Raw genomic sequence first — 114555 nt, 5'->3', positions numbered from 1 at the left:
ACCGACCAGCAGGACGTCGCGATGGCGCACCGAGCGCAGGCGGTCCTGGCCGATGGTCACGGTCTCGATCATGCCCACGGTCTTGACCCGGCTGATGCCCACCGACAACGTCTGGTTCTGCTCCACCACCGTGTCCATGTTGCGTTCGGCATGCACGTACAACTGCTCGGCGCCCTTCTTGTCCTCCATGCGGATTTCATTGAAGTTGGCCGGGCTGCCGCCCTTGCTCGAACGGCTCTTCATGCCGCTTTGCGTGGCGCTGCCGGGCAGGTCGTAGGGCACCGTCTGCTCGGCGTTGTAGACCCGCCCGGTGATGATCGGCCGGTCGGGGTCGCCTTCGAGAAAACTGACGATCACCTCCTGGCCGATCCGCGGCACCTGGATCGAGCCCCAGTTCTTGCCCGCCGTGGCTTGCGACACGCGGATCCAGCACGAGCTGTTCTCGTTGGACTGATCGTGGCGGTCCCAGTGGAAGTGCACCTTGACCCGGCCATACTGGTCGGTCCAGATCTCCTCGCCGGCAGGGCCGACCACCACGGCCGTCTGCGGGCCCTTGACGATCGGCCGCAGGGTGCTGCCCACCGGGCGGTAGCTTTGCTGCGCGTCGATGCAGCTGAGGTTGCTCTCGAACTGCGCCGCACCGCTGCCGCCACCGCTTTCCAGGCGCTCCTGATGCACGTAGTAGCGGGCGGCGACGATCAGGTACTCGCGGTTCTGGTCCTGGCGGCTGAAGTTGCTCAGGCTGAACAGATGGCCGCTGCCCAGGCCCCGGGCATTACCGCGCAGCTCGATTCGCTCGTGCAGGCTCTGCAGCGACTCCAGGCGGGTGCGGGCGTAGTGCTCGCCGTCCTGGGTCTGCTCGTAGGCGCCGGGGTAGTCGTACAACGGGTAGTCGCCGGCCTGGTGCGGGCGCGGCATCGCCGAGCGCACGTCGATGCGCGCGCTGGGGCGCTGGAAGTCGTAGTCGTTGAGCTCCAGGGAGCCGGGCTGGACCTCCTGGGCCAGGTGCCAGTCGTTGATATGGTCGCGCTCGCGGTGCTGGCCGTCCGGCGGGTAGTAGGGCACGGTCTCGTAGCCGGGGGCCTTCTGGTGCGCGCCGTAGGCGTCGGCCAGCACCAGCACGTGGCGTTCCTGCTCGTGGCGGAAGAAGTAGTAGATGCCTTCCTCCTCCATCAGGCGGCTGACGAAGTCGAAGCTGGTCTCGCGGTACTGCACGCAGTACTCGCGCTCGCGGTAGTTGCGGCTGAGCAGGTCCTCGAAATCCGAGAAGCCCAGGTCGCGGAACACCTGCTTGATGATCTGCGGCGCGCTCAGGTGCTGGAAGATCCGGCAGTCGCTGGTGCGTGTCAGCAGCCACAGCCACGGACGCAAGGTGACGCGGTAGCTGGCGAACTGGCCCTGGTCCACCGACTGGCTGCAACGGGCGACGATGCCGTGGAAATGCCGCGAGCTGCCGACGCTCTGCTGCACGCTCAGGCTCATGGGCTTGCCCAGCAGCTGGTTGAGGTCGATGGCCGGGTCGTCGCTGGTCAGCTGCAGCTCGAAGTCGAACAGGCGGCCGAGTTCCTCGCTGCCGCCCATTTCGGCAAGGATCAGCTTGTCCGGCCCCAGGGGGCTGTTGATCTGCGCCAGGCGCGTGAACTGCTTGAACAGCATGGTCGGTCCTGTCAGTCGGCGGCGCCGAAGTCATAGTGCAAGTCGTTGTCACGACGGCTGATGCTGACGCTGGCCAGCGGCTTGCCCTCGAGCAGGCGGGTCAGGAACTCGCGGCTCATGTCCGGCAGCAGGCCGTTGGTGAGGATGGCGTCGATCATGCGGCCTCCGCTTTCGGTCTCGGTGCAGCGCGAGACGATCAGCTCGACCACGCCGTCGTCGTAGGCGAAGCCGACCTTGTGGGTGCCTTCCACGCGCTTGCGGATGCGCTCCAGCTGCAGACGGGTGATGGCCTTGAGCATGGCGTCGCTGAGTGGGTAGTAGGGGATGGTCACCAGGCGGCCGAGCAGCGCCGGCGGGAAGATCTCCAGCAGCGGCTTGCGCAGCGAGGTGGCCACGGCCTCCGGGTCGGGCAGGGCCTGTGGGTCCTTGCAGATGTTGGCGATCAGCTCGGTGCCAGCGTTGGTGGTGAGCAGGATCAGGGTGTTGCGAAAATCGATCTGGCGGCCTTCGCCGTCTTCCATCACGCCCTTGTCGAACACCTGGAAGAAGATCTCGTGCACGTCGGGGTGGGCTTTCTCCACCTCGTCCAGCAGCACCACGCTGTACGGGCGACGGCGCACCGCCTCGGTCAGCACGCCGCCCTCGCCGTAGCCGACATAGCCGGGTGGGGCGCCCTTGAGGGTGGAGACGGTGTGGGCCTCCTGGAACTCGCTCATGTTGATGGTGATCAGGTTCTGCTCGCCGCCGTACATGGCCTCGGCCAGGGCCAGCGCGGTCTCGGTCTTGCCCACCCCGGAGGTGCCGGCGAGCATGAACACGCCGATGGGCTTGTTCGGGTTGTCGAGGCCGGCGCGGGAGGTCTGGATGCGCTTGGCGATCATCTTCAGCGCGTGGTCCTGGCCGATGATGCGCTTGGCCAGGTGGCTGTCGAGGTTGAGCACGGTCTCGATCTCGTTGCGCGCCATGCGGCCCACCGGGATGCCGGTCCAGTCGGCGACCACCGAGGCCACCGCCTGGTAGTCCACGGTCGGCAGGATCAGCGGGCTCTCGCCTTGCAGCTGGCTCAGACGCTGCTGCAGGTCGACGAGTTTTTCGCGCAGTTCATGGCTGCCCTGCACGTCCACTTCCTGATCGACCACGCCGACCTGTTCACGTAGTTGCGCGCGGGTGGCCAGCAGCTCGTCAACCAGGGCTTTCTCCTCCGCCCAGCGGCTTTCCAGGGCGGCCAGGCGCTCGCGCTCCTCGGCCAGCAGGCTGTCGGCCTGGGCTTGGCGCTGCTCGGTGCTGACGCCGATGGCGGCTTCGCGGGCAATGATCTGCAGTTCCACCTCCAGCGCCTCGATGCGCCGGCGGCTGTCGTCCACCTCGGCCGGCACCGCGTGCAGGCTGATGGCGACGCGGGCGCAGGCGGTGTCGAGCAGGCTCACCGACTTGTCCGGCAGCTGGCGTGCCGGAATGTAGCGGTGCGACAGCTTCACGGCGGCTTCCAGCGCTTCGTCGAGGATCTGCACCTGATGGTGCTTCTCCATGGTCGAGGCCACGCCGCGCATCATCAGCAGCGCCTTGGCTTCGCTTGGCTCGTCCACCTGGACCACCTGGAAACGCCGGGTCAAGGCCGGGTCCTTCTCGATATGCTTTTTGTATTCGGCCCAGGTGGTCGCGGCCACGGTGCGCAGGCTGCCACGGGCCAGGGCCGGCTTGAGCAGATTGGCGGCATCACCGGTGCCGGCCGCGCCGCCGGCACCGACCAGGGTATGGGCTTCGTCGATGAACAGGATGATCGGCTTGGGCGAGGCCTGCACGTCCTCGATCACCTGGCGCAGGCGCTGTTCGAACTCGCCCTTCATGCTGGCGCCGGCCTGCAGCAGGCCGACGTCCAGGCTGCGCAGTTCGACGTCCTTGAGTGCCGGCGGCACGTCGCCGGCGACGATGCGCAGGGCGAAGCCTTCGACCACCGCGGTCTTGCCGACGCCGGCCTCGCCGGTGAGGATCGGGTTGTTCTGGCGGCGGCGCATGAGGATGTCGACCAGCTGGCGGATCTCCTCGTCACGGCCGACGATGGGGTCGAGCTTGCCGCTGCGGGCCTGCTCGGTGAGGTCGACGGTGAAGCGCTTGAGCGCTTCCTGCTTGCCCATCGCCGCCGGGGCCACGGCGCCGCTGGCCTCGCCCGGCGCCGCGGCGCTGAAGCCGTCGCTGGCGGCCAGGTTGTTTTCCGGCGAGTCGCCGACGTACTCGTCGAAACGCTCGCTCAGCGCCTCGACCTTCAGTTTGGCGAACTCGCTGGACAGCCCCAGCAGCGCATTGCGCAGGCTCGGGGTCTTGAGGATGCCGACCAGCAGGTAGCCGGTGCGCACCTGGCTTTCGCCGAACATCAGGCTACCGTAGACCCAGCCGCGCTCGACGGCCTCTTCCACCTGGGAGGACAGGTCGGTGATCGAGGTCGAGCCCCGTGGCAGGCGGTCTAGGGCATCGGTCAGGTCGCGGGCCAGGCGTGCCGGCTCGACGTTGAACTGGCGGATGATGCGGTGCAGGTCGCTGTCCTGCAGCTGCAGCAGCTGGTGCAGCCAGTGCGCCAGCTCGACATAGGGGTTGCCCCGCAGCTTGCAGAACACCGTGGCGGCCTCGATGGCCTTGTAGGCGACGCTGTTGAGTTTGCCGAACAGCGCGGCGCGGCTGATTTCACCCATGGTCCTGACTCCTTGTGAGGGGCGCGGCGACCGGCTGGTCGGCGTAGTACCGGGCCAGCTTCAGGTCGCGTGCATCGTGCGAGGGGCGGCCGAGCCAGGTGTCGAACCCCAGGCGCTGACCGGCATTGAGTTGCAGCGCGGGCACCTGGCCCTGCGCGAGGATGAGGTTGAGGTCCCAGTCCAGTTCCTGGCCCAGATACTCGGCGACCCAGGCCGCCAGCTCGACGAACGCCTGCCCACCGGGGAGCAGCGCGTGGTACTGGTCGAGGGTCAGCGGGCCCAGGCACAGGCGGAACTTGTGCTGGCGGTCCCAGACGTAGCGGCCCAGGCACAGGTCCATGCCCAGGCGGTTGGCGCGCACGCCGAGCTGGCTGCGCTCGGGCAGCTCCAGCCACTGGCCGACGTACTCCTCGAGCTGCACCGGCACGCCGAAATAGCTCGACAGGATGCTGCACAGGCCGTCCGGGTAGCGGGTCTGCGCCGCCAGGTGGCCGGACCAGTGCAGCTTGGCGGTGTCGGCCAGCGGCCCCTGGTCTTGCAGTTCCGGCTGGCCGCGGCCGCTGAGGGCGGCCAGGCGCGCGGCCCAGTAGTCGTCACCGGGGCGGTCGTGGCTGACGGTCGGCCGGGCCTCGGCCCAGGCGCGGTAGAACAGGCTCAGCAAGCGGTGGTGGAAGATGTCGAGGAAGCGTTTGCTGGTCGGGTCGGCGTGGTTGCGCTGGCGTTCGCGCATGTACTCGGTCAGGTGCAGCGGCAACGGGCCGTTGGGGCCGCCGAGGCCGAAGAAGAACTGCTCCAGGCGCGCCGGCTGATCGTCGTTGGCCGTGACCGAGGCCAGCGTCGCCGGGGCGAAGCCGCAGTCCAGGCGCTGCCCCAGGCGCACCGGCTCGTCGGCCAGGCGCAGCGAATGGCCGAAGCGCGGCAGCTCGGGGTTTTCCGCCTCGAGGCGACGCAAGGCCTGGAAGAAGTCGTACTCCCAGGGCTGCGCCTGCATGGCCTGTAGCGTGCTCACAGGGTCGGCCTGCGCCCGGGCTTGGCGTTCCAGCGCATGATCTCGCCACGTTCGCTGGTGCGCAGCACGGTTTCGGTGAAACTGTTGATCGACACGTAGCGAGTCAGGAAGCGCTCGAACACCGCGCCCAGGAGGAACACGCCGGTGCCGCGGAAGGCGTTTTCGTCGAACGTCAGGGTGATCTCCAGGCCGCGGCCGAAGACGATCGGCCCGGGCATCGGCAGGCGCCGGGTGCAGGGCTTGCAACTGACCTCGCGCAGGCCGTCGATCTGCAGTTGCAGGGCACTGTCCTGCTGGTCGCCGTACAGGCGCAGCAGTTCGCGCAGGGCGGCGGCGCCCTGGCCCTGTTCGGCCAGGGACAGGTAGTTCAGCGACAGTTGGCTGATCAGGCGCCAGGCCCGGTTGTCGTGGGCATGGCTGGCCTTCGGTCGGCTGGGGCCGGCCAGGCAGCGCACGGCGGACACCGGGGCGCTGTCGGCCAGGCTGAAGTCGCTGCGGCCGTCGCCGACGTTCATGAACAGCGGCAGGTCGCGGTTGCTGCACAGCGCGCTGATGCCCAGCTGGCGCAGGTCGTGGCGGTACGGTGCCTGGTGGCCGTCGACCAGGCTGACGAAGGTCTCGCTGCCCATGTAGCTGGAGCGCGTGCCGTTGCGTCGCTGCTCGCTGGACAGCACCCGAGGCTCGCGACGGACGATGTAGTAGGCCTGGTCACGGCCGTAGCGCGACGGGTCGCGCACGGCGTAGAACGGCAAAAACGCCTGGTCCGGCCCGGTGCCGTGGCCGGCGACCTGCTGCAGCGAGTGGATCTCGAAATCAGTGGGCCGGGTGCGGTCGGCGATCACATGGTGCTCGTGGACCCGGTCGGTCAGGTGGATGCGGTCGACCCGGCGCGGGAACAGGTTGATCGCCGGGGTGCAGAACGGCACGAACTGCGCGCTGCCCACGCTGCTCTCCAGCGTGGGGTCGAAGCGCTCGAACAGGACCAGCAGCTCCAGTTCCTGGCCGTCACAACGTTTGACCGCGCGCTCCAGTCCGGCGAAATCGACGAACAGGAAACGCTGCGGCAGGGCGAAGTATTCCTGCAACAGGCGATAGCCCTGGAACGCCTGGGGCACCACCGGCAACGCCGCTTCGCGATCGTCGAAGCCGCACGGCAGCAAGGCCTGCTCGACCGGGATGCGCTCGACCCAGTCAGCCCCCGGCTGGCGTACGAACACCGCGCAGGCGTTGCCCAGCAGTTGCTCGTACAGGCGGAAGGGGGTTTCGTCGGCGCCGTTGAGGTACAGCGGCAGGTGCGTCAGTGGCAGGCTGTTGAAGGGGATTTCCGCGCCGCTGCGCAAGGTCAGGCGCAGGCCGGCACGGGCCTTCGGCTCGCTGGCGGCCAGGCGCCCGAGCACGGCGCCGGGGTTGCCGAAGTATTCGGCGCGGGCCACCTGCAGCGGCCACAGGGTGACGTCCTGGGTGCTGCGGAATTCGCACGGCGTCTGCGAGTTGCGGCCGAGGTTGGCGCGCAGCACGCTGTCGCGGGGCAGCTGGAAGCCGGCGGCCAGCGAGCCCTCGTCGGGGTCGGTCTGCAGTTGCACCACGGTCATCGACGGGGTCGGCGCCAGGTAGTGCGGGTAGGCGATTTCCAGCAGGTTGTGGGTGAAGGTCGGGTACTCGGCGTCGAGCTTGAGCTGCACCCGCGCGGTGAGGTAGGCGAAGCCTTCCAGCAGGCGCTCGACATAGGGGTCGGCGCATTCGATCCCGGACAGCGTCAGGCGCCCGGCGATCTTCGGGTATTCCTTGGCGAACTCGGCGGCACCCTCGCGGATATGCTGCAGTTCCTGGTTGTACAGTTCGAGCAGGCGCGGGTTCATGCGCGTCTCCGGCGGTCGGCGGGGGCCACGCGCACGTGCCCGGACTCCAGGTCCACGTCGGTCTGCAACAGCAGCGGCAGGGCCGCCGGCTGGGCCCACAGGTCGCCTTCGATTTCGAAGCTCAGGGCGTTGGCGTTCATCTCGCCGGGGGCGGCCTGGGCGCGCACCTTCAGGGTATGGGCGAGGATGCGCGGCTCGTAGGTGGCGATGGCTTGGTGGATGATACGTTCGAGCGCGTTGAGGTCGATGTTCGACGCGCTGTTGCCGGCCAGGGCCGGCAGGCCGTAGTTGATCACCGAGGCGCCTGCCGGGGAATTCAGCGTGGCGCCGGTGTCGAGCAGCGAGGTGGTGTTGAGCAGCCAGGCCAGGTCGCGCAGCACCGAGGCCTTGAGCTGCTGCAGGCTGAGCACGCGCTTGTCGGGGGCTTCCTGCGGGTTGCCCGGCTCGTCGTCGGTCAGGCGATCCAGCAGCGAGGGCTGCAGGCGGTCGCGGGTGGCGATCTCGGCTACCACTGGAACATCCCTGTGAACATTTTCTGGTCTTCGAAGCCGGTGTCGCAGGACGCGCTCGGCGTGGGCGTTGAGGCTTCCAGGCCGGCCGGGGTCAGGCGCACGGCGCGCGAGGTTTTCAGGCATTCGCCCTTGAGCGTCGGGTGGGGTTGCACGTGGGTCACCAGCACGATCGGCACGCCGTCGAACTGCTCGACCCGGGCCTTGCCGGCGCGGTCGGGGCTCAGGCCGCAGGGCCATGGCATGTCCAGCGCCAGGCGTTGTTCGCCGCGATCGAGCACGCACTGGCCGGCGTTATCGGTCAGCTTCACAGTCTGCCCGCCCAGGTTCGCCTGGCTCAGCAGTTCGGCGTCGGCGCAGGCGCTCAGGGCCAGCAGCAAGGCACCGACCAGGGCCACGCGCTTCATGTCAGCTCCCAGAACCAGACCTGTTTCGACTGGTAGTTCTGATCGGAGAAGCCCCTGGTCAGGCCGCGGTTCCACAGGTCGATATGGTCGCCCGTGCGGTTTTCCTGGCTTTGCCCGGTGCGGGCGAAGCAGTCCTTGTAGAAGATGATCCCGATCTTGGCTTTGAGCTTGTCGCGTTCCTGGGCGCTGCCGCCGATGCGCTGCGGGCGTCCCAGCTGGCGCTCCAGCCAGTTGGCCAGGGATTCGGCGCCACGGGCATGGCCATGGGCGCACTTGGGTTCGGTATAAGTCGATTTGTTGACCTTGAGGCTCATCTCTCCGTTGAGCGCGATGCTCATGCGGATGGCGCACTGATTGTCCCACGGGCCATCGCAGGGCGAGGACACCTTCGGATAGGCATTCCACAAGTTGATGAAAGAAGGCTTGGCCATGATGTTCACCGTGGGCGGGTGAGGCGTGGGGAAGGGCCCCCGCGCCGCCTGGGGCGGCACGGGCGCGGTCGGTCAGATCTTGACGTTGGAGCGGATGTTCCAGCCGTACTTGATCGGGCCGCCTTCCTTGGTGCCGTCGGCCTTCTGCGGCTGATAGTCGACGGTGACCTTGGCGAAGTTCAGGGTCACGTTCTCGGTCAGGCGGTCGTCGCTGCCCGAGCCGCCGGTGCTCAGCGAGCTGACGATCACCTCTTCGAGGTTGATGATCAGGTACTCGACCTGGCTTTCACCGCCGGCCTTGCGCACGGTCAGCTTGACCTTGTCGATGTGCTTGCCGCTGGAGCAGTGGGCCATCAGGTTGGGGCTGGACTTGTCGATGTACTTGGTGATCGACAGGTCCTGGATGTTGACCTTGCCCGAACCGCCGCCGCTGCCCATGTGCATGTTGCCGGACTGGGACATGCCCCAGCTCCAGTTCAGGACGTCGATTTCGTCCTTGTGGGCCTTGTCGTGGGACTCGCCCTTGATGTCGCCGATCTTGATGAAAATATCTACAGCCATGATGTCCTCGGGATTTCGCGTCGGTTAGCGGTAGTAGTGGCTAATCGCGGGCAAGCCCACTCCCACTGTGGGAGCGGGCTTGCCCGCGATGATCAGGCCCCTTTGGCCGAAGGCAGCTTCGACACCAGGCGCAGCGACACGGTCAGCCCTTCGAGCTGGTAGTGCGGGCGCAGGTAGAAGCGCGAGTTGTAGTAACCCGGGTTGCCTTCGACTTCCTCGACCACCACTTCGGCGGCCGCCAGCGGGTGCTGGGCCTTGGTGGTCTCGGTGGAGTGCGCCGGGTCGCCGTCGACGTAGTTGAGGATCCAGTCCTGCAGCCAGCGCTGCATCTCGTCCTTTTCCTTGAACGAGCCGATCTTGTCGCGAACGATGCACTTCAGGTAATGGGCGAAGCGGCAGGTGGCGAACAGGTACGGTAGGCGCGCGGCCAGGTTGGCGTTGGCGGTGGCGTCCGGGTCGTCGTATTCGGCCGGCTTCTGCAGCGACTGCGCACCGATGAAGGCGGCGAAGTCGGTGTTCTTCTTGTGCAGCAGCGGCATGAAGCCGTTCTTGGCCAGCTCCGCCTCGCGGCGATCGGAGATGGCGATCTCGGTCGGGCACTTCATGTCCACGCCACCGTCGTCGGTGGGGAAGGTGTGCGCCGGCAGGCCTTCGACTTCGCCGCCGGATTCCACGCCGCGGATGCGCGAGCACCAGCCGTAGTACTTGAACGAGCGGTTGATGTTCACCGCCATGGCATAGGCGGCGTTGGCCCAGGTGTACTTGCTGCTGTCGGCGCCGTCGGTGTCTTCCTCGAAGGCGAACGCTTCCACCGGGTCGGTCTTGGCGCCGTAGGGCAGGCGCGCCAGGAAGCGCGGCATGGTCAGGCCGATGTAGCGCGAGTCTTCCGATTCACGCAGCGAACGCCAGCCGGCGTATTCCGGGGTGGTGAAGATCTTGGTCAGGTCGCGCGGGTTGGACAGCTCCTGCCACGAGCCCATGCCCATCACCGTCGGCGAAGCGGCGGAGATGAATGGCGCGTGCATCGAGGCGCAAACTTTGGATACCTCGCCCAGTAGCTCGACATCGGGTGGCGACTGGTCGAAGTAGTAGTCGCCCACCAGGCAGCCGTAGGGTTCGCCACCGAACTGGCCGTATTCCTCTTCGTAGAGCTTCTTGAAGATCGGGCTCTGGTCCCAGGCGGTGCCCTTGAATTTTTTCAGGGTCTTGTGCAGGTCGTTCTTCGAGATGTTGAGCACGCGGATCTTCAGCTGCTCGTCGCTCTCGGTGTTGTTGACCAGATAGTGCAAGCCGCGCCAGGCGCTTTCCAGCTTCTGGAAGTCATCGTGGTGGATGATCTGGTTGACCTGGGCGGTGAGCTTGGCGTCGATGGCGGCGATGATCTGCTCGATCGAACCGATGGCATCGTTGGACACCAGGCTGGTCTGCGCCAGGGCCTGTTCGGCGAGGGTGCGCACGGCGCTCTCGACGGCTTCCTTGGCCCGCTCGGTCTTGGGCTTGAATTCCTGCAGCAGCAGGCTGGCGAACTCGCTCGGGTCCTGGGTGGCCGCCTGGGGGGCCTGGCTGTCGCGCAACGGATCGTTCATGGTCGGTCTCCTCAGGCCTTCGGCTCGGTGTCGGCAGGTTTCGGCGCGCTGGCCAGGGCCTGGAGCAGGGCCGGGTCCTTGATGGCCTTGAGGATGATGTCCTCGGCGCCGGTCTTGCCGTCCATGTAGGTCAGCAGGTTGGCCAGCTGGGTGCGGGCCTCGAGCAGCTGGTTCAGGGCATCGACCTTGCGTGCCACGGCGGCGGGGCTGAAGTCGTCCATGCTCTCGAAGGTGATGTCCAGGCTCAGGTTGCCTTCACCGGTCAGCTCGTTGGGCACATTGAACGCCACGCGGGGCTTCATGGCCTTCAGGCGCGAGTCGAAGTTGTCGACGTCGATCTCCAGGAACTTGCGGTCGGCCACGGCCGGCAGCGGCTCGGCGGGCTTGCCGGCGAGGTCCGAGAGCACGCCCATGACGAAGGGCAGCTGGACCTTCTTCTCGGCGCCGTACAGCTCGACGTCATATTCGATCTGTACCCGCGGCGCACGGTTGCGCGCGATGAATTTCTGGGAGCTGTCTTTCGCCACGTTGTTCCTCCTGGTCGCCGGTACGGCGGCTCTGCTTGTTGCGGGCGTCGGTGTTTAGGCGGCCGGAACGACGTCAGTCGTGTTCCGGACCACGCAGGTTCTCGAATTGCGACATGCCATCGGGGATCAGGTCGCGGACGATGGTCGCGAAGTCGGCATTGACCAGGTTCTTCGCCCGGCGCAGCAGCACCGGCAGCGGGCTGGAGGGCTCGTGGCGGGCGTAGTACTGGAGCAGGCGCTCAAGGCTCTGCAGCACGTCGTCGCGGCTGTTCACCTCGCCGGGGCGTGCTGTGGGGCGTGGCGCGGCGACGGGCTGTGGGTTGTCATGGGCGCCGGGCGCTGTCGCTTCGTCCAGGCTCGCGCTGACGGGCGCCGAGCCTTCCGGGCTGTAGTCGGCCAGCACCTGCTGGACCTGACGCAGCGGCTGGCGCAGGGCGGATAGGTCGACGCCGCTGGCCGAACCGACCTGGTCGTTGACCCGGCTCTCGATGGTGTCCAGGGCTTCGCGGGCCAGCTGTAGGGCCTGGCGGCATTGCGCAAGCTGCTCGGGGTCGGCGTCGCGCAGGGCGGCGGCCAGTTCCTCGGCGCTCAACTGCTCACTGGCGAAGTGCTGCACGCCTGCCGCATGCAGGGCGGCGCGCAGGGTGACCGGGCCGAAGGCGCGCGAACGCACAAGCACGGCGTCGCGCAGCAGGGCGATGTTGGTGTCGCAGGTGAGGCCGGCCAGGGCGTTGACGCGCACGGTGGGGTCGTTGTCGTCGGCGGCATCCAGTTGCGGGTGCAGGTGCAACCAGTATTCGCCCAGCAGGTCGCGGATCAGTTCAAGACTCGCGGCCAGGCCCGGCAAGCCGTGCAGGGCCAGGTTGGCCTGAACCAGGAAGTGGGTGATGCGCAGGTCCTTGCTGCGTTGCAGCAGGCCGGTGCAGGCCTGTTCGATGTCACGCCACTGCGGCGGCTCGGCCGGCTGCACGGCGTCGCCCATCACGCGCTCGGGGCGCCCCTGGGCATCACGTTCCAGTTGCAGGAAATCGGCATCGTATTCGAGGTCGTCGCCGCACGGGAAGTCTGCGGAAACAGCGGCGAGCAGCTGCGGTGAGTTCACCAGAAATCGATCTCCATATCGGCCCTTGGTGAGGGCTTTGTTCGCGACAAGTTGCAAATGTGAAGTGGCGCACAAACTTGTCAAAGAATGCGAAGTTGATATCACTGTGATATCACTTTGGCACTCTTAAGTTGCGCATTTATGGTTTATTTCCAAATTGCTGTCAAGGTAAGCTACGCGCCGCGAAGGGTGACTGTGAACCAGTTGGCAGGTAGTCGTGTCCATTGGTCAGGTGCCATCAAAGTGCCTTGCCGATAGGGTTTAATACGACCTTTCCGGGAAGCGAATTTCGGTGTGATGCCCAGTATTTACAAGGGTTTAGCCGGAAAGCGGGGTCGGGCTCGCGAATCCACTCAAATGGATGTGTGAGTGTTTCATATATATGCAAGGAGGCGTGATGGCACTTTGCCTGACCATTACCAGTTATCACAAGATAACCCCTGGGCAATGCCCGGAGAAGTTGCTGGAAAACGGTGCCATCAGCGTAGGTCGTGCGGCGGATAATGACTGGGTACTGCCCGATCCCGAACGCCTAGTTTCTTCGAAACATTGTGTGATCCAGTTCAAGGACGGCCGCTACTACTTGACCGATAACAGCACCAACGGCGTGGAACTGGTGCATGCCGGTATTCGCCTGCGTCGCGGTAACAGCGAACCGTTGATGGACGGTGAAGTTATTCGAATTGGCGATTACGAGATCCAGGCGCGCATCGATGCCGGCCTGTCGATCCCGGTTGCCGGGCAGCCGCAGGCCCATAGTTTCGAAGCCTTGATGGCCAACCAGGCGGCCGCCCCGAGCGCGCCCATCGTCGGCGCGCCGGCCGCGTTTCTGCAGGGGGCCTCGAGCCACGACACCCTGCCGGACCTGTTCGATTTTCTCGGCCCTTCCAGCGTGCCGCCGGCCAGCCAGCCGGATCATGTCCCCGCCCAGCAGCATGACTTTCGCCCACCCACGCCAGTGGCGCCGCCGCCCGCGCCGGTGCCGGCCGCCATGCCCGCCGCGCCGGGCATGATCCCCGACGACTGGAACCTGCTCGACGAAACGCCCGCCGTTGCTCCCCAGCCTGCGCCTGTCATCGCGCCGCCCCTGCCAGAGCCGGTAGCGCAGGTGGCACCGGTCGTCACGCCTGCGCCGCCCACTGCCGTGTCGGCACCTGCGCCTGGCCCGGCTGACGCCAGCGATGCGTTGCTGCAGGCCTTCCTGCGTGGTGCAGGTATCGAGCACCTGCGCATCGATGCGGCCGATGCCGCCGCGCAGATGGAGGCGGTCGGGCGTAGCTACCGCCTGATGGTCGAAGGCCTGATCGATGTGCTGCGCGCGCGCAGCAGCCTGAAGGGCGAGTTCCGCATGCAGCAGACCACCATCGCCCCGGTGCGCAACAACCCGCTGAAATTCGCCCCCAACGCCGACGAAGCGCTGCTGTTGCTGCTGCGCGAGGGCAACCAGGCGTTCATGGCCCCGGACCAGGCGGTGCGCGACAGTTTCGACGACCTGCGCGCCCACCAGCTGGCGGTGATGGCGGGTGTCGAGGCGGCCATCAAGCACTTGCTCAAACGCTTCGAACCCGCTCGCCTGGAGCAGCGCCTGGCGCCCGCCGCCGGGCTGGCCAAGCTGTTCGGCGGCTCGCGCCAGGCCCACTGCTGGCAGCAGTTCACCGAGCTCTATAGCCAGATTTCCCGGGAAGCCGAAGACGACTTCCAGGACCTGTTCGGCCGCGAGTTCAGCCGCGCCTACGAGGCCCATAGCCAACGCATGCAACGCTCCTGAGGCCAACGCCCGGAGCACAGGAAGAACACAGAACGTCATGAGGACGAGGATGAGTGCAACGAGACTGATCGCAGCCCTGGCCATGGTGCTGCTCAGTGCCTGCAGCAAGGACAGCCCGGTCGAGCCCGCCGTTACCGACGCGGCGCCGCCGGCCACGGGTATCACCCTGTACTTCAGCGCCGCGGCCGGGCTCAACCCCGGCGCCAGCGGCACGCCCGCGCCGGTGCGGGTGCGCATCTACGAGTTGAAGAACAGCGCCGTCTTCGCCCGCGCCGACTATTTCGCATTGGCAGAACGCGCCCAGGCGACCCTGGCCGCCGACCTGATCGACCAGGACGAGGTCCTGCTCCAGCCGGGCGAGCAACTGCGCCTTGAGCGTCCGCTCGACCCGGCCACGCGCCAGGTCGGCCTGGTGGTCGGCTACCGCGAGGTTGACCAGGCCCGGTGGCGCAGCGTGCTGCCGGTGCCGCCCCGCGACTATCAGATCAGCCTCGATGTGCGCGCCGTGCGCAGCGCCGTGGCCACCCCACAACCTGAGCCTGCCCGCTAGGCAATCGGAGAACCCATGTCCTGGAACAATCGCGTGGTCTGGTCGGAAGGGATGTTCATCACCACCCAGCACTTCCAGCAACACGACCGCTACCTGGAGAACTTCGTCGACGCTCGCAGCCGGCCGCTCCACGCCGCCGCCTGGGGCTTTTCCGAGCTGCTGGTCGACCAAGGCCTGCTGGCCCAGGGCAAGCTGGCGATCCTCAGCGCCCGTGGCCTGCTGCCGGACGGTACGCCGTTCGACATCCCGCGTGACGACCTGCCGCCCGCGCCGCTGGAGATACCCGATGACCTGCGCAATGGCGTGATCTACCTGGGCCTGCCGCTCAAGCGTGCCGGTGCCCGCGATACCGTCGACGACGGTGAAGCGCCTGACGGTGCGCGCTATGTCAGCCGTATCAGCGAGGTCCGCGACGACAACGCCCCGTTCGAGAACCGCGCGCCGTTGGCCCTGGGCAGCCGCGCCCTGCGCCTGCTGCGCGCCGAGGACGGCCTGAGCGACTATGCCGCGTTGGGTGTGGTGCGCATCCGGGAAAAGCGCGCCGACCGCGCCCTGGTGCTGGATGACGGCTACATCCCGCCGCTGCTCGACGTAACCGCCAGCAACCTGCTGTCGGGGTTCCGTGGCGAGCTGCTCGGCCTGCTGCACCAGCGCGGCGAGGCCCTGGCCGGGCGCGTGGTGGCCTCGGCCAACGGCGGTGCCTCGGAGATCGCCGATTTCATGCTGCTGCAACTGGTCAACCGCGCCCAACCGCTGGTCGAGCACCTTAACCAGCTGACGCCGCTGCACCCCGAGCGGTTGTACAGCGAGCTGGTGGCCCTGGCCGGCGAGTTCGCCACCTTCACCCGCGAAGGTCGTCGCCCCGAGGCATACCCGGTGTATCAACACGACGACCTGGCGGCCACCTTTGCACCCGTGCTGGCCGCCCTGCGCGAGGCCCTGTCGATGCTGATCGACAGCAAGGCCGTGGCCATCCCGCTGGTCGAGAAGGCCTACGGCATCCATGTCGGCATGCTGGCCGACCGCAGCCTGCTCGACAGCGCCAGCTTCGTCCTGGTAGTGCGCGCCGATGTGCCCAGCGAGACCCTGCGCAGCCGCTTCGGCCAGCAAAGCAAGATCGGCGCGGTGGAGCACATCCGCGACCTGGTCAACCTGCAGTTGCCGGGCATCGGCCTGTTGCCGCTGCCGGTGGCGCCACGGCAGATTCCGTTCCATGCCGGCTCCAGCTATTTCGAGCTCGACCGAGGCAGCGAACACTGGAAGCAGCTGCAGCATTCCGGTGGTTTCGCCTTCTACGTCGCCGGCGAGTTCCCCGGCCTGAACCTGGCCTTCTGGGCCATTCGAGGATAAGCCGCGATGCAATCGGACGATCCGTTGGCCAATGACCGCACTCAGTTCATGCCGCGCCCCGGTGGCCGTGGCCCGCAGCCGGCAACGCCAGCATCGGCGCCGCCAGCGCCGCCACTGAACGTGCCGGCCGAACCACTGGCGCCGGGCCAGGCGGTGGGCATGAACCCGCTGGAGCAGGCGGCCGGCCCGCTGCTGGCGTTGCTCACCCGCTTGCGCAACACCATCGCCCACCCGGCACCTGCCAGCCTGCGAGCGCAGCTGCTGGCCTACCTGCGTCAGTTCGAGGAGCGCGCCGAGGCCGCAGGGGTCGCGCGCAACGAGGTGCTGCTGGCGCGCTACGCCCTGTGCACCGCGCTCGACGAGGCCGTGCTCAGCACGCCGTGGGGCAGCGCCAGCGACTGGGGCAAGCAGAGCCTGCTGATCACCGTGCACAACGAGGCCTGGGGCGGCGAGAAGGTGTTCCAACTGATGGAGCACTGCCTGCAGAGTCCGCGTGAGCGCTTGCACCTGCTGGAGCTGTTGTACCTGTGCACCAGCCTTGGTTTCGAAGGCCGCTACCGGGTGATGAACGGTGGCCGAGCTCAGCTCGAGGCCCTGCGCGAGCGCACCGCCGCGACCATCCGCAGCGCCCGTGGCGATATCGAGCGCGAGCTGTCGCCGCACTGGCGCGGCGTTACCGTGACCCGTGATCGCCTGGCGCAGTTCGTGCCGCCCTGGGTCGGCCTGGCCCTGGCCCTGGCGTTGCTGTTGCTGGTGCTGTTCGGCCTGCGCCTGAAACTGGCCGCCGACGCCGAGCCGGTGTTCCGTGGCATCCATGCCCTGGGCGAGATCCCGGTGCAGGCCATGGACCGTCCGGTGGTGCAGCCCAAACCTGTCGAGCGACCGCGCCTGGCCGGTTTCCTGGCCGAGGACATCAAGGCCGGGCGGGTCGCCGTGGAGGACGCGGTGGACCGCTCGGTGGTGACCATCCGCGGCGACGAGCTGTTCGCCTCGGCCAGCGCCAGCATCAAGGGTGACTTCGAGCCGTTGATGCTGCGCATTGCCGACGCCGTCGCCAAGGTCAAGGGCAACGTCAAAGTCACTGGCCACAGCGACAACCAGCGCATCGCCACGCTGCGTTTCCCGTCCAACTGGGCGTTGTCCCAGGCCCGTGCCGAGGAGGTGAAGAACCTGCTCGCCGCCCGCACCGGCCAGCCTGGGCGTTTCAGTGCCCAGGGCCTGAGCGACACCGAGCCGCTGGCGTCGAACGACAGCGCGCAGGGCCGGGCGAAGAATCGCCGGGTTGAAATCACCGTTCTGGCGGAGGGCGTCGAGTGAAGGCGTTTTTCAGTTTTGTCATTCGCTGGGTGGTCCCGGTGCTGGGCCTGCTCGCCCTCAGCCTGATCATCTGGTTCCTCGGTCCGCTGCTCGATGCGCTGGTGCCGGCCGCGCCGCGCCTGGTGCTGATCGTCCTGCTGTTCGCGGTGTGGATCGCCTACCGCGTGTGGCGCATCGTCCAGGCCCGGCGCCAGGCGGCCAAGGTGATGCAGAGCCTGGCTGCCGAGACCGCGCCGGACCCTGCCGGCGTTGCCACCGCCGAAGAGCTGGCGACCCTGCGCCAGCGCATGGACGAGGCCCTGACGCTGCTGAAGAAGGCGCGCCTGGGCGGTGACGAGCGACGCAACCTGTACGAATTGCCGTGGTACGTGATCATCGGCCCACCCGGCTCGGGCAAGACCACCGCGCTGGTCAACTCCGGCCTGCACTTCCCGCTGGCGGCGCAGCTGGGCGAGGGCGCCATCCGTGGCGTGGGCGGCACGCGCAACTGCGACTGGTGGTTCACCGACCAGGCCGTGCTGCTGGACACCGCCGGCCGCTACACCACCCAGGACAGCCATGCCCAGGTGGACAAGGCGGCCTGGCTGGGCTTCCTCGACCTGCTCAAGAGCCAGCGTTCACGCCGGCCCATCGATGGCGCCTTCATCGCCATCAGCCTGTCCGACCTGCTGCTGGGCAGCGACGCCGAGCGCGCCGCCCACGCGGCGGCGATCCGCACCCGCATCCAGGAGTTGTACAGCCAGCTGGGCGTGCGTTTCCCGATCTACCTGATGCTGACCAAGCTCGATCTGGTGCCGGGCTTCATGGAGTTCTTCGACAACCTGAGCAAGGAAGAGCGCGCCCAGGTGTGGGGCATGACCTTCCCCCTGGATGACGGCCAGCACGGCGATGGCCCGCTGGCCCAGTTCGGCAGCGAGTTCGCCCTGCTCGAGCAGCGTCTCAACGAGCGTCTGGTGGAGCGCCTGCAACAGGAACGCGACCCGGCGCGGCGCGATCTGGTCTACGGCTTCGTCCAGCAGTTCGCTGCCTTGCGCGGCAATCTCAAGACCTTCCTCGACGGCATCTTCAAGCCCAACGCCTTCGAAGCCCGCGCGCTGCTGCGCGGCGTGTACTTCACCAGCGGCACCCAGGAAGGCAGCCCCATCGACCGTTTGATCGGCAGCATGGCCCAGAGCATGGGCCTGGACCGTGCCCACCTGGCGCGGCAGAACGGCACCGGGCGCAGCTACTTCATCGAGAAGCTGTTCAGCGCCGTGGCCTTCGCCGAACGCGGCCTGGTTGGCAGCAACCCCAAGGTCGAGCAGCGGCGCAAGTGGATCGCCCGCGGTGCCCTGGCCCTGAGCGTGGCCCTGGTGCTGGTGGTCGGCACCTTGTGGACCCTGAGCTACCGCGCCAACCAGCAATACATCGCCGAGGTCGACGGCCGCCTCAAGCCACTGGGCAAGAGCGTGCAGGAACTGAGCCCGGCCCAGCGCAACGTGGTCGACGTCCTGCCGTTGCTCAACGGCGTGCGCCGCCTGGCCGAGGATCCGCCCGGCTGGGCCGAAGGCTTCGGTCTGTACCAGGGCGACATGCTCGAAGGTGAGTCGGACAGCGTCTACCGCAAGCTGCTGATCGCTATCTTCGCCCCGCGCCTGGTCACCCGCATCGAAGAGCAGCTGTATGCCGGCGGCCCGTCCGACTACCTCTACGAGGGGCTCAAGGCCTACCTGATGCTGGCCGACGGCGAACACTACGACGCCGAGTTCATCAAGGCCTGGGTCACCCTCGACTGGGAACGCAGCCTGCCCCGCGACCTGGCGCCGGACCTGCGCCAGGCCCTGGAGCAGCACCTGGCGGCGCTGTTCGACAAGCGCCCGCCCAATGCCCGTCTCGACCAGCGCCTGATCGACGACACCCGTCGCCAGCTGCAACAGCTGCCGGTGGCCCAGCGCGTCTACGACCGGGTCAAACGCCAGAAACTGCCGACCGGGGTCGGCGACTTCCGGGTCAGCGACGCCGCCGGCCGCGATGCCGCGCTGGTGTTCCGCTTCAAGAATGGCAAGCCGCTGAGCGAGCCGCTGCCGGGCATCTTCACCGTCGAGGGCTACCGCAAGGCATTCCTCGCCGCCAGCCTGGCCCACAGCGAGACCTTGGCCGAGGAGCGCTGGGTGCTGGGCCGCGAGGCCAGCGAATCGGGCGATGCCAAGCGCCTGGCCGACGATGTGCTGCAACTGTACTACCAGGACTACATCCGCCATTGGGATGCGCTGCTGACCGACCTGGACTTCGTGCCGATCACCAGCGTCGGCCAGGCCGCCGATGTGCTGCGGGTGCTGTCCGGGCCGACCTCGCCGATGAAGAAACTGCTGCAGGCGGTCGCCAAGGAGACCAACCTGGCGCAGCCGAGCACCCTCGACAAGGTCCAGGCCAAGGCCGAGCAGGCCGGTGTCGACCAGCTGCGTCAGCGCCTCGGCGGCCTGCTCGGTGATGCGCCGCTGCCCAGCGACAATCCGGCTGCCCGTGAGGTGGACCCGGTGACCGCGCACTTCGCCGAGCTGGCCGCGCTGGTGGAAACCGGCGAAGGACAACCTGCGGCCATCGATGGCCTGCTCACCGACCTCAATGTCCTGTACGTGCAGGTCAGCGCCATGGTCGGCGCCAGCGGTGACGCGCTGTTGGGCGAGGCCAAGAACCAGGCCCAGGCCGCCGCGCAGCGTGTCGCCCTGGGGGCGGCGCGCCAGCCCAAGGTGGTGCAGAACCTGGTGGGGTCGGTGCTTGGGTCGACCCACAACATCGTCATGGGCGGCGTACGCAACCAGCTCAATGCCGCCTGGACCAGCGAGGTGGTGAACGTCTACCGCCAGTCCCTCAGCGGCCGCTACCCGCTGGTGGCCGGCAGCACGCGGGACGCCACCCTGGAGGACTTCGGCCTGTTCTTCGGCGTCGGCGGGGTGATGGACAACTACTTCCGCAAGTACCTGCAACCCTACGTCAACACCTCGAGCACGCCGTGGAGCTGGCAGCCGGGCGCGGCGCAGAAGCTGGGGATCAACAGCAACGTGCTGTACACCTTCCAGCGCGCGGCGAGCATTCGTGATGCGTTCTTCCGCAACAGCAACGGCGTGCAGCCGGGCGTGCGCTTCGAACTCAAGCCGGTGGCGATGGACGCGACCATCACCCAGTTCCTGCTCGACCTCGATGGCCAGCAGGTCAGCTACGACCACGGTCCGAGCCGGCCGGTGGCGTTGCAGTGGCCGAACCCCAACAGCATCGGCGTGGTGCGCCTGTCGATCTCGCCGCCTTCGGCCACCGGCCGTTCCGGCCTGACCGTGGAAGGCCCCTGGGCCTGGTTCCGCCTGCTCGACCAGTCCGACCTGGTGGCCGGCAGCTCGCCGGAACGCTTCAACCTGCGCCTGCGCGTCGATGGCGCCAGCGTGTCCTACGAGCTGCGTGCCAGCAGCGCTTTCAACCCGTTCCGCAGCCGAGTGCTCAGCGGTTTCAGCCTGCCGGAGCACCTGTGAACGACGTGGGTTTCTACGGAAAACTGGCCAGCCGAGGCGACTTCGTCAGCCGCGGCCTTCCAAACAGCTTCATCCAGCCCTGGGACCAGTGGCTGGCGGCGGGGATGCAGGCCAGCCAGCAGGCGCTGGCCGAGCGATGGCTCGAGGCCTACCTGGTCAGCCCCTTGTGGCGTTTCGCCTTGGCGCCGGGATTGTGCGGGCCCGAGGCGGTCATCGGCGTGCTGATGCCAAGCATCGACCGGGTCGGGCGGTATTTTCCGCTGACCGTGGCCCAGGTGCTGGAGCCGGGGCAGCCATTGGCGCCTGTGGTGGCCGGGGCCGAGGAGTGGTTCGAGGCGGTCGAGGAGGCATTGCTGGCGACGCTTGAACCGAGTGCTGCCTTTGAAGAGTTCGAGGCTGTTTTGCAGCCTTTTCGCGACGCGAGGCCGCTCCTACAGGGACCTCAAGTGACTGTCGGTGGGTTGCAGCGCTTGGATGCGACCACGCCGCAGGGGCGCGCACTGGCCTTGGCCGAATGCGCCTGCGAGGGCATGAGCCTGTGGTGGGGCCGGGGTTCCGAACGTATCGCCCCGGGTCTGATGCGCTGCGCGGGCCTGCCGCGCAGCGAGGACTTCGCCGGGTTTCTCTTGGGTAGCGAGGCGCGCAGCGAATGACCGACCTGCAGTACACCGCGGCCAGCTACAGCCATGTCGGCATGGTGCGCAAGATCAACGAGGATGCCTGCCTGGAGTTGACCTGGGCAGGCCTGTGGGCAGTGGCCGACGGCATGGGCGGCCATGCGGCGGGCGACTATGTCAGCAGCCTGGCCATGGACAGCCTGCGCAGCCTGCCGAGGCTCGACTCGCTCGACGACTTCAGCGGCGAGGTGCGCGACGGCCTGGCCTGGGTCAACGGCATGGTGCGCGAGGAAACCGTGCGCCGTGGCGTGGCGATGATGGGCAGCACCGTGGTGGTGCTGGCGGCGCGTGGCGACCAGGCTATCGGCCTGTGGGCCGGCGACAGTCGTCTGTACCGCTTGCGCGATGGCCGCATCGAGCGCCTCAGCCACGACCACAGCTACGTCCAGGAGCTGCAGGACAGCGGCCTGCTCAGCGAGGCCGAGGCGCGGGTGCATCCGCGCGGCAACATCGTCACCCGCGCCATCGGCGTCGAGGATGACCTCGACCTGCAGGCCGTGGCCCTGCAGGTGCGGCCTGGCGACACCTACCTGCTGTGCAGCGATGGCCTGAACAAGACCGCCGAGGACCACGAGATCGCCGAGGTGCTCGGCCACGCCGACCCCTACGAGGTGGTCCGCAGCCTGGTGCACCTGGGGCTGACCCGGGGCGCGCCGGACAACATCACCGCAGTGGTCGTCAAGGTGAACTGAAGACATCATGGACATGCAGATCCCCGGATTCGATATCGAGCGCGAGCTTGGCCAAGGCGCCATGGCCAGCGTGTACCTCGCCACCCAGCGTTCCCTGCAGCGCAAGGTGGCGCTGAAGATCATGGCGGCGAGCCTGGCCGCCGACCCGACCTTCTGCGAGCGCTTCCTGCGTGAAGGACGCACCCTGGCGCGGCTGGCGCACCCGAACATCGCCACCATCCACGACATCGGCAATGTCGGCGAGCTGTACTACATGGCCATGGAGTACCTGCCCAGCGGCACGCTCAAGGAGCGCATCGCCGATGGGCTGACGCCCGGGCAAGGCCTCGCCTACGTGCGCCAGATCGCCCAGGCGCTGGGTTATGCCCATGCCGAGGGCCTGGTGCACCGCGACGTCAAGCCGGCCAACATCCTGTTCCGCGCCGACGGCACCGCGGTGCTGTCGGACTTCGGCATCGCCAAGTCGCTGGATGACCGCACCCAGTTCACCCAGGCTGGCTTCGCCGTCGGCACGCCGAGCTACATGAGCCCGGAGCAGGCGCGCGGCATGGAGATCGACGGCCGCGCCGACCTGTATGCGCTGGGCGTGGTGCTCTACGAGATCCTGGTCGGCAAGCTGCCTTATAGCGGCACCGACGCGCTGTCCACGGCGTTGGCGCACCTGACCGAGCCGCTGCCGGAGTTGCCCATCGAGCACGGCCGCTACCAGGACATCCTGCGTGGCCTGCTGGCCAAGGACCCCAATGAGCGTTTCGCCGATGCGGCGGCGTTGCTGGCCGCGCTGGACCGCCTGACGGTCCAGGCGCCGGTCGAGGACAACGACAGCACATTGGTGCGCCCGCTGCCGATCCCGCCGCCGGCCACCACCCCGCAACCGGTGTCCATCGACATTCCGCAAGCCCTTCCTGTGGCCGAGCCTGTACGGCGGCCCGAACCCAAGCCTGCTCCCGCCGTGAAGTCCGGATCGAACAAACCGGCCAAGGCCGTGCTGGCGGTGGCGATCGCGGCGGCGCTGGGATTGGGTGGTGCGTTCTTCTGGCTGCTCGGCGGCAGTGACGCGCCCGCGCCAGAAACACCGGTGGCGCAGACGCCCGCCGACAGCGTGGCTCCCGCCGAACCCAAGATCACGCCTGTCGCCGCCTCGGACGATGGCCGCCCATTGCTGATGCCCGGCAAGAAGACCCTGTTCCAGCGTGTGCTGACCAAGCCCGATGCCCAGCTGGTGGCCCAGCCCGGCGATGCCTCGGGCGAGAAACTGCCGGCCTTCTCCGTACTCTACGTCTACCAGCGCAAGGATGTCGGCGGCCAGGCCTGGGTCCAGGTCGGCGCCGCCAGCGACGGCCAGCGCGATGGCTGGCTGCCGGCCGCGCAGACCAGCGACTGGAAACAGAGCCTGGTGCTCAAGTTCACCGAGCGCTCGGGCCGTTCGCCGGTGATGTTCATGCGTCAGGTGGACGATGTGCAGCACCTGCTCGACGACACAGCCCAGGCCCGCGACAGCCTGCTCAAGGCGCAGAACCACCCCGACCAGGTGCCGCAGGTGATGGCCCTGGAGCCGGCGGCCAGCGCCGTGCCGCAGAACCAGTTCTACCTGATGCCGATCTTCGACTACCGCGAAAGCTTCGACGCCGGCGGCCAGCCGGTGCAGTTGCTCAACATCGCCTCCATCGACCCCGGCGCCAGTGCCCGCGACAGCGCGCCCAAGGCGGCCGGCGTGGCGGCGGTCGGTGACAACAGCTTCCGTACCGGCATCGTCCTGGTGGTGGACACCTCGGTGTCCATGCAGCCCTATATCGACCGCGTACGCCAGGTGGTCAGCGAGCTGCAGCAGCAACTGGCGGCCCGGGGCGAGCTGGACAGCGTCAGCTTCGGCCTGGTGGGTTTCCGCAACAACATCAAGCGCACCCCGGGCCTCGAGTACCTGAGCAAGACGCTGGTCAGCCTGGAAGAGGGCCGGGATCCGGCGCGCTTCCTCAAGGCCGCCTCGCAGGTCAAGGCCACCAGCGTTTCCAGCCATTCGTTCAACGAAGATGCCTTCGCCGGGGTGATGCAGGCCGTCGAGGGCATGGACTGGTCCGGCTACGGCGGGCGCCTCATCCTGCTGGTCAGCGATGCCGGCGCACTGCGCAAGAGCGACCCGTTCAGCAGCACCCAGATGAACGAGGCCGAGGTGCGCCAGGCCGCGCTGAGCAAGCAGATCAAGATCTACGCCCTGCACCTGCGCACCCCGGCCGGGGTAAAGAACCACGGCGCGGCCGAAAGCCAGTACCGCGTGCTCACCGCCGACAGCAACCCGCAGATTGGCGACCTCTACGTCGGCGTGCCGGGGGGCGAGGTCGGCGTGTTCGGCGAGCGCGTGCGCGAGATCGGCTCGACCTTCGCCGAGCTGGTGCACCAAGTGCGCAACCAGCAACCACAGCCGGTGCCGCTGCTGACCTCGGCCTCGGGGCTGGCCGCCAAGTCCCAGGCCATCGGCTATGCCATGCACATGGACTTCCTCGGCCGCCATGGCGCGAGCCAGGCGCCGCAGCTGGTCAGTGCCTGGACCGCCGACCGCGACCTGACCAACCCGACGCTGCCCACCCTGCAGGTGTGCGTGATGCTCACCAAGCTGCAACTCAACGACTTGCAGCAGTCGCTCAAGCTGATCGTCGATGCCGCGCGCAAGACCCGCAGCTCGCCGGGCGACTTCTTCAACGAGATCGCCAGCGCCAGCGCCTATATGAGCCGCGACCCTGGCGCCCTGCGCAAGGGCGCCAACCTGGCCCAGGGCGGGGTGCTCGGCGAGTACCTCGATGGCCTGCCGTACCGCAGCAAATCCCTGAGCATGACCCAGGACTTGTGGCTGTCGCTGTCGGTGGCCGAGCAGGAGGACTTCATCGACGAGCTGGACTCGAAGATCCGCCTTTACGAGACCTTCCACAACGACATGGCCAACTGGGTGCGCTTCGGCAACGCCGAGCCGGGTGACGCCCTGTACCGTGTCCCGCTGTCGACGCTGCCGTGATGATCCGCCTGGACGGGGTGCGCAAGACGCGCGGACAAGATGCCCAGCGCTACAGCCTGCAAGTCGACCGGCTGCACCTGGCCGTCGGCGAGCGGGTGGCGCTGGTCGGCCCCAGCGGTTGCGGCAAGAGCACCTTGCTCGACCTGCTGGCGCTGGTGCTGGCGCCGGATGCGGCGCAGGGCTTCGTCCTCGGTGGCGAGGATGTCGCCGGGCTGTGGCGCGGCCGTCAGCTCGACCGCCTGGCCAGCTGGCGCAGCCGTCACCTTGGCTACGTGCTGCAGGCGGGTGGGCTGCTGGGTTTTCTCGATGTGCGCGGCAACATCCGCCTGCCACGCCAGTTGCTGGGGCTTGGGGATGACGGCAGCGTCGAGCGTCTGGCCGAAGCGCTGGATGTGCACGACCAGCTGGGCAAGAAACCTGCCGCCCTGTCCCTCGGCCAGCGTCAGCGGGTCAGCTGCGCCCGCGCCCTGGCCCATGCCCCGACGCTGCTGCTGGCCGATGAACCGACCGCCGCGCTGGACCCGGTCAACGCCGAGCGGGTGATGCAACTGTTGCTGCGCGAGGCCGAGGCGCGCCAGGTGACCTGCGTGGTCGCCACTCACGACGAGGCCCTGGCCCGCCAGGCCGGGCTGACGGTGCTGCGCATGGCTTGCCGGCGCGAGGCCGACGGCGGCGTCACGGCAACGCTGGAGCGGGCCGCCTGATGCGCCCGCTGCTGATCGCCGGGCTGGCCTGGCAGGACTACCGCAACGATGCGCGGCTGTCGGCGTGTGGCGTGTTGGCGCTGGTGGCGGTCATCGCGCCGTTGCTGGTGCTGTTCGGCCTGAAGTTCGGCCTGGTCGGCAGCCTCACCGAGCGCCTGCAGCGCGACCCGGGCGTGCGCGAGATCATTCCCTTGGGCGGCGGGCGCTTTCGCGCCGAGTTCCTCGACGAACTGGCACAGCGTCCGGGAGTGGCCTTCGCCATCCCGCGCACCCGCCAGATCGCCGCCACCGCCGAACTGCTGTTGCCCGCCCACGGGCGTGGCCTGACGGTTGAAATGCTGCCTACCGCCGAGGGCGATCCCTTGCTGGCCCAGGTCGCTGCCCCATCGGGGCTGCAACAGGTGGTGCTGAGCTTTACCGCCGCGGAAAAGCTCGGTGCCAGGGCCGGGGACGAGCTGCAGGCCAGCTTCAGCCGCCAGCAGGCCGGGCAGATGCAATGGCGGCAGACGCGCCTTCAGGTCATCAGCGTGTTGCCCCTGGCCGCGTTCGAGCGCGATGGTCTTTTCGCGTCGTTGCAGTTGCTCGAAGCCGTCGAGGACTACCGCGATGGCCGCGCGGTGCCGGCACTGGAGTGGCAAGGCGAGGCGCAAGGCCCCCTGGCGCAGCGGGTATACCCGGCGTTTCGCCTGTATGCCCGCGAGCTGGCCGATGTCGAGCCACTGCGCCAGTTCTTCGCCGAGCGCAAGCTGCTGGTCTCGACCCAGGCCGCACAGATCGCCCAGGTGCAATCGCTCAGCCGCAACCTCGACCTGGTGTTCTGGATCATCGCCAGCCTGGCTGTGGCCGGCGCCGTGGCGGCCATCGCCGCGGGCGCGGTGGCGGCGGTGGAGCGCAAGCAGCGCGAGCTGGCGGTGCTGCGCCTGCTGGGCTTCGGCACCGCCGCGCTGCTGTTGTTCGTGGTGCTCCAGGCGCTCTACAGCGGCCTTCTGGCCGCCGCCGTGGCGGGACTGTTGTACCTGCTGGCCGAACACGGCCTGAACCGGCTTTTCATGCAGGTGCCCGGCGAGTTCGCCAGCCACCTGCTGCCCATGCACTACCTCGTTGCGTTGTGTGCCGTGCTGCTGGCCAGCACTGCCGCCGCCGCCCTGGGCGGCTGGCGGGTAGCGCGCATCGAGGCTTGCCAAGGAATACGTGATGTCTGATCGCCGTCTCGGGGCTGCCACCCTGATCCTCACCGCGCTGAGCCTGGGTGCCTGCTCCCCGGCCGATGGCGACGACAAGGCCAAGCCGGCCGTGCAGTCGCAGGCCGCAGCCGACAGCAAGTTCGACAACCCCAAGCCGTTGCCGGGCGATGTCAGCCTGCCGCTGCCCTGTGGCGGCGAACTGGTGCTGCGCAGCGTCTATGTGCTGGCCCAGGGCAGCCTCGACGACCGCGAGGTCAACCTCGGCTACCCGTTCAGCGAAGGCGAGGCCGGCTACAAACAGTCGTTCATCTCCGGTTACCGACGCGACTTCATCAACGGCCAGTTCAGCCTGCAGGACTTGGCGCCGCAGTGGCAGAAGGCGGTCGGCCCGAGCCTGCCAAAGGTCGAGAAAGGCAGCCCGCTCACGCCGATGATGTACTTCATCGGCAAGTACGAAGTGACCGCCCGCCAGTACGCCCAGGTGATGGCCCAGGCGCCGTCGCTGGCCGGCGGCGACGCGGCGCCGGCCTGCGAGGCGAACAACGACGCGGCGGGGCGCCTGCCCAAGGTCAAGCTGTCGCGCTTCGAGGCCGAACGTTTCGCCGCCGTCTACAGTGCTTGGCTGATGAAGCACCATCGCGACCTGCTGCCGGTCAGTGGCCGTGGCAGCAAGGCCGAGGACGGTGGCACCGGTTTCGTGCGCCTGCCCACCGAAGTCGAGTGGGAGTTCGCCGCCCGTGGTGGTTCGGCGGTCAGCCGCCAGGAACTGGAAGGACGGTTGTTCCCGCGCAAGGTCGAAGGCGCCGACAGTGAAGGACCGCTGGCCGACTTCGCGGTGTTCAACCAGGTCGCCGGCGGCACCGGGCAGGCGGCGCGGCTGATGCCGATCGGTACCAAGCAGCCCAACCCGCTGGGCTTGTTCGACGTGATCGGCAACGCCGCCGAGATGGTCCAGGAGTCGTTCCAGCTGGTCAACGCCGGGCGCCTGCAGGGCGCCTATGGTGGCTTCGTGGTCAAGGGCGGCAACTACCTCGAGGGCGAGGGCACCCTCTTCACCGGCATGCGCCGCGAGTATCCGCTGTTCGGCGCCGACGGCACCGAGCAGCGCAACGAGACCACCGGTTTTCGCGTAGCCATCGGTGCCCTGTCGGCCCCGCGCTCACGCTACCAGGAACTGTTCGAGCAGTGGCAGAAGGAAGGCCGGCTGGCCGGCCTGACCGACGACATCGACGCCGCCCAGGACCCGACCAAGCGCCTGGACAGCATCATCGCCGCCGCCACCGACCCGCGCCAGCAAGCCGAGCTCGGCCTGGTCAACGAAGAGCTCAAGCGCAACGTCTCGTTGATCGCCCGCCAGCGTGAAGAGGCCGCCGGCAACCTGATCCAGTCCGCCGCCCTGGTGGCCGAGACTGTCAACAACTACAACATCCGCCTGACCAACCTGCAGGCCACCCAGGCCAAGGCCGAGGCCTCGGGCGACCAGACCAGCGCGCGCATGTACGGCGCCGCCATCGCCAATGGCCGCGCCGCCCTCGACGGCGCCGTGGCGATCTACATCGACAACCTGGCCAGTGGCACGCGCTACACCGACGCGGTGATCCAGGCGCAGTTCCAGCGGGTCAAGGAAGAGCTCAATCGCAAGCCGGTCCTGGGCAACAGCCTGGTGACCCGCGCCACCCTGTTCGTCCGCCACGTCGGGGAGTACCGCCAGAACCGGCGGGCCGATCCGGCGACGATCCTCAAGGAGCTGCTGGCATCGGCCGCCCCGCGACCCTAAGGACAGCTTCGACAGAAAGGACTCCCGGGTGGCACGAAGCCTCCGGATACCGAGAAACCCCAGAAGAGAAACCAGACCATGTTCACCCGCAAACCCCTGATCACTGCATCCCAGGCCCGTACCGCGCTGCTGCTGGCAGCCGGTTTCAGCACCGTGCTGTTGAGCGGTTGCGCCAGCTCGCCCGTGTCCAAGGTCGGCGCCACGACCAAGGTCGAGTACTACCCCAACTGCTACGAGCCGGTGCAGCACCTGCGCTCCACCGACGGTGACATGACCCGCTCGGTCGCCACCGGCGCGCTGCTCGGCGCGGTCGGCGGCGCCCTGACCGGCGCCCTGGTCGACAAGGAAAACCGTGGCCGCAATGCCGCCATCGGTGCCGCCGGTGGCGCCCTGGTCGGCGGCGCGGCCGGCTACTACACCGAGCGTCAGAAGCAGATCAGCGACGACAAGCAGCGTATCGCCTCGTACGCCACCGATATCGACAAGAGCGCCGCCGACCTGGACCGCACCACCGCCTACGCCAAGTCGTCGCAGTCCTGCTACCAGCGCGAGTTCGCCAGCCTGATCCAGAACCGCAAGGCCGGCCGCATCAACGACACCGAAGGTCGCAAGCGCCTGGCCGAGATCGTTGCCGGCCTGCAGGAGTCGAACAACCTGCTGACCACCGTCAACGGCCGCCTGGGTGAGAACCTGAACAACTACACCCAGGCCTACGAGCAGGACCTCAAGCAGGTCGGCGTCGCGCGCACCGACGTGGTCGCCGTGGCCGAGCCGCCGAAAGTGGCGACCACCGGCAAGAAGAAGAACGTGAAGAAGGTCCAGCCGGCCAAGACCAACACCAAGGTGCCACAGGAAGCGGTGGCCACCGAGAAGACCCTGCAGAACGCCAACGGCAAGAAAGCCGAGGCCCAGCAAGTGGCCAAGGCGGGTACCGACCAGGTCAACGCCATGTGCCGCAACCCGGACATGGGTGACTGGGCGCCGGTGCCGTGCCCGAACGTGTGATGCCTTGAGCGCCTGTGGGATCGGGTGAACCTGTTCCCACGGGTGTGCTGCTATCTGTGTAAGGAAACCACCCCGTGACAGATCTTCTGGTCAACTCCCTGGCCAACAACTCCCAGTTCCTGGCACGCCAGCGCATCCAGGCGCGGATCAACCTGCCGCAGATGTTCGCCGCCATCGACGCCGACCCGCGTATCGTCGGTGCCGGTGTGGTGTACATCGACGCCGAATACAACATTGTCACCCTGCGTGAGTTTCAGCCGATCTGCAGCATCCGCCCCAAGCGCGTGATCCTGCGCGAGATCAAGAAGTACCAGACACCTGACCAGTACACCCAGCAGCTGCAGCACAATCCGCGCGAGTCGCGGGTGGTCAAGGAGGCGGTCAACACGACCCTTTCCTGCGCCGGCGCTGTGATCGGCTGGTTCGTGGTGTTCAGTGGCACCATTGCCGCACCTTTTTCCGGCGGTACCAGCCTGGTACTGACCTATATCGGTGGCGCCGCCGCCACCGCCAGCAGCATCCAGTGCGGCATTGGTGTAATGCGCACGGTGCGTGAAGTGACCAACCCAGCGGCCAACGATGCCCTCGATGAGAACCAGTGGTACCAGGCCGCCTCGATGGTGCTCGATGGCGTCTCGTTGCTGGGGGTCGGCGCGTCGGGCCTGAGTACGTTGAAGTACCTGCAAGTACACAAGGCCGCCACGGGGCGGAGCTGGCTGGAGTTGTCCAAGAGCCTCAGCCGCCAGCAGCGCAAGGCGCTGACCGACGAGCTGCTGTCGATCAAGCACCCGAGTCTGACGGCCAAGCAGATCAAGTTGCAGCAGGCGGCAGGGACCATGACCAAGCGCTACACCCCGACCGAGATCAGCCACGCCACGCAGACCCTGATGCGCGACTCGCTCGGTGCCACCTTCGGGTTGGCCGGGAGTGCAACGGTGCAGAGCATCGCCGTAGGGCTATACGAAGAGATCGAGTGATGATGAAGCCTGCGCAATTCCAGACTTTCATGCGCCGTTACTTCCCGACGTTCTTGCTGGGGTTTTTCATTTGCCTCCTGTCGGCGGCGTTGTCAGCAACACTGTGGATCGACAGTCACTGGCGTAATCACCCGGACAACCCCTTGTTCACCATGATGTCCAGCGCTGTGCTGGTCTTGCTGCTATGTTCCGGGCATTTCGCGATGGTCCGCGGCTTCACATGGGCAGCATGGGTGGTGCTCCCTGTACCCACAGTGGCCTTGCTGATGGCGTTGAGCTTGCTCGGTAGCGGTGTGAATGCTGTGTTGCTGGCAATTTTGCTGGCGCTGCCATTGCTCGCGCTGCTGGTTTTCAACAGCCAGCGGCATCGGGAAATGCGCCGGCGGTTGGTGGAACTGCGCAAGGTGCGGCGTTAGCGAACGGCGCTACAGCTCTGCCACCAGGGCTTCCACCTGCTCCTGCCGCTCGGCCTGGCTGACCCGCGCCCCGCTATTGAGCGTGGACCACTGCGGATGCGCCCGTGCCCTGCGCAGTGCCTCGGGCAGCTTGCCCTCGCGCCAGCCCTTGTCGTCGGCAGGGGCCAGGCGAATGCTGTCCTGCGCCGCGTGCCCGCGTCCTTCCAGGGCCGTGACCAACTGCTGCTGACGCAACGCCAGCAGGCGCAGCACGGCGTCATCCACCGTCAATTCGCGCTGGCCCTTGAGCTTGCCCATCAGGCGCGAGCCGTAGTTGCGCGCGGTCTGCAAGGCGCCGCCGGCGATGGCGCCCGCGAGCGCGGCGGCGCCCAGGGTCAGGCCGCCCACCAGCAGGTCGACGCCCGCGCCTGCCGCCGCGCCCGCCGCCACGCCGCTGCCCAGGCGCACACCGAGCAGCTTCAGGGTTTCCGGGTTGAACAGGTCGTCGCCCCAGCGGCCGTCGAGCAGCGGCAGGTCACCGGCATTGGCATCCTCGCGGCGGAACGCATAGAGCTTGAGCAGCGACTCGACACAGCGTTGCTCGCGCTGGCGTACATCCTGGCGCAGGGCTTCGATGGCCCGTGCCTCGGCGGCAGGCTCTGCCTCGACGCTGCGTCGGCAGGCGGCGCAATCGAGCAGCAGCTCGGCGATCAGGCGTTTGCCGCTGTGCCGGCGGGCCTGGCGCTGGGCCTGCTGGTCGTCGATCAGCCGTTGCAGCGCCGGGCGGGCATCTTCCAGCAGCAGTGCCAGGCTTTCGTAGAGGCGGCGCTCGCCGTCCTCGGGTGGGGCTACGCTGTCGAAGCGCACCAGCGCATGCAAGCCCAGGCGTGCCAGGGCCTCACGCCATTCCGGCTCGCGGTGCTTGCTGCTGGCGACGAAGTTGAGCACCGGCAGCAGCGGCTTGCCACAACCGGCCAGTACTTCCAGTTCGTCGCGGTACTTGGCCAGCACCGGTTCGCGGGCGTCGATCACATAGAGGCCGGCGTTGCTCGCCAGCAGTTGGCGCAGCACCTTGGCTTCCTGTTCGAAGCGCTGGCGCGCCTCGCTGCCCTGGAGGAAACGCTCCAGGCGGGCGGGGCCGTCCAGGCGTTCGCCCGGACGTTCGAGGCGCTCCAGGTAGTCGAGCAGGGCGATGGCGTCTTCCAGGCCTGGGGTGTCGTACAGCTCCAGCAGCGGCTCGCCGTCCACCGACAGGCGCGCGCCTTCCACATGGCGGGTGGTGCTGGGGCGGTGGGAGACCTCGCCGAAGCCGACGTCGCGGGTCAGGGTGCGCAGCAGCGAGGTCTTGCCGACGTTGGTGTGGCCGACCACGGCCAGTTTCAGCGGCTCAGTCATGGCCATGCTCCAGCCAGGTCACGGGCGAAGTGTCGGCGTGGGCCAGGCCCAGCCGGTCGAGGGCCTCGTGCCAATCGCCCAGGCGTGCCGCGTCCAGGACCTGGCCCGGTTGTGCCTGCAGCAGCCAGATACGGGTGGCGCCGGCATTGCGCGCCAGCTCGGCGAGCAACGCCAGGCTGCCGCGGTCCGGCGAGCGGCGTGGGTCGCAGGCGATGGCCAGGCGTGCCGGGGGGAAGCGGCTCAGTTGTTCGAGCAGCTTGTTGCGCGACTCCCGGCTGTCGAGCACGCCGGCGTGGGTGATCGACTTGGGCAGGGCGGGTGGCCAGGGGCGCTGGTCGTCCAGCTCCAGGCCGACCAGCAAGGCGCCGCTGCTGCCGCTCTCCAGCTGGCCGGCTTCGAAGCGCGGCAGGGTGTCGGGGGCAGGGTCCTGCACGCCAATGCGTTCGCTGCGCGGCATCAGCGCTTCGCGCAGCTGGGCGTAGCCGGGCAGGTCGAGGTCCAGCGTCAGGCGCTCGCGACCCTGGCGCCAGCGCCACAGGCACAATGCGGCCAGCGCCAGGCGCGGCAGCAGGCCGTAGACCAGCACCACGCCGAGCAGCCAGCTGGCCCAGGCCTGGCGCGCCAGGTCGAGCGCGGGCAGGGTGGCGCCGCTGGCGCGGATCATGGTTTCGTCCGGCACGGCGAAGCCGAGCAGCGAGGGCAGGGCGCCAAGGGCCTGGGTCAGGGTGATGAAAGGTTGCGCGGCGAGCAGCGTGGTTTCCCAGACGAACCCGTAGCGCCGGGTCGCCAGCAGGGCCAGGAGCATGCCCAGCGCGGCGAGCATCGCCAGCAGCCACAGGCCATGCACCAGCAGGCCGAGCAACCAGCGGTTCAGGCGCTGGCGCTGCAGCAGCACCAGCAACGCCGGGGCCAGCTGCGCGGCCTTGGCGTCGCGGGCCAGGCGCTCGCTCAGCCACAGCCAGAGGCGGCCCAGCGTCGCGCCCTGCTCGCCGGCAAGAAAGAAGCCCACGGCCCAGCCGAGCAGTAGCAGAAGGTTGAGCCCGAGCAGGCTGCCCAGGGCCCAGAACACATTCACCGGCCGCTGGCCGTCGCCCAGGGCCGCCAGCCCCAGGCCGGCGCCGCTGAGCACGGCCAGGAGCATCAGCGCCAGCAGCGCCAGGCGCGCGCCCTGCTTCCAGTGGCGCAGTGCCGTGTCCATGCCGTCGCGCTCGGCCAGCCACAAGGCGCGGGCCTCGATGCGCGTAGCGAGGTCGCCGCCTTGCTGGCGGGCGCGACGGTTGGCTTCCTGGTCCTCCAGGGGACCGGCGTGTTCCTCGCGCAGGCGTATCGCTTCGGTTAGCCAGCGCTTGTCGAGTGGAGTCGGTGCCGTCACAAGCTCTTCCATTGCACAGGTCAGTGCGCAAGCATAACCCACGTGCCCGGTGCTATCCTCGCCGGCATGAACACATCACTCCCCCTCAGCCTGATCGCGGCGCTCGCCGAGAACCGTGTGATCGGCATCGACAACTCCATGCCCTGGCACCTGCCGGGGGATTTCAAGTACTTCAAGGCCACCACCCTGGGCAAGCCGATCATCATGGGGCGCAAGACCTGGGATTCACTGGGGCGGCCACTGCCGGGGCGGTTGAATATCGTCGTCAGCCGTCAGCCGGGCCTGCAACTGGCCGGGGCCGAGGTGTTCGCTTCGCTGGAAGAGGCACTGGTGCGCGCCGAGCAGTGGGCGCGGGAGCAGGGCGTCGGCGAGCTGATGCTGATCGGTGGCGCGCAGCTGTATGGGCAGGCGCTGGACAAAGGGCTGGTGAGCCGGATGTACCTGACCCGAGTGGAGCTGTCTCCCGAGGGTGATGCCTGGTTCCCAGAGTTCGATCGCGGACAGTGGCAACTGAGCGCGAGTGAGCCGCAACCTGCCGAAGGACACGGGCCGGTTTATCACTTCGAAGTCTGGGACAAGGTCTGAAAACCTGGGGCTGCGCAGCAGCCCCAGCGATCTATCAGGAATGACTCAACTCAGCATGCTCATCCCCGCTCAGCACCTGCTGATCAGTCTGCTTGAGCAACTGGCTGGTAACCACCCCCGCGGTCATCGAACCATTCACGTTCAACGCCGTACGCCCCATGTCGATCAGCGGCTCCACCGAGATCAGCAAGGCTACCAGTTCCACCGGCAAGCCCATGGCCGGCAGCACGATCAGCGCGGCGAAGGTTGCGCCGCCACCCACGCCGGCCACACCGGCCGAGCTCAGGGTGACGATGGCCACCAGGGTGGCGATCCACAGCGGGTCAAAGGTGTCGATGCCCACCGCCGGAGCCACCATCACTGCGAGCATGGCAGGGTAGAGCCCAGCGCAGCCGTTCTGGCCGATGGTCGCACCGAACGAGGCGCTGAAACTGGCGATCGACTGTGGCACGCCCAGGCGCTGCGTCTGCGCCTCGATGTTCAGCGGAATGCTGGCGGCGCTGGAGCGGCTGGTGAAGGCGAAGGTCAGCACCGGCCACACCTTGCGCAGGAAGCGCAGCGGACTGACGCCGGTCAGCGCCAGGATCACCCCATGGACCACGAACATCAGGCCCAGGCCGATGTATGACACCACCACGAAGCTGCCCAGCTTGAGGATGTCCTCGAGGTTGGAGCTGGCCACCACCTTGGTCATCAAGGCCAGCACGCCATAGGGGGTGAGTTTCATCACCAGGCGTACCAGGCGCATCACCCAGGCCTGCAGCACGTCGATGGCAGACAGGGCGCGCTCGCCCTTGTCCTTGTCGTCCTTGATCAGCTGCAGCGCGGCCAGGCCCAGGAACACGGCGAAGATCACCACGCTGATGATCGAGGTTGGCTTGGCCCGGGCCAGGTCGCCCACCGGGTTGGTCGGGATGAAAGAGAGCAGCAGTTGCGGGATGTTGAGGTCGGCGACCTTGCCCGCGTAGTCGTTGTGGATGGCCTGCAGGCGGGCGCTTTCCTGGGCGCCGGCCACCAGCCCCTCGGCGGTCAGGCCGAACAGGTTGGTCAGGGCAATGCCGATCAGCGCCGCGATGGCGGTGGTCAGCAGCAGGGTGCCGATGCTCAGCACGCTGATCCGGCCCAGGCTCGAGGCGTTGTGCAAGCGCGCGACGGCGCTGAGGATGGAGGCGAAGATCAGCGGCATGACGATCATTTGCAGCAAGCCGACATAGCCGTTGCCGACCAGGTCGAGCCAAATGAGGGTGGCCTTGAGCACCGGGTGGCCGGCGCCGTAGATCGTGTGCAGGACCAGACCGAACACCACGCCCAGCACCAGGCCCAACAGCACTTTCTTGGCCAGGCTCCAGTCGGTGCGGCGGGTTTGCGCCAGGCCCAGCAGCAGGGCCAGGAACGCCAGCAGGTTAAGTGACAGCGGCAGGTTCATTGAAGCTCCAGGAAAAGGCGGAAGAGGCATCGCCTCTGTGAGCGATTACGAACGGAAATGCTAACAGCCTGAAAACAAACGAATTTATACCTAAAGGTAATTTGCATAGTCGCTTATGGAATAACGGCTGGTCGCTTTTGGCAATGAACATGACGTTTGCAGTTGTCTCGGGGTCGCTCACGCGTGGCTGTTTGTCACAGTTCGGGACTAGGGTTGAGCGGCCACGTCTTTGGGAGAACCGCACATGATGTCTGCTCCGAGAATCCTTGCCGGCAGCCTGGCCCTGTTGCTGAGCGCCAGCAGCTGGGCAGCCACCGAGCTCAAGCACTGGCCGGCCGAGGCCGCGCAGAAGCTCGACGCGATGATTGCCGCCAACGCCAACAAGGGTAACTACGCGGTGTTCGACATGGACAACACCAGCTACCGCTTCGACCTTGAGGAAGCGCTGTTGCCGTTCATGGAAAACAAGGGCCTGCTGACCCGCGACAAGCTCGACCCCTCGCTCAAGCTGATCCCGTTCAAGGACACCGCCGAGCACAAGGAGAGCCTGTTCAGCTACTACTACCGCCTGTGCGAGCTCGACGACATGGTCTGCTACCCCTGGGTAGCCCAAGTGTTCTCGGGCTTCACCCTCAAGGAGCTGAAGCAGCAGGTCGATGAGCTGATGGCCTCGGGCAAGCCGATCCCCAGTACCTATTTCGAGGGGGATCAGGTCAAGACCATCGAGGTGCAGCCGCCCAAGGTATTCACCGGCCAGGCCGAGCTGTACAACAAGCTGATGGAGAACGGCATCGAGGTTTATGTCATTTCCGCGGCCTCCGAAGAGCTGGTGCGCATGGTCGCCTCCGATCCCAAGTATGGCTACAACGTCAAGCCGCAGAACGTGATCGGCGTGAGCCTGCTGCTCAAGGACCGCGCCAATGGCCAGCTGACCACGGCGCGCAAGCAAATTACCGCCGGGCACTACGATCCCAAGGCCAATGAAGGCCTGGAGCTGACGCCTTACCTGTGGACCCCGGCCACCTGGATGGCCGGCAAGCAGGCGGCCATCCTCACCTACATCGATGAGTGGAAGAAACCGGTGCTGGTGGGCGGCGACACCCCAACCAGCGATGGCTACATGCAGTTCCACGGTGTGGATGTGGGCAAGGGCGGCATCCATCTGTGGATAAACCGCAAGGCCAAGTACATGGATCAGTTGAACGGCATGATCGCCAAGAACGCGGCGGCCCAGGCCAGGGAAGGGCTGCCGGTGACGGCGGACAAGAACTGGGTGATCGTGACGCCGGAGCAGATCCAGTAGCCGACGCCGCTCCCGCAGGGGCTCGGCGGAATAAAAAACCGGCGCTCAGGGCGCCGGTTTTTTTACCTTCAGAGCCTCACAGCCCGTCGAGCATCGCCTTGTTGCGCACAGCGCCCTTGTCGGCGCTGGTCGCCAGCAGGGCGTAGGCCTTCAGTGCGGTGGTCACCTTGCGTGGGCGCACTTCGGCCGGCTTCCAGCCTTTCTTGTCCTGCTCGATACGACGCTCGGCCAGTTCTTCATCGCTGACCAGCAGGTTGATCGAACGGTTCGGGATGTCGATCAGCACCTTGTCGCCATCACGCACCAGGCCGATGGCGCCGCCCGCTGCCGCTTCCGGCGAGGCGTGGCCGATGGACAGGCCCGAGGTCCCGCCGGAGAAGCGGCCATCGGTGAGCAGCGCGCACGCCTTGCCCAGGCCCTTGGACTTCAGGTACGAGGTCGGGTAGAGCATCTCCTGCATGCCCGGGCCGCCTTTCGGGCCTTCGTAGCGGATGATGACGATGTCGCCAGCCTTCACTTCGTCGGCGAGGATGCCGCGTACCGCGCTGTCCTGGCTCTCGAAGATCTTCGCGGTGCCTTCGAACACGTGGATCGACTCATCGACACCGGCGGTCTTCACCACACAGCCGTCCAGGGCGATGTTGCCATACAGCACGGCCAGGCCGCCCTCTTGCGAGTAGGCGTGCTCGATGCTGCGAATGCAGCCGTTTTCGCGGTCGTCGTCCAGGGTTTCCCAGCGGGTCGACTGGCTGAACGCGGTTTGCGTCGGGATACCGGCCGGGCCTGCCTTGAAGAAGGTGTGCACGGCTTCGTCATCGGTCTGGGTAATGTCCCACTTGGCGATGGCCTCTTCCATGCTTGGGCTGTGCACGGTCGGCAGGTCGGTGTGCAGCAGGCCGCCACGGGCCAGCGAGCCGAGGATGCTGAAAATGCCGCCGGCGCGGTGCACGTCTTCCATGTGGTACTTCTGGATGTTCGGCGCCACCTTGCACAGCTGCGGTACCTTGCGCGACAGGCGATCGATGTCGCGCAGGTCGAAGTCCACCTCGGCCTCCTGCGCTGCGGCCAGCAGGTGCAGGATGGTGTTGGTCGAGCCGCCCATGGCGATGTCGAGCATCATGGCGTTCTCGAACGCCTTGAAGTTGGCGATGCTGCGCGGCAGTACCGACGCATCGTTCTCGCCGTAGTAGCGTTTGCACAGCTCGACGATGGTGCGGCCGGCGGTGAGGAACAGCTGCTCGCGGTCCGAGTGGGTGGCCAGGGTCGAACCGTTGCCCGGCAAGGCCAGACCCAGGGCCTCGGTCAGGCAGTTCATCGAGTTGGCGGTGAACATACCGGAGCATGAACCACAGGTCGGGCAGGCGCTACGCTCGTACTCGGCGACTTTCTCGTCGCTGGCGGTGGAGTCGGCGGCGATCACCATGGCGTCGACCAGGTCCAGGCCGTGGCTGGCCAGCTTGGTCTTGCCGGCTTCCATCGGACCGCCGGAGACGAAGATCACCGGGATGTTCAGGCGCAGGGCGGCCATCAGCATGCCGGGGGTGATCTTGTCGCAGTTGGAGATGCAGACGATGGCGTCGGCGCAGTGGGCGTTGACCATGTACTCGACCGCGTCGGCGATGATCTCGCGGCTGGGCAGCGAGTAGAGCATGCCGTCATGGCCCATGGCGATGCCGTCGTCCACGGCGATGGTGTTGAACTCTTTCGCCACGCCACCGGCGCGTTCGATCTCGCGGGCGACCAGTTGACCCAGGTCCTTCAGGTGCACATGACCCGGGACGAACTGGGTGAACGAGTTGGCGATGGCGATGATCGGTTTCTTGAAGTCTTCGTCCTTCATCCCGGTGGCGCGCCACAGGGCACGGGCACCGGCCATGTTGCGGCCTTGGGTGGAAGTCTTGGAACGATAATCAGGCATGGAGCGCTCCTGGCGGCTAAATCACGTCACGTAAATAGGGAGTGAGCTTCTCTTGTCCTGAAACGCCGAAGGCCGGTTGCCGCTGGCAAGGATGGGGGCCGAAGACCTCGCGGGATCGCCGCAGGCTCGACCAGAGCTCATAAACCCGCCGGGGATGTCTGGCGATGAATGGCTCGATTCTACACCGCCACGCCCGCTAGGGAATGGCGTTGTGACAATTGGCTGTCCCCAGCCCGCAAGGTAAAGGCCTTGGCGTGGTCCGGGCGGGTTTGGGTAGACTTGCGCGCTTCCTGTTCCACTGGCCAAAAGGATTTGCAATGCCAGCGCCAAGTCGCTCCTTATTGTTCTACGTCGTCATCGGCCTGATCCAGGGCCTGGTGCTGCTCACCACCGTGAAGGGGCAAGGCGAGCTGCTTGGCTTCAACCTGTCGGTAGCCCTGTGCGCCGCGGTGGTCGTGGCCGGCGTGAACCTGCAACTGCTCGGCAGCGCGGTGCGCCAGCGTGGCACCGGCTGGCTGGTGTTGGGCCTGACCCTGCTGATCAGCGGGATCAGTGCCGGGGTCCTGGGTAGCGAGCGTATGGGCTGGCTGCAGCAGACCTGGTTCCTGGCCGCCGTCGTGCTGGGCTACATAGGCACCGCGTTCATTCTTGCCTGGCCGACCCGCGAAGGGGTGGCGCCGCGCTATGAGGACCTGTTCCGGCATGCCTGGAACAACGTGTTCATCCTGTTCCTGGCGCAAATGCTGACTGGCCTGTTCTGGCAGTTGCTGTGGTTGTGCGCGCTGCTGTTCGGCATGCTTGGCATACCGCAGGTCACGGATGTGGCGGAGTCTGCGGTGTTTCTCTGGCTGGTACTGCCGGTGGTGTTCTCCCTGGGGATGCGCATGGGGCGGGAGAACGAAAAGATCATCGGCCTGCTGCGCGGCATCCTGTTGACGCTGTGCCGCTTCCTGTTGCCGCTCAGCGCGCTGATCGCCGTGCTGTTCACCCTGACGTTGCCGCTTTCCGGCCTGCAGCCTGTGTGGGACACCGGTTACTCGACCAGCCTCCTGCTGGTACTGGCAGGCATCAACCTGTTCCTGGTCAACGGGGTGTTCCAGGACGGCCGACAACCCAGCGTCTACCCTGCGCCGCTCAAGCGCCTGGTGGAGGCCAGCCTGGTGTGCCTGCCGGTGCTGGTGGGCCTGGCGGCCTACGCAAGTTGGCTACGCATCGATCAGTACGGTTTGACACCCTCACGGATCATGGCGGTGTTGCTGGTGGGCGTGATGCTGGTACATGGCTTGGCGGCGGTCTGGGCGGTGGTGGCTTCGCGCCAGGGATGGCTGAACAGTCTGCGCGTGAGCAATCCGTGGATCGCTCTGCTCAGCGCGGTGCTGATAGTGCTGTTCTATACACCGTTGCTCGACCCGCAGGTGTTGAGTGCGAAGAGTCAGGTCGAGCGCCTGCTCGGTGGGCGCACGCCGATTACCGAGTTCGATGCCGGGACCTTGTACCGCGACCTCGGTCAGCCTGGGCGTGCCGCCTTCGAGCAACTGGAGAAGCGGCTGGAAACGGATGAGCTGTTCGATGCGGGCCGCCGCGAGCAATTGCTGGGGATGATGGCGCAGGTGCGTCGGCCGGAAGTGGTCGAAACGCAGGGTCCGACGTTCGAGTGGCTGGGGCCGGTGCAGTCCACCAGCGAGTCACTGGCCGATTCGACGCTTGCTCAAAGCCAGTGCGGTGGCAAGGGATGCTACTTGTGGGCGGTCGATCTGGATGGTGATGGGCACAATGAAGTGTTGATGATCCCCCGGCACACCTATGCATCGAGTGTGTTCGTGTTCACCTGGGAGGAGCGCGAGTGGCGTGAAGTGGGCAGCCTGAGCGGCAGCATGGAAAACCTCGAGGGCCTGGCCAAAGGCATTCGCGAGGGCGCGGTGAAACTGGTGGCGCCGCGTTACAAGACGCTCAGCATCGATGGCCAGGAACTGGTGCCGGACTTCAGGCGGTAGCGGTTGGCGCGCATGGGCGTGAGCGTTTGAGGGAGCTGGGGCCGCAGAGCGGCCCCGGAACAAGCACCACTTAGCTGTTGGGCAGCAACCTGCAGGTGATGCTCTTGATGTAGCGGGTCTCGGCAATCGCCGGGTGCACCGGGTGGTCCGGGCCCTGGCCGCCGCGCTCGAGCATTTGCAGGTTGCGGTCCAGGTGGCGGGCGCTGGTCAGCAGGATGTTGTTCAGGTCGTCCTCGGGCAGGTGCATCGAGCACGAGGCGCTGACCAGGATGCCGTCCTTGGTGAGCATGCGCATGGCCTGTTCGTTGAGGCGGCGGTAGGCGGCCTCGCCGTTCTTCAGGTCCTTCTTGCGCTTGATGAAGGCGGGCGGGTCGGCAATGATCACGTCGAAACGCTCTTCGGCGGCCTTCAGCTCGCGCAGGGCCTCGAATACGTCACCTTCGATGCAGGTCAGTTTTTCGCTGATGCCGTTCAGCGCGGCGTTACGCTCAACGCCATCGAGGGCAAAGCCGGAAGCATCCACGCAGAAGACTTCGCTGGCGCCGAACGCACCGGCCTGCACGCCCCAGCCACCGATATAGCTGAACAGGTCGAGCACACGCTTGCCCTTGACATAGGGGGCCAGGCGGGCGCGGTTCATGCGGTGGTCGTAGAACCAGCCGGTCTTCTGGCCTTCGCGTACCGGAGCCTCGAACTTCACGCCGTTCTCTTCCAGCGCGACCCAGTCTGGCACTTCGCCGTAGACGGTCTCGACATAGCGGCCGAGGCCTTCGGCGTCACGGGCGGCGGAGTCGTTCTTGAACAGGATGCCGCTCGGCTTCAGCACCTGGACCAGGGCGGCGATGACGTCGTCCTTGTGCGCTTCCATGGTGGCCGAGGCCAGCTGTACCACGAGGATGTCGAAGAAGCGGTCGACCACCAGGCCCGGCAGCAGGTCGGAATCGCCGTAGACCAGGCGGTAGCACGGCTTGTCGAACAGGCGCTCGCGCAGCGACAGGGCGACGTTCAGGCGGTGCACCAGCAGCGACTTGTCCAGCGGCAGCTTGACGTCGCGCGACAGCAGACGGGCGCAGATCAGGTTGTTCGGGCTCATCGCCACTACGCCCAGGGGCTTGCCGTTGGCGGCCTCGAGGATGGCCTGCTGGCCGGCCTTCAGGCCCTGCAGCGGGGTCGCGGCGACGTCGACTTCATTGCTGTAAACCCACAGGTGGCCGGCGCGCAGGCGGCGGTCGGCATTGGCTTTGAGGCGAAGGCTGGGCAGGGACATGACGTCGCTCCGGGAAAAAAGAGCGGGAGTATACCGTGTTGGCCTCAGGTTCGCTGATGGGTTCGACCAAGTGGTCCGCGCCCATGGCTAAAGAAATTTTGGGGTCCAACGATCCACTGATAGTTACCCTACCGGCGTACAGGGTTAGAATCCCCCGTCCCCAGCGAGAATGCACGAATGTCCCAGGAACTTACCGCCGAACAGATCCAGCAAGCCCTGCAGGGCATCACCATCCCGCCGCAGCCGCAGATCATGGTCGACCTGCAGTTCGAGCAGTACATGCCCGACCCGGACCTTGAGACCATCGCCAAGCTGATCAGCCAGGACCCGGGCCTTTCCGGCGCCTTGCTGAAACTGGTCAACTCGGCGCAGTTCGGCCTGGCGAACAAGATCGGTTCGATCCAGCGCGCCGTGAACCTGCTGGGCAGCCGTTCGATCATCAACCTGATCAACGCCCAGTCGATCAGGGGTGAAATGACCGACGAGACCATCGTCACCCTCAACCCGTTCTGGGACACCGCCCAGGACGTGGCCATGACCTGCCTGACCCTGGCCAAGCGCACCGGCATCCAGGCGGTGGACGAGGCCTACACCCTGGGCCTGTTCCACGACTGCGGCGTGCCGTTGATGCACAAGCGTTTCCCCAACTACATGGAAGTGCTGGAGGAGTCCTACGCCAAGACCAATGACGAGGTCCGTGTGGTGGACACCGAGAACCGCGTGTTCAACACCAACCACTCGGTGGTCGGCTATTTCACCGCCAAGTCCTGGCGCCTGCCGGAGCACATCAGCGCCGCCATCGCCAACCACCACAACGCCCTGGCGGTGTTCCGCGACGAATCCTCGCGCAATACCCAGACCCAGCTGAAGAACTTGCTGGCGGTGCTGAAGATGTCCGAGCACATTTGCGCCTCCTACCGCGTGCTGGGCAACCAGAGCGTCGATCACGAGTGGAACATGGTTGGCCCGCTGGTGCTGGATTACATCGGCCTGACCGAATACGACTTCGAGCAGCTCAAGCAGAACATCCGCGAAATGGGCGGGCACTGAGTCATGCCGGAACTGCCAGAGGTCGAGACGACGCGGCGCGGCATCGCGCCCCACCTGGAAGGGCAGCGGGTCAGCCGCGTGGTGGTGCGCGACCGGCGCCTGCGCTGGCCGATCCCGGAAGACCTCGACGTGCGCCTGTCGGGGCAGCATATCGTCAGCGTCGAGCGCCGCGCCAAGTACCTGCTGATCAACGCTGAGGTCGGCACCTTGATCAGTCACCTGGGTATGTCGGGCAACCTGCGCCTGGTCGAACTGGGCTTGCCGGCGGCCAAGCACGAGCATGTGGATATTGAGCTCGAGTCAGGGCTGATGCTGCGCTATACCGACCCGCGCCGTTTCGGGGCCATGCTCTGGAGCGTCGATCCGCTCAACCATGAACTGCTGATTCGCCTGGGGCCGGAGCCGCTGACCGAGCTGTTCGACGGCGAGCGGCTGTTCCAGCTGTCCCGGGGGCGCTCGATGGCGGTCAAGCCGTTCATCATGGACAACGCCGTGGTGGTGGGCGTGGGCAACATCTACGCCACCGAAGCACTGTTCGCCGCCGGGATCGACCCGCGCCGCGAGGCAGGTGGAATCTCCCGGGCGCGCTACCTGAAGCTGGCGATCGAGATCAAGCGGGTGCTGGCGGCGGCCATCGAGCAGGGCGGGACCACCTTGCGCGACTTCATCGGAGGCGATGGGCAGCCGGGGTACTTCCAGCAGGAACTGTTCGTCTATGGACGCGGTGGTCAGCCGTGCAAGGTGTGTGGCACCGAGTTGCGTGAAGTGAAGCTGGGGCAGCGGGCGAGCGTGTTCTGCCCGAAATGCCAGCGTTGATGCCGCAGGCCTTGTTGGCTCGCTCTCGTTGGAGCGGGCTTGCCCCGCGACAGGGCCGGATCAGTCGACTATCGCCGCCTGCCCTACACCCCTGGGGTCACTGGCCGCCTCCACGGTCCCGCCAGCTTTGTCCCAGTACAGCACCTGCTGATTCCCGTATTGGCGCCCGACATCCTTCAGCCGATATCCACGCTCCTCGAGCTGGGCCATTTGCCCAGAACTGAACGTCCCCGGCTCATGCTCCACCACATCCGGCAGGTACTGATGGTGATAGCGCGGCGTCGCCGGCCACTCGGCCACCGGCCGTCCTTCGAGGAACCCCATCACCGACAGCAGCACCATGCTCGGAATCCGGCTGCCGCCCGGCGTGCCGAAGCTGGCGAACTGGCTGGGGCTTTCGATGAAGGTCGGGCTCATGCTCGACAAGGGCCGCTTGCCCGCCGCCACCGCGTTGGCCTGGCTGCCGGCCAACCCATAGCTGTTGCTGCCGGTGGGGTCGGCGGCGAAGTCGTCCATCTCGTTGTTCAGCACCACGCCGGTGCCGGGCACGCTGAATGCCGCGCCGAATGGCAGGTTGACCGACAGCGTGGCGGACACGGCATTGCCGTCGGCGTCGATCACCGTGAAGTGGGTGGTGTGGTCGCCTTCGCGCCAGGCCGGTGAAGGGGGCAGGGCGCTGCTGGGGGTGGCCTGGCGCACGTCGATGCTGTCGGCCAGGCCGGTCAGGTACTGGCGCGCCAGCAGGCGGTTGATGGGGTTGGCCACGTAGTCCGGGTCGCCCAGCAGGCCACGGTCGCGGTAGGCGCGGCGCAGCACTTCGATAACATAATGGCTGCGCTGCACCGGTTCGGCGCTCTGCCAGGGCAGGCGCTGGAGCATGGCCAGGCTCTGGGCCAGGGCCACGCCACCGGCCGAGGGCGGTGGACTGCTGATCAGCTCGCGCTGGTCGGCCAGTGGATAGCGCAGCGGCTCGCGCCAGGCGGTGTGGTAGCCGGCGAGGTCATCGAGGGTCCAGACACCGCCGGCCTGGCGCACGCCGTCGACCAGGCGGTGGGCCGTCGGGCCACGGTAGAAGCCGTCGCGGCCGTGCTCGGCCATGGCCTGCAGGGTCGCGGCCAGTTCCGGTTGGCGAATCACCGTGCCGAGTGCCGGTACGTCGTTGCCGGCGAGGAACAACCGGGCGCTTTCGGCATTGTCGCGCAGGGCGCTCAGACGCATGGTCGCGCGGTCGCGGTAAATGCGGTCGACGGCAAAGCCCTGGTTGGCCAGGCGGATGGCCGGGGCCAGGCTGTCCTTGAGCGGCAGCTTGCCGTGGGTCGCGGCCAGGTCGGCCAGTGCCTGGGGCAAGCCAGGGATGGCAGCGGCCAATGGGCCGTTGATCGACAATCCTGGTTGGACCTTGCCATTCTTCAGGTACATGTCGGCCCGGGCGGCGGCCGGGGCGCGCTCGCGGGCGTCGAGGAAGGCATAGCGTGGGCTGTCAGCGCTCTCGCGCAGCAGGAAGAACCCGCCGCCGCCAAGGCCGGAGCCGTAGGGTTCGACAACGGCCAGCGTGGCGCCGATGGCCACGGCGGCATCGAAGGCATTGCCGCCTTGCTGCAGGATCTGCCTTGCCGCCGCGGTGGCTTCACCGTGCGGGCTGGCGATCGCCGCCTGGCCTGGCCCGGCGGCCAGGGCGCCATGGGCCAGCAGCGCCAGGAGGGCGCCGAGGGCTGCGTGGCGAAGCGCGGCGACGAACGGCATCAGGCCTTGCCGGTGATCCGGCGGTATTTGGCCATCAGTTCGTCTTCGGTTTCCGGGTGGGCTTCATCCAGGGGGATGCAGTCCACCGGACAGACTTGCTGGCACTGGGGCTCGTCATAGTGGCCGACACACTGGGTGCACAGGTTCGGGTCGATCACATAGATCTCTTCGCCTTGCGAGATGGCGGCGTTCGGGCACTCGGGTTCGCAGACGTCGCAGTTGATGCAATCGTCGGTGATGATCAGGGACATGGGGACTCCGGCCGGGGCGTTGGGCCCGGGCATGGTTCAAAGCGATGGGCACAATTGTGCCGGATTCGCGCCCGCAGTGCACGCGGGCGCGACATCGTGACCGCGCGGCTTACTTGCGAAAGCGCTCGGTCAGCGCGTCGGCAACGGCAGGGTGGACGAACTTGCTGATATCACCGCCCAACGCGGCGATTTCCCGAACCAATGTCGAAGAAATGAACGAATAGCGCTCGGAGGGCGTAAGGAACAGGCTCTCGACGTCCGGCGCCAGCTGGCGGTTCATGTTGGCCAGTTGGAACTCGTACTCGAAGTCGGATACCGCGCGCAGGCCGCGCAGGAACACGTTGGCGTTCTGCTCCTTGGCGAAATGCGCCAGCAGCGAGGAAAAGCCGATGACTTCGACATTGGGCAGGTGCTTGGTGACCTCGCGGGCCAGCGCTACCCGTTGCTCCAAGGGGAACAGGGGGTTTTTCTTGGGGCTGGCCGCCACGGCGATGATCACATGGTCGAACAGGCGCGAGGCGCGCTCGACCAAGTCGCCATGGCCTTTGGTAATGGGGTCGAAAGTACCCGGGTACAACACTCGGTTCATCGCGTCATCCTGGCTGGAGTGCGTTGGGGAGTCGGATGGTAGCGCAGCGACTGCGCCCGGCCAAGTCGCGTGGCCGGTCGATGGCACTATAGACAGCATGGCTATTGGCTGTCATGCGCTGGGTGCCAGGCGGCCAGCCAGCGCTTCGCTAAGCAGGGCGGTCAAGGCGTAGACCGAAAGCTGCGGGTTGGCGCCTATGCTGGTGGGGAACAGCGAACCGTCGTGGACCGACAGGTTTTCCAGCTGGTGATGCCGGCCCAGGCTGTCGCACACCGCCTGGCGCGGATCCTCGCCCAGGGCGCAGCCGCCCATGACGTGGGCGCTGCCCAGGCGCATGCGAAACAGTTCCAGGGGCAGGCTGTCGATCAACGCCTTGGCCTGTTCCGGGTTATCGACATACCGGGCATCGCCATGCACCGGCAGCACCCGGCGGGCACCGGCGGCGAACTGGATCTGTGCCATGCTGTGCCAGGCCCGGCGCAGCCCGTCGTGAAGGTAGTCGGTGACTGGGTAGTCGAGCACCGGCGAGCCATCGCCACGCAACTCCACCTGGCCGCCGGGGCTGTCCGGGTGGAAACCATCGCGCAGCAGCGCCAGCATCACGTGGGTATGGGGCAGCTCGGCCATGCGCAGGGCATTGTCCTGGCCATGGCCACCGAGCAGGGTGCTGGCCAGGGCCGGGTGCAGCGGCGGGACTTCGAGCTTGTAGCCGACCGGGCCGGCGACGCCGTCCTGCCATTGGAACTGGTCGCTGTAGATCGACTGCGGCGCGCCGTAGTACGGGTCGATCTTCGCCTCGAACTGCGCGGCGCTGAAGTTGACCAGGTGCAGGAAGGTGCGTTTGCCCAGGCGCTGGTGGGGGTCGGGCGCTTCGGAGCGCAGCAGCAGCGCTGGGCTATTGATGCCGCCTCCGGCCAGTACGTAATGCCGGGCGCGCACCCGCACCTGGCGCCCCGTGGGCTCGATCCCCTGGGCGTCCAGGGCCTGGCATTGCAGGTGGTCGATACGTTGGCCATCGTGGCTGAAGCGCTCGGCGCGGGCCAGGTAGAGCAGTTCGCCGCCTTGCTCGAGAGTGGCCGGAATGCTGGTGACCAGCATCGACTGCTTGGCGTTGACCGGGCAGCCCATGCCGCAGTAACCCAGGTTCCAGCAACCGCGCACGTTGCGCGGTATCACCGCCCAGCGCAGGCCGAGCGCCTCGCAGCCGCGACGCAGCACATCGTTGTTGGCATTGGGCGGCATCATCCAGGGGCTGATGCCCAGGTGCTGCTCCATGCGTTCGAACCAGGGTTTCAGGCTGTCGCTGTCCAGGCCCTTGACCCCATGTTCACGGGCCCAGTGCTCCAGGGTCTGCGGCGGCGTGCGGAAACTCGAGGTCCAGTTGACCAGGGTGGTGCCGCCCACCGCCCGACCCTGCAGGATGGTAATGGCGCCGTCCTTGCTCAGGCGGCCCAGGCCCTCCTGGTAGAGATCGGCATAGGCTTCGTGCTCCAGCAGGTGGAAGTCGCTGCTGGTCTTCAGCGGGCCTTCCTCGATCAGCAGTACCTTCAGGCCGGCCGCGCTCAGCCGTTCGGCGGTTGTGGCGCCGCCCGCGCCACTGCCGATCACGGCGACGTCGGCTTCCAGGCTCAGGTCCTGCTCCAGGCGCGAGCCATCGTGGGTGATCCAGCCTCGGGCGAGGCCTTGGCGAAACGGGTCGGGGACGGGCATTTGGCGATGCTCTTGTCGGTGGGTCAGATCTTCGGCGGCCCTGGGTAGCCGCATGCCGCCCAGGCCTCGGGGCGCTCATACCAGGCCATGAGCAGCAGTTGCAGCAGCGAGGCATGGCCCTGGCGCAGCAGGTTCAGCGAACTGTCCCGCCAGCGTTCGAGAAAGCGCTCCAGCTCGCTATCCGTGGCGCTGGCCCAGCCGTCCCAGATACCGGTCAGCGGTCCTCGGGTCAGGGGCAGGGTGAGCACGTCGAACAGTTGCCGGGTCAGCTTGAGCATGGCGGGCGACAGCGCCGCCAGCTTGTGGTCGAGGCTGTGCAACACCCATTCGGTGGAAGCCTGGGTACCCGCCAGCACGACGGGTACCAGGGCTTGCAGCAGAGGCAGGTCGTCATCGCGCAGGACCTGATAACCGGGCGAGGCCGCCTGTGGCGCACAGCCGACCAGGCTGGTGGCACCCAGAAACAGGCTGGCGCCGAAGCTGAACCTGAGCAGGTCGCGACGATGCATGTGCGCCGGCGCTCAGCGGATGAACAGCTTGTAGACCAGGCGCTGCAAGGCCTTGCCATAGGGCGGGTAGATCGTCTTGGCAGCATTGATGCGCTGCTTGGCCAGCACGGCCTTGGCCTTGCTGAAGGTCAGGAAACCGTCGTGGCCATGGTAGTGGCCCATGCCGGACGGGCCGACGCCGCCGAACGGCAAGTCGTCCTGGGCCACGTGCAGCAGGGTGTCGTTGAGGCAGACGCCACCGGAGTGGGTGTCGCGTAGAACCCGTGCCTGTTCGCCCTTGTCGTAGCCGAAATAGTAGAGCGCCAGGGGTCGGGGACGCTGGTTGATGTAGGCCAGGGCGTCATCCAGACGGTCGTAGGGCACCAGGGGCAGCAACGGGCCGAAGATCTCGTCCTGCATTACCTGCATGCCGTCGTTCACCTGCAACAACAGGTGTGGCGGCAGATGGCGGCCTTGGCGGGGCTCGTCGGGGTAGAGATCGATCACTTGGGCGCCTTGCTCGCGGGCATCGTCGAGCAGGCGGTTGAGGCGAGCGAGCTGGCGCTCGTTGATGATCGCACTGTAGTCGGGGTTATCAGTCAGGCGCGGATAGAAGCGGTGCACGGCGCGCCGGTAAGCCTCGGCGAAGGCGTCCAGGCGCTCGCGGGGCACCAGCACGTAGTCGGGGGCGACGCAGGTCTGGCCGGCATTGAGGGTCTTGCCGAAGGCGATGCGTTCGGCGGCGGTGTCCAACGACACATCGGTTGAGACGATGGCCGGTGACTTGCCGCCCAGCTCAAGGGTCACTGGGGTGAGGTTCTGCGCGGCGGCCAGCATCACATGACGGCCGACGCTGGTGGCCCCGGTGAACAGCAGGTGGTCGAACGGCAGGCGGGCAAAGGCCTGGCCGACTTCCACCTCGCCCAGTACTACACTGACCAGGTCATTGGGGAACACCCGTTCGAGCAGGTCCTTGATGGCCTGTCCGCTGGCGGGCGTGGATTCGCTGAGTTTGAGCATCACCCGGTTGCCGGCGGCCAGGGCGCCGGTCAACGGGCCGATGGCGAGGAACAGCGGGTAGTTCCACGGCACGATGATCCCCACCACTCCCAGTGGCTGGTACTCCACCCGCGCGCTGGCGGGCTGGAAGGCCAGGCCGACCTTGCGCCGCGAGGCGCGCATCCAGCGCCCCAGCTGTTTTTCCGCATCGCGCAGGCCGAGCACCGACGGCATCAGCTCGGCGATCAGGGTCTCGTCGCGGCTGCGGCCGCTGAAGTCGGCGTCGATGGTCGCAATCAGCGTCTCCTGCTCGGCCAGCAGCGCCTCGCGCAGGCTTTTCAGCCACTGCCGACGCTGCGCGGCGGCGGGCATCGGGTTAGCGGCGAAGGCCCGACGCAGGACGTCGAACGTCGCTTGCAGGTCGAGGTCGGATTGCACAGGAGGGAGAACGGCAGGCGAGGTCATGGCGGCTCCGGGGTGGTAAGTGAATAGAGTATATACTCTAATTGGTACGATGGTGCACTATTTTCACCTGGCCGGCGGTGCACCCGACCTGCGGGAAGCCGTAAGATGGGCTCGATCAATCAAGCTGGAGACTGGAGCTGAGCATGGCCCCGCGCATGAAGACCCGAGAGCGCATCGTGCAGAGCAGCCTGGAGCTGTTCAACCAGCAGGGCGAGCGTTGCGTCAGCACCAACCACATTGCCGCGCACATGGAGATCTCGCCCGGCAACCTGTACTACCACTTCCCCAACAAGCAGGCGATCATCGCCGTGCTGTTCAACCAGTACGAAGAGCTGGTCGACAGTTTCCTGCGCCCGCCCCAGGGCCGCATTGCCACCGTCGAGGACAAGCGCTTCTACCTCAAGGCGTTGCTGGCGGCGATGTGGAACTACCGTTTCCTGCACCGCGACCTGGAGCACCTGCTCGACAGCGACCCGGAGCTGGCGGCCCGTTATCGGCGCTTCTCGCGGCGCTGCCTGCTGCAGGGGCAGGCGATCTACCGGGGCTTCGTCGAGGCCGGCATCCTGAGCATGGACGGCCCGCAGATCGAGTCGCTGACTATCAACGCATGGATCGTGCTGACCTCCTGGGTGCGTTTTCTCAGCACCACCCGCGAGCATTGCGCGCACCTGGGTGAAGAAGCGTTCATGCGTGGCGTCTATCAGGTGGTGGTGCTGGAACTGGGGTATGTCACTCCAGACTCGCGTGCCGCGGTGCAGGCGTTGTGCGATGAGTTCCACGTTCCGTTCAACCAGGCCCTGGAGCAGTGACCCGGGGTCTTCGAGCCATTCATCAGGAGATTGTCATGCCCCTTGCGCAACTGATCACCCCGCAACAGCTGGCCGAACGCCTGGAAGCGCCCGGCCTGGTGATCCTCGATTGCCGCTTTGCCCTGGAAGATGTCGACTACGGCCAACGTAGTTATGCCGAGGGGCATATCGCCGGGGCGCATTTCGCCGACCTCGAGCGTGATCTGAGCGGGCCGGTGGTCAAGGGTCGCACCGGTCGTCACCCGCTGCCCGATCCGCAGCGGCTGGTGGAGCGCCTGCGCGAGTGGGGCGTGGACAACGATAGCCAGGTGGTGCTCTACGACGATGGCCCCGGCGCCTTCGCTGCCCGTGCGTGGTGGCTGCTGGCCTGGCTGGGCAAGCGCGATGCGGTGTTCATTCTCGACGGCGGCCTCAAGGCCTGGCACGCCGCCCACCTGCCGTTGAGCCTCGACCCGCCCGCGCGTCGCGAGGGGACGTTCAGTGGCGAGCCGGACATGAAGCTGCTGATCGACGCCACACACCTGGGCAAGCGCCTGAACGATCCGACGCTGACCCTGATCGATGCCCGCGGGTTGCCGCGTTTTCGTGGCGAGGTGGAGCCGATCGACCCGGTGGCCGGGCACATTCCGGGCGCCCAGTGCGCGGCGTTCACCGAAAACCTTGGCGCCGACGGGCGTTTCCTGCCGGCCGACACGCTGAAGCAGCGTTTTGCCGAAAAGCTGGCCGGCCGTTCGCCGCAGGACCTGGTGGCCTATTGCGGCTCTGGCGTGACCGCCTGCCACAACCTGTTTGCCCTGGCGCTCGCGGGATATCCGCTGGGGCGGCTGTATGCCGGGTCGTGGAGTGAGTGGATCAACGATCCGCAGCGCGGCGTGGCCACTGGCGAGTAATTCGTGAGGCGGGAGTGGGCCCGGTGATGCTATCGCGGGGCAAGCCCGCTCCCACGAAGCCTTCCCTCAGCCATATTCCTGGATGGAGACTATCGCTCTTCCATCAGCCACTGCGGGATCCGCCGTTCCAGGTAATACCCCGGATTGCGCAGGCTGCCCTCGATGAACCCGACATGGCCACCGCGATTGTGCAGTTCGAACTGCGTCAGTGGCGCCAGTTCGTCGGCAGTCGGCAGGCTGTGACCGAACACGAACGGATCATCGCTGGCATGGATGATCAGCGTCGGCGTGCGGTTTTCTCCCAGGTAATAGCGGCTGGACGCCCGGCGGTAGTAGTCATGGGCATCGCTGAAGCCATTGAGTGGCGCGGTCACCTTGCCGTCGAAGTCCCAGAAGGTGCGCAGGTTGCGCAATGGGCCAAGGCGCTCGAGGGTTGCCAACCCTTCATGGTGACCTTGATTGCGAAAGTGCCGCTGCTTGTCCTTCACGTACGCCATCATCGCGCGCATGAAATGCGCCTGGTAGATCTTCGAAAATCCCAGGCCGATGCGGTCGGCGCACTGGTCCAGGCGAAACGGTACCGACACCGCCACCGCCGCTTCCAGTTGGCTGGACGAGCCACTTTCTCCCAGGTACTTGAGCAGCACATTGCCGCCCAGCGAATAGCCCACGGCATACAGCGGTGCCAGCGGCCGCTGCGCCCGCAGGTGGCGGATGGTCTCGGCCAGGTCTTCGCTGGCCCCGGAGTGGTAGCTGCGCGCCAGCAGGTTGGGCTCGCCCGAGCAGCCGCGCCAGTTCACCGCGACGCTGGCCCAGCCACGCCCCTGCAAGGCCAGTTGCAGGCCTTTGACGTAGGGCGAATTGGACGAGCCGGTGAGGCCATGGAGCACCAGCACCAACGGCGCGTCGGGTTGGTGCGGTCCGTGCCAGTCGAGGTCGAGGAAGTCGCCGTCGGCCAGCCACAGGCGCTCGCGGTTGCGCGGCAGGTCCGGGAGCTTGCGCCAGAGAGGCCCCCACAGTGTCTGCAGGTGAGGGTTGGACAGGCCGGTGGCCGGACGGAAGGTGGCGGTGAGGCTGGGCATGCTGGGCGACTCGTGGTGTGCCTGCCTAGAGTGCCATGAAACACCGCCACTGTACCTGCGCTATTGGTCGGTGCCCGCTCGTTGCCACAACGCGTAGTGCACCTGGCCGGTCTTCTTCTCGCGGTGCAGGCGCCAGTTGCCCGGCATCGGCAGCGAGGAGGGCACGGCTTCGCTTTCGGTGTAGATCCACGCCTGCTCGCGCAGCCACTGGCCCTGCTCCAGCAGGTTGCAGGTGTTGGCCAGCAGGTCCTGGTGGAACGGCGGGTCGAGGAACACCACATCGAACTGCTGTTTGGCCGGGCCTTGCAGGTAGCGCAGGGCGTCGGTCTGCAGGATCTGCCCGCGCGGGCAGCGCAGCAGCTCGAGGTTGTTCTTGAGATTGACGATGGCCGCCGGGTTGCTGTCCAGCGCCACGGCGTTTTCGGCGCCGCGAGACAAGGCCTCCAGCACCAGCGCGCCGCTGCCGGTGAAGGCGTCGAGCACCAGGGCGCCTTCGATATGCGGCGCCAGCCAGTTGAACAGGGTCTCGCGCACGCGGTCAGGCGTCGGCCGCAGGCCTTCGCCTTCCGGCACGGCCAGACGGCGGCTGCGCCACTCGCCGGCGATGATGCGCAGCTGGCCGGGGCCCTTGCTGGCGCCCGGTGCCGGGCGCGCTGGGGTGTTGGGTCTTGCCATTAGTGCTCCGGTACGCCGAGCGGCTGCTCGGCGGGTTTGTCAGTGGGGGCCGGCAGGGGCTGCTGGGCCACCTTCGGGCCGACGGTGACGATCACCAGCTTGTCCGCCGCCAGATGCTTGTTCATGGCGGCCTTGACCTGTTCGACGGTCAGCGCCTGGGATTGCTGCATGAAATCTTCCAGCCAGCTCAGCGGCAAGTTGTAGAAGCCGATCGCGCCCAGTTGGCCGACGATGCTGGCATTGCTGGCGTTGGACAGCGGGAAGCTGCCGGCCAGTTCGCGCTTGGCGTCGTCCAGCTCCTGCTGGGTCGGGCCGCTCTTGAGGTAGTCGGCAAGGATATCCCGGACCAGCTTGAGCGTGCCCTCGCTGAGCTCGGCACGGGTCTGCAGGTTGATCATGAACGGGCCGCGCACCTGCATCGGGCTGAACACCGAGTACACGCCGTAGGTCAGGCCGCGTTTTTCGCGCACTTCGCTCATCAGGCGGGTACCGAAGGCGCCGCCACCGAGGATCTGGTTGCCCAGCGACAGGGCCGGCCAGTCCGGATCGTTACGGTCGATGCCCAGCTCGGCCAGCATCAGGTGGGTCTGCTTGGACGGGAAATCGATATGGGTCGTGCCCGGCGTGGGCTCGACCGGTTGCTCGGGCTTGGCCAGGGCCGGGCCCTTGGGCAGGCCGGCGGAGACCTGGGCGGCAATGGCTTCGGCTTCGCCGCGGCTGAGATCGCCGACCAGGGCGATCACCGCGTTGCCGGCCGCGTAGGCCTTGGCGTGGAAGCCGCGCAGCTGTTCCAGGGTAATGCCGGGGATGGTTTCGGCGGTGCCGTCGCTGGGGCTGGCGTAGGGGTGTTTACCGTAGAGGTTGGCGAACAGGGTCTTGCCGGCGATCTTGCCCGGGTTCTGCTTTTCGTATTCGAAACCGGCCAGCAGCTGGTTCTTGATGCGCTTGAGGGCGTCCTCGGGGAAGGTCGGCTGGCCCACCACCTCGGTGAACAGCTTCAGCGCCGGCTCGCGCTTGTCGCTGGCGCTGAGACTGCGCAGCGACGCCACGGCCATGTCGCGGTACGAACCATTGCCGAAGTCGGCGCCCAGGCCTTCGAAGCCTTCGGCGATGGCGGTGACGTCCTTGCCGGCCACGCCCTCGTTGAGCATGGCGTTGGTCAGGGTGGCCAGGCCCGGGGTGCCGCCGTCTTGACTGCTGCCGGCGGCGAAGGTCACGCGCAGGTCGAACATCGGCAGCTCGCGGGCCTCGACGAACAGCACGCGGGCGCCTTCGGCAGTGGACCAGTGCTGGATGTTCAGCTGGCGCCGGCTGGGGGCCTTGCTGTCCAGTTCGGCCAGCGATTGCAGGGTGTTGGCCGGGCGGGCCGCGGTGTCTGCCTTGCCTTGGCTGTCGGACTGGGCCGGGCGCGCCAGCAGCGCGGCGACAGCCACCACCAGCACGATGATCGCCAAGCCGAACAGGGTGTAGCGCGGTGCGCTGCGATCACTCATGGGCGGACTCCTCGGGCAGTACATGGGCAACGCTCAGGCGTTCGCGGGTGAAATAGGTGCGGGCGGCGGTCTGGATGTCTTCCGGGGTCACGCGCTTGAGGTCGTCGAGCTCGCTGTCGATCAGCTTCCAGGAGAGGCCGACGGTCTCCAGCTGGCCGATGGTGGTGGCCTGGCTGCTGATGGAATCGCGGTCGTAGACCAGGCCGGCGATTACCTGGGCGCGCACGCGCTCGAGTTCCTCGGCGGTCGGCGGCGTGGTCTTAAGCTCGTCGAGCAGCTGCCAGATGCCTTTTTCCACCTCGGCCAGGGTCTTGTGCTTCTGCACGTTGGGCGTGGCCGAGATCATGAACAGGCTGTCACCGCGGGTGAAGGCGTTGTAGCTGGACGAGGCACCGGCCACCAGTTCCTGGCCGCGCTCCAGGCGCGCCGGCATGCGGGCACTGTAGCCGCCGTCGAGCAGGGCCGAGATCAGGCGCAGGGCGTTGACGCTGCGCGGGTCCTTGGCCGTGGCCAGGGCGGGCACATTGAAGCCGTAGACCAGGCTGGGCAGTTGCGTGCGCAGGTGCAGAGTGAGCTGGCGCAGGCCTGGCTCGGCCAGTTCCAGCGGCAGCTTGCTGGGTGGCACGGCGCGCTTGGGGATCGGGCCGAAGTATTTCTGCGCGAGGGCTTTCACCTCGTCGGGCTTGACGTCGCCGACCACCACCAGGGTGGCGTTGTTCGGCGCGTACCAGGACTCGTACCAGTGGCGCAGTTCCTCGACCTTCATGCGCTCGAGGTCGGCCATCCAGCCGATGGTCGGGGTGTGGTAGCCGCTGGCCGGGTACGCCATGGCGCGGAACAGCTCGAAGGCCTTGGCGTTGGGCTGGTCGTCGGTGCGCAGGCGGCGCTCTTCCTTGATCACCTCGATCTCGCGGCTGAACTCGTCGGCTGGCAGGCGCAGGCTGGCCAGGCGGTCGGCTTCCAGCTCGAAGGCCACCGGCAGGCGGTCACGGGCCAGCACCTGGTAGTAGGCGGTGTAGTCGTCGCTGGTGAAGGCGTTCTCCTCGGCGCCGAGATCGCGCAGTATGCGCGAGGCTTCGCCGGGGGCGAGCTTGGCGCTGCCTTTGAACATCATGTGCTCAAGGGCATGGGACAGGCCGGTCTGACCCGGCGTCTCGTAGCTGGAGCCGACCTTGTACCAGATCTGCGAAACCACTACCGGCGCACGGTGGTCCTCGCGCACGACCACTTTCAGGCCGTTGTCGAGAATGAATTCGTGGGTGGGTTGCACATCGGCGGCGAAGGCCGCCAGCGGCAGGCACAGCGTGCCGAGCAACAGGCCAGCGGCGCGGCGGGCTAGAGCATTCATACGGTGTTCAACCTGTTCGGCGGCCCGCTTGGGTTTAGCGTCGGCGGGCCAGGAGGTGCTAGGATACTGATCCGGTTGCCTGGCGACCATGCCTGTCGCCGTTCTGGCCCACAGGCCCTTACGACAAAACGTTGCGCATGAACCCGCTGGCTTCACAGTAGTCTGTTCTGCGTGAGTTAAGAATTCCCGGTGCGCCACTGCTGGCGCATCGCTACCCTGAGATAGCCGTCTTCCATGTTTGGTTCCAACGACGACAAAAAAGCGCCGGCCGCGGCTGGCGAGAAGAAAGGCCTGTTCAGCTGGTTCCGCAAGAAGCCGGAGCAACCTGTCGCCGAACAGCCGCAAGCCCCCCAACCGCCCGTCGAGGCGCCGGTGGTACAGCAACCTCCCGCCGAGCAGCCTGCTCCGCTGGCCGAGGCCCCCCAGCCTGCGCCAGTCAGCGTGCCGGCCGAGCCTGAACCGGTTGCTCCGCAGGTGGTGCAACCCACCCAGGTGGCTGAACCCGCCCAGCCCGTGCCGGTGGACGTCCCGGTCGAGCCTGCCCTGGTGGTCGAGGCTGAGCCTGTTGTTCAGGTACACGCGCCGCAGGCTCCTGTGACTGAGGGCTTGCCCGCGAATGCGGCGGACCTGCCGACGGCCATGGTTGAGCCAGCGCCACCTGCACCCTTGAGCAACCTGGTGCTGCCGGTCGCGGAAGAGCCGGTTGCATTGGTGGCGGACCTCGAACCCAAGGCGCCGCCGGTCATTCCCGAGCGCCCGGCCCCTGAGGTGGTGGTGCCCGAGCCCGCCCCGGTGGTTGTTGCCCCTGTGGTTGAGCCTGAACCCGAAGTGCCTGTCGCTCCGGCTGCCGTCGAACCTGCGCCAGTCGCCGCCGAGCCTGCCAAGCAGGGCTTTTTCGCCCGCCTCAAGCAGGGCCTGTCGAAGACCAGCGCCAGCATCGGCGAGGGCATGGCCAGCCTGTTCCTGGGCAAGAAGGTCATCGACGACGACCTGCTCGACGAGATCGAGACCCGTCTGCTGACCGCCGACGTCGGTGTCGAGGCCACCTCGACCATCGTCCAGAACCTGACGCAGAAGGTCGCCCGCAAGCAACTGGCCGACGCCGACGCCCTGTACAAGTCGCTGCAGGACGAACTGGCCGCCCTGCTGCGCCCGGTCGAGCAGCCGCTTAAGATCGAGGCGCAGAGCAAGCCCTACGTGATCCTGGTGGTCGGCGTGAACGGCGCCGGCAAGACCACCACCATCGGCAAGCTGGCCAAGAAGCTGCAGTTGGAAGGCAAGAAGGTCATGCTGGCTGCCGGCGACACCTTCCGCGCCGCGGCGGTGGAGCAGTTGCAGGTCTGGGGCGAGCGCAACCAGATCCCGGTCATCGCCCAGCACACCGGCGCCGACTCGGCCTCGGTGATCTTCGACGCGGTGCAGGCCGCCAAGGCCCGTGGCGTCGATGTGCTGATCGCCGACACCGCCGGTCGCCTGCACACCAAGGACAACCTGATGGAAGAGCTGAAGAAGGTCCGTCGGGTAATCGGCAAGCTCGACGCCGAGGCGCCCCACGAGGTGCTGCTGGTGCTCGACGCCGGTACCGGGCAGAACGCCATCAGCCAGGCCAAGTACTTCAACCAGAGCGTCGAGCTGACCGGCCTGGCCCTGACCAAGCTGGACGGCACCGCCAAGGGCGGCGTCATCTTCGCCCTGGCCAAGCAGTTCAACATCCCGATCCGCTTCATCGGTGTGGGCGAGGGTATCGATGACCTGCGCACCTTCGAGGCCGAACCCTTCGTCAAGGCGCTGTTCGCCGAGCGGGAACCTTCATGATCCGATTCGAACAGGTAGCCAAGCGCTATCCCAATGGCCATGTCGGCCTGCACGAACTGAGCTTCCGGGCGCGTCGTGGCGAGTTCCTGTTCGTCACCGGCCACTCCGGCGCCGGCAAGAGCACCCTGCTGCGCCTGCTGCTGGCCATGGAGCGTCCGACCAGCGGCAAGCTGCTGCTGGCCGGGCAGGACCTGGGCCAGATCAGCAACGCGCAGATTCCGTTCCTGCGCCGGCAGATCGGCGTGGTGTTCCAGAACCACCAACTGCTGTTCGACCGCACGGTGTTCAACAACATCGCCCTGCCGCTGCAGATCCTCGGGCTGTCCAAGGCCGAGATCGCCAAGCGCGTGGATTCGGCGCTGGAGCGCGTGTCGCTGAGCGACAAAGGCGAGCTGTTCCCGGCCGACCTGTCCACCGGCCAACAGCAGCGCGTGGGCATTGCCCGCGCCATCGTCCACCAGCCGGCCCTGCTGCTGGCGGACGAACCTACCGGTAACCTCGACCCGCGCCTGGCCGCCGAGATCATGGGCGTGTTCGAGGACATCAACCGCCTGGGCACCACGGTATTGATCGCCAGTCACGACCTGGCGCTGATCGCGCGCATGCGCCACCGCATGCTGACGCTGCAACGCGGCCGCTTGATCGGCGATGGGGAGGCCGGGCAATGAGCACCACACGTACACCAAAGGTTTCCGAGCGCGTGGCGCCGAAAGCCGCCGACCCGCAACCGGCGAAGAAGAAGCGTGGCGACCACGACGATGACGGCCCGGACTTCAGCACCCTGCTGCACGCCTGGCTGGAAAGCCACCGCGCCAGCCTGGCCGACAGCCTGCGCCGGCTGGGCAAGCAGCCGATCGGCAGTTTCTTCACCTGCCTGGTGATGGCTGTGGCGCTGAGCATGCCCATGGGCCTGTCGCTGCTGCTGAAGAACGTCGAGAAACTCGGCGGTTCCTGGCAGCGCGCGGCGCAGATTTCGTTGTATCTCAAGCTTGATGCCAGCAGCCGTGATGGCGAGGCCTTGCGTAACGAGATCAAGGGCATGCCGGGCGTCGCCGAGGCCCAGTACGTCAGTCGCGAGCAGGCGCTGGAAGAGTTCCAGCAGCAGTCAGGCCTGGGCGAGGCGCTGCGCGAGTTGCCGGACAATCCACTGCCCGGCGTGGTGGTGGTGACCCCGACCGAGGTCGACAAGCCGGCCCTGGAAGCCTTGCGTCAGCGTCTGTCCGAGCTGCCGCGGGTGGAAGCGGCGCAGCTGGACCTGGTGTGGGTCGAGCGCCTGGCGGCGATTCTCAAGCTGGGAGACCGGTTCGTCTTCGGCCTGGCGGTAATGCTGATTTCCGCTCTGCTGTTAGTAATCGGTAACACAATTCGTCTACATATCGAAAACCGCCGGGTCGAGATCGAAGTGATCAAGCTCGTCGGCGGCACCGACAGCTACGTACGCCGGCCTTTCCTGTACATGGGCGCCCTGTACGGCCTGGGTGCGGGCGTGCTGGCCTGGGGCATCCTGGCGTTCGGCCTGAACTGGCTGAACGACGCGGTGGTCGGGCTGTCCGGGCTGTATGGCAGTGATTTCGCCCTGGGTGGCGTACCGGCCTCGGATGGCCTTTCACTCTTGATCGGGGCGGTGTTGTTGGGGTATATCGGTGCATGGATCGCCGTCGCTCGTCACTTGAACGAGCTGGCACCGCGATAAATGTTTCATGGCCAGTATTGACAAATTTTTCATCCTGGAACTTGTACAACGGTTCCTTGTCTATGCTGGCAGTGCCCACAAGGCACGAGTCTGTAAGCTGGAGGTACTTGAATGACCACATCGTTGCAACCTGCCTATGCCCTGGTTCCCGGTGCAAACCTGGAAGCCTATGTGCACACGGTCAACAGCATCCCATTGCTGTCGCCGGAGCAGGAGCGTGATCTGGCCGAGCGTCTCTATTACGAGCAGGATCTCGAGGCCGCTCGGCAAATGGTGATGGCCCACCTGCGTTTCGTCGTACACATCGCCCGTAGCTATGCAGGCTACGGGCTGGCCCAGGCCGACCTGATCCAGGAAGGCAACGTCGGCCTGATGAAGGCGGTAAAGCGTTTCAACCCGGAAATGGGCGTGCGTCTGGTGTCCTTCGCGGTGCACTGGATCAAAGCCGAGATCCACGAGTTCATCCTGCGCAACTGGCGCATCGTCAAGGTGGCCACCACCAAGGCCCAGCGCAAGCTGTTCTTCAACCTGCGCAGCCAGAAGAAACGTCTGGCCTGGTTGAATAACGACGAAGTGCATCGCGTGGCCGAAAGCCTTGGTGTCGAGCCCCGTGAAGTACGCGAGATGGAAAGCCGCCTGAGCGGCCAGGACATGGCCTTTGACCCGGCGGCCGAAGCCGACGACGACAGTGCCTTCCAGTCGCCCGCGCATTACCTGGAAGACCACCGTTACGACCCGGCCGTGCAGCTGGAGGACGCCGATTGGAGCGACAACTCCACCAGCAACCTGCATGAAGCGCTGCAAGGCCTGGACGATCGCAGCCGCGATATCCTCTATCAGCGCTGGCTGGCCGAAGAAAAGGCCACGCTGCATGAGCTGGCGGAGAAATACAGCGTTTCGGCCGAGCGTATTCGCCAGCTGGAGAAGAACGCGATGAACAAGGTCAAGGCATTGATCACGATCTGATCGGCGCCTGGCTGGAGTGAAAAAGCCGCTGTTCTCGCAAGAGACAGCGGCTTTTTCGTGTGTTGTGGCGCGTGGGAGCGTGCCTCAAAGCCTGCGCGAAGTATCCAGTTGCATCAGGTAGCTCGGCCCACCCAGCTGGCTCATCTGCCGGCGAATCCACCCCGCGCGGCTCGCCACATAGGCGCTTGGCCGGCTGGCACTCCATTTGATCGGGCTAGGCAGCACCGCGGCGAGTTGTGCGGCCTGTTGTCGCGTCAGGCGGCTGGCGTCCACGCCGAAGTGGTAGCGTGCCGCGGCCTGGGCACCGAACACGCCCTTGCCCCATTCGGCGCTGTTCAGGTAGACCTCGAGAATCCGTTCCTTCGACCAGAACAGCTCGATCAGCGCGGTGAACCAGGCCTCCAGCCCCTTGCGCAGCCAACTGCGTCCGGACCACAGGAACAGGTTCTTGGCCACCTGCTGGGTCAGCGTGCTGGCGCCACGCACCTTGCCGCCACGCTCGTTGTAGGCCAGCGCCGCCTGGATCGCCGGGATGTCGAAGCCCCAGTGGCTGGCGAACTTCTGGTCCTCGCCGGCGATGACCGCGACCTTGAGTTCGTCGGAGATGTCCTCCCAGGGCGTCCAGTCGCGTTGCAGGTCGATGGGCTCGCCGCTGAACCACGACTCCACCTTGCGCTCGACCATCAGCGCGGTGCCGGGCGGTGGAACCCAGCGCAGCACCAGGACCACGGCGGCGCTGCCGGCGGCGAACCAGAGCAGGGCGCGGGAGAGGCGGCGCAGGAGAGATGAGAGCATGGTGATGGCTTGGCCGGACCGTTGGAACGGGCCATTATACAGACCCCTCCCGAGGAGTCGTCCCATGCTTCGCAGCTTCCTGATGCTCGCCGCGTTCTTCGGTTTTACCGGCGTGGCCCTCGGCGCCTTCGCCGCACATGGCCTGAAGAGCCGTCTCAGCGCCGACTACCTGGCGATCTTCCATACCGGCGTGAGCTACCAACTGGTGCACGCACTGGCGATTCTCGCGGTGGCGGTGCTGTCGGCGCACCTGCCGGGGCGCCTGGTCGGCTGGGCCGGCGGTCTGTTCGCGGTGGGTATCCTGCTGTTCTCCGGTAGCCTCTACGTACTGACCCTGAGCGGCCTGAGCAAGCTCGGCATGATCACTCCGCTGGGCGGCCTGTGCTTGCTCGCCGGCTGGCTGTGCCTGGGCCTGGCCGCCTGGCGCCTGGGCTGACCGAACGGTCCACAATCGCGACTAATGGCGCGCATCGCCCTTGGGTTGCGAGGTGGATCGGGGCTAGAATGCGGGCCCCAAAGAACAATGGTGGCCGTGCGCATGCGCATTCAATTGAACGGTGAGCCTTACGAACTGCCCGACGGCTTGAGCGTCGCGGCGCTGCTGGGCCGGCTGGAGCTGGCTGGTCGCCGGGTGGCGGTTGAACTGAACCTGGACATCGTGCCGCGCAGCCAGCACGAGAGCACGCGATTGAGCGAAGGCGACCAGGTCGAAGTGGTTCATGCCATTGGCGGTGGTTGAGCACGTCTCGCCGATTCATCCAGAAGCCCCGTAACCTTTCCAGAGGAACATCGATGAGCAACGTTCGCAGCGACAAGCCTTTCGTCCTGGCCGGGCGCACTTTCCAGTCGCGCCTGCTGGTCGGCACCGGCAAGTACCGTGACATGGAAGAAACCCGCCTGGCCACCGAGGCCTCGGGTGCCGAGATCGTCACCGTGGCCGTGCGTCGCACCAACCTCGGCCAGAACGCGGGCGAACCGAACCTGCTCGATGTGCTGTCGCCCGACAAGTACACCATCCTGCCGAACACCGCGGGTTGCTTCGATGCGGTCGAGGCGGTGCGTACCTGCCGCCTGGCCCGTGAGCTGCTCGACGGGCACAAGTCCCACGAGGAGCGGACACTGGTGAAGCTGGAAGTGCTGGCCGACCAGAAGACCCTGTTCCCCAATGTGATCGAAACCCTCAAGGCCGCCGAAGTGCTGGTCAAGGACGGCTTCGACGTGATGGTCTACACCAGCGATGACCCGATCATCGCCCGCCAGTTGGCCGAAGCCGGCTGCATTGCCGTCATGCCGCTGGCCGGCCTGATCGGCACCGGCCTGGGTATCTGCAACCCCTACAACCTGCAGATCATCCTCGAGGAATCCAAGGTGCCGGTGCTGGTCGATGCTGGCGTGGGTACTGCTTCCGACGCCACCATCGCCATGGAGATGGGGTGCGAGGCAGTGCTGATGAACTCGGCCATTGCCCACGCCCAGCAGCCAGTGCTGATGGCCGAGGCCATGAAGCACGCCATCCTTGCCGGCCGCATGGCGTATCTCGCCGGGCGCATGCCGAAGAAACTCTATGCCAGCGCGTCCTCGCCGCTGGAAGGTCTGATCAAGTAAGAGCCCCAGATGACTGAATCGCAAGAAACGCCGATCACCGAAGACGGCGAAGCCCGCCCGCACCGCCGCATCAAGAGCTTCGTGATGCGCGCCGGGCGCATGACCGAAGGCCAGCAACGCGGCCTGGAGCAGGGTGGTCCGCTGTTCATCCTGCCGCTGACCGACAGCCCGGTGGACTACGACCAGGTGTTCGGCCGTTCGGCGCCGCGCACCCTGGAGATCGGCTTCGGTATGGGGCACTCGCTGCTGGAGATGGCAGCCGCCTCGCCGGAGCTGGACTTTATCGGCGTCGAAGTGCACCGTCCGGGTGTCGGTGCGTTGCTAAATGGCGTGCTGACCCAAGGCTTGAAGAACCTGCGGGTTTACGATTGCGATGCCATCGAAGTGCTTAACCGCTGCGTGGCCGACAACAGCCTCGACCGCCTGATGCTGTTCTTCCCGGATCCGTGGCATAAGGCCCGTCACCACAAGCGCCGGATCGTTCAACTGGAGTTCGCCGAGCTGGTGCGCCGCAAGCTCAAGCCCGGTGGCGTATTCCACATGGCGACCGACTGGGAGCCCTATGCCGAATACATGCTGGAAGTGATGAGCGCAGCGCCAGGCTATCGCAACCAGGCGGCTGATGGCGCCTATGTACCGCGCCCGGAAGAACGGCCGATCACCAAGTTCGAGCGCCGTGGGGAGCGCCTTGGGCATGGGGTGTGGGACTTGAAGTTCGAGAAGGTGAGCTGAGCCGGATTCGTTCGGCGCTGTCCTTCAAGCCTGCGAGATTGCAGGTACAAAAAAACCGCCTTGAGAAGGGCGGTTTTTTTATGCGGGCCTCGGGTTACGAAGCCTATCCCACGAACACCACTGGAGACAGTCACAACTGGATCTTAGGATGGCCTCGAATACAGGACGCGTTTGCTGAATACGCTGAGCCGCGTCTGGACGCTGGTTCGGATCCTGATCGTTTTCAGGACCGCCAGGGACTTCCTGCGCGATCACTTTGACGATGCCCGCTAAGGGTTAGTCGGGTGAGAAGCCGTCCTGGCTCGCCAGGGCGGCTTTTAGCAAGCAGTCAGCCCCGCCGATCAGCGACGACCCCAATCAATACCAGCACCACCAGCAGCACCGGTGCCAGCGCATAGTTGTTGAACTGCCCCAGCCCCTTCACGATCCACGGCGTCGCATAGATCAGTGCCGCGCCGCTGCCGATCATCACCAGCAGCGCCATGAACGGCACCCGCAGGGCGCCGGCCAGACCACCCAGGCGGCCTTCCACCCAACCCTTGATATCGGTGCCGAACAGCACCAGCAGGCAGCCCACCAGGGCCAGCGAGATTTCCGACAGGTTGCTGCGGCTCCAGCGGGAAACGGTCGAGAGCAGGTCAAGTACCAGGTCCATGGGTCATCCTTAATTCAAGAAGTACTGCAGCAGGTCGTTGAGGAACAGCTGGCCGCGCGGCGTGGCTGCCAGCCGATCCGGTTCGACCCGCAAAAGGCCTTTTTGTTCGGCTTCACGGCGGGCTTCGGCCAGCTGCGCCAGGGGCAGGCCGGTGCGCAGGCTGAACAGTTCGGCTTCCACCCCGTCGGTGAGGCGCAGGGCGTTCATCAGGAACTCGAAGGGTAGCTCATCGGCCGGCAACAGCTTCTCGCCGGCCTTGAACGGCTTGGCCGGGTTCAGGTAGTCCTTGGGCAGGCGGGTCTTCCAGGTGCGCAGGATGCGTCCGTCGGGGAACGACAGTTTGCCATGGGCGCCGGCACCGATGCCGATGAAGTCGCCGAAGCGCCAGTAGTTCAGGTTGTGCCGCGCGGCACGGTCGGCCTGGGCGTAGGCCGAGACTTCGTACTGGCGGTAACCGTGCTCGGCCATCAGCGCCTGGCCGGCTTCCTGGATATCCCAGAGGATGTCGTCCTTGGGCAGCTCGGGCGGCTGGTTCCAGAACACCGTGTTCGGCTCTACCGTCAACTGGTACCAGGACAGGTGCGTCGGCGCCAGTTCGATGGCCTGACGCAGGTCGCCCAGGGCGTCGTCGAGCGACTGGTCCGGCAAGCCGTGCATCAGGTCCATGTTGAAGTTGTCGAAGCCTGCCGCACGGGCCATGTCGGCGGCGCGTACCGCTTCGGCACCATTGTGGATGCGCCCGAGCTTCTCGAGCTTGGCAGGCTGGAAACTCTGCACGCCGATGGACAGGCGGTTGATTCCGGTCTGCCGGTAGGCCTTGAACTTCTCCTGCTCGAAGGTGCCTGGGTTGGCCTCGAGGGTGATCTCGATGTCCGGGGCGAACGGGATGCGTTGCTCGACTCCGCGCAGCAGGCGACCCAGCGCATCAGCGCTGAACAGGCTGGGGGTGCCGCCGCCGAAGAAGATCGTGCTGATGGAACGACCCTGGACGGCAGGCAGTTCCTGGTCGAGATCGGCCAGCAGGGCGTCGATGTATTCGGCTTCTGGTAGCGTGGGGCCTGCCTGGTGCGAGTTGAAGTCGCAGTACGGGCATTTGCGCACGCACCAGGGTATATGGATGTACAGCGACAGCGGCGGTAGCTCGGGAAGGATCAGGCCCGCCGGTTGCACGAACAGCTTTTCGGTCATGCCAGGCCCAGACGTTGACGCAGCAGGGCCATGGCGCGGGCGCGGTGGCTGAGCTGGTTCTTGTCGACCGGAGCGAGGTCGGCGCTGGAGCAGTTGCGCTCCGGGACCCAGAACAGCGGGTCATAGCCGAAGCCATGCTCGCCGCTGGCCTCGAACAGGATGCTACCGTGCCACAGGCCTTCGCAGAGGATTGGCAGCGGATCGTCGGCATGGCGCACCAGGGCCAGGACGCAGACGAACTGCGCGCCGCGCTGTTCTTCAGGCACGTCCTTGAGCGCTTCGAGCAGCTTGGCGTTGTTTGCCGCGTCGCCCTTGCCGTCGGCGTAGCGCGCCGAGTAGATGCCCGGCGCGCCGCCGAGGAAGTCCACCGCCAGGCCCGAGTCGTCGGCCAGGGCCGGCAGGCCGGAGATGCGTGCGGCGTTGCGCGCCTTGAGGATGGCGTTCTCGACGAACGACAGGCCGGTCTCTTCCGGCTCCACCTGGCTGAATTCGCCGATCGAACGCAGGTGCACGGACTCGCCGAGCATGGCCTGCAGTTCCTTGAGCTTGCCGGCGTTGTGGCTGGCCAATACGAGTTGCGTAAGATTCATCATTCGCCTGGGAATACTTCCTGGTTGAAGCTGAGTTTATGGCTGACGCCACCCGTTTCGACGTTGATATCGAAGGTGACAGTCTCGGCCTGGTCGATCTTGAACTGGGCGATGTAGTAGACCGCGCCCTGGTCGGTGATCTGCTTGAACGACAGCGGGTTGCTGCGCCCGGTCAGGTCCTTCACCGTGCCGCTGACGACCGCTGTCGAAGGCTTTTCGGCCTTGAGCACGGCGATGTTGAGCACGCCCTGGTTCTTGCTGCGGGTCAGGCCCGTGGCGGCGGCGATGTCCGGTTGCAGCATGCTCGAGGTGAAGGCGCTGTAGTGGACCGTCACGTCGCCGAACACTTCCTTGCGCTCCGGCTTGGCGGCATCGGCAGCCAGTACCGGCAAGGCCAGGCATAGGCTGATCAGAAACAGTGCTAGTCGACGCATGATCCCATTCCTCCGTTCGCGAGGGTCAGACCGCGAGCTGATGCTCCTGCAGGCCCGGGCTGCTGACCCGATAGATACCGATCTCTCCTAGAAGATTAGGCCAAAGCCGCCCGCCCAACCCGTTACGGTGTAGACGGTCGACGGCCAGGCGGTCGAGGACCTTGGCATGACGCTCGTGGCACAGGTTCTCGAAGTCCTCGAAGGTGCAGAAGTGGATGTTCGGCGTGTTGTACCAGGTATACGGCATGAAGTCCGAAACCGGCATGCGACCCTTGGTCGCCAGGTACCAGCGGCAGCGCCAGTGGCCGAAGTTGGGGAAGGTGATGATGCACTGGCGACCCACCCGCAGCATCTCGTCGAGGATCCGGTCGGGGTACTCCACGGCCTGCAGGGCCTGGGTCATGACCACCACGTCGAAACTGTTGCTGGCGAAGTTGCCCAGGCCCTTGTCCAGGTCCTGCTCGATGACGTTGACGCCTTTGGCCACGCAGGCGGCGATGTTGTCGGCGTCGATCTCCAGGCCATAGCCGGTGACGTTCTTGCGCTCGCGCAAGGAGGCCAGCAGTTCGCCGTTGCCGCAGCCCAGGTCGAGGACCCGGCTGCCGGCGGGGATCCAGTCTTGGATGATTTCCAGGTCGGCTCTCATGCGGTCCTCAGAGGGCGATGCGGTTCATGTAGTTCGCGAAACCCTGCATGTAGCGGGGCGTCGGGATGAGGAAGGCGTCGTGGCCGTAGGGCGAGTCGATGTCCAGGTAGCAGACGTTCTTGCGCGCGGCCATCAGGGCGTCGACGATCTCCCGCGAGCGTGCTGGCGAGAAGCGCCAGTCGGTGGTGAACGACATGATGCAGTAGTCCGCCGTGACGTGGGCCAGGGTCGCGGCCAGGTCGCCGCCATGGGCCGCGGCCGGGTCGAAGTAGTCCAGCGCCTTGGTCATCAGCAGGTAGGTGTTGGCGTCGAAGCGGCCGGAGAACTCCTCGCCCTGGTAGCGCAGGTAGCTCTCGACCTGAAACTCGACGCTGTGGAAGTCGTAGTTGAGCTTGTCGCTCTTGAGTTCGCGGCCGAATTTCTCGCCCATCGAGTCGTCGGACAGGTAGGTGATGTGGCCGACCATGCGCGCCAGCATCAGGCCGCGCTTGGGAATCACGCCCTGGTCCTGGAACGAGCCGCCGTGGAACTCGGGGTCGGTGAGAATGGCCTGGCGCGCGACCTCGTTGAAGGCGATGTTCTGCGCCGACAGCTTGGGCGCCGAGGCGATGTCCACGCAGTGACGCACGCGGTCCGGGTAGGTGATGGTCCACTGCAGGGCCTGCATGCCGCCGAGGCTGCCGCCAACGATGGCGGCCCAGGTCTGGATCCCCAGTCGGTCGGCCAGGCGCGCTTGGCTGTGCACCCAGTCCTCCACGGTCAGCACCGGGAAGTCGGCGCCATAGGGCTTGCCGGTGGCCGGATTGAGGCTGCTGGGGCCGGTGCTGCCATTGCAGCCACCCAGGTTGTTCAGGCTGACCACGAAGAAGCGGTTGGTGTCGATCGGCTTGCCGGGGCCGATGCAGCTGTCCCACCAGCCTGGCTTGCGGTCGGTGGCGGCATGGTAGCCGGCGGCATGGTGATGGCCTGACAACGCATGGCAGATCAGCACGGCATTGCTGGCGGCGACGTTGAGGGTGCCATAGGTTTCGTAGATGAGTTCGTACGAGGCCAGGGAGCGGCCACAAGCCAGGGCCAGCGGTTCATCGAACCGGGCAATCTGTGGTGTTACCAGACCGACGGAATCTTCGGGAAGGACAGTGGACATCGACCCTGCTCACGCTTGACGGAGGCGTAAGTCTAAAGAGCGCTACCCCCAGCGGCAAGCAAAGGCTTGCCGCTGGATGCAGTGTGGGTCAGATCATCCGCCACAGTTCTTGCGGCATGCCAGCGTAGGCCGCCAGCTGGGGCATCAGGAACGACTGGATCACCTGGATGGCGATGAAGGCGAAGATCGGCGAAATGTCCATGCCACCGAGGTTCGGCACCAGGCGACGGAACGGCGCCAGTACCGGCTCGCTGATCTGGTAGGCCAGCTCGGCGGCCGGGTTGTGGCTGTTCGGCGCGACCCACGAGACGATGACCATGACGATCATCGCCACCCAGAAGATTTTCAGGAACAGCGAGGTGATGCCCAGGATCGACCACATCAGCAGGTGCAGGATATCGCCGAAGGTGCCGTAGGTGACCATCAGCACAAAGGCCATCAGCAGCGCCTGGATAAGGATCGACAGCAGCAGCGAGGAGGTGTCCAGGCCGGCGATGCTGGGGATCACCCGGCGCAGCGGCTTGAGCAGCGGCTGGGTGGCGCGTACGGCGAACTGGCTCAGCGGGTTGTAGAAGTCGGCCTTGACCAGTTGCAGCACGAAGCGCAGCAGGACGATCACCAGGTACAGGCTGACCAGTGTTTGCACCACGAAGATCGCGGCGCCGGACAATGCATTCATCAATGGCTCCTTATTTACCCAGTTGTTCGGCCAGTTCGGCGGAACGTTTCGCCGCGGCCTGAAGTGCCTGCTCGACGATCGCCTCGAAACCGCTGGCCTGGAACGACTTGATCGCCGCCTCCGTGGTGCCGGCCGGCGAGGTCACACGGCGGCGCAGCTCGGCGGCGTCGACATCGCTGGCAACCGCCATGCGGGCGGCGCCCAGGGCGGTCTGCAGGGTGAGTTGCGAGGCGGTTTCGCGCGGCAGGCCGAGTTTCTCGCCGGCGGCGGTCATCGCTTCGATCAGCAGGAAGAAATAGGCCGGGCCGCTGCCGGAGACGGCGGTGACGGCATCCAGCTGTTGTTCTTCGTCCAGCCACAAGGCGGTGCCGACAGCCGACAGCAGTTGCTCGGCCTGCTGGCGCTGCTCGGTGGACACTTCTGCGGTGGCGTACAGGCCGCTGACGCCCTGGCGCAGCAGCGCCGGGGTGTTGGGCATGCAGCGCACCACCGGGATCGCGCCCAGCCAGGCCTGCAGGCTGGCGCAGGTGATGCCGGCGGCGATGGACACCACCAGCTGACCGGACTTGAGGTTCGGCTTCAGCGTTTCGCAGACGGCCTTCATGACCTGCGGTTTGACCGCCAGCACGATCACGTCGACGCCCTCGATGGCCTGGGCGTTGCTTTCGAAGGCTTCGATGCCGTGCTCGGCCTGGATCCGCGCGCGGGTCTCGGCACCCGGGTCGCTGGCACGAATCTGCGCGGCGTCCAGGCCCTGGGCACGCAGGCCGCCGATCAGGCTGGCGGCCATGTTGCCGGCGCCGATAAAGGCAATACGAGTCTTGCTCATGTCAGGTCCTTGAGGGAAAGAGTGAGTTAAGCATGGATTCAGGGCTGCCCGTAGTCGCGGGCGCCGAACAGGGCGGTGCCGATGCGGACCCAGGTCGCACCTTGGGCGATGGCGGCTTCCAGGTCGTGGCTCATGCCCATCGACAGGGTGTCCAGGCCGAGATTCAGCTGTACCTGGAGTTGGCGCAGGATGGCAAAGGCGGCTTCCTGCTCGGCGCGGTCCTCGGTCGGCTCCGGAATCGCCATCAGGCCGCGCAGGCGCAGGCCGGGCAGGGCGTTCACCGCTTGGGCCAGGGCCGGCAACTCGACAGGCGCGCAACCGGACTTGCTGTCCTCGCCGCTGACGTTGACCTGCAGGCAGACGTTCAGTGGCGCCAGGCCGGCAGGGCGCTGCTCGGAGAGGCGTTGGGCGATCTTCAGGCGGTCCACGGAATGTACCCAGTCGAAATGCTCGGCGATGGCCTTGGTCTTGTTCGATTGAATGGGGCCGATGAAGTGCCAGATCAAGGGCAGGTCGGAAAGTGCCTGTTGTTTTGTCAGGGCTTCCTGAAGGTAGTTCTCGCCCATATCGCGCAACCCGGCGGCGTAGGCCTCGCGAATCGCGCTGGCGGGCTTGGTCTTGCTCACCGCCAGCAGCTGGATGCTGGCCGGGTCGCGTCCGGCGGCCTTGGCCGCGCTGTCGATGCGGGTGGCAATGGCGTCAATGTTGTCTGCTAGGGTGGACATGGTTCGTCGCCGACGGCTTTGGGGTCTGCGGCATTCTACCTGCTTGATCGCCGTTGGGGAGTCTCATGGATGTGACCGACCTCTTGCGCAGGGCCCTGGCTGCCGCTGCCAGCGACCTGCACCTGGCCGCGGGCGAGCGGCCGCTGCTGCGCGTGGATGGGGTGTTGCAGCGCCTGGACCTGCCGGTGCTGACGGCAGGAGCGCTGGAAGACGGGATGGCTGCCGTGCTTGATGACGAGCAGCGGCGACAGTGGGCTGCCGGCGAAGAGTTGGACCTGGCGGTGAGCCTGGATGGGCTGGGGCGCTTTCGGCTGAACCTGTTCCGCCAGCGCAATGGCCCGAGTGCCAGCGTGCGTTTGATCCCCGCGAGCGTGCCCTGTCTGGAGGTGCTTGAGCTGGTAGATGTATTTCAAATCATCTCCCAGTACCGGGATGGCTTCATCTTGGTGGGCGGGGCCACCGGCAGTGGCAAGTCGAGCACCCTGGCGGCGCTGATCGATCGGCTCAACCGCGAATACGCATTGCATATCGTCACGCTCGAGGACCCGATCGAGTTCATCCACGCCAGCCAGCGCAGCCTGGTCAACCAGCGTGAGGTCGGCCTGCATAGCCGTGACTTTGCCCAGGCCCTGCGCAGCGCCCTGCGTCAGGACCCGGACGTGATCATGATCGGTGAGCTGCGCGATCTGCACAGCATTCGCCTGGCGATGCGCGCCGCGGAGACCGGGCACCTGGTACTGGCCACCGTGCATACGCGATCGGCGGTAAGCAGTATCGACCGGCTGGTGGAGGTGTTCGCGCCGGAGGAAAAGCCGCTGGTGCGCAGCATGCTGGCCGACTCCCTGCGGCTGGTGGTCGCGCAGGTGCTGGTTCGGCGATCAGGCGGCGGTCGGGTCGCGGCGCGGGAGGTGCTGGTGGCGACGCCGGCGGTGCGCAACCTGATCCGCGAGGGGCGTCTGGCGCAGATTCATTCGCTGATGCAGGCTGGTGCGGCTGTGGGGATGTGCACGATGGAGGGTGCGCTGCAGGCGCTGGAAGCGCGGGGGATTATCGACAGGGCCTCAAACTGATCGCGGGGCAAGTCGCGCCGGCGCACCGCGATCGGCGATTCAGCGTTTGGCCAGGCTCAGCGCCTGTTGCTGCTGCTTGGGCAGCACGCGCTTGGCCACCACGTAGTGCTTCTGCCAGTAAGGTTTCTCCAGGCTGTCGATGCTCACCCGCTTGCCGGTGCGTGGCGCGTGGATGAAGCGGTCGTTGCCCAGGTAGATGGCGACGTGGTTGACCCGACGGCTCTTGATGTTGAAGAAGATCAGGTCGCCTGGCTTGAGGTCGCCCTTGGCCACCTTGACGCCCTGGCCTTGGGCCATGGCGTTGGAGGTGCGCGGCAAGTCGACATCCGCCACGTCGTTGAACGCATACTTGACCAGGCCGCTGCAGTCGAAGCCCTTCTTCGGGCTGCTGCCGCCCCAGCGATAGGGGGTGCCAAGCACGTTCACCGCACGGCTGAGCACTTCGCTGCTCTGCTTCGGCGACATCGCCACCGCCTGCATGCCCACGGCATGCTGCTTGGCGGCATTGGCCGGACGCGTGCGCAGGCTGTTGGTGCTGCGGTACTGGATCGGGGCGCGTTTCACCGTGGCGTCGGCGTTGGTCGTGTAACCGGTGAATCCGCTGGGAAGACGTTGCTCACGGTTGGTGGCGTGGGCGGCCAGGGGCAACAGAAGGCAGAGGGTCAGCCATGTCTTGAAGAAAGGTGGCATAGATGAAGCTCTTATAAGTGTTGGCGCGCAACTTTATAACAGCTTTTTGATCAAACTTTGATCCGTTGGTCGCTCTGCCACGTACCATATGTCGGGTAAAAACGGAAAAGTCACATTTTCCGTTAGAAAATTTTCGGCTATCCCACGAGGGTTTCGAATGAATGGTTATCAACAGGGTGTCCCTTCGCACGACACCCACAGCAAGGTGCTCGGCTATCTGCTGTGGATTTTCGGTTTCACCGGCTCACACCGTTTCTACTACGGCAAGCCGATCACCGGGACGATCTGGTTCTTCACCCTCGGGTTGCTGGGTATCGGTTGGCTGATCGACCTGTTCCTGATCCCGTCGATGGACCGTGAGGCGGACATGCGCTTCGAATCGGGCGGGGTGGATTACAACCTGGCGTGGATCCTGCTGACCTTCCTGGGCATTTTCGGCGTGCACCGGCTGTATCAGGGCAAGTGGATCAGTGCCTTGATCTACCTGTTCACCGGCGGTCTGTTCCTGCTGGGCGTGCTGTATGACTTCTGGACGCTCAACAGCCAGATCTCCCAGGTTAACGCCGAGCGTCGCCGGGTATGAAAAAAAGGCCTCGTCGCTGAATGCGGCAAGGCCTTTTTCGTTACTGGCGCCGCTGTTGCAGCAGCAGGTTGCTGAAGCCTGCCCCGGCCAGTTGCTTCTGTGCCACGGTCAGCTGTTCACGGTTGCTGAACGGGCCGACCATCACGCGGTACCAGGTCTCTTCCTTGACCGTGCCCGACTCCACCTTGACCGCCTGGCCAAGCAGGATGATCTGCGCACGGACCTTGTCGGCATCCGCCTGCTTGCGGAACGAGCCAGCCTGCAGGAAGAACTGGGTGGTGGCCGCCGGTTTGATCACCGGTGGCGCTGGTGGCGGTGTCTGCCCCAGCAGCGCGGCCTGGGCGCGGGCGGTGTCGATCTTCGCCGCTTCTGCCGGCGTAACCGGCGTGCTCGGCACAGGCGGCTGCGCCGGGACCGGCGGGGTCTTCTCCGGCACCGCCTCGGGCGGCACGATCACTTCCGACTCCGGCAGCAGAGTGTAGAAGTCGTACTTCGGCTTCACCGGCTGCTGTGGCGTCGGCGTGGTGGTCTTGCTCGCCTCGGCGACCTTCTCCGGCTTCTGCTGCTCGGGCTTGGTGCGCTTGATGTCGCCGCCGCCGGGCTCGAGTTTCATCAGGAAGACGATGAAGGCGCCGACCGTCAGGCCGACCGCCAGCCACACCCAGCCCGGGATCGGCTGCTTGCTGGCAGGCGGCTGGGAGCGGCTGGCGCCGCGCTTGGGTGCGGGTTTCTTCTTTGCAGCCAACTTACATGCGCTCCAGGGTTTCCAGGCCGAGCAGTTCCAGGCCCTGCTTGAGGGTGCGGCCGGTCAGGGCAGCCAGGCGCAGGCGGCTCTGCTGCTGTTCGGCGGTTTCGGCGGAAAGGATCGGGCAGTTCTCGTAGAAGCTGGAGAACAGGCCGGCGAGGTCGTACAGGTAGCTGCACAGCACGTGTGGCGTGCCTTTTTCGGCGACGCTGTTCAGGATCTCGCCGAACTGCGCCAGGCGCGCGGCCAGGTCCTGCTCGTGCGCGGCCTGCAGGACGATGCTGCCGTCGACTTCATCGAAGCCCTTGCCGAGCTTGCGGAACACGCCAGCCACGCGGGTGTAGGCGTACAGCAGGTACGGCGCGGTGTTGCCTTCGAAGTTGAGCATCAGCTCGAAGTTGAAGCTGTAGTCGCTGGTGCGGTGCTTGGACAGGTCGGCGTACTTGACCGCGCCGATGCCGACCACCTCGCCGATGTGGCGCAGTTCGTCCTCGGCCAGCGAAGGATTCTTCTCCTTGACCAGCGCGTAGGCGCGGTCCTTGGCCTCGGTGAGCAGGTCGATCAGCTTGACGGTGCCGCCATCACGGGTCTTGAACGGGCGGCCATCGGCGCCGTTCATGGTGCCGAAGCCCATGTGCTCCATCTTCATCGGGTGGCCGACGAAACCGGCGCGGCGAGCCACTTCGAACACCTGGTTGAAGTGCAGGGCCTGGCGCTGGTCGACGAAGTACAGGGCGCGGTCGGCGTTCAGCGTGTTGCTGCGGTAGCGCACGGCGGCCAGGTCGGTGGTGGCGTACAGGTAGCCGCCGTCGGCCTTCTGCACGATCACCGGCAGCGGCTCGCCCTCGGCGTTCTTGAACTCCTCGAGGAACACGCACTGGGCGCCCTGGTCCTCGACCAGCAGGCCCTTGGCCTTGAGGTCGGCGACCACGTTGGCCAGGTCGGCGTTGTAGGCGCTCTCGCCCATGACGTCGGCCATGGTCAGCTTGACGTTGAGCAGCTCGTAGGTCTTCTGGCAGTGCGACAGCGAGATGTCCTTGAAGCGCGTCCACAGGGCCATGAACTCAGGGTCGCCGGCCTGCAGCTTGACCACCAGGCCGCGGGCGCGGGTGGCGAACGCCTCGGACTCGTCGAAGCGCTTCTTGGCGGCGCGGTAGAAGTTCTCCAGGTCCGACAGCTCGTCGCTGGTGATCGGGTTTTCTTCCAGGTAGGCCAGCAGCATGCCGAACTGGGTGCCCCAGTCGCCCACGTGGTTCTGGCGGATGACGTCATCGCCGAGGAATTCCAGCACGCGCGCGACGCTGTCACCGATGATGGTCGAGCGCAGGTGGCCGACGTGCATTTCCTTGGCCAGGTTCGGCGCCGACATGTCGATCACCACCTTCTCGGCCGGGCCGGCCTTGCGCACGCCCAGGTGCTCGTCGGCCAGGGCGGCGTCGAGGCGGCTGGCCAGGGCGTCGGTGTTCTGGAAGAAGTTCAGGAAACCGGGGCCGGCGATCTCGACCTTGGTGATGTCGGGGCTGGCCGGCAGCCTGGCGATGAGTTTTTCGGCCAGATCGCGCGGCTTCATGCCGGCTGGCTTGGCCAGCATCATGGCGATGTTGCTGGCGAAGTCGCCGTGGGTCTTGTCCCGGGCGTTTTCCACCTGGATCGCCGGCGTCAGCCCTTCAGGCAGCACACCGTCGGTGACGAGTTGGGTGAGGGCTTGCTGGATCAGCTGGCGAATGGTGTCTTTCATGGGATTCTCTTTTCGACCGCAAGCGCGGTGAGCGCTTCGATGCGCAGGTGGAAAAACTGGGCATTATCCGTTGCCGGGGACGGGTTGCCAACCTTTTGGGGCCAGGCCACTGTCATAGCGGGGCAAGCCAGCTCCCACGGTAACCTTGAAGCATTCAGTACAGGTCCACCGGATCCACATCCAGCGACCAGCGCACCTGCCGCCCCGATGGCATCTGCTCCAACACTAGCAACCAGGCACTGATCAGTCGATGCAGCTGAGCCCGGGCATTGGCCTGGAGCAATAGTTGCGCGCGGAAGCGGCCCGCCCGTCGTTCCATGGGCGCCGGGACCGGGCCGAGCAGCTCGGTGCCATGCAGGCCTTGTTCGGCCATGACCCGCTCGGCGGCGGCGCAGGCTTCGTCGAGGAAGCCCTCGGCCTGGCCCGGCTTGTGCGCATCCGCACGCAGCAGGGCCAGGTGGGCGAACGGCGGCAGACCGGCGGCGCGACGTTCGCTCAGGGCCTGCTCGGCGAAAGCGAAGTAGCCCTGCTCGGTCAGTTGGACCAGCAGCGGATGGTCGGCCAGGTGGGTCTGCACGATGACCTTGCCCGGCTCTTCGGCGCGTCCGGCGCGACCGGCAACCTGGACGATCAGCTGGGCCATGCGCTCGCTGGCGCGGAAGTCGCCGGAGAACAGCCCGCCATCGGCATCAAGAATCGCCACCAGGGTGACGCGAGGGAAGTGGTGCCCCTTGGCCAGCATCTGGGTGCCAACCAGGATGCTCGGTTGACCGCGCTGGATGGTGGCGAACAGGTTGTGCATGGCGTCCTTGCGCGAGGTGCTGTCGCGGTCCACGCGCAGGATCGGGTAGTCGGGGAACAGCACCTTGAGCCGCTCTTCGGCGCGCTCGGTGCCGGCCCCCACCGGACGCAGGTCGACGTGGGCGCACTGCGGGCACTGCAACGGCAGGCGTTCGTCATAGCCGCAGTGGTGGCAGCGCAGCACGGCGGAACGCTGGTGCACGGTCATGCGCGCATCGCAGCGCGGGCACTCGGAGAGCCAGCCGCAGTCGTGGCACAGTAGCGTCGGAGCGAAGCCGCGGCGGTTGAGGAACACCAGCACCTGCTGGCCAGCCTCCAGGGTCTGGCGGATGGCCTGTTGCAGCGGGCCGCTGATGCCGCTGTCCAATGGCAGGCTGCGTACGTCCAGGCGCAGGAAACGTGGTGCCTTGGCGCCACCGGCGCGCTGGTTCATGCGCAGCAGGCCGTAGCGGCCGCTGTGGGCGTTGTGCAGGCTTTCCAGCGACGGCGTGGCCGAGCCCAGCAGGATCGGGATGTTCTCCTGGTGGGCGCGGACCACGGCCAGGTCGCGGGCGTGATAGCGCAGGCCTTCCTGCTGTTTATAGGAACCGTCGTGTTCCTCGTCGATGATGATCAGGCCCGGGTTCTTCATCGGCGTGAACAGCGCCGAGCGGGTGCCGATGATGATGTCGGCGTCACCATCGCGGGCCGCCAGCCAGGCGTCCAGGCGTTCGCGGTCGCCCACCGCCGAGTGCAGCAGGGCGATGCGGGCGTTGAAGCGCTGCTCGAAGCGTTGCAGGGTCTGCGGGCCGAGGTTGATCTCGGGGATCAGGATCAGCGCCTGCTTGCCGGCTTCGAGGGTTTCGCGAATAAGCTGCAGGTACACCTCGGTCTTGCCGCTGCCGGTGACCCCGGCCAGCAGGTAGGCGTGGAAGGCGCCGAAGCCCGCGCGCACCGCCTCGAACGCCGCGCGCTGCTCCTCGTTGAGCGGCAGCTCCGGTTGGGCCAGCCAGTGCTCGTGGCGCGCGGCGGGCAGGTGGCGGCGGACTTCGACGCTCACCAGCTCCTTGGCCAGCAGCAGGTCGAGGCTGTCCTTGTTCAGGCCCAGCTTGCTCAACAGGCTGTGGGCTACGCCGTGGGGGTGCTGCGACAGGGTCTTGAGGGCATCGCGCTGGCGCGGGGCGCGGGCGATGCGCGGATCCTCCAGGCGTGCCCCGGGGGCGACGTGCCAGAAACGCTCCTGGCGCGCCTCGGCCGGCTCGCCTTGGCGCAGCAGGGTCGGCAGGGCCCAGCTCAAGGTGTCGCCCAGGCTGTGCTGGTAGTACTGCGCCGTCCACAGGCACAGCTTGAACAGTGCGGGTGGCACGGGCGAAACCGGGTCGAGCAGGGCGCTGGCCGGCTTGAGCTTGTCGGCGGGGACTTCGCTGTGCGTGGCGATCTCCACCAGCACGCCGATCATCTCGCGGCGGCCGAATGGCACGCGGATGCGCATGCCGGGCGTCAGTGCCTGGCGCGCCATGCTCGCGGGCGCCCGGTAGTCGAACAGGCGACGCAGGGGCGAGGGCAGGGCAAGGCGCAGGATGACGTCGGACACGCGGAAGGTCTCTGGAGGGCGTTTCACAAATCAGGCGAGCCTAGCAGACGACGGTCGGTGCAAGCGACAACTTGCGCTGCGGCCGCGCTCTGGTATTATTCGCCGCCTAATTACGTGCGGTATTCAACAATAGGTGTTGGGTGGCGGCACGCAGCTCGAGGAAGTGACCATGAAAGCAGATATTCATCCGAACTACGAAGTAGTTGCAGTCACCTGCAGCTGCGGCAACAAGTTTGAAACCCGTTCGACCCTGGGCAGCGTCCTGGCGATCGACGTTTGCAACCTGTGCCACCCGTTCTACACCGGTAAGCAGAAAGTCCTGGACACCGGTGGTCGCGTACAGAAGTTCGCCGATCGCTTCGGTATGTTCGGTACCAAGAAGTAATCATGCGCATGGCGAATCTCTCGAGGTTCGCGTTGCTGCAAAAGAAGGCGCCCCTTGCGGGCGCCTTTTTTGTGGGCGCGATCTGGCATTTTCCGGCCCTGGCCTTCTGTCCGTTGCCCGAGCAGCCGCAGCAGGTGACGGTGCGCCAGGTAGTCGACGGCGACACCTTGCGCCTGACTGACGGGCGCAACGTGCGGCTGATCGGCATCAATGCGCCCGAGATCGGCCGCAAGGGCCGCACCAGCGAGCCTTACGCCGAGGCTGCGAAACGGCGCCTGCAGGCGCTGGTCGAGGCCAGCAATGGTCGCGTCGGCCTGGTCCCGGGCGTGGAACCCAAGGACAAGTACGGTCGTACCCTGGCGCACATCTATAGCCGTACTGGCGACAATCTCGAAGCACAATTGCTCAGCGAGGGCCTCGGCTACCGAGTCGCCATCGCCCCCAACGTGGCCTTGTCGGGCTGCCAGCAACAGGCCGAGCAGCAGGCGCGCAATGCCGGGGCCGGGTTGTGGCGCCAGTCGCCGGTAGTGCGTGCGAGGGAAGTCAGGCAGTCCGGTTTTGCCGTGATCGGCGGCAAGATCAAGGGTATCGAGCGCAACCGTGGCGGTATCTGGCTGGAGCTCGACGATGCCGTGGTGCTGCAGGTCCCCGCTCGTCTGCAGCAGCGCTTCCCCGCCAGCTTCTTCGCTAACCTCAAGGGACGCCAGGTCGAGGCGCGTGGCTGGGTGTTGGACCGATCCCGCAAGGGAGGGCTCAAGCCCGGGCAGCGACGCTGGCTGTTGCCATTGACTGATCCGAGCATGTTGGCGGCTGTTTCAGGGTAAATAGTTGTAGACATTTTGCTATTGGATTGTACACACTGGGTCCCGTAAGCCCCGTGGGTTATAGCGTAAAGTCGTAGGCCAAAGGCCTTGACACATAGTGACCGGGCAGTCTTGTCGCCCCCCGGCTCTTTGCGTATCCTCGGCGGTCCGTCAGAACAGTAAACAGCGGAATGCCCATCATGTCAGACCTGAAAACCGCCGCTCTCGAATACCACGCCCAGCCCCGTCCGGGGAAGCTGAGCGTCGAGCTCTCCAAGCCCACCGCCACCGCCCGTGACCTCGCCCTGGCCTATAGCCCTGGCGTCGCCGAGCCTGTGCGCGAGATCGGCCGTGATCCGGAGCTGGCCTACAAGTACACCGGCAAGGGCAACCTGGTTGCGGTGATTTCCGATGGCACCGCCATCCTCGGTCTGGGCGACCTCGGCCCGCTGGCCTCCAAGCCGGTAATGGAAGGCAAGGGTGTTCTGTTCAAGCGTTTCGCCGGTATCGACGTGTTCGATATCGAAGTCGAGTCGGAGAGCCCGCAGGCCTTCATCGACACCGTTCGCCGCATCTCCATCACCTTCGGCGGCATCAACCTGGAAGACATCAAGGCACCTGAGTGCTTCGAGATCGAGCGCACCCTGATCGAACAGTGCGACATTCCCGTCTTCCACGATGACCAGCACGGTACCGCCATCGTTACCGCCGCCGGAATGATCAACGCCCTGGAAATCGCCGGCAAGAAGCTCGAGGAGGCGAAGATCGTCTGCCTGGGCGCCGGTGCCGCCGCCATCTCCTGCATGAAGCTGCTGGTAAGCATGGGCGCCAAGGTCGAGAACATCTTCATGATCGACCGCAGCGGCGTGATCCACGCCGGCCGCGACGACCTGAACCAGTACAAGGCCCAGTTCGCCCACGCCACCGACAAGCGCACCCTGGCTGATGCACTGAACGGCGCCGATGTGTTCGTCGGCCTGTCCGGTCCGAACCTGCTGAGCCCGGAGGGCCTGAAGTCGATGGCCGCCAACCCGATCGTGTTCGCCTGCTCGAACCCGGATCCGGAAATCGCTCCGGAGCTGGCTCACGCCACCCGCAGCGACGTGATCATGGCCACCGGTCGTTCCGACTACCCGAACCAGGTCAACAACGTACTGGGCTTCCCATTCATCTTCCGCGGTGCCCTGGACGTTCGCGCCAAGCGCATCAACGAAGAAATGAAGATCGCCGCCGCCATCGCCCTGAAGGACCTGGCCAAGCAGCCAGTGCCGAAGGAAGTCTGCGAAGCCTACGGCGTACAGGCCCTGGAATTCGGCCGCGAATACATCATTCCGAAGCCGCTGGATGCCCGTCTGATCACCGTGGTTTCCGATGCCGTGGCCAAGGCCGCCATCGAATCCGGCGTGGCCACCCTGCCGTATCCGAAGCACTACCCGCTGAAAAGCGTGGATGACGTGTTCAACGGCTGATCCGGTCGTAGCGTCATGAAAAAGCCCCGGCTCGTGAGAGTCGGGGCTTTTTGCTTGCCGCTGTCAAAGCATCGCGCAGCTGTCCCGCGCTGTGGTCAGAACAGATCCATCGGCGCCGCTTCATCCGCCGGCAGCGGGCTGCCGGGGACGGCGCCATTGCCCAGCTCGTCTACCGAAGGTGGCGAGTCCTCGGCCTTGAACAGCTCGAAGTAGGCATTCGGTGTGCCTGGTGTGGCGGCGCGGCCGCTGACCGGGTCGACACGCAGGCTGAGAATGCCTTCCGGCTCGGCCGGTGCGTGCTCAGGCTTGCCCTTGAGCGCCGCGCCCATGAAGCTCATCCAGATCGGCAACGCCACGGTGCCGCCGTACTCGCGTCTGCCTAGGGTTTCCGGCTGGTCGAAGCCTACCCAGACGGTAGTGACGAAGTCGGCGTTGTAGCCGGAGAACCACGCATCCTTGGACTCGTTGGTGGTACCGGTCTTGCCTGCCAGGTCCGTGCGGCCGAGGGCCAGGGCGCGGCGGCCGGTGCCGCGTTTGATCACATCCTGCAGCATGCTGGTGAGAATGTACGAGGTGCGCCCGTCGATGATCTGCTCGGCCACGGCGGGTACCTGCGGCGCCGGGGCGGTCTGGCCGAGGGCCGACGGTGCTTCGCCCGGCATCGGCGCGACGCTGATCGCCTGCTCGGGGGCGGCGAGGCCGGCCTGGTCCTGGCTGCCCTGGGGCACCCGTGCCGGGTTGGCGGTGAACAGGGTTTCGCCGTTGCGGCTTTCGACGCGCTCGATCAGGTAGGGGCTGATCTTGTAGCCGCCGTTGGCGAAGGTGCTCCAGCCGGTGGCGATCTCCATCGGCGTCAGGGTCGCGGTGCCCAGTGCCAGCGACAGGTTGCGCGGCAGGTCCTGCTTGTTGAAGCCGAACTTGGCGATGTAGTCGATGGTGCGGTCCACGCCCATGGCCTGCAGCAGGCGGATCGAAACCAGGTTGCGCGACTTGTACAGCGCCTCGCGCATGCGGATCGGGCCAAGGAAGGTATTGGTGTCGTTCTTCGGGCGCCAGACCTTGTCCAGGTACTCATCGACGAACACGATCGGCGCGTCGTTGACCAGGCTGGCGGCGGTGTAGCCGTTGTCCAGCGCGGCGCTGTAGACAAAGGGCTTGAAGCTCGAGCCCGGCTGGCGCTTGGCCTGCATGGCGCGGTTGTAGTTGCTCTGCTCGAAGGAGAATCCGCCGACCAGGGCGCGGATGGCGCCGTTGTAAGGGTCGAGGGTGACCAGGGCGCTCTGGGCCCCAGGTACCTGGCTGAACTTGAGCTTGCCGTCCTCCAGGCGCTGCAGGCGGACCAGGTCGCCGACCTGGGCGACGTCGCCGGGCGATTGTGGCGAACGTCCCTGTGAGTTGCTGCTGAGGTATGGGCGGGCCCACTTCATGGTATCCCAGGCCACATTCTCTTCCAGCCCGCTGCGGGTCATCACCTTCAGGCCCGTCTTCTCGACCTGGGTGACGATGGCCGGCTCCAGGCCGCCGAGGGTGCGCTGCTTGCCCAGTTCCTGCAGCCAGGCCGCACGGGTCTTGCCCGGGAAGCGTGCCTCGGGGCCGCGGTAACCGTGGCGTTCGTCATACTCGCTGAGGCCGTTGAGCACCGCGCTGTTGGCCATCTGCTGCATGTCGCTCGGCACCGTGGTGGTGACGCGGAAACCTTCGGTGTAGGCGTCGCTGCCGTAGCGGCCGACCATCTCGGCGCGGGCCATCTCGGCGACATAGGGGGCGTTCACTTCCGGAGTCGGCACGTGGTAGCTGGCGTTCAGCGGTTCGGCCAGGGCCGCCTGGTAGCTGGCTTCGTCGATCTTGCCGAGCTTGTACATGCGTCCGAGGATCCAGTCACGGCGCTCCTTGGCGCGTACCGGGTTGGCCAGGGGGTTGAAGCGCGAGGGCGCCTTGGGCAGGCCGGCGATCATCGCCATCTGCGCCAGGCTTACGTCGCGAATCGACTTGCCGTAGTACACCTGCGCAGCGGCATCGATGCCGTAGGCGCGGTTGCCCAGGTAGATCTTGTTGACGTAGAGCTCGAGGATCTCGTCCTTGGTCAGCTCGCGCTCGATCTGCAGGGCCAGCAGGATCTCGTTGGTCTTGCGCGAGAAGCTGCGCTCGCTGGTGAGGAAGAAGTTCTTCGCCACCTGCATGGTGATGGTGCTGCCGCCGGTCTGGATATGCCCGGACTTGAGCAACTGCGATGCCGCGCGCATCAGGCTGCTGGGATCTACCCCGTAGTGGTTGAGGAAATTGTCGTCTTCGGCGGACAGAAGCGCCTGGATGAACTGTGGGGGAATTTCCTGGAACTTGATCGGCGAGCGCCGCATCTCGCCGAACTCGGCAATCAGCTTGCCGTCGCTACTGTACACCCTCAGGGGGATTTGCAACTGGACGCTTCTGAGCGATTCGACCGAGGGCAGGCTGGGGCTAAGATACAGAAACGCACCGCTCACACCGAGCACGAGCGCGCAGATGACGGCGACGAGAGACCACCAGAAGAACTTCAGCAGACGTATCAAGGCTTTTGGGTGTCCAGGTTGAGGAGTGGATTGCGCGCGGGGCCGGCGGACAGGAAAACGCTGGCCATTATAAGCATTTTTCGTCCCACCGGGTGACCGCCCGGGGCGTAGGACGACCGCTCGCGCCACTACGGCGCGGGCTGCCGATGACCAGAAAGGAACAGCCATGCTTGGATGCTTTGGCAGGGACGCCGGTTCACTGCTGGGGGTGGAAATTGCCTCCGGTTCCATAAGAATGCTGCACCTGCATCGCCAGCGCGGCGGTTGGCGTGTGCAGGGGTGGGCGCAGGAGCGCTTCGAGCCGGCGACGCCTGGCTGGGTGGCATCCGACGAGGCGCAGGGGTTGGTGATGGGGTTGCGGCGGGCCCATGTTCAATGTCGAACCAGGCAGTTGCGCGTCGCCCTGGCATTGCCCGCCTCTCAGGTCATCTGCAAGCGTTGCCGGTTGCCTGCCGGGCTGGCCGACCTTGGTATCGAGGCGGCCGTGTTGGCTCAGGCCGAGCAGTTGTTTCCCTTCCCGCTTGAGGATCTGGCCCTTGACTACTGGGTGCAGGGTGCATGCGCCGATGATCCCGGGCAATTCGAAGTGCTGGTGGTGGCCTGCCGGCAAAGCCAGCTCGATCCGTGGGAGCGGGTGTTTGCCAAGGCCGGATTGCAACTTGAAGCCGTGGAGGTGGACAGCTTCGCGCTACGGCGAGCGTTGCTGTCTGAGGCGCAGGCTCGCTCAGCTGTGCTGCTGCAGTTGGAGCCGGGCGAAGTGGTCATGCACCGCTGGCACGGCGACCCCATTGCGCAGCGCCAGCGGCTCGCCCTGGGCTCGCCGGCGCACTGGGATGTCGCTGTCGATAGCCTCTGGCGGTTGGATGAGCAGGCGCCCATCGCTGACGTTGTCCTGTTCGGCTCCGCTGCCGATGAAGCCCGGGCGGCGCATTTGCGAGAACGCCTGGATGTGAAATGCCAGGTGGGTTGCCCGCTCCCGCTGGCAGGTCTCCGGGAGCATGATGGCCTTTGTGCAGCTTCGATGGTCCTGGCCTGCGGCTTGGCCATGGGAGGCCGGGCATGAGGGTGAGACTGAACTTGATGCCCTGGCGCGAGCACCGCAGGGCCAGGGCTGTGCGGCAATTTCAGATCAGGCTCGTAGTCACCCTGGTGGTGGCCCTGGGCGCGGTCACATGGCTCGATCAGATGGCGCGGTCGCGCCTGGCCCGACAAGCACTGATAGTCGTCTCGCATCAGGCGGAGCTCGAGCGGATCGATATCTCGCTGAGGCAGGTCGATCAACTGCGCGGCAGGCGGGAGGCGTTACAGGCCGAGCATGCCGCGTTGTCTGCACTCGGCACAGGGCGGTCGCAGATGCCTGATTTGTTCCTCGCCCTTGAGCAGGCCCTGCCAGAAGGTGCTCGCTTGACGGAGGTGGATGTCGAGGCGGGACGCTTGCGCCTGGGCGGTCTGGCTGCCTCTGCGACGGTGGTCGCCCAGTTCATGCGCGACCTGGAGCACGTTGGCGTGGTGCGGGACCTCGAGCTCGTTCAGCTCAGGCGTCATGACGAGGGTGACGCGTTCCTGCTGGCGGCGCGATTGCTGGCGGGCGAGTCGTGACCCGCCTGTGGCTCCTTGACTGGCAGGCGCTGGCAGGTCGGTCGGGAGTGGTGAGGTCCGTGGTGTGCCTGTCGCTCGCGCTCATGGTTGCTTGTGTGGGCTACCTGGTACGTCTGCGTGATCCGGTTCAGGGGCATTTCGAGTCTGTCCGGCAACAGCTCCAGCTACAGGATGAACTGGCGCAGCGCAGGGCGCGCCTCGTCGAACTGGGTGTGGAGCAGCGGGCGCTTGAACATGCCCGGACGCTTTTGCAGGCGACACGATGGCGGCTGGCCGCGGGAGAGGGCATGAGCGAGCTACTCGATCAGTTGGCGCTATCGGGGCAGGAACATGGCCTGGTATTCGAGCGAGTCGAGGTGCAGGAGGCAAAGCAGGCGCCAGCGTATCGAGTGCAACCGCTGGAAATCGCGGTGTCGGGACAGTATCCGGCGCTGCGCCTGTGGCTGGAGCAATCGCTGCGGCAGTTGCGTCTGTTGAATGTGGACCGGCTCAGGCTGGCCCTGAAGGATGGGGGCATCGGGCAAATCGCCGCCCAGTTGCGATTGCATGCCTACCACCCTGGGGAAGAGCTGCCGGTCCCGGCGTCATTGGCGGACGAGCCGGCCCAGGCGGTCTTGTCGAAGACGGCATTCGACCCTTTCCGGGCTTGGTTGCCCCCGAGTGAGGACAGTGGGCTGGCGCATGTTCCATTGGCACGGTTGGAGATGGTCGGCAGCCTCTCCCAGGCGGGGCGGCGACAGGCATTGCTGCGCTTCGCAGGTCGCCTGTACCGGGTCGCGGAAGGCGATCGACTGGGGCTCGAAGGAAGTGTCGTGGTGGCCATTGAGGTTGACCGGGTGGAGGTCCAGGAGCGGATCTACATCGATGGGCGCTGGCAAGCACATCCCAGGTATCTGGTTCTTGGGACGCATGAACAAGGAGAGGTCAGGGATGGGACCGAGGCAATGGTTGAGCGGCGTGCTATTGATGTTGGGGCTTCAGGCGACGCAGGCCGAGACGTTTCAGGGTGAGCCGATGTCGCTCAACCTCCAGGACGTCGAGCTGCGTTCGGTGCTTCAGGTCATGGCCGATCACGCGGGCGTCAACCTGGTGGTCGGCGACTCGGTGCAGGGACGGATTACCCTGCGCCTGGAAGACGTGCCCTGGGAGCAGGCGCTTGATCTGGTGCTGCGCAGCAAGGGCTTGGGCAGGCGCCGGGAGGGGAATGTGCTGCTGGTTGCTCCTGTGGCAGAGCTCGCTGGGCAGGTCCAGGGCATCGAGCCACTGCAGCGTGAATTGATCCCTGTCTTCCATGCCAAGGCCGGCGAGCTGGCGGAGCTGCTGCTGGCGAGCCTGGCGGACGACCGTGCCCTGGCCGGGCGTGGCAGCCTCAGTGTGGACGCTCGCACCAATACCCTGGTAGCCACCCAGCCTGCCGCGCGGCTCGCCGAACTGCGCAGGCTGGTCACTCAGCTGGATGTGCCGGTGCGCCAGGTCATGATCGAGGCACGGATCGTCGAGGCCAATGTCGATTACGAAAAGGCCCTGGGCGTGCGCTGGGGTGGACCGCTGTATGGCTCGGACCGCCGGCTGGGCAGCGACCTTTTCGTCGATCTTGGCGTCGAGCGGGGAGGTGCCGCGTTGGGAGTGGGGCTGCTGCGCAGCGATATCCTGCTCGATCTGGAGCTCAGCGCCATGGAAAAAAGCGGCAATGGCGAGATCATCTCCCAACCCAAGGTGGTCACGGCCGACAAGGAAACCGCGCGCATACTCAAGGGCACCGAAGTGCCCTACCAGGAAACCACCCGCAGTGGCGCCACTTCGGTCTCCTTCCGAGAGGCGTCCCTGTCGCTGGAGGTGACGCCGCAGATCACGCCGGACGGCAAGGTGATCATGGCGGTGCGGGTGACCAAGGACGAGCCGGACTTCATCAATGCCCTCAACGATGTGCCGCCGATCCGCAAGAACGAGGTCAACGCCAAGGTGCGGGTCACCGATGGGCAGACCATTGTGATTGGTGGCGTGTACTCGACGTCGCAGAACAAAGTGGTCGACAAGGTGCCATTTTTTGGCGATCTGCCGTATGTTGGGCGGCTGTTTCGACGCGATGCATTACAAGAGAAAAAATCCGAGCTGCTGGTCTTCCTGACTCCGCGTATCATGAGTGACCAGGCGATTGCTGTGAGTCGTTGATTCTGTGCGAAATTTGATACTTGTGGGGCCCATGGGCGCTGGTAAAAGCACCATCGGGCGCCTGTTGGCCAAAGAGCTGCGCCTGCTGTTCAAGGATTCCGACAAGGAAATCGAACTGCGAACCGGCGCCAACATCCCGTGGATCTTCGACAAGGAAGGCGAGCCGGGCTTTCGTGACCGCGAGCAGGCGATGATCGCCGAGCTCAGCGCGCTCGACGGCGTGGTCCTGGCCACCGGCGGAGGCGCGGTGATGCGCGACGCCAACCGTGCGGCGCTGCGCGCCGGCGGACGGGTGGTCTACCTGCACGCCTCGGTGGAGCAGCAGGTGGGACGCACCTCCCGTGACCGCAACCGACCGCTGTTGCGTACCGCCAACCCGGAGGCCACGTTGCGCGCCCTGCTGGAGGCGCGCGACCCGCTGTATCGCGAAATCGCCGACCTGGTGGTGGAAACCGACGAGCGGCCACCACGCATGGTGGTGCTCGACATCCTCGAGCGCCTGCAGAAGTTGCCGCCCCGCTGAGCGGGGTCTATCCTCGGCGACCAACGCCGAGACGGGGCTGAACGTCACCGCGCGGGGCCGAACCGCCACCGCGTCCAAGCACATTGTGGGGATACATGCAGACACTAAAGGTCGACCTGGGCGAACGTAGCTACCCGATCTACATTGGCGAAGGCCTGCTGGACCAGCCCGAGCTGCTGGCGCCGCACATTGCCGGGCGGCAGGTTGCCATCGTCTCCAACGAGACCGTCGCGCCCCTGTACCTCGAACGCCTCAGCAAGACCCTGGGCGCGTATTCGGTGCTGCCCGTGGTGTTGCCTGACGGCGAGGCCCACAAGAACTGGGAAACCCTGCAGCTGATCTTCGACGCCCTGCTCACCGCCCGCCATGACCGTCGCACCACCGTGGTTGCCCTCGGTGGCGGCGTGATCGGCGACATGGCCGGCTTTGCCGCGGCCTGCTACCAGCGCGGCGTCGACTTCATCCAGGTGCCGACCACGCTGCTGTCCCAGGTGGACTCTTCGGTGGGCGGCAAGACCGGCATCAACCACCCGTTGGGCAAGAACATGGTCGGCGCTTTCTATCAGCCCAACGCGGTGCTGATCGACACCACCAGCCTGAAGACCCTGCCCGAGCGCGAGCTCTCCGCAGGCCTGGCCGAAGTCATCAAGTACGGCCTGATCTGCGACAAGCCGTTCCTCGCCTGGCTTGAAGACAATATGCAGGCGTTGCGCGCCCTGGACTCCGCCGCCCTGACCGAAGCCATCCGCCGCTCCTGCGCGGCCAAGGCCGCCGTGGTCGGTGCCGACGAGCGCGAATCGGGCGTGCGTGCCACGCTCAACCTTGGCCACACCTTCGGCCATGCCATCGAAACACACATGGGCTATGGCGTCTGGCTGCACGGCGAAGCCGTGGCGGCGGGCACGGTGATGGCCCTGGAAATGTCCATGCGCCTGGGCTGGATCGACCAGCCGGCGCGCGATCGCGGAATTCGCCTGCTGCAGGACGCAGGATTGCCGGTGGTGCCACCACAGGAAATGACCCCGGCGCATTTCATGGAGCACATGGCGGTCGACAAGAAAGTGCTCGACGGGCGCCTGCGCCTGGTGCTGCTGCGCCAGATGGGCGAGGCCGTCGTCACCGACGACTATTCGACAGAGATTCTTCAGGCCACCCTGGCGGCGGATTACCGCGCGATCGTGGCCCAGCTTTGAGGTTGTGACAACGCAATGACCAGTCTGCATGCCGATGAGGCGTTCCTCGACCATTACCAGTTGAGCCACGATCCGTTCGCACCGCGGGTGCCCGGCTTCAAGTTCTTCCCCGCCCAGCGCAAGCCGGTGCTGGGCCAGTTGCATCACCTGGCGCGCTACAGCCAGCTGATGCTGGTGGTCAGCGGCCCGGTGGGCAGCGGCAAGACCCTGCTGCGCCAGGCCCTGGTGGCCAGTACCAACAAGCAGTCGGTGCAGAGCGTGGTGGTGTCCGCCCGTGGCGCCAGTGACGCTGCCAGCGTGCTGGGCCAGGTGGCGCAGTCGCTGAACGTGGCGCAGCCGGAGGTGCAGGCGATCCTGTCGCAGGTGGTTCAGCTGGCGCTGACCGGCCAGGAAGTCTATCTGCTGGTGGACGATGCGGAACAACTCGACGAGTCGGCACTCCAAGCGTTGCTGGAGTTGGCGGCAGGCGTGGCCGAAGGGCGCCCGCATGTGTTCCTGTTCGGCGAGCCTTCGCTGATTGCCGGGCTGGAAGAGCTCAATGCCGATGGCGAGCGCTTCCATGTCATCGAGCTGGCCCCGTACAGCGAGGAAGAGACTCGCGAGTACCTGGAACAGCGCCTGGAAGGCGCCGGCCGGGGCATCGAGGTGTTCAGCGCCGAGCAGATCGTCGACATCCACGAAAACTCCGACGGTTGGCCTGGGAACATCAACCAGGTCGCCCGCGATACCTTGATCGAAGCCATGATCGCCAGCCGTACCACGGTCAAGCGACCATCCATGGGGTTCAAAATGCCTAAGAAACACGTGCTCGCGTTGTCCGCTGTGGTCGTGGTCGCCGTTGGCGCGGCGGTCCTGATGCCCAAGAAGGGCGACAAGGCCCCGACCGAGGCGCCGGCCGCCCAGGCTCAATTGCCACTGGGGCAGGGCAGCAACGGCGCGCCCGCCATCGAGTTCTCCGGTTCCTCGCAACCGATGCCGCTGCCGCTGGTCGGCCAGTCGCAGCCGGTGATGCGCGAGCCCCTGGCCCAGGCCGCCGGCATGGGCGAGGGCGAAGAGGGTGGGCCTGCGGGTGATACCGCTTTGCAGCCTGCCGCGCCGTCGGCCGCCGTGCCGCCGACCGTGACCACCATCGCGCCGCCGCAAGGTGCCACCGCCAGCCCGGCACCAGCTCCTGCCCAACCGGTAACCACCGCTCCGGCACAGTCGGTTGCGCCTGCGCCGAAGCCTGTCGCAACCCAGCCAGTAAAACCGGTTGCACCCGCCAAGCCCGCCCCGGCCCCAACCCAGGTCGCCAGCGCCAAGCCCGCCAGCAAGCCTGCCGAGAAAACCGCCACGGGCGGCGCCGGCAACAGCAGCTGGTATGCCGGCCAGAAACCGGGCAATTACGTGGTGCAGATCTTCGGCACCAGCTCCGAGGCGTCGGCCCAGTCGTTCGTCAAGGCGCAGGGTGGCGACTATCGCTACTTCAAGAAAAACCTGCAGGGCAAGCCGCTGTTTGTCGTCACCTACGGCAACTTCGCCAGCCGCGACGCCGCTGCTGCGGCAATCAAGAACTTGCCAGCCAAGGTCCAGGCTGGTAAACCTTGGCCACGTACCGTCGGCAGCGTCCAACAAGAGCTGGCCACGGCCCGCTGATACCTTCCGGGCGGCACCACCCCGCCGCCCAGTTGCTGAGCGACTTCTAGCTTTCGATCAGCCTGCTGCGCCCGAGCGCGGCAGGCTTTTCTGTCCCAGACTGCCGGCCACAAGCCCTGTGTTGCAGTCATGGCTGAAACGCTTCAGACTCTAGTCAAGCCGTACCACGGCGCATGGCCCAAAAACATTCAAAATTGCGACATAAATTTTCAATGGTGAGACATGAAAATTTGTGGGCGTCGCTGTCGCTGTGCAACAATGGTTTTCCATGACCACCGCAAAAAAGCTGGCGTTTGATCGGCGTGGATGGTAAGTGGTTGTTAAAAAAGAGATTTGCCTCCGGTTGAGAGGTGAACCTGGTGAGAAAGTGTCTATGAAAACAGGTCTGTACCATCCCGAAGAATTCAAGGACAACTGTGGTTTCGGCCTGATCGCCCATATGACGGGGCAGCCGAGTCACCACCTTCTGCAAACCGCCATGCAGGCGCTGACCTGCATGACCCACCGCGGCGGCATCAACGCCGACGGCAAGACCGGCGACGGTTGCGGTCTGCTCATACAGAAGCCCGATCAATTCCTGCGTGCCGTGGCCCAGGAACACTTTGCCGTCGAGCTGCCCAGGCAGTACGCCGTCGGCATGGTGTTCTTCAACCAGGACCCGGTCAAAGCCCAGGCCGCCCGCGCCAACATGGACCGCGAGATCGTCAACGCCGGCCTCAAGCTGGTCGGCTGGCGCAAGGTGCCGATCGATACCAGCGTCCTCGGCCGCCTGGCTCTGGAGCGCCTGCCGCAGATCGAGCAGGTGTTCATCGGTGGCGAAGGTCTGAGCGACCAGGAGTTCGCCATCAAGCTGTTCAGTGCCCGTCGCCGTTCGTCCGTGGCCAATGCCCACGACGCCGACCACTACATCTGCAGCTTCTCGCACAAGACCATCATCTACAAAGGCCTGATGATGCCGCGCGATCTCGCGGCGTTCTATCCGGACCTGGGCGACGAGCGCCTGCAGACCGCGATCTGCGTGTTCCACCAGCGCTTCTCCACCAACACCCTGCCGAAGTGGCCGCTGGCCCAGCCCTTCCGCTTCCTCGCCCACAACGGCGAGATCAACACCATCACCGGCAACCGCAACTGGGCCATGGCCCGTCGCACCAAGTTCGCCAACGACCTGATCCCCGATCTCGAAGAGCTCGGCCCGCTGGTCAACCGCGTCGGCTCCGACTCCTCGAGCATGGACAACATGCTCGAGCTGATGGTCACCGGCGGTATCGACCTGTTCCGCGGCGTGCGCATGCTGGTGCCGCCGGCCTGGCAGAACGTCGAGACCATGGACGCCGACCTGCGCGCCTTCTACGAATACAACTCCATGCACATGGAGCCGTGGGATGGCCCGGCCGGCATCGTCATGACCGAGGGCCGCCACGCGGTGTGCCTGCTCGACCGCAACGGCCTGCGCCCGGCGCGCTGGGTGACCACCACCAACGGCTACATCACCATCGCCTCGGAAATCGGCGTATGGGGCTACCAGCCCGAGGAAGTCCTGGCCAAGGGCCGTGTCGGCCCGGGCCAGATCCTTGCCGTGGACACCGAGACCGGGCAGATCCTCGACACCGACGCCATCGACAACCGCCTGAAGTCGCGCCATCCGTACAAGCGCTGGCTGCGCCAGCACGCCACGCGCATCCAGGCGACGCTGACCGACGACCAGGGCGTGGCCAGCTACGACGCCGACCAGCTCAAGCAATACATGAAGATGTTCCAGGTCACCTTCGAGGAGCGTGACCAGGTGCTGCGTCCGCTCGGCGAGCAAGGCCAGGAAGCGGTCGGCTCGATGGGCGACGACACGCCGATGGCCGTGCTGTCGCAGCGCGTGCGCTCGCCGTACGACTTCTTCCGCCAGCAGTTCGCCCAGGTGACCAATCCGCCGATCGACCCGCTACGCGAGGCGATCGTGATGTCCCTGGAAATCTGCCTGGGCGCCGAACGCAACATCTTCCAGGAGTCCCCCGAGCACGCCTCGCGGGTGATCCTCAGCTCGCCGGTCATCTCGCCCGCCAAGTGGCGTTCGCTGATGAACCTGGAGCGCGAAGGCTTCGACCGCCAGCTGATCGACCTCAACTATGAAGAGAGCGTCGGCCTCGAAGCGGCCATCCGCAACATCGCCGACCAGGCCGAGGAGGCCGTGCGTGGCGGCAAGACCCAGCTGGTGCTGAGCGACCGCTACATCGCCCCGGGCAAGCTGCCGGTCCACGCCTCGCTGGCCGTTGGCGCGGTGCACCACCGCTTGACCGAACAGGGCCTGCGCTGCGACAGCAACATCCTGGTCGAGACCGCCACCGCCCGTGACCCGCATCACTTTGCCGTGCTGCTGGGCTTCGGTGCCTCGGCCGTCTACCCGTACCTGGCCTACGAAGTGCTGGCCGACCTGATCCGCACCGGCGAGGTGCTGGGCGACCTGGACGAAGTCTTCAAGTACTACCGCAAGGGCATCTCCAAGGGCCTGCTGAAGATCCTGTCGAAGATGGGTATCTCCACCATCGCCTCGTACCGTGGCGCCCAGCTGTTCGAAGCCGTGGGCCTGGCCGAGGAAGTGGTCGGCCTGAGCTTCAAGGGCGTGTCGAGCCGCATCAAGGGCGCACGTTTCGTCGACCTCGAGAGCGACCAGAAGCTGCTGGCCGCCGAGGCCTGGAGCGCGCGCAAGCCGATCCAGCAGGGTGGTCTGCTCAAGTTCGTCCACGGCGGTGAATACCACGCCTACAACCCGGATGTGGTCAACACCCTGCAGGCCGCCGTGCAGCAGGGCGACTATGCCAAGTTCAAGGAGTACACCACGCTGGTCGACCAGCGTCCGGTGTCGATGATCCGCGACCTGCTCAAGGTCAAGGTCGCCGAGCAGCCGCTGGCGCTGGACCAGGTCGAGCCGCTGGAGGACATCCTCAAGCGTTTCGACTCCGCCGGCATCTCTCTGGGCGCGCTGTCGCCGGAGGCCCACGAGGCCTTGGCCGAGGCGATGAACCGCCTGGGCGCGCGCTCCAATTCCGGCGAGGGCGGTGAAGACCCGGCCCGCTACGGCACCATCAAGAGCTCGAAGATCAAGCAGGTGGCCACCGGCCGCTTCGGCGTGACCCCTGAGTACCTGGTCAATGCCGAGGTGCTGCAGATCAAGGTGGCCCAGGGCGCCAAGCCCGGCGAGGGCGGCCAGCTGCCGGGCGGCAAGGTCAACGGCCTGATCGCCCGGCTGCGCTACGCGGTGCCGGGCGTGACCCTGATCTCGCCGCCGCCGCACCACGATATCTACTCGATCGAAGACCTGGCCCAGCTGATCTACGACCTCAAGCAGGTCAATCCGCAGGCGCTGGTGTCGGTCAAGTTGGTGGCAGAGGCCGGCGTCGGCACCATCGCCGCGGGCGTGGCCAAGGCCTATGCCGACCTGATCACCATCTCCGGCTACGACGGTGGCACCGGCGCCTCGCCGCTGACCTCGATCAAGTACGCTGGCGCGCCATGGGAACTGGGCCTGGCCGAAACCCACCAGACCCTGCGCGGCAACGACCTGCGCGGCAAGGTGCGGGTGCAGACCGACGGCGGCCTGAAAACCGGCCTGGACGTGATCAAGGCCGCCATCCTCGGCGCCGAGAGCTTCGGCTTCGGCACCGCGCCGATGATCGCCCTGGGCTGCAAGTACCTGCGCATCTGCCACCTGAACAACTGCGCCACCGGCGTGGCCACGCAGAACGACAAGCTGCGCAAGGATCACTACATCGGCACCGTCGACATGGTGATCAACTTCTTCACCTTCGTCGCCGAAGAGACCCGCGAGTGGCTGGCCAAGTTGGGCGTGCGCAGCTTGGGTGAGCTGATCGGCCGCGCCGACCTGCTCGACGTGCTGCCGGGCGACACCGAGCGCCAGCATCACCTCGACCTGTCGCCGCTGCTGGGCAGCTCGCACATTCCGGCCGACAAGCCGCAGTTCTGCGAAGTCGACAAGAACCCGCCGTTCGACAAGGGCGAGCTGGCCGAGAAGATGGTCGCCATGGCCCTGCCGGCGATCCGCGACCAGGCCGGTGGCGAGTTCAGCCTCGACATCTGCAACTGCGACCGCTCCATCGGTGCGCGCATCTCCGGCGAGATCGCCAGGCTGCACGGCAACCAGGGCATGGCCGCGGCGCCGATCACCTTCCGCTTCAAGGGCACCGCTGGCCAGAGCTTCGGCGTTTGGAACGCCGGTGGCCTGAACCTGCACCTGGAAGGCGACGCCAACGACTACGTCGGCAAGGGCATGACCGGTGGCAAACTGACCATCGTGCCGCCAGCCGGCAGCCCGTTCGAAACCCAGCACAGCGCCATCGTCGGCAACACCTGCCTGTACGGTGCCACCGGCGGCAAGCTGTTCGCCGCCGGCACCGCGGGCGAGCGCTTCGCTGTGCGTAACTCCGGCGCCCACGCTGTGGTCGAGGGCACCGGCGATCACTGCTGTGAATACATGACCGGCGGCTTTGTCTGCGTCCTGGGCAAGACCGGTTACAACTTCGGTTCTGGCATGACGGGCGGCTTCGCCTATGTGCTCGACATGGACAATAGCTTCGTCGACAAACTCAACCACGAGCTGGTGGAAATCCAGCGCATCAGTGGTGAGGCGATGGAGGCTTACCGCAGCCACCTGGCACGGGTCCTGGGCGAGTACGTGGAAGAAACCGGCAGCGAGTGGGGGCGTGAGCTCTCCGAGAACCTGGACGACTACGTGCGGCGCTTCTGGCTGGTCAAGCCGAAGGCGGCCAACCTCAAGCAACTGCTGTCCAGCACCCGTGCCAACCCGCAGTAAGAACAGCTGCAAGTGACGGCCCCGTTTGCGGGGCCCGTCCTGCTCAAGTGATTGTCTTGCAGCTTGCGGCCTAAGGCCGGCAACTGCGGTAAAGAGGTTTTGAAAAATGGCTGAACGTCTGAGCAACGACTTCCAGTTCATCGAAGTGGGCCGCAAGGACCCGAAGAAAAAGCTGCTGCGCCAGCGCAAGAAGGAGTTCGTCGAGATCTACGAACCCTTCAAGCCGCAGCAGTCCGTGGAGCAGGCGCACCGCTGCCTGGGCTGCGGCAACCCGTATTGCGAATGGAAGTGCCCGGTGCACAACTTCATCCCCAACTGGTTGAAGCTGGTCTCCGAAGGCAACATCCTGGCCGCGGCCGAGCTGTCGCACCAAACCAACACACTGCCGGAAGTGTGCGGCCGTGTGTGCCCGCAGGACCGTCTGTGCGAAGGGGCCTGCACCCTGAACGACGGCTTTGGCGCGGTGACCATCGGCTCGGTGGAGAAGTACATCACCGACACAGCCTTCGCCATGGGCTGGCGCCCGGACATGTCCAAGGTCAAGCCCACCGGCAAGCGCGTCGCCATCATCGGTGCCGGCCCTGCTGGCCTGGGCTGCGCCGACGTGCTGGTGCGCGCGGGCGTGACCCCGGTGGTGTTCGACAAGAACCCCGAGATCGGTGGCCTGCTGACCTTCGGCATCCCCGAGTTCAAGCTGGAAAAGACCGTGCTGAGCAATCGCCGCGAAGTCTTCACCGGCATGGGCATCGAGTTCCGGCTGAACACCGAGGTGGGCAAGGACATCAGCATGGAACAGCTGCTCGCCGAGTACGATGCGGTGTTCATGGGCATGGGTACCTATACCTACATGAAGGGCGGCTTCCCGGGTGAGGACCTGCCGGGCGTGCATGACGCGCTGGACTTCCTGATCGCCAACGTCAACCGCAACCTCGGTTTCGAGAAGTCGCCGGAAGACTTTGTCGACATGCAGGGCAAGAAGGTCGTGGTCCTGGGGGGTGGCGACACCGCGATGGACTGCAACCGCACCTCGATCCGCCAGGGCGCCAAGTCGGTAACCTGCGCCTATCGCCGTGACGAGGCCAACATGCCGGGTTCGCGCAAAGAGGTGAAGAACGCCAAGGAAGAGGGCGTGAAGTTCCTCTACAACCGCCAGCCCATCGCCATCGTTGGCGAAGACAAGGTCGAGGGTGTGAAGGTGGTCGAGACCCGTCTCGGCGAGCCGGATGCCCGTGGCCGCCGCAGCCCCGAGCCGATCCCGGGCTCCGAGGAGATCCTGCCGGCCGACGCCGTGGTGATCGCCTTTGGTTTCCGCCCGAGCCCGGCGCCGTGGTTCGAGCAGCATGGCATCCAGCTGGACAGCCAGGGCCGCGTGGTGGCGCCGGAGAAGGGCAAGTTCAAGCACCAGACCAGCAATCCGAAAGTGTTTGCCGGTGGTGATATGGTGCGGGGCTCGGACTTGGTGGTGACCGCCATTTTCGAAGGCCGCACCGCTGCCGAGGGCATCCTGGATTACCTCGAAGTCTGATCGATCGTTGGGGCCGCTTTGCGGCCCATCGCGACACAAGGCCGCTCCCACAGGGAAATGCATTCCTCATGGCGGAGCGGCCTTGTGTCGTGATGGGCTGCAAAGCGGCCCCAAGGGTATTTTGTATACAAAAACGCTTGATCCAAGGCACCCAATAGACAAAACGCATGGCCGTGGCCGTGCCTTTTGTGCCCGCGTCTGAGAAAATGCCCGCACTTTTTTTCCGGATGCCGACATGACTGCCCTGAAGAACGATCGTTTCCTGCGTGCACTGCTCAAGCAACCCGTAGACGTCACCCCGGTATGGATGATGCGCCAGGCCGGCCGCTACCTGCCGGAGTACCGCGCCAGCCGCGCCAAGGCCGGCGACTTCATGAGCCTGTGCATGAACCCGCAATTCGCCTGCGAGGTCACCCTGCAGCCGCTGGACCGCTACCCGCTGGACGCGGCGATCCTCTTCTCGGACATCCTCACCATCCCCGACGCCATGGGCCAGGGCCTGTACTTCGAGACCGGCGAAGGCCCGCGTTTCAAGAAGGTCATCAGTACCCTGGCCGACATCGAGGCACTGCCGATTCCCGACCCGCAGAAGGACCTGGGCTATGTGATGGACGCGGTCAGCACCATCCGTCGCGAACTCAACGGCCGCGTGCCGTTGATCGGCTTCTCCGGCAGCCCGTGGACCCTGGCCACCTACATGGTCGAGGGCGGCTCGTCGAAGGACTTCCGCAAGACCAAGGCCATGGCCTACGACAATCCCGAGGCCCTGCACCTGCTGCTGGACAAGCTGGCGCAGTCGGTCACCAGCTACCTCAATGGCCAGATCCTGGCTGGGGCGCAGGCCGTGCAGATCTTCGACACCTGGGGCGGCAACCTGTCGGCGGCGGCCTACCAGGAGTTCTCCCTGGCCTACATGCGCAAGATCGTCAGCGGCCTGATCCGCGAGCACGAAGGGCGCAAGATACCGGTGATCCTGTTCACCAAGAACGGCGGCTTGTGGCTGGAAAGCATCGCCGAGGCCGGTGCCGACGCCCTGGGCCTGGACTGGACCTGCGAGATCGGCGACGCCCGCCGCCGCGTCGGTGACAAGGTGGCGCTGCAGGGCAACATGGACCCGACCGTGCTGTACGCCAAGCCCGAGGCGATCCGCAAGGAAGTGGCGCGCATCCTCGCCAGCTACGGCAAGGGCAGCGGCCATGTGTTCAACCTGGGTCATGGCATCACCCCCGAGGTCGATCCTGAGCACGCTGGTGTGTTCATTAACGCCGTGCATGAGTTGTCGGCGCAGTACCACCGGTAATCGGTGTGCAACGCGAGAAGCCCGGCCAAGTGCCGGGCTTTTTGTTGTATTAAGTTTCAATTCAGCGATCGTCGGTAATCTGGGGCCATCAAAACGCAAACAGGACCCGATCACCATGAAAGCTCGTTACCTGCCCCTGATCCTCGCCCCACTGTTCAGCACCGCCGCCCTGGCCGCCGGCTACACCGGCCCTGGCGCCCAGGCCGTGACCACGGTCGCTGCCGCCAACGATGCCGCCGACGACACCCCGGTGGTGCTGCAGGGCTTCGTGACCAAGAAGATCAACAACGACGACAAGTACGAGTTCAAGGACAACACTGGCACCATCACCGTCGAGATCGACGACGAAGACCTGCCGCCGACGCCGTTCAACGACAAGACCAAGGTCAAGCTGACCGGCGAGGTGGAGAAACACCTGATGAGTCGCGAAGTGGATGTAGATATTGTCGAGATCATCAACTGATCGGCGACGATGGGCTGCCTTGCAGCCCTTTCGTGGCACAAGCCCTGTTCACGGGCGCGTGCCATAGGCATCAGCGCATCTCGGTGCGCAATTGCTCGATCCGCTGGTCCTTCTCCACCCACAGCTGGTTCACCCAGGCCTGCACGGTCTGGCGGAAGGCCGGGTCGTTCTCGTAGTCGCCTGCACTCAACGTCGGGTCCAGCTCGCGCACGCGGATGTCGATGATCACCCGGCTGATGCTGCCGTTGAGCAGGTCCCAGAACCCCGGTGCCTTGTCGCCCGGGTAGACGATGGTCACGTCGAGCAGGGCGTCCAGCTGCTCGCCCAGCGCCGCCAGCACGAAGGCCACGCCGCCGGCCTTGGGCTTGAGCAGGTGGCGATAGGGCGACTGCTGCTGCTCGCGCTTGGCCTCGGTGAAACGGGTGCCTTCTAGGTAGTTGACCACGGTCACCGGCTGGCGCTTGAACAGCTCGCAGGCGGCCTTGGTGATCTCCAGGTCCTTGCCCTTGAGTTCGGGATGCTTGTCGAGGAAGGCCTTGCTGTAGCGCTTCATGAACGGGTAGTCCAGGCCCCACCAGGCCAGGCCCAGCAGCGGTACCCAGATCAGCTCCTTCTTGAGGAAAAATTTGAAGAACGGCACGCGGCGGTTGAGGCTTTCGATCAGCGCCGGGATATCGACCCAGGTCTGGTGGTTGCTGATGCACAGGTACGAGGTGTCCTGGCGCAGGGTTTCCACGCCGCGGATGTCCCACTGGGTGGGGATGCACAGGGCGAAGATGGCCTTGTCGATTTCCGACCAGGTCTCGGCGATCCACATCACCGCGGCTGACGCGTAGTCGCGGCCACGGCCGGGCAGTACCAGCTTGAGCAGGGCGAAGACCAGCAACGGGCCGATCAGCACCAGGGTGTTGAGCAGCAGCAGGGTGAGGGTGAGGATGCCGGTCAGCAGGCGACGCATAAAGGGACTCTTGTTGTGTAAGGTGAACGGTTGGCAATGATAAGCAGGGTCTGGCCCTTAGCCAAACGTCGTACGGCCATTAACTGGGACAAATGTTTCACATTGTGTTGTTTACCCTGTTGCAACGAACCTATCCTGCCTGCGCAGTCTAAGCACTGACCCCTCTCAAGGAAGCCTGCCCCGTGAAACCCCTGCTTGCCCTGCTGTCCCTTCTGGCGCTGCCGGCGATGGCCGCCGAGCCCACCCTGTATGGCCGCTACGAGAACATCGCCTTGCCGGAGATCGGTGAAACCCTGAAGGCCAAGATGGACACCGGTGCCTACACTGCGTCGCTGTCGGCCAAGGACATCGAGCAGTTCACCCGTGACGGCGAGGATTGGGTGCGTTTCCGCCTGGCCACCAAGGATGCCAATGGCAAGGTCTACGAACACAAGCTGGCGCGCATCAGCAAGATCAAGAACCGCGCCGACGAGGAAGACGAAGGCGACGCGCCCGAGTTGTCACGCCGCCCGGTGGTCGACCTGGAACTGTGCCTGGGCGATGTGAAGCGAACCGTGGAGGTCAACCTGGTCGACCGCAGCAGCTTCAACTACCCGCTGCTGGTGGGCGCCAAGGCCCTGCGCGAGTTCAAGGCGGCGGTGAACCCGGCGAAGAAGTTCACGGCGGGCAAGCCGGACTGCTGATACGGCAGCGGCAAGCCACAAGGGACAAGCTGCAAGAAACGGCGGATCGGTGTAAGTTGCCGCGATCCGCTTTCACTTGAAGCTTGCAGCTTGAGGCTTGCCGCTCAGATGCCCCACATCCTTATCGTCGAAGACGAATCCGCCATCGCCGACACCCTGGTCTACGCCCTGCAGGCCGACGGCCACAGCACCGAGTGGGTGACCCTCGGCAGCGCCGCCGTTGAGCAGCAGCGCCAGCGTCCGGCCGACCTGGTGATCCTCGACATCGGCCTGCCCGACATCAACGGTTTCGAGACCTGCCGCCAGTTGCGCCGCTTCAGCGAGGTGCCGGTGATGTTCCTCAGCGCCCGCGACGCCGAGATTGATCGGGTGCTGGGCCTGGAGATCGGTGCCGACGACTACGTGGTCAAACCCTTCAGCCCCCGTGAGGTGGCGGCGCGGGTGCGGGCCATCCTCAAGCGCATGGCGCCCAGGTCGGACGCGGCCAGCGAAAGCATGCCGTTCCAGCTCGACACCCTGGCCATGCGCATCAGCTACCGTGGCCAGCCGTTGACGCTTACCCGCCACGAATTCCGCCTGCTACAGAGCCTGCTTGCGCAACCGCGCCGGGTATTCAGCCGTGAACAGCTGCTTGACGGCCTCGGCGTGGCTTCGGACGTCGGCTACGAGCGCACCATCGACAGCCATATCAAGAGCCTGCGCGCCAAGCTGCGCCAGGTCGCGCCCGACGCCGAGGCGATCCAGACCCACCGCGGCCTGGGCTACAGCTACAGCCCTGAGCACGCCTGATGCGCCTGGGCATCCGCATCTTCCTGGTGTACTTCCTGTTCGTCGGCCTGGCGGGCTACTTTCTGCTCAACACGGTGCGCGAGCAGATACGGCCGGTGGTGCGGCAATCATCGGAAGAAACCCTGGTGGACACCGCCAACCTGCTGGCCGAGATCCTTCACGACGATGTGAAGAACGCCACCCTGAACCAGAGCCGCCTGTCGCAGGTGCTCGCCTCCTATGGCGAGCGGCGACCCAGCGCGCAGATCTGGGGGCTGGCGAAGAACCAGGTCAGCCACCGGATCTACGTGACCGACGCCAAGGGCATCGTCCTGCTCGACTCCAGCGGCCAGGACCTGGGCAAGGACTATTCACGCTGGAATGATGTCTACCTGACCCTGCGCGGCCAGTACGGCGCCCGTTCGACCCGCAGCGATCCGGACGACGAAAGCACTTCGGTGATGCATGTAGCGGCGCCGATCCTCGACCAGGGCCAGATCATCGGCGTGGTCACCGTGGCCAAGCCGAACAGCTCATTGCAGCCCTACATCGACCGCTCCGAGCGGCGCCTGCTCATTCTCGGGCTGGGATTGATCGTGCTGGGGCTGCTGGTCGGCGCGGCCTTGTCGTGGTGGCTGACCCGCTCGCTGCGCCGGCTCACCCATTACGCCCAGGCGGTCAGCGAGGGCGAGCGCGCCGCGTTGCCGCACTACAAGGGCGGCGAGCTGTTGCAACTGGCCACGGCGGTGGAGCGCATGCGCACCCAGTTGGAGGGCAAGGCGTATGTCGAACGCTATGTGCATACGCTCACCCATGAGCTCAAGAGCCCGTTGGCGGCGATCCGCGGCGCCTCGGAGCTGCTGCAGGGCGATATGCCGCACGAGCAGCGGGCGCGCTTTGCCGGCAACATCGAGCGCGAGAGCGAGCGTCTGCAGCAGATGATCGAGCGCCTGCTCAACCTGGCGCGGGTCGAGCAGATGCAGGCATTGGAAGATGAGCAGCAGGTGGCGGTGGCAGCGCTGATCGACGAGCTGCTGCTGGCCCATGGCGCGAGGATCGACACTGCCGCGTTGCAGGTGCGCCAGCGCATTCCGGCGGGCGTCAGGTTGCTGTGCGATCCGTTCCTGATGCGTCAGGCCTTGGCCAACCTGCTGGACAACGCGCTGGATTTCACCCCCGAGCGTGGCGCGCTGGCCTTCGAGTTGGAGCGTGACGGCGAGCGGGTGGCCTTGAGCCTGTTCAACCAGGGGCAGCCGATTCCCGAGTACGCCCTGGGGCGGGTCAGTGAGCGGTTCTATTCGCTGCCAAGGCCCGGGACCGGGCGCAAGAGCACCGGGCTGGGGCTGAACTTCGTGGCCGAGGTGATGCAGTTGCATGGCGGGGGGCTGGCGGTGGACAACGTCCAGGGTGGGGTGCGGGTGAGGTTGTGGCTGCCTGCGCGTCGACTCAGCTGAGAGGCAGGTACCCTGTGGGAGCGGGCTTGCCCCGCGATGTGGCCAGCCCAGGCAACATTACTGCCTGACCGGGCCTCATCGCGGGGCAAGCCCGCTCCCACGGTGCGTGGCCATCCAGGCAATCTCCACACAATCTCCACATTTCCTCCCCGAGGGCTCCACGCGGCGGGCAGACACTGCCCCCATCGCAAACGGAGCCTTACCCCATGAACAAGACCCTAGGTTTCAAGCTCGGCCTGATCGCCGTGCTGATCCTGCTGCTGCTGATCCCCTTGCTGATGATTGGCGGCCTGATCGACGAACGCCAGCAACTGCGCAACAACGTGCTGGGCGAGATCGCCGCGAGCTCCAGCTACGACCAGCTGGTCAGCGGCCCGGTACTGGTGGTGCCCTATCGCAAGTTCGAGCGGCGCTGGATCGACAAGGACGGCACGAGCGTCCAGGAGACCACCACGATGCACGGCAATCTCTACTTCCTGCCGGAAACCTTCGCGATGGATGTCGGTGTCGATACCGAGCTGCGCGCCCGCGGCATCTACCAGGCGCGCCTGTTCCATGCCAAGGGGCAGGTCAGCGGTCGCTTCAAGCTGCCTGAGCGCTGGGGGATCGAGAAGGACTACGACGACTACCGCTTCGACAAGCCGTTCCTGATGGTCGGCATCAGCGACATTCGCGGCATCGAGAACAGCCTGGAGCTCACCCTGGATGACCAGCGCCTGCCGTTCGAGGCCGGCAGCGGCGTCGACTGGTTGCCCGGTGGCGTGCATGTGGCCCTGCCGCAGTTCAGCGACCAGAAGGCCCGCGAGTTCGACTACGCCTTCGACCTGGCCCTGCTGGGCACCGGCCAGCTGGCGGTGCTGCCGGTCGGCCGCAGCACCACGGTAGACATGCGCGCCAACTGGCCGCACCCGAGCTTCGTCGGCAGCTACTTGCCCAGCCGCCGGGCGATCGATGAGAAGGGCTTCAGCGCCCACTGGCAGACCTCGTTCTTCGCCACCAACCTGGAAGAGTCCATGCGCCTTTGCGCGACCGTCGGCAAGTGCGGTGATTTCAACGAGCGTGCTTTTGGCGTCAGCTTTGTCGACCCGGTGGACCAGTACCTCAAGAGCGAACGGGCGATCAAGTATGCGCTGCTGTTCATCGCCCTGACTTTTGCCGGCTTCTTCCTGTTCGAAGTGCTCAAGAACCTCAGCGTGCACCCGGTGCAGTACATCCTGGTGGGCGTGGCCCTGGCGTTCTTCTACTTGCTGTTGCTGTCGCTGTCCGAGCACCTGGGGTTTGGCCTGGCCTACGGGCTGTCGGCGTCAGGATGCGTGCTGCTGATCGGCTTCTATCTGGTTCATGTACTGCGCAGCCAGGGGCGTGGCGTGGGCTTTGCGGCCGGACTGGCGGCGTTGTACGCGATGCTCTATGGGCTGCTCAGCGCCGAGGACTACGCCCTGCTGATGGGCTCACTGCTTTGCTTCGGGTTGCTGGGTGTGTTCATGGTGCTGACCCGTCGGCTGGACTGGTCGCGGGTGGGGAGGGGCGTATGAGGGAGGATAGAGAGATCGGGCGCTGGTTGGCTGTGAGGATTGGCCAGCTATTTCCTGTGATACCGAGGTGAATTCTGGGGCTGCTCTGCAGCCCTTTCGCGACGCAAGGCCGCTCCTACAGACGATCGCGTAATCCTGTAGGAGCGGTCTTGTGTCGCGAAACGAGAGCGAAGCCCTCGCTGGCGCAGTCTCAGGCTAACGGAGCTGTAGCCACCATCGACGGTCGCTTTGCCACCTCGGCATACCACGCCGCCAGCCCTGGATACAGCCCACGCCAATCGAACTCAGGCTGGCGCAGGTCCAGATACCCCAACGCACAGGCCGCCCCGATCGCGGCGATATCGAACCCCGAGGCGATCTCAGCCAGGTGCTCGCGCTCCAGGCTCGCCAGGCTGCGGCGGATCTTCTCGCCCTGTGCCTGCACCCAACCGTCCCACTGCTTGTCCACCGGGCGCAGGAAGGTCTCGTAGCGGGTGGCCACTGCCGCATCCATGATCGCGTCGGCCTGAGAGGCCAGGGTCAGACGCCGCCAGCGTGCCGAGCCCTCGCGGGGGATCAGCGGCAGGCCAACGTGCTGGCTGTCGAGGTACTCGCAGATCACCCGGCTGTCGTGCAGCACGCTGCCGTCGTCCAGGCGCAGGGCTGGGATCTTGCCGATCGGGTTGCCCTGGTTGAGCTGCGCGTCGCCGTTCACCGGGCTGATGTTCACGCCCTGCACGGTGACGCGGTCCAACTGGCCGGTCTCGTGCAGCACGATCATCACCTTGCGCACGAATGGCGACAGCGGCGAATGGAACAGGATCATGGCTCAGTTGCCCTGCAGGCTGGGCGGCAGGCACACGCCGGTGCCGCCGATGCCGCAGTAGCCTTCCGGGTTCTTGGCCAGGTACTGCTGGTGGTAGGCCTCAGCGAAGTACACGGTCGGCGCCTGGGCGATCTCGGTGGTGATCTCACCGAAGCCGGCCTTGCCCAGCTCGGCCTGGAAGGCGGCCTTGCTCGCGTTTGCTTCATCGAGCTGCTGCGGCGAGGTGCAGTAGATCGCCGAGCGGTACTGGGTGCCGACATCGTTGCCCTGGCGCATGCCCTGGGTCGGGTTGTGCAACTCCCAGAACATCGCCAGCAGCTCGCGGTAGCTGACCCGGTTCTTGTCGAACACCACCAGCACCACCTCGGTGTGGCCGGTCAGGCCCGAGCAGACTTCCTCGTAGGTGGGATTGGGGGTGAAACCGCCGGCGTAGCCGACCACGGTGCTGACCACGCCTTCGCGCTGCCAGAAACGGCGCTCGGCGCCCCAGAAGCAGCCCAGGCCGAAGATGGCGAAGTCGATGTCGCCTTCGAAGAACGGGCCGAGCAGCGGGGTGCCTTCGAACACGTAGTGGAACTCGGGCAGGGTCATCGGGGTTTCGCGGCCAGGCAGGGCCTGTTCCGCGGTGGGCAGGACGTTTTTGTTCACCAGGATTTCCGAACGCAGGACCATGGCCGTTCCTCTGTGTCTTTTCAGTTGGACAGGTGTTGGCCCAATCGCCGGCAAGCCGGCTCCCTCAGGGTTATGCGTTCGACTGTGGGAGCCGGCCTGTCGGCGGTGAGGCCCGAATGGTTCCTATAGTGCCCGAGGTTGGCGCCGCTGTCAGTCCACCGGCCCACGCGGGTAGCGGCGCAGCTTGTCGTTCAGCTCGCGCCCCGGAATCGGCCGGTCGAACAGGTAGCCCTGGCCGACGTCGCAGCGGTGCCGGCGCAGGAACGCCAGCTGCTCGGGCGTCTCGATTCCTTCGGCGACCACCTTGAGCTTGAGGTTGTGGGCCATGGCCACCACCGCCGAGGTGATCTCCATGTCGTCCTGGTTGTCGGGGATCTCGTTGATGAAGCTGCGGTCGATCTTGATGATGTCGATCGGGAACTTCTTCAGGTAGCTCAGCGACGAGTAGCCGGTGCCGAAGTCGTCCATGGCCAGGGTCAGGCCCAGGGCCTTGAGCTCGTCGAGCTGGCGGTGGGTGTCCTCGGTGGCTTCCAGCAGCAGGCCTTCGGTCAGTTCCAGCTCCAGCAGGTGCGGCGGCAGGGCTTCTTCCTTGAGGATGCTGCCGATCGAACTGACCAGCTCGGGATCGGAGAACTGTTTGGGCGACAGGTTGATGGCCACGTGCAGGTTGCCGAAGCCGGCTTCGCGCAACTGCTGGCTCATGCGGCAGGATTGGCGCACCACCCACTTGCCGATGGGGATGATCAGGCCGGTTTCCTCGGCCACGCTGATGAACTGGTCGGGGCGGATCATGCCGCGCTCGGGGTGGTTCCAGCGCAGCAGCGCCTCCAGGCCGAGCAGGCGGCCGCTGCGCAGGCACAGCTTGGGCTGGTAGAACACTTCCAGTTCGTTCTGGGTCAGGGCGCGGCGCAGGTTGTTCTCGACGAACAGCTTGTAGCTGGCCTCGGCGTTGAGCACTTCGGTGAACACCTGGACCTGGTGCTTGCCGTTGGCCTTGGCCTTGTGCAGGGCCAGGCCCGCGTTTTTCATCAACGTGGCCGGGTCGCTGCCGTGCAGCGGCGCGCAGGCCAGGCCCACGGAGGCGGTGACGTTGATCAGCTGGTTGTCGACGAACATTGGTTTGTCGAGGGTGCGCAGCAACTGGTGGGCGACGCCCTGGCCATCTTCCAGGCTGGTGTCGTCCAGCAGCACGGCGAACTCGTTGCTGGCGAAGCGCGCCAGGCTGCCGCCGTTGGCCAGGCTGTTGCGCAGGCGCCGGGCCAGGCTGATCAGCAGCTTGTCGCCGGTCTGGTGGCCGAGGCTGTCGTTGATCCGCTTGAAGTTGTCGATGTCCACCAGCAGCAGGCAGATGGGGCTGGCGCTGTCGCGGGCGAAGCGCTCGTCGAGGTTGCGGATGAACGCCGGGCGGTTGCCCAGGTTGGTCAGGTTGTCGGTGTAGGCCAGGCGCTCGATGCGCTGCTGGGCCAGCTTGGTCTGGGTCACATCCTCGTAGATGCCGATGTAGTGGGTCAGCTCGCGGTTGTCGCCGTACACCTTGGAGATCGATAGCTGGCCCCAGTAGGGCTCGAGGTTCTTGCGCCGGCTTTTGAACTCGCCTTGCCAGCTGTTGCCCATGGCCAGGCTGGACGGTGAGTCGAACAGCAGCTCGCTCAAGTTTTCCAGCGCCGGCAGTTCGGCCAGGTGATGGCCCTGGACCTCCTCGGTGCTGTACTGGGTGATCGCGGTGAAGCTGGGGTTGACGTATTCCACCACGCCGTCGCGGTTGACCAGCAGGAAGGCGCTGGCGCTCTGTTCCACGGCGCGCTGGAACAGGTGCAGGGCGCTGGCGGCGGTACGCCGGTTGTGGTTGTTGATGACCTGGGCGAACTGGTCGGCCAGCTCGCCGGCGAAGGCGATCTCGTCCGACTGCCAGGCCCGTGGCTGGCCGGTCTGCTCCAGGCACAGCACGCCGACCACTTGGCCGTCGATGCGGACACTGGCATCGAGCATGGCGTTGTCGTCGGTGCTGTACAGCGATTCGGCCATCTCGCGGGTGCGCGGGTCGTGGCTGGCGTTGTGGGCGTCGATGGCGCGGCTGGCGTGCAGGGCTTCCAGATAGTCCGGAAAGCGGCTGGCGTCGATCGCCTCGGGCATGCGGTGCTGTTGGTCGCGGCTGTACCAGGCGCTGATCGGCTCCAGGCGCTGGTCGTTCAGGTACCAGATGCTGGCGCAGTCGACCTTGTAGATCTCGCAGGCACTGCGGGTGATCAGCTCGGCGGCTTCGAGCAGCGAGTTACCGATGCTGTAGCGCTGGCGCGCCAGGCGCAGGATCAGGTCCTGCTGGGCGCGAACCCGCTCCAGGTGTTCGAGTTGCTCTTGTTGGGCGCGCTGGTTCAGTTGCAGGGCCAGTTGCAGGCGGTTGTTGCGCGACTCCAGGTCGTTGGCGTCGAGGTCCGGTGTGTCCTGGCGGTGGTCGTCGCACACCGTCAGGTAGCCGCGCAGCAGCTGGCGGTTGTGCTGCTTGTAGCTCTCCCCGACCTCCAGCAGGCGCAGCGGCGCCGGGCAGGCGTGCAGGGTGTAGCTAACCCGGTAGTAGCCGCGCTGAGCCAGCTGCAGCTGGATCTCGTCGTGCAGCTTGTAGCGTGCTTCCGGCTCCATGAGGCTGGCGTAGGGCGAACCGATCAGGGCGCAGAGCTCGGCGGCGGGCAGGCCGAACTGGCGGTCGCAGGCCGGGTCGAGGTAAAGCATGGCCCAGCTGGCTTCGTTCAGCCGCTCGAAACGCAGCATGCCGAGCCGCGAGGGCACGGGAAGCTGCGTCACGACCTCGGCCGCCACACGGCTGGCGGCATCGGGTTGGCTTTTCATCGAAGACTCGCTTGAACTGGGGCGCGGCCTGGAGCACGGCGCATCGGGCAAGGTTGCATCATGTCCCTGGGGCTGGCAAGCGGCCATGGGGGATGCTGTGAACAGGTTGTCGGCCAGTTGCATGAAATCTGTAGGCGCCAGCTTGCTGGCGAACCATCCACCTGTTCACCAGCAAGCTGGTTTCTACAAGGCCGTGACATTCATGCGGGCAAAAAAAGCCCCGCCAATTGGCGGGGTTGAGGTACGAGCGTGGCAGCTCGAAAACGGGGCTGCCCCTCCGGGGGAGGGGCAGCGTGCAGCGTTACAGCAGCATGGTGCGGATGTCGCCCAGCACGTCGCCCAGGCGCTTGGTGAAGCGCGCGGCGGCGGCGCCGTTGATCACACGGTGATCGTAGGACAGCGACAGCGGCAGCATCAGCTTCGGCTGGAAGGCCTTGCCGTCCCAGACCGGCTGCATGGTCGCCTTGGACACACCGAGGATCGCCACCTCAGGCGCGTTGACGATCGGCGTGAAGCCGGTGCCGCCAATGTGGCCGAGGCTGGAGATGGTGAAGCAGGCGCCCTGCATCTCGTCGGCCGAAAGCTTCTTGGTGCGGGCTTTCTCGGCCAGCGCGGCAGCTTCGGCAGCCAGTTGCAGCAGGCTCTTCTGGTCGACGTTCTTGATCACCGGGACCAGCAGACCGTCCGGGGTGTCCACGGCGAAGCCGATGTGCACGTACTTCTTGCGGATGATCGCCTTGCCGCTTGGCGCCAGCGAGCTGTTGAAGTCCGGCAGTTCCTTGAGCAGGAAGGCGCAGGCCTTGAGCAGCAGCGGCAGCACGGTCAGCTTGACGCCAGCCTTCTCGGCCACGGCCTTCTGCGCGACGCGGAAGGCTTCCAGCTCGGTGATGTCGGCGGAGTCGAACTGGGTCACGTGCGGCACGTTCAGCCAGCTGCGGTGCAGGTTGGCGGCACCGACCTGCATCAGGCGGGTCAGGGCCACTTCTTCCACTTCACCGAACTTGCTGAAGTCCACGGCCGGGATCGGCGGGATGCCTGCACCACCGGTAGCACCGGCGGCTGGAGCTTCCTTGGCCTTCTGCATCATGGCCTTGACGTAGACCTGCACGTCTTCCTTGAGGATACGGCCGTGCGGACCGGTGGCGGCAACCGCGCCCAGGTCGACACCGAATTCACGGGCCAGCTGACGAACGGCCGGGCCTGCGTGAACCTTGGCGTTGCTGCCGGCGGCCGGCGCGGTGGCGACTGGAGCTGGAGCAGCAGCCGGCGCGGCGGCGGAAGGTGCGGCGGCTGGGGCAGGAGCGGCAGCCGGAGCAGCAGCGGCCGGAGCTGGCGCTGCAGCAGGGGCGGCGCCTGCTGCCTTGATCTTGAAGATCAGGTCGCCGGTGCCCACTTCGTCTTCCAGCTTGCACAGCACGGCTTCGATCACACCGGCGCTAGGCGATGGGATCTCCATGGAGGCCTTGTCGGACTCCAGGGTGATCAGCGACTGGTCGGCTTCGACGGTGTCGCCGACCTTGACCAGCACTTCGATGATCTTGGCCTTGCCCGACGAGCCGATGTCCGGCACGTGGATGTCCTGCACGCTGGCGGCAGCCGGGGCTGCGGCCGGAGCGGGAGCAGGGGCGGCTTCGGCGGCAGGCGCGGGAGCCGCAGCCTGGGCAGGCGCGGCGGCTGGAGCCTCAGGCGCCGCAGCGGCGCCCTCGACTTCCAGGACCAGCAGCTCGTCGCCTTCTTTCAGGCGGTCGCCCAGCTTGACCTTCAGTTCCTTGACCACACCGGCCTTCGGCGCGGGGATCTCCATGGAGGCCTTGTCGGACTCCAGGGTCAGCAGGCTCTGGTCAGCCTCGATACGGTCACCGACCTTGACGAACAGCTCGATGATTTCACCTTCACCGCTGCCGATGTCAGGTACGCGAATGAGTTCGCTCACTTAAAAATACTCCTCAGCAGTCCAGTGGGTTGCGCTTGTCCGGATCGATGCCGAACTTGACGATGGCGTCAGCCACAACCTTGGGTTCGATCTCGCCACGGTCAGCCAGGGCTTCCAGGGCAGCCAGCACCACGAAGTGGCGGTCGACTTCGAAGAAGTGACGCAGCTTCTTGCGGCTGTCGCTGCGACCGTAACCGTCGGTACCCAGGACCTTGAACTCTTTGCTCGGCACCCACTGGCGAATCTGCTCGGCGAACAGCTTCATGTAGTCGGTGGAGGCGATGACCGGGCCCTTGCGACCGCCCAGGCACTCTTCGACGTAGGTCTTCTGAGGCTTCTGGCCAGGCTTGAGGCGGTTGGCGCGTTCCACGGCCAGGCCGTCGCGACGCAGTTCGTTGAAGCTGGTGACGCTCCATACGTCGGCGCCGACGTTGAACTCTTCGCGCAGGATCTTCGCGGCCTCGCGGACTTCGCGCAGGATGGTGCCGGAGCCCATCAGCTGTACGTGGTGCGCGGCTTCGCGGGTGTCTTCCTCGAGCAGGTACATGCCCTTGATGATGCCGTCCTCGACACCGGCCGGCATGGCTGGCTGCTGGTACGACTCGTTCATCACGGTGATGTAGTAGAAGATGTCCTGTTGCTCTTCGGTCATCTTCTTCATGCCGTCCTGGATGATCACCGCCAGCTCGTAGCCGTAGGTCGGATCGTAGGTGCGGCAGTTCGGGATGGTGCCCGCCATCATGTGGCTGTGACCGTCTTCGTGCTGCAGGCCTTCACCGTTGAGGGTGGTACGGCCGGCGGTACCGCCGATCAGGAAGCCACGGGTGCGGCTGTCGCCGGCGGCCCAGGCCAGGTCGCCGATACGCTGGAAGCCGAACATCGAGTAGAAGATGTAGAACGGCAGCATCGGCTGGTTGTGGCAGCTGTACGAGGTACCGGCGGCGATGAACGACGACATGGCGCCGGCTTCGTTGATGCCTTCCTCGAGGATCTGGCCCTTCTTGTCTTCGCGGTAGAACATCACCTGGTCTTTATCGACCGGCTCGTAGAGCTGGCCGACCGACGAGTAGATGCCCAGCTGGCGGAACATGCCTTCCATACCGAAGGTACGGGCTTCGTCCGGGATGATCGGGACGATGCGCTGGCCGATGTCCTTGTCCTTGACCAACTGCGCCAGGATGCGCACGAAGGCCATGGTGGTGGAGATTTCGCGGTCGCCCGAGCCGTCCAGGATCGCTTTCAGCGTTTCCAGTGGCGGGGTCGGCACGCTGAAGCTCTTGGCACGGCGCTGTGGCACGAAACCGCCCAGGGCAGCGCGGCGCTCGGCCAGGTACTTGGCTTCGGCGGAGCCTTCTTCGGGCTTGAAGAACGGCAGGTTCTCAAGGTCGGCATCCTTGACCGGGATGTCGAAGCGGTCACGGAAGTGACGCAGGCTGTCGACGTCGACCTTCTTGGTGTTGTGCGCGGTGTTCTTGGCTTCGCCGGCACCGGTACCGTAACCCTTGATGGTCTTGGCCAGGATGACGGTCGGCTGCTCTTTGTGGTTCACAGCCTGGTGGTACGCCGCGTAGACCTTGTACGGGTCGTGGCCGCCACGGTTGAGCTTCCAGATCTCGTCGTCGGACAGGTCCTCGACCATGGCCTTGAGCTCTGGGGTGTTGAAGAAGTGCTCACGAACGTACGCGCCGTCTTTGGCTTTGTAGTTCTGGTACTCGCCGTCGATGACTTCGTCCATGCGGCGCTGCAGGGCACCGTTGGTGTCCTTGGCCAGCAGTGGGTCCCAGAAGCGGCCCCAGACGACTTTGTTGACGTTCCAGCCGCCGCCACGGAACACGCCTTCGAGTTCCTGGATGATCTTGCCGTTGCCGCGAACCGGGCCGTCGAGGCGCTGCAGGTTGCAGTTGATGACAAAAATCAGGTTATCCAGCTTCTCGCGGCCGGCCAGGGCGATCGCGCCCAGGGATTCCGGCTCGTCGCACTCGCCGTCGCCCATGAAGCACCAGACCTTCTGCTTGCCGGCCGGGATGAAGCCACGGGCTTCCAGGTACTTCATGAAGCGCGCCTGGTAGATGGCCTGGATCGGACCCAGACCCATCGATACAGTCGGGAACTGCCAGAAGTCAGGCATCAGCCATGGGTGCGGGTACGAAGACAGGCCGTTGCCGTCCACTTCCTGACGGAAGTTGTTCATCTGGTCTTCGCTGATGCGGCCTTCCATGAAGGCACGGGCGTAGACGCCTGGCGAGGCGTGGCCCTGGAAGAAGATCAGGTCGCCGCCGTGTTCTTCGGTCGGGGCCTGGAAGAAGTAGTTGAAGCCGATGTCGTACAGGGTGGCGCTGGAGGCGAAGCTGGAGATGTGTCCGCCCAGGTCCGAGTCTTTCAGGTTGGTGCGCATGACCATGGCCAGGGCGTTCCAACGCACCATCGAGCGGATGCGGCGTTCCATGAACAGGTCGCCAGGCATGCGTGCTTCGTGGGTGACAGGGATGGTGTTGCGGTACGGCGTGGTGATGGCATACGGCAGCTGCGAGCCACTGCGGGTGGCCAGCTCGCCCATACGGGTCATCAGGTAATGAGCGCGGTCTTCGCCTTCTTTGTCGAGGACCGACTCCAGGGCATCCAGCCATTCCTGGGTTTCGATTGGATCGAGGTCTTGCATGGCTTGCTCCAGGGCGGAAAGGCCACCAGAATCGATGGCCTGAGTTTGCGACTGGCCTTATGGGCAGACGTCGTGAATTCTTGGATTACCGGACAGTCATCCGGCGCGGTGTAGTTTTACTACAAATGCTTTCTCATTTCATGCTTTGGCAGGTCATGAGTAGTAGTAAAACTACACAAATGCGACGTTTGGTCGCATCCCGGGTTGTGAGGAAAAACGTTCATGTTGGTTGGTGGTGTGTCGCTGATAGGTAGATCTTGATGGGTTTTGCCAATTTTTCGTCTATTTCAGCTATTTCCAACTTTTGTACGACAGTCCAACCGTGGTCCAACCCCCGTTTGCCCTGCGCAACCGCTCTCTTTCACGCCGATCAAGGATAGACCATGCGCCTGCCTTTGCCGCTCGATCTGCCTGCTGTCCTCCAACCGCTGGTCGCTCGCAACCAGCAATTCATGCGCGATGCCTTGATTGGTCACCCCGAGCTGGATCTGGACAGCCTGAGCGCCGAGCACCGACGCCAGTTCGACCAGGTCGCCGCCGCCAGCGATTTCGTCCTGGCCCAGGCCCAGCGTGATCCGGCGATGCTGTTCGAACTGCTGGCCAGCGGCACGATGGGCCAGGCCTACGCGCCGGGCCAGCTGCGTGCGCAGATCAACGCCGCGGCCGATGCCGCCCAGAATGAGGACGAGTTGGCGCGCAACCTGCGCCGCGAGCGCAACCGCCAGCAACTGCGCATCATCTGGCGCGACATTACCCGCCAGGCCGCGTTGCCCGAGACCTGCCGCGACCTGTCCGACCTGGCCGACGCCAGCATCGACGAAGCCTATCAATGGCTGTACCCGCGCCACTGCCAGCAGTTCGGCACGCCCATCGGCAACCGCAGCGGCCAGCCCCAGCACCTGGTGGTGCTGGGCATGGGCAAGCTGGGCGCGGTGGAGCTGAACCTGTCGTCCGACATCGACTTGATCTTCGCCTTCCCCGAGGGCGGCGAAACCGAAGGGGTCAAGCGCTCGCTGGACAACCAGGAGTTCTTCACCCGCCTGGGCCAGCGCCTGATCAAGGCGCTCGATCCGGTCACCGTCGACGGCTTCGTATTCCGCGTCGACATGCGCCTGCGCCCTTATGGCTCTGCTGGTGCACTGGTGCTCAGCTTCAATGCCCTGGAGCAGTACTACCAGGATCAGGGCCGCGACTGGGAGCGC

The 114555-nt window shown here is 65.9% G+C and carries 97 protein-coding genes (2 of these 97 cut by a window edge); 50 read left to right on the top strand and 47 right to left on the bottom strand.

Annotation, left to right across the window (positions count from 1 at the left end):
* The 11 genes from AC25MA_RS08545 to tssA form a co-directional block, all read right to left on the bottom strand.
* On the bottom strand, window positions 1-1656 hold the 5' portion of the coding sequence (locus AC25MA_RS08545) for a type VI secretion system Vgr family protein (protein ID WP_280092224.1). Its footprint begins 273 nt before the window's first position; 1656 of the gene's 1929 nt are visible here — the first part of the coding sequence; the start codon lies at window positions 1654-1656; its stop codon lies off the left edge, out of view.
* Between the two features lie 11 nt (window positions 1657-1667).
* Window positions 1668-4343 carry a type VI secretion system ATPase TssH gene (gene tssH / locus AC25MA_RS08540; RefSeq protein ID WP_062575512.1) on the bottom strand — a complete coding sequence of 892 codons (2676 nt, stop codon included), beginning with the start codon at window positions 4341-4343 and terminating at the stop codon, window positions 1668-1670.
* Window positions 4336-5385: a type VI secretion system baseplate subunit TssG gene (gene tssG / locus AC25MA_RS08535; protein WP_051555627.1), complete on the bottom strand. Its 1050-nt coding sequence runs from the start codon at window positions 5383-5385 to the stop codon at window positions 4336-4338. Before tssG ends, tssH begins: the two co-directional genes overlap by 8 nt.
* Window positions 5349-7211 (bottom strand): type VI secretion system baseplate subunit TssF, encoded by a 1863-nt coding sequence (gene tssF, locus AC25MA_RS08530; protein ID WP_069016509.1) that lies wholly within the window; start codon window positions 7209-7211, stop codon window positions 5349-5351. The genes tssG and tssF overlap by 37 nt, the downstream gene beginning before the upstream one ends.
* The gene (gene tssE / locus AC25MA_RS08525; RefSeq protein ID WP_028689176.1) at window positions 7208-7723 is read right to left on the bottom strand and encodes a type VI secretion system baseplate subunit TssE; all 516 of its coding nucleotides are present in this window, start codon (window positions 7721-7723) and stop codon (window positions 7208-7210) included. Before tssE ends, tssF begins: the two co-directional genes overlap by 4 nt.
* The gene (locus AC25MA_RS08520) at window positions 7717-8127 is read right to left on the bottom strand and encodes a hypothetical protein (RefSeq protein WP_028689175.1); all 411 of its coding nucleotides are present in this window, start codon (window positions 8125-8127) and stop codon (window positions 7717-7719) included. Before AC25MA_RS08520 ends, tssE begins: the two co-directional genes overlap by 7 nt.
* Window positions 8124-8558, bottom strand: a complete 435-nt coding sequence (locus tag AC25MA_RS08515; RefSeq protein WP_486971952.1) for a type VI secretion system amidase effector protein Tae4 — start codon at window positions 8556-8558, stop codon at window positions 8124-8126. The genes AC25MA_RS08520 and AC25MA_RS08515 overlap by 4 nt, the downstream gene beginning before the upstream one ends.
* Before the next feature lie 72 nt (window positions 8559-8630).
* Window positions 8631-9119 carry an Hcp family type VI secretion system effector gene (locus AC25MA_RS08510; protein WP_028689173.1) on the bottom strand — a complete coding sequence of 163 codons (489 nt, stop codon included), beginning with the start codon at window positions 9117-9119 and terminating at the stop codon, window positions 8631-8633.
* Window positions 9120-9211: 92 nt separating this feature from the next.
* Window positions 9212-10705 carry a type VI secretion system contractile sheath large subunit gene (tssC, locus tag AC25MA_RS08505; RefSeq protein ID WP_028689172.1) on the bottom strand — a complete coding sequence of 498 codons (1494 nt, stop codon included), beginning with the start codon at window positions 10703-10705 and terminating at the stop codon, window positions 9212-9214.
* An 11-nt stretch (window positions 10706-10716) separates the two neighbouring features.
* Window positions 10717-11232, bottom strand: coding sequence for a type VI secretion system contractile sheath small subunit (gene tssB, locus AC25MA_RS08500; protein WP_023632506.1), 516 nt, complete (start codon window positions 11230-11232; stop codon window positions 10717-10719).
* Window positions 11233-11305: 73 nt separating this feature from the next.
* Complete coding sequence (gene tssA / locus AC25MA_RS08495; RefSeq protein WP_486971951.1) at window positions 11306-12334, bottom strand: type VI secretion system protein TssA; 1029 nt, start codon at window positions 12332-12334, stop codon at window positions 11306-11308.
* 397 nt (window positions 12335-12731) lie between these two features.
* Here tssA and tagH point away from each other — a divergent pair, with 397 nt between their 5' ends.
* The 14 genes from tagH (at window position 12732) to AC25MA_RS08425 (ending at window position 31261) form a co-directional block, all read left to right on the top strand.
* Entirely contained in the window at window positions 12732-14102 is a 1371-nt protein-coding gene (gene tagH / locus AC25MA_RS08490) for a type VI secretion system-associated FHA domain protein TagH (RefSeq protein ID WP_062362757.1), read from the top strand.
* A 49-nt stretch (window positions 14103-14151) separates the two neighbouring features.
* Window positions 14152-14652, top strand: a complete 501-nt coding sequence (gene tssJ, locus AC25MA_RS08485) for a type VI secretion system lipoprotein TssJ (protein WP_486971950.1) — start codon at window positions 14152-14154, stop codon at window positions 14650-14652.
* A gap of 15 nt (window positions 14653-14667) precedes the next feature.
* Complete coding sequence (gene tssK / locus AC25MA_RS08480; RefSeq protein ID WP_486971949.1) at window positions 14668-16002, top strand: type VI secretion system baseplate subunit TssK; 1335 nt, start codon at window positions 14668-14670, stop codon at window positions 16000-16002.
* A 6-nt stretch (window positions 16003-16008) separates the two neighbouring features.
* Entirely contained in the window at window positions 16009-17319 is a 1311-nt protein-coding gene (locus AC25MA_RS08475; RefSeq protein WP_062362762.1) for a DotU family type VI secretion system protein, read from the top strand.
* On the top strand, window positions 17316-20822 hold the full coding sequence (tssM, locus tag AC25MA_RS08470) for a type VI secretion system membrane subunit TssM (protein ID WP_486971948.1): 3507 nt from the start codon (window positions 17316-17318) through the stop codon (window positions 20820-20822). The genes AC25MA_RS08475 and tssM overlap by 4 nt, the downstream gene beginning before the upstream one ends.
* Window positions 20819-21475 carry a type VI secretion system-associated protein TagF gene (gene tagF, locus AC25MA_RS08465; RefSeq protein ID WP_028689165.1) on the top strand — a complete coding sequence of 219 codons (657 nt, stop codon included), beginning with the start codon at window positions 20819-20821 and terminating at the stop codon, window positions 21473-21475. Before tssM ends, tagF begins: the two co-directional genes overlap by 4 nt.
* Window positions 21472-22191 carry a PP2C family protein-serine/threonine phosphatase gene (locus AC25MA_RS08460; protein ID WP_028689164.1) on the top strand — a complete coding sequence of 240 codons (720 nt, stop codon included), beginning with the start codon at window positions 21472-21474 and terminating at the stop codon, window positions 22189-22191. The genes tagF and AC25MA_RS08460 overlap by 4 nt, the downstream gene beginning before the upstream one ends.
* A 7-nt stretch (window positions 22192-22198) precedes the next feature.
* Window positions 22199-25198, top strand: coding sequence for a serine/threonine-protein kinase (locus AC25MA_RS08455; RefSeq protein WP_280063894.1), 3000 nt, complete (start codon window positions 22199-22201; stop codon window positions 25196-25198).
* Window positions 25198-25902, top strand: a complete 705-nt coding sequence (locus tag AC25MA_RS08450; RefSeq protein WP_028689162.1) for an ABC transporter ATP-binding protein — start codon at window positions 25198-25200, stop codon at window positions 25900-25902. The genes AC25MA_RS08455 and AC25MA_RS08450 overlap by 1 nt, the downstream gene beginning before the upstream one ends.
* Complete coding sequence (locus tag AC25MA_RS08445; protein ID WP_062362773.1) at window positions 25902-27104, top strand: FtsX-like permease family protein; 1203 nt, start codon at window positions 25902-25904, stop codon at window positions 27102-27104. Before AC25MA_RS08450 ends, AC25MA_RS08445 begins: the two co-directional genes overlap by 1 nt.
* Window positions 27097-28863, top strand: a complete 1767-nt coding sequence (locus AC25MA_RS08440) for a formylglycine-generating enzyme family protein (protein WP_247283764.1) — start codon at window positions 27097-27099, stop codon at window positions 28861-28863. Before AC25MA_RS08445 ends, AC25MA_RS08440 begins: the two co-directional genes overlap by 8 nt.
* Before the next feature lie 78 nt (window positions 28864-28941).
* Complete coding sequence (gene tagQ / locus AC25MA_RS08435; protein ID WP_062362776.1) at window positions 28942-29868, top strand: type VI secretion system-associated lipoprotein TagQ; 927 nt, start codon at window positions 28942-28944, stop codon at window positions 29866-29868.
* 74 nt (window positions 29869-29942) lie between these two features.
* Complete coding sequence (gene ssp4 / locus AC25MA_RS08430; protein WP_051555624.1) at window positions 29943-30845, top strand: Ssp4 family T6SS effector; 903 nt, start codon at window positions 29943-29945, stop codon at window positions 30843-30845.
* Entirely contained in the window at window positions 30845-31261 is a 417-nt protein-coding gene (locus AC25MA_RS08425) for a hypothetical protein (protein ID WP_051555623.1), read from the top strand. The genes ssp4 and AC25MA_RS08425 overlap by 1 nt, the downstream gene beginning before the upstream one ends.
* A 9-nt stretch (window positions 31262-31270) precedes the next feature.
* On the opposite strand, the gene AC25MA_RS08420 is transcribed toward AC25MA_RS08425, so the two are convergent.
* Both AC25MA_RS08420 and AC25MA_RS08415 read right to left on the bottom strand, forming a co-directional pair.
* Window positions 31271-32635: a GTPase/DUF3482 domain-containing protein gene (locus AC25MA_RS08420; RefSeq protein ID WP_186594759.1), complete on the bottom strand. Its 1365-nt coding sequence runs from the start codon at window positions 32633-32635 to the stop codon at window positions 31271-31273.
* Window positions 32628-34019: a DUF2868 domain-containing protein gene (locus AC25MA_RS08415; protein ID WP_182322329.1), complete on the bottom strand. Its 1392-nt coding sequence runs from the start codon at window positions 34017-34019 to the stop codon at window positions 32628-32630. The genes AC25MA_RS08420 and AC25MA_RS08415 overlap by 8 nt, the downstream gene beginning before the upstream one ends.
* Window positions 34020-34073: 54 nt before the next feature.
* Between AC25MA_RS08415 and AC25MA_RS08410 the strand changes: the two genes are divergently transcribed.
* Complete coding sequence (locus tag AC25MA_RS08410; RefSeq protein ID WP_182322327.1) at window positions 34074-34592, top strand: dihydrofolate reductase; 519 nt, start codon at window positions 34074-34076, stop codon at window positions 34590-34592.
* Window positions 34593-34626: 34 nt separating this feature from the next.
* Here AC25MA_RS08410 and AC25MA_RS08405 read toward each other — a convergent pair whose 3' ends face one another.
* The gene (locus AC25MA_RS08405; protein WP_486971947.1) at window positions 34627-36018 is read right to left on the bottom strand and encodes an L-cystine transporter; all 1392 of its coding nucleotides are present in this window, start codon (window positions 36016-36018) and stop codon (window positions 34627-34629) included.
* Between the two features lie 247 nt (window positions 36019-36265).
* Here AC25MA_RS08405 and AC25MA_RS08400 point away from each other — a divergent pair, with 247 nt between their 5' ends.
* On the top strand, window positions 36266-37321 hold the full coding sequence (locus AC25MA_RS08400; protein ID WP_199522820.1) for an HAD family hydrolase: 1056 nt from the start codon (window positions 36266-36268) through the stop codon (window positions 37319-37321).
* A 76-nt stretch (window positions 37322-37397) separates the two neighbouring features.
* Here the strand turns inward: AC25MA_RS08400 and ilvD are convergent, their stop codons facing one another.
* Window positions 37398-39239 carry a dihydroxy-acid dehydratase gene (gene ilvD, locus AC25MA_RS08395; RefSeq protein WP_028689152.1) on the bottom strand — a complete coding sequence of 614 codons (1842 nt, stop codon included), beginning with the start codon at window positions 39237-39239 and terminating at the stop codon, window positions 37398-37400.
* Between the two features lie 317 nt (window positions 39240-39556).
* Between ilvD and AC25MA_RS08390 the strand changes: the two genes are divergently transcribed.
* Entirely contained in the window at window positions 39557-41233 is a 1677-nt protein-coding gene (locus AC25MA_RS08390) for a DUF4153 domain-containing protein (protein ID WP_186594753.1), read from the top strand.
* A 70-nt stretch (window positions 41234-41303) separates the two neighbouring features.
* Here AC25MA_RS08390 and AC25MA_RS08385 read toward each other — a convergent pair whose 3' ends face one another.
* Entirely contained in the window at window positions 41304-42500 is a 1197-nt protein-coding gene (locus AC25MA_RS08385; RefSeq protein ID WP_050707380.1) for a class I SAM-dependent rRNA methyltransferase, read from the bottom strand.
* 231 nt (window positions 42501-42731) lie between these two features.
* On the opposite strand from AC25MA_RS08385, the gene AC25MA_RS08380 reads away from it, so the two are divergent.
* Both AC25MA_RS08380 and mutM read left to right on the top strand, forming a co-directional pair.
* Window positions 42732-43550, top strand: a complete 819-nt coding sequence (locus AC25MA_RS08380; protein ID WP_172402408.1) for an HDOD domain-containing protein — start codon at window positions 42732-42734, stop codon at window positions 43548-43550.
* A gap of 3 nt (window positions 43551-43553) precedes the next feature.
* The gene (gene mutM, locus AC25MA_RS08375; protein ID WP_486971294.1) at window positions 43554-44366 is read left to right on the top strand and encodes a bifunctional DNA-formamidopyrimidine glycosylase/DNA-(apurinic or apyrimidinic site) lyase; all 813 of its coding nucleotides are present in this window, start codon (window positions 43554-43556) and stop codon (window positions 44364-44366) included.
* Between the two features lie 60 nt (window positions 44367-44426).
* Here the strand turns inward: mutM and ggt are convergent, their stop codons facing one another.
* From ggt to AC25MA_RS08345, 6 genes are all read right to left on the bottom strand, one after another.
* A complete protein-coding gene (gene ggt / locus AC25MA_RS08370) occupies window positions 44427-46109 on the bottom strand; it encodes a gamma-glutamyltransferase (RefSeq protein WP_062362799.1) in 1683 nt (560 codons plus the stop codon).
* Window positions 46109-46360 carry a YfhL family 4Fe-4S dicluster ferredoxin gene (locus AC25MA_RS08365; RefSeq protein ID WP_011531711.1) on the bottom strand — a complete coding sequence of 84 codons (252 nt, stop codon included), beginning with the start codon at window positions 46358-46360 and terminating at the stop codon, window positions 46109-46111. Before AC25MA_RS08365 ends, ggt begins: the two co-directional genes overlap by 1 nt.
* Before the next feature lie 109 nt (window positions 46361-46469).
* Complete coding sequence (gene coaD, locus AC25MA_RS08360) at window positions 46470-46949, bottom strand: pantetheine-phosphate adenylyltransferase (protein ID WP_028689146.1); 480 nt, start codon at window positions 46947-46949, stop codon at window positions 46470-46472.
* A gap of 111 nt (window positions 46950-47060) precedes the next feature.
* Window positions 47061-48659: a GMC family oxidoreductase gene (locus AC25MA_RS08355; protein WP_062362802.1), complete on the bottom strand. Its 1599-nt coding sequence runs from the start codon at window positions 48657-48659 to the stop codon at window positions 47061-47063.
* Between the two features lie 23 nt (window positions 48660-48682).
* Window positions 48683-49168 (bottom strand): twin-arginine translocation pathway signal protein, encoded by a 486-nt coding sequence (locus tag AC25MA_RS08350; protein WP_486971946.1) that lies wholly within the window; start codon window positions 49166-49168, stop codon window positions 48683-48685.
* A 12-nt stretch (window positions 49169-49180) separates the two neighbouring features.
* Window positions 49181-50611, bottom strand: a complete 1431-nt coding sequence (locus AC25MA_RS08345) for a coniferyl aldehyde dehydrogenase (RefSeq protein ID WP_062362805.1) — start codon at window positions 50609-50611, stop codon at window positions 49181-49183.
* A gap of 143 nt (window positions 50612-50754) precedes the next feature.
* Between AC25MA_RS08345 and AC25MA_RS08340 the strand changes: the two genes are divergently transcribed.
* Together AC25MA_RS08340 and AC25MA_RS08335 are read left to right on the top strand one after the other, a co-directional pair.
* Window positions 50755-51420: a TetR/AcrR family transcriptional regulator gene (locus AC25MA_RS08340; protein ID WP_028689142.1), complete on the top strand. Its 666-nt coding sequence runs from the start codon at window positions 50755-50757 to the stop codon at window positions 51418-51420.
* Between the two features lie 35 nt (window positions 51421-51455).
* Window positions 51456-52310 carry a sulfurtransferase gene (locus tag AC25MA_RS08335; RefSeq protein ID WP_069016524.1) on the top strand — a complete coding sequence of 285 codons (855 nt, stop codon included), beginning with the start codon at window positions 51456-51458 and terminating at the stop codon, window positions 52308-52310.
* 89 nt (window positions 52311-52399) lie between these two features.
* On the opposite strand, the gene AC25MA_RS08330 is transcribed toward AC25MA_RS08335, so the two are convergent.
* The 4 genes from AC25MA_RS08330 to AC25MA_RS08315 are packed head-to-tail and all read right to left on the bottom strand — an operon-like array spanning window position 52400 to window position 56908.
* On the bottom strand, window positions 52400-53392 hold the full coding sequence (locus AC25MA_RS08330; protein WP_069016525.1) for a hydrolase: 993 nt from the start codon (window positions 53390-53392) through the stop codon (window positions 52400-52402).
* 60 nt (window positions 53393-53452) lie between these two features.
* Window positions 53453-54067: a 16S rRNA (guanine(966)-N(2))-methyltransferase RsmD gene (gene rsmD / locus AC25MA_RS08325; RefSeq protein WP_062362807.1), complete on the bottom strand. Its 615-nt coding sequence runs from the start codon at window positions 54065-54067 to the stop codon at window positions 53453-53455.
* On the bottom strand, window positions 54067-55560 hold the full coding sequence (locus AC25MA_RS08320; protein ID WP_213882766.1) for a M16 family metallopeptidase: 1494 nt from the start codon (window positions 55558-55560) through the stop codon (window positions 54067-54069). Before AC25MA_RS08320 ends, rsmD begins: the two co-directional genes overlap by 1 nt.
* Complete coding sequence (locus AC25MA_RS08315) at window positions 55553-56908, bottom strand: M16 family metallopeptidase (RefSeq protein ID WP_069016527.1); 1356 nt, start codon at window positions 56906-56908, stop codon at window positions 55553-55555. The genes AC25MA_RS08320 and AC25MA_RS08315 overlap by 8 nt, the downstream gene beginning before the upstream one ends.
* A gap of 234 nt (window positions 56909-57142) precedes the next feature.
* Here AC25MA_RS08315 and ftsY point away from each other — a divergent pair, with 234 nt between their 5' ends.
* The 4 genes from ftsY (at window position 57143) to rpoH (ending at window position 61382) form a co-directional block, all read left to right on the top strand.
* Window positions 57143-58723 (top strand): signal recognition particle-docking protein FtsY, encoded by a 1581-nt coding sequence (ftsY, locus tag AC25MA_RS08310; RefSeq protein ID WP_486971945.1) that lies wholly within the window; start codon window positions 57143-57145, stop codon window positions 58721-58723.
* On the top strand, window positions 58720-59391 hold the full coding sequence (gene ftsE / locus AC25MA_RS08305; RefSeq protein WP_011531723.1) for a cell division ATP-binding protein FtsE: 672 nt from the start codon (window positions 58720-58722) through the stop codon (window positions 59389-59391). Before ftsY ends, ftsE begins: the two co-directional genes overlap by 4 nt.
* Complete coding sequence (gene ftsX, locus AC25MA_RS08300; protein WP_486971944.1) at window positions 59388-60416, top strand: permease-like cell division protein FtsX; 1029 nt, start codon at window positions 59388-59390, stop codon at window positions 60414-60416. The genes ftsE and ftsX overlap by 4 nt, the downstream gene beginning before the upstream one ends.
* Before the next feature lie 111 nt (window positions 60417-60527).
* Complete coding sequence (rpoH, locus tag AC25MA_RS08295) at window positions 60528-61382, top strand: RNA polymerase sigma factor RpoH (RefSeq protein ID WP_028689134.1); 855 nt, start codon at window positions 60528-60530, stop codon at window positions 61380-61382.
* Window positions 61383-61466: 84 nt separating this feature from the next.
* On the opposite strand, the gene mtgA is transcribed toward rpoH, so the two are convergent.
* Entirely contained in the window at window positions 61467-62177 is a 711-nt protein-coding gene (gene mtgA / locus AC25MA_RS08290) for a monofunctional biosynthetic peptidoglycan transglycosylase (protein ID WP_028689133.1), read from the bottom strand.
* Window positions 62178-62241: 64 nt separating this feature from the next.
* On the opposite strand from mtgA, the gene AC25MA_RS08285 reads away from it, so the two are divergent.
* The 4 genes from AC25MA_RS08285 (at window position 62242) to trmB (ending at window position 64514) form a co-directional block, all read left to right on the top strand.
* On the top strand, window positions 62242-62613 hold the full coding sequence (locus AC25MA_RS08285) for a DUF423 domain-containing protein (RefSeq protein ID WP_028689132.1): 372 nt from the start codon (window positions 62242-62244) through the stop codon (window positions 62611-62613).
* A gap of 102 nt (window positions 62614-62715) precedes the next feature.
* Window positions 62716-62916: a sulfur carrier protein ThiS gene (gene thiS, locus AC25MA_RS08280; protein ID WP_486971943.1), complete on the top strand. Its 201-nt coding sequence runs from the start codon at window positions 62716-62718 to the stop codon at window positions 62914-62916.
* Window positions 62917-62969: 53 nt separating this feature from the next.
* A complete protein-coding gene (locus AC25MA_RS08275) occupies window positions 62970-63782 on the top strand; it encodes a thiazole synthase (protein ID WP_028689130.1) in 813 nt (270 codons plus the stop codon).
* A gap of 9 nt (window positions 63783-63791) precedes the next feature.
* Window positions 63792-64514, top strand: coding sequence for a tRNA (guanosine(46)-N7)-methyltransferase TrmB (gene trmB, locus AC25MA_RS08270; protein WP_028689129.1), 723 nt, complete (start codon window positions 63792-63794; stop codon window positions 64512-64514).
* A 328-nt stretch (window positions 64515-64842) separates the two neighbouring features.
* On the opposite strand, the gene AC25MA_RS08265 is transcribed toward trmB, so the two are convergent.
* The 9 genes from AC25MA_RS08265 to AC25MA_RS08225 form a co-directional block, all read right to left on the bottom strand.
* Window positions 64843-65169, bottom strand: coding sequence for a DUF3392 family protein (locus AC25MA_RS08265; protein ID WP_011531731.1), 327 nt, complete (start codon window positions 65167-65169; stop codon window positions 64843-64845).
* Between the two features lie 9 nt (window positions 65170-65178).
* Window positions 65179-66357 carry a radical SAM family heme chaperone HemW gene (gene hemW, locus AC25MA_RS08260; protein ID WP_486971942.1) on the bottom strand — a complete coding sequence of 393 codons (1179 nt, stop codon included), beginning with the start codon at window positions 66355-66357 and terminating at the stop codon, window positions 65179-65181.
* Window positions 66354-66950, bottom strand: a complete 597-nt coding sequence (rdgB, locus tag AC25MA_RS08255) for an RdgB/HAM1 family non-canonical purine NTP pyrophosphatase (protein WP_028689127.1) — start codon at window positions 66948-66950, stop codon at window positions 66354-66356. The genes hemW and rdgB overlap by 4 nt, the downstream gene beginning before the upstream one ends.
* On the bottom strand, window positions 66947-67381 hold the full coding sequence (locus tag AC25MA_RS08250) for a DUF4426 domain-containing protein (protein ID WP_028689126.1): 435 nt from the start codon (window positions 67379-67381) through the stop codon (window positions 66947-66949). Before AC25MA_RS08250 ends, rdgB begins: the two co-directional genes overlap by 4 nt.
* 25 nt (window positions 67382-67406) lie before the next feature.
* Complete coding sequence (metW, locus tag AC25MA_RS08245; protein ID WP_011531735.1) at window positions 67407-68027, bottom strand: methionine biosynthesis protein MetW; 621 nt, start codon at window positions 68025-68027, stop codon at window positions 67407-67409.
* 7 nt (window positions 68028-68034) lie between these two features.
* On the bottom strand, window positions 68035-69174 hold the full coding sequence (gene metX / locus AC25MA_RS08240; RefSeq protein ID WP_236248066.1) for a homoserine O-succinyltransferase MetX: 1140 nt from the start codon (window positions 69172-69174) through the stop codon (window positions 68035-68037).
* A gap of 88 nt (window positions 69175-69262) precedes the next feature.
* Window positions 69263-69853 carry a YggT family protein gene (locus AC25MA_RS08235; RefSeq protein ID WP_028689124.1) on the bottom strand — a complete coding sequence of 197 codons (591 nt, stop codon included), beginning with the start codon at window positions 69851-69853 and terminating at the stop codon, window positions 69263-69265.
* Between the two features lie 10 nt (window positions 69854-69863).
* Window positions 69864-70682 carry a pyrroline-5-carboxylate reductase gene (gene proC, locus AC25MA_RS08230; protein ID WP_028689123.1) on the bottom strand — a complete coding sequence of 273 codons (819 nt, stop codon included), beginning with the start codon at window positions 70680-70682 and terminating at the stop codon, window positions 69864-69866.
* A gap of 38 nt (window positions 70683-70720) precedes the next feature.
* Window positions 70721-71407: a YggS family pyridoxal phosphate-dependent enzyme gene (locus AC25MA_RS08225; RefSeq protein WP_213882763.1), complete on the bottom strand. Its 687-nt coding sequence runs from the start codon at window positions 71405-71407 to the stop codon at window positions 70721-70723.
* A 65-nt stretch (window positions 71408-71472) separates the two neighbouring features.
* Here AC25MA_RS08225 and AC25MA_RS08220 point away from each other — a divergent pair, with 65 nt between their 5' ends.
* Window positions 71473-72477, top strand: coding sequence for a type IV pilus twitching motility protein PilT (locus tag AC25MA_RS08220; RefSeq protein ID WP_069016535.1), 1005 nt, complete (start codon window positions 71473-71475; stop codon window positions 72475-72477).
* 39 nt (window positions 72478-72516) lie between these two features.
* Here the strand turns inward: AC25MA_RS08220 and AC25MA_RS08215 are convergent, their stop codons facing one another.
* Complete coding sequence (locus AC25MA_RS08215; RefSeq protein ID WP_069016536.1) at window positions 72517-73167, bottom strand: C40 family peptidase; 651 nt, start codon at window positions 73165-73167, stop codon at window positions 72517-72519.
* A gap of 157 nt (window positions 73168-73324) precedes the next feature.
* Between AC25MA_RS08215 and AC25MA_RS08210 the strand changes: the two genes are divergently transcribed.
* Window positions 73325-73750, top strand: coding sequence for an NINE protein (locus AC25MA_RS08210; protein ID WP_028689119.1), 426 nt, complete (start codon window positions 73325-73327; stop codon window positions 73748-73750).
* A gap of 40 nt (window positions 73751-73790) precedes the next feature.
* Here the strand turns inward: AC25MA_RS08210 and AC25MA_RS08205 are convergent, their stop codons facing one another.
* From AC25MA_RS08205 to AC25MA_RS08195, 3 genes are all read right to left on the bottom strand, one after another.
* On the bottom strand, window positions 73791-74495 hold the full coding sequence (locus tag AC25MA_RS08205) for an SPOR domain-containing protein (protein WP_062362824.1): 705 nt from the start codon (window positions 74493-74495) through the stop codon (window positions 73791-73793).
* 1 nt (window position 74496) lies between these two features.
* Window positions 74497-76233, bottom strand: coding sequence for an arginine--tRNA ligase (gene argS / locus AC25MA_RS08200; protein ID WP_486971941.1), 1737 nt, complete (start codon window positions 76231-76233; stop codon window positions 74497-74499).
* A 154-nt stretch (window positions 76234-76387) separates the two neighbouring features.
* A complete protein-coding gene (locus AC25MA_RS08195) occupies window positions 76388-78607 on the bottom strand; it encodes a primosomal protein N' (protein WP_486971940.1) in 2220 nt (739 codons plus the stop codon).
* Window positions 78608-78776: 169 nt separating this feature from the next.
* Here AC25MA_RS08195 and rpmE point away from each other — a divergent pair, with 169 nt between their 5' ends.
* From rpmE to AC25MA_RS08180, 3 genes are all read left to right on the top strand, one after another.
* On the top strand, window positions 78777-78992 hold the full coding sequence (gene rpmE / locus AC25MA_RS08190) for a 50S ribosomal protein L31 (RefSeq protein WP_011531746.1): 216 nt from the start codon (window positions 78777-78779) through the stop codon (window positions 78990-78992).
* 2 nt (window positions 78993-78994) lie between these two features.
* The gene (locus tag AC25MA_RS08185; protein WP_069016539.1) at window positions 78995-79816 is read left to right on the top strand and encodes a thermonuclease family protein; all 822 of its coding nucleotides are present in this window, start codon (window positions 78995-78997) and stop codon (window positions 79814-79816) included.
* A 179-nt stretch (window positions 79817-79995) separates the two neighbouring features.
* The gene (locus AC25MA_RS08180; RefSeq protein ID WP_028689114.1) at window positions 79996-81264 is read left to right on the top strand and encodes a malic enzyme-like NAD(P)-binding protein; all 1269 of its coding nucleotides are present in this window, start codon (window positions 79996-79998) and stop codon (window positions 81262-81264) included.
* Between the two features lie 95 nt (window positions 81265-81359).
* On the opposite strand, the gene AC25MA_RS08175 is transcribed toward AC25MA_RS08180, so the two are convergent.
* Window positions 81360-83810 carry a penicillin-binding protein 1A gene (locus tag AC25MA_RS08175; protein ID WP_486971968.1) on the bottom strand — a complete coding sequence of 817 codons (2451 nt, stop codon included), beginning with the start codon at window positions 83808-83810 and terminating at the stop codon, window positions 81360-81362.
* Between the two features lie 169 nt (window positions 83811-83979).
* Between AC25MA_RS08175 and pilM the strand changes: the two genes are divergently transcribed.
* The 11 genes from pilM (at window position 83980) to AC25MA_RS08120 (ending at window position 99042) form a co-directional block, all read left to right on the top strand.
* Entirely contained in the window at window positions 83980-84876 is an 897-nt protein-coding gene (gene pilM / locus AC25MA_RS08170; protein WP_028689112.1) for a type IV pilus biogenesis protein PilM, read from the top strand.
* Entirely contained in the window at window positions 84873-85412 is a 540-nt protein-coding gene (locus AC25MA_RS08165; RefSeq protein WP_486971939.1) for a PilN domain-containing protein, read from the top strand. Before pilM ends, AC25MA_RS08165 begins: the two co-directional genes overlap by 4 nt.
* Entirely contained in the window at window positions 85409-86422 is a 1014-nt protein-coding gene (locus tag AC25MA_RS08160) for a pilus assembly protein PilP (RefSeq protein ID WP_486971938.1), read from the top strand. Before AC25MA_RS08165 ends, AC25MA_RS08160 begins: the two co-directional genes overlap by 4 nt.
* The gene (locus AC25MA_RS08155; RefSeq protein WP_486971967.1) at window positions 86379-87584 is read left to right on the top strand and encodes a type IV pilus secretin PilQ; all 1206 of its coding nucleotides are present in this window, start codon (window positions 86379-86381) and stop codon (window positions 87582-87584) included. The genes AC25MA_RS08160 and AC25MA_RS08155 overlap by 44 nt, the downstream gene beginning before the upstream one ends.
* Window positions 87585-87588: 4 nt before the next feature.
* A complete protein-coding gene (gene aroK, locus AC25MA_RS08150; protein ID WP_028689109.1) occupies window positions 87589-88107 on the top strand; it encodes a shikimate kinase AroK in 519 nt (172 codons plus the stop codon).
* A gap of 95 nt (window positions 88108-88202) precedes the next feature.
* On the top strand, window positions 88203-89300 hold the full coding sequence (aroB, locus tag AC25MA_RS08145; RefSeq protein WP_088852015.1) for a 3-dehydroquinate synthase: 1098 nt from the start codon (window positions 88203-88205) through the stop codon (window positions 89298-89300).
* 15 nt (window positions 89301-89315) lie between these two features.
* Window positions 89316-90935, top strand: a complete 1620-nt coding sequence (locus tag AC25MA_RS08140) for an AAA family ATPase (RefSeq protein ID WP_186594740.1) — start codon at window positions 89316-89318, stop codon at window positions 90933-90935.
* A gap of 373 nt (window positions 90936-91308) precedes the next feature.
* On the top strand, window positions 91309-95754 hold the full coding sequence (gltB, locus tag AC25MA_RS08135; RefSeq protein ID WP_486971937.1) for a glutamate synthase large subunit: 4446 nt from the start codon (window positions 91309-91311) through the stop codon (window positions 95752-95754).
* Window positions 95755-95860: 106 nt separating this feature from the next.
* Window positions 95861-97279 (top strand): FAD-dependent oxidoreductase, encoded by a 1419-nt coding sequence (locus AC25MA_RS08130; protein WP_028689105.1) that lies wholly within the window; start codon window positions 95861-95863, stop codon window positions 97277-97279.
* Window positions 97280-97514: 235 nt separating this feature from the next.
* Complete coding sequence (gene hemE, locus AC25MA_RS08125; RefSeq protein ID WP_062362854.1) at window positions 97515-98579, top strand: uroporphyrinogen decarboxylase; 1065 nt, start codon at window positions 97515-97517, stop codon at window positions 98577-98579.
* A gap of 115 nt (window positions 98580-98694) precedes the next feature.
* Window positions 98695-99042: a YgiW/YdeI family stress tolerance OB fold protein gene (locus tag AC25MA_RS08120; RefSeq protein ID WP_028689103.1), complete on the top strand. Its 348-nt coding sequence runs from the start codon at window positions 98695-98697 to the stop codon at window positions 99040-99042.
* 70 nt (window positions 99043-99112) lie between these two features.
* On the opposite strand, the gene AC25MA_RS08115 is transcribed toward AC25MA_RS08120, so the two are convergent.
* On the bottom strand, window positions 99113-100000 hold the full coding sequence (locus AC25MA_RS08115) for a 1-acylglycerol-3-phosphate O-acyltransferase, YihG family (protein WP_280063927.1): 888 nt from the start codon (window positions 99998-100000) through the stop codon (window positions 99113-99115).
* Between the two features lie 182 nt (window positions 100001-100182).
* On the opposite strand from AC25MA_RS08115, the gene rloA2 reads away from it, so the two are divergent.
* The 4 genes from rloA2 (at window position 100183) to creD (ending at window position 104440) form a co-directional block, all read left to right on the top strand.
* Complete coding sequence (rloA2, locus tag AC25MA_RS08110; protein WP_088852018.1) at window positions 100183-100683, top strand: retropepsin-like aspartic peptidase RloA2; 501 nt, start codon at window positions 100183-100185, stop codon at window positions 100681-100683.
* Between the two features lie 108 nt (window positions 100684-100791).
* A complete protein-coding gene (creB, locus tag AC25MA_RS08105; protein ID WP_280060497.1) occupies window positions 100792-101472 on the top strand; it encodes a two-component system response regulator CreB in 681 nt (226 codons plus the stop codon).
* Window positions 101472-102905 carry a two-component system sensor histidine kinase CreC gene (gene creC, locus AC25MA_RS08100; RefSeq protein WP_280060498.1) on the top strand — a complete coding sequence of 478 codons (1434 nt, stop codon included), beginning with the start codon at window positions 101472-101474 and terminating at the stop codon, window positions 102903-102905. Before creB ends, creC begins: the two co-directional genes overlap by 1 nt.
* Before the next feature lie 206 nt (window positions 102906-103111).
* Window positions 103112-104440 carry a cell envelope integrity protein CreD gene (gene creD, locus AC25MA_RS08095; RefSeq protein ID WP_028689098.1) on the top strand — a complete coding sequence of 443 codons (1329 nt, stop codon included), beginning with the start codon at window positions 103112-103114 and terminating at the stop codon, window positions 104438-104440.
* A 190-nt stretch (window positions 104441-104630) separates the two neighbouring features.
* On the opposite strand, the gene AC25MA_RS08090 is transcribed toward creD, so the two are convergent.
* The 5 genes from AC25MA_RS08090 to aceE form a co-directional block, all read right to left on the bottom strand.
* Complete coding sequence (locus tag AC25MA_RS08090; RefSeq protein ID WP_088851392.1) at window positions 104631-105245, bottom strand: glutathione S-transferase; 615 nt, start codon at window positions 105243-105245, stop codon at window positions 104631-104633.
* Window positions 105246-105248: 3 nt separating this feature from the next.
* Window positions 105249-105917, bottom strand: coding sequence for a peptide-methionine (S)-S-oxide reductase MsrA (gene msrA / locus AC25MA_RS08085; protein WP_028689096.1), 669 nt, complete (start codon window positions 105915-105917; stop codon window positions 105249-105251).
* 150 nt (window positions 105918-106067) lie between these two features.
* Window positions 106068-108761 carry a putative bifunctional diguanylate cyclase/phosphodiesterase gene (locus AC25MA_RS08080; RefSeq protein ID WP_096049184.1) on the bottom strand — a complete coding sequence of 898 codons (2694 nt, stop codon included), beginning with the start codon at window positions 108759-108761 and terminating at the stop codon, window positions 106068-106070.
* Between the two features lie 301 nt (window positions 108762-109062).
* The gene (gene aceF / locus AC25MA_RS08075) at window positions 109063-110694 is read right to left on the bottom strand and encodes a dihydrolipoyllysine-residue acetyltransferase (protein ID WP_084942052.1); all 1632 of its coding nucleotides are present in this window, start codon (window positions 110692-110694) and stop codon (window positions 109063-109065) included.
* Window positions 110695-110707: 13 nt separating this feature from the next.
* Window positions 110708-113353: a pyruvate dehydrogenase (acetyl-transferring), homodimeric type gene (gene aceE / locus AC25MA_RS08070; RefSeq protein WP_028689093.1), complete on the bottom strand. Its 2646-nt coding sequence runs from the start codon at window positions 113351-113353 to the stop codon at window positions 110708-110710.
* Between the two features lie 383 nt (window positions 113354-113736).
* Between aceE and glnE the strand changes: the two genes are divergently transcribed.
* Window positions 113737-114555, top strand: the 5' portion of a protein-coding gene (gene glnE, locus AC25MA_RS08065) for a bifunctional [glutamate--ammonia ligase]-adenylyl-L-tyrosine phosphorylase/[glutamate--ammonia-ligase] adenylyltransferase (protein WP_028689092.1). 2115 nt of this gene lie beyond the right edge of the window; the window shows 819 of its 2934 coding nt (coding positions 1-819); the start codon lies at window positions 113737-113739; its stop codon lies beyond the right edge, outside the window.

Source organism: Pseudomonas sp. P65(2024) (genome assembly GCF_057480955.1).
This window is presented reverse-complemented; position numbering and strand designations above follow the sequence as displayed.

Coding starts and splice junctions, on each gene's coding strand:
- tssH (WP_062575512.1), bottom strand. CDS start 4,343: ATGGGTGAAATCAGCCGCGCCGCGCTGTTCGGCAAACTCAACAGCGTC.
- tssF (WP_069016509.1), bottom strand. CDS start 7,211: ATGAACCCGCGCCTGCTCGAACTGTACAACCAGGAACTGCAGCATATC.
- AC25MA_RS08520 (WP_028689175.1), bottom strand. CDS start 8,127: ATGAAGCGCGTGGCCCTGGTCGGTGCCTTGCTGCTGGCCCTGAGCGCC.
- AC25MA_RS08515 (WP_486971952.1), bottom strand. CDS start 8,558: ATGGCCAAGCCTTCTTTCATCAACTTGTGGAATGCCTATCCGAAGGTG.
- AC25MA_RS08510 (WP_028689173.1), bottom strand. CDS start 9,119: ATGGCTGTAGATATTTTCATCAAGATCGGCGACATCAAGGGCGAGTCC.
- tssC (WP_028689172.1), bottom strand. CDS start 10,705: ATGAACGATCCGTTGCGCGACAGCCAGGCCCCCCAGGCGGCCACCCAG.
- tagH (WP_062362757.1), top strand. CDS start 12,732: ATGGCACTTTGCCTGACCATTACCAGTTATCACAAGATAACCCCTGGG.
- tssJ (WP_486971950.1), top strand. CDS start 14,152: ATGAGTGCAACGAGACTGATCGCAGCCCTGGCCATGGTGCTGCTCAGT.
- tssK (WP_486971949.1), top strand. CDS start 14,668: ATGTCCTGGAACAATCGCGTGGTCTGGTCGGAAGGGATGTTCATCACC.
- AC25MA_RS08475 (WP_062362762.1), top strand. CDS start 16,009: ATGCAATCGGACGATCCGTTGGCCAATGACCGCACTCAGTTCATGCCG.
- AC25MA_RS08460 (WP_028689164.1), top strand. CDS start 21,472: ATGACCGACCTGCAGTACACCGCGGCCAGCTACAGCCATGTCGGCATG.
- AC25MA_RS08455 (WP_280063894.1), top strand. CDS start 22,199: ATGGACATGCAGATCCCCGGATTCGATATCGAGCGCGAGCTTGGCCAA.
- AC25MA_RS08450 (WP_028689162.1), top strand. CDS start 25,198: ATGATCCGCCTGGACGGGGTGCGCAAGACGCGCGGACAAGATGCCCAG.
- AC25MA_RS08445 (WP_062362773.1), top strand. CDS start 25,902: ATGCGCCCGCTGCTGATCGCCGGGCTGGCCTGGCAGGACTACCGCAAC.
- AC25MA_RS08440 (WP_247283764.1), top strand. CDS start 27,097: ATGTCTGATCGCCGTCTCGGGGCTGCCACCCTGATCCTCACCGCGCTG.
- tagQ (WP_062362776.1), top strand. CDS start 28,942: ATGTTCACCCGCAAACCCCTGATCACTGCATCCCAGGCCCGTACCGCG.
- AC25MA_RS08425 (WP_051555623.1), top strand. CDS start 30,845: ATGATGAAGCCTGCGCAATTCCAGACTTTCATGCGCCGTTACTTCCCG.
- AC25MA_RS08420 (WP_186594759.1), bottom strand. CDS start 32,635: ATGACTGAGCCGCTGAAACTGGCCGTGGTCGGCCACACCAACGTCGGC.
- AC25MA_RS08415 (WP_182322329.1), bottom strand. CDS start 34,019: ATGGAAGAGCTTGTGACGGCACCGACTCCACTCGACAAGCGCTGGCTA.
- AC25MA_RS08410 (WP_182322327.1), top strand. CDS start 34,074: ATGAACACATCACTCCCCCTCAGCCTGATCGCGGCGCTCGCCGAGAAC.
- AC25MA_RS08405 (WP_486971947.1), bottom strand. CDS start 36,018: ATGAACCTGCCGCTGTCACTTAACCTGCTGGCGTTCCTGGCCCTGCTG.
- AC25MA_RS08400 (WP_199522820.1), top strand. CDS start 36,266: ATGTCTGCTCCGAGAATCCTTGCCGGCAGCCTGGCCCTGTTGCTGAGC.
- ilvD (WP_028689152.1), bottom strand. CDS start 39,239: ATGCCTGATTATCGTTCCAAGACTTCCACCCAAGGCCGCAACATGGCC.
- AC25MA_RS08390 (WP_186594753.1), top strand. CDS start 39,557: ATGCCAGCGCCAAGTCGCTCCTTATTGTTCTACGTCGTCATCGGCCTG.
- AC25MA_RS08385 (WP_050707380.1), bottom strand. CDS start 42,500: ATGTCCCTGCCCAGCCTTCGCCTCAAAGCCAATGCCGACCGCCGCCTG.
- mutM (WP_486971294.1), top strand. CDS start 43,554: ATGCCGGAACTGCCAGAGGTCGAGACGACGCGGCGCGGCATCGCGCCC.
- ggt (WP_062362799.1), bottom strand. CDS start 46,109: ATGCCGTTCGTCGCCGCGCTTCGCCACGCAGCCCTCGGCGCCCTCCTG.
- AC25MA_RS08365 (WP_011531711.1), bottom strand. CDS start 46,360: ATGTCCCTGATCATCACCGACGATTGCATCAACTGCGACGTCTGCGAA.
- coaD (WP_028689146.1), bottom strand. CDS start 46,949: ATGAACCGAGTGTTGTACCCGGGTACTTTCGACCCCATTACCAAAGGC.
- AC25MA_RS08355 (WP_062362802.1), bottom strand. CDS start 48,659: ATGCCCGTCCCCGACCCGTTTCGCCAAGGCCTCGCCCGAGGCTGGATC.
- AC25MA_RS08350 (WP_486971946.1), bottom strand. CDS start 49,168: ATGCATCGTCGCGACCTGCTCAGGTTCAGCTTCGGCGCCAGCCTGTTT.
- AC25MA_RS08345 (WP_062362805.1), bottom strand. CDS start 50,611: ATGACCTCGCCTGCCGTTCTCCCTCCTGTGCAATCCGACCTCGACCTG.
- AC25MA_RS08340 (WP_028689142.1), top strand. CDS start 50,755: ATGGCCCCGCGCATGAAGACCCGAGAGCGCATCGTGCAGAGCAGCCTG.
- AC25MA_RS08335 (WP_069016524.1), top strand. CDS start 51,456: ATGCCCCTTGCGCAACTGATCACCCCGCAACAGCTGGCCGAACGCCTG.
- AC25MA_RS08330 (WP_069016525.1), bottom strand. CDS start 53,392: ATGCCCAGCCTCACCGCCACCTTCCGTCCGGCCACCGGCCTGTCCAAC.
- rsmD (WP_062362807.1), bottom strand. CDS start 54,067: ATGGCAAGACCCAACACCCCAGCGCGCCCGGCACCGGGCGCCAGCAAG.
- AC25MA_RS08320 (WP_213882766.1), bottom strand. CDS start 55,560: ATGAGTGATCGCAGCGCACCGCGCTACACCCTGTTCGGCTTGGCGATC.
- AC25MA_RS08315 (WP_069016527.1), bottom strand. CDS start 56,908: ATGAATGCTCTAGCCCGCCGCGCCGCTGGCCTGTTGCTCGGCACGCTG.
- ftsY (WP_486971945.1), top strand. CDS start 57,143: ATGTTTGGTTCCAACGACGACAAAAAAGCGCCGGCCGCGGCTGGCGAG.
- ftsE (WP_011531723.1), top strand. CDS start 58,720: ATGATCCGATTCGAACAGGTAGCCAAGCGCTATCCCAATGGCCATGTC.
- ftsX (WP_486971944.1), top strand. CDS start 59,388: ATGAGCACCACACGTACACCAAAGGTTTCCGAGCGCGTGGCGCCGAAA.
- rpoH (WP_028689134.1), top strand. CDS start 60,528: ATGACCACATCGTTGCAACCTGCCTATGCCCTGGTTCCCGGTGCAAAC.
- mtgA (WP_028689133.1), bottom strand. CDS start 62,177: ATGCTCTCATCTCTCCTGCGCCGCCTCTCCCGCGCCCTGCTCTGGTTC.
- AC25MA_RS08285 (WP_028689132.1), top strand. CDS start 62,242: ATGCTTCGCAGCTTCCTGATGCTCGCCGCGTTCTTCGGTTTTACCGGC.
- thiS (WP_486971943.1), top strand. CDS start 62,716: ATGCGCATTCAATTGAACGGTGAGCCTTACGAACTGCCCGACGGCTTG.
- AC25MA_RS08275 (WP_028689130.1), top strand. CDS start 62,970: ATGAGCAACGTTCGCAGCGACAAGCCTTTCGTCCTGGCCGGGCGCACT.
- trmB (WP_028689129.1), top strand. CDS start 63,792: ATGACTGAATCGCAAGAAACGCCGATCACCGAAGACGGCGAAGCCCGC.
- AC25MA_RS08265 (WP_011531731.1), bottom strand. CDS start 65,169: ATGGACCTGGTACTTGACCTGCTCTCGACCGTTTCCCGCTGGAGCCGC.
- hemW (WP_486971942.1), bottom strand. CDS start 66,357: ATGACCGAAAAGCTGTTCGTGCAACCGGCGGGCCTGATCCTTCCCGAG.
- rdgB (WP_028689127.1), bottom strand. CDS start 66,950: ATGATGAATCTTACGCAACTCGTATTGGCCAGCCACAACGCCGGCAAG.
- AC25MA_RS08250 (WP_028689126.1), bottom strand. CDS start 67,381: ATGCGTCGACTAGCACTGTTTCTGATCAGCCTATGCCTGGCCTTGCCG.
- metW (WP_011531735.1), bottom strand. CDS start 68,027: ATGAGAGCCGACCTGGAAATCATCCAAGACTGGATCCCCGCCGGCAGC.
- metX (WP_236248066.1), bottom strand. CDS start 69,174: ATGTCCACTGTCCTTCCCGAAGATTCCGTCGGTCTGGTAACACCACAG.
- AC25MA_RS08235 (WP_028689124.1), bottom strand. CDS start 69,853: ATGAATGCATTGTCCGGCGCCGCGATCTTCGTGGTGCAAACACTGGTC.
- proC (WP_028689123.1), bottom strand. CDS start 70,682: ATGAGCAAGACTCGTATTGCCTTTATCGGCGCCGGCAACATGGCCGCC.
- AC25MA_RS08225 (WP_213882763.1), bottom strand. CDS start 71,407: ATGTCCACCCTAGCAGACAACATTGACGCCATTGCCACCCGCATCGAC.
- AC25MA_RS08220 (WP_069016535.1), top strand. CDS start 71,473: ATGGATGTGACCGACCTCTTGCGCAGGGCCCTGGCTGCCGCTGCCAGC.
- AC25MA_RS08215 (WP_069016536.1), bottom strand. CDS start 73,167: ATGCCACCTTTCTTCAAGACATGGCTGACCCTCTGCCTTCTGTTGCCC.
- AC25MA_RS08210 (WP_028689119.1), top strand. CDS start 73,325: ATGAATGGTTATCAACAGGGTGTCCCTTCGCACGACACCCACAGCAAG.
- argS (WP_486971941.1), bottom strand. CDS start 76,233: ATGAAAGACACCATTCGCCAGCTGATCCAGCAAGCCCTCACCCAACTC.
- rpmE (WP_011531746.1), top strand. CDS start 78,777: ATGAAAGCAGATATTCATCCGAACTACGAAGTAGTTGCAGTCACCTGC.
- AC25MA_RS08185 (WP_069016539.1), top strand. CDS start 78,995: ATGCGCATGGCGAATCTCTCGAGGTTCGCGTTGCTGCAAAAGAAGGCG.
- AC25MA_RS08180 (WP_028689114.1), top strand. CDS start 79,996: ATGTCAGACCTGAAAACCGCCGCTCTCGAATACCACGCCCAGCCCCGT.
- pilM (WP_028689112.1), top strand. CDS start 83,980: ATGCTTGGATGCTTTGGCAGGGACGCCGGTTCACTGCTGGGGGTGGAA.
- AC25MA_RS08165 (WP_486971939.1), top strand. CDS start 84,873: ATGAGGGTGAGACTGAACTTGATGCCCTGGCGCGAGCACCGCAGGGCC.
- AC25MA_RS08155 (WP_486971967.1), top strand. CDS start 86,379: ATGTTGGGGCTTCAGGCGACGCAGGCCGAGACGTTTCAGGGTGAGCCG.
- aroB (WP_088852015.1), top strand. CDS start 88,203: ATGCAGACACTAAAGGTCGACCTGGGCGAACGTAGCTACCCGATCTAC.
- AC25MA_RS08140 (WP_186594740.1), top strand. CDS start 89,316: ATGACCAGTCTGCATGCCGATGAGGCGTTCCTCGACCATTACCAGTTG.
- gltB (WP_486971937.1), top strand. CDS start 91,309: ATGAAAACAGGTCTGTACCATCCCGAAGAATTCAAGGACAACTGTGGT.
- AC25MA_RS08130 (WP_028689105.1), top strand. CDS start 95,861: ATGGCTGAACGTCTGAGCAACGACTTCCAGTTCATCGAAGTGGGCCGC.
- hemE (WP_062362854.1), top strand. CDS start 97,515: ATGACTGCCCTGAAGAACGATCGTTTCCTGCGTGCACTGCTCAAGCAA.
- AC25MA_RS08120 (WP_028689103.1), top strand. CDS start 98,695: ATGAAAGCTCGTTACCTGCCCCTGATCCTCGCCCCACTGTTCAGCACC.
- AC25MA_RS08115 (WP_280063927.1), bottom strand. CDS start 100,000: ATGCGTCGCCTGCTGACCGGCATCCTCACCCTCACCCTGCTGCTGCTC.
- creB (WP_280060497.1), top strand. CDS start 100,792: ATGCCCCACATCCTTATCGTCGAAGACGAATCCGCCATCGCCGACACC.
- creC (WP_280060498.1), top strand. CDS start 101,472: ATGCGCCTGGGCATCCGCATCTTCCTGGTGTACTTCCTGTTCGTCGGC.
- creD (WP_028689098.1), top strand. CDS start 103,112: ATGAACAAGACCCTAGGTTTCAAGCTCGGCCTGATCGCCGTGCTGATC.
- AC25MA_RS08090 (WP_088851392.1), bottom strand. CDS start 105,245: ATGATCCTGTTCCATTCGCCGCTGTCGCCATTCGTGCGCAAGGTGATG.
- msrA (WP_028689096.1), bottom strand. CDS start 105,917: ATGGTCCTGCGTTCGGAAATCCTGGTGAACAAAAACGTCCTGCCCACC.
- AC25MA_RS08080 (WP_096049184.1), bottom strand. CDS start 108,761: ATGAAAAGCCAACCCGATGCCGCCAGCCGTGTGGCGGCCGAGGTCGTG.
- aceE (WP_028689093.1), bottom strand. CDS start 113,353: ATGCAAGACCTCGATCCAATCGAAACCCAGGAATGGCTGGATGCCCTG.